The organism is Isoptericola sp. S6320L (assembly GCF_023015685.1).
GTDB classification, from domain to species: domain Bacteria; phylum Actinomycetota; class Actinomycetes; order Actinomycetales; family Cellulomonadaceae; genus Isoptericola; species Isoptericola halotolerans_A.
Window position 1 is genome coordinate 55871 of the sequence record NZ_JALKAT010000007.1, and the last position, 81607, is coordinate 137477.

Here is an 81607-nt window from a genome sequence, read left to right on the forward strand (position 1 = left end):
CCCCGGCCGAGGTGCCGTACGTCACCGCGCGCCCCCCGGCCTGCCGGTGCGCGGCCGCGAGCCGGGCCGAGCCCGCGTCGTCGGCGCAGGCGACCAGCCAGCCGTCCGGGGTGATGCGGGCGGCGAAGTCGACGAACGCCTGCTCGAACGCCTCCTGCGAGCCGTAGTGGTCGAGGTGGTCGGCCTCGACGTTCGTGACGACCGCCACGGCCGGCGCGTAGTTGAGGAACGAGCCGTCCGACTCGTCGGCCTCCGCGACGACCAGGTCCGAGGTCCCGGCGTGCCCCCCGGGCACGGCGTGATCCCCGGTGACGTCGCGGACCCGCACCGTCCCGCCGATCGCGAACGACGGGTCCAGACCACCGGCGCGCAGCACGGTGGCCACCATCGCGGAGGTCGTCGTCTTGCCGTGCGCCCCGGCCACGGCCACCCCGCGCCGCCCGGCCATGAGGGCGGCGAGCGCCTCCGAGCGGTGCAGCACCCGGACACCGGCCGCCCGTGCGGCAGCCAGCTCCGGGTTGTCCGGTCGCACCGCGGAGGACACCACGACGGTGTCGACCCGCGGAGCCCCCGTCGCGTCCACCACGTGGTCCGCGTCGTGCCCCACCCAGACCCGCACGCCGTCAGACTGCAGGGCGTCGAGCGCCGCGGACCGCACCGCGTCGGAGCCCTGCACCTCCAGGCCCCGGGCGGCGAGCAGCCGGGCGACCACGGAGACCCCGGCACCGCCCACGCCGATCAGGTGGACGGTACCCAGCCCCGCCACGGGCACCGGCGCGCTCGCCGCCGCCGGCGTGCCGCTCATCGCGCGCCCCCGGCGGCGTCAGCCACCAGGTCGGCCATCCGGGCGGCGGCGTCCCGCACGCCGACGGAGCGGGCGGCCGCCGACATCGCCGCGAGCCGCTCCCCGTCACCGGCGAGCGCCGGGACGTGGGTGGCGACCCAGGCGGCGTCGAGGTCCGCGTCGTCGACCAGCAGCCCTCCCCCGGCACCGACGACCCCGGAGGCGTTGAGCCGCTGCTCGCCGTTGCCGATCGGCAGCGGGACGTAGACGGCCGGCAGGCCCAGGGCCGCCAGCTCGCAGACGGTGCCGGCGCCGGACCGTGCCACGACCAGGTCGCAGGCCGCGAGCGCCTGGTGCATCTCGGACAGGTACTCGCGCACCTGGTAGCGAGCAGGGTCGTGCCCGCCGGCGGTGACCGCCTCGCCCACCGTGTCCCGCACGGGTCCGGACTTGTCGCGACCGGTGAGGTGCAGGACCTGCAGGCCGGCGCCGAGCAGGGCGTCGGCCGCCCCCGCGACGGCCTCGTTGACGCGCAGCGCCCCGGACGAGCCGCCCGTGACCAGGAGCGTGGGCAGCGTCGGGTCGAGGCCGAGCGCCTCGGCCGCCCGTCGTCGCGCGGCGACGGCGTCGCGCTCGCGCTCGTCGACGAGCCCGGCGATCTCGGTCCGCAGCGGCAGACCGACGCAGGTGGCACCCGGCAGGTCGGTCTCGGCGAAGGTCGTCCCCACGGCAGCGGCCCAGCGGGCACCGAGCCGGTTCGCCAGGCCGGGGCGCGCGTTCTGCTCGTGGATGACCACGGGGACGCCCCGGCGGCGGGCCGCGAGGTACGCGGGTGTCGAGACGTACCCGCCGAAGCCGACGACGGCGCGGGCACCGATCTCGTCGATCGCCGCCTCGGCGGCCTTCACCGCGGACCCGAGCCGGCCGGGCAGCCGCAGCAGGTCGACGCTGGGACGACGCGGCAGCGGTACCCGCGGGATCTCGCGCAGCTCGTAGCCGCGCGCCGGGACCAGGTCGGCCTCGAGCCCCGTCGCGGTGCCCAGCACGAGGAACGACGCCTCGGGCTCGCGCGCGCGCAGCTCGTCCGCGACGGCCAGGAGGGGGTTGACGTGGCCGGCGGTCCCGCCGCCGGCCAGCACGACGGATCGTACGGAGGAGGAGTTCACACGCCGGACCCTACCGGCCCGCGCGACGTCCACGGCCGAGCACGGTGAGCGATCGCCGCACGGCCCCGCCCCGCGCGGCGAACGCCTCGGGCGCCCCGGGTTCGGACCGCGCGAAGCTGATCACCATGCCGAGCGCGACCACCGTCGCCACCAGCGCCGACCCGCCCGCCGAGACGAGAGGCAACGGGACACCGATGACGGGGAAGACGCCCACGACGACCCCGATGTTCAGGAACGCCTGGCCCACGACCCAGCACGCGACCGCCGCGGTGGTGATCTTCACGAACGGGTCGGGGTGCCGGCGGACCACCCGGGCCATCGCCACGCCGAGCACGGCGAACAGCGCGAGCACCAGCAGGGTGCCGAGCAGCCCGAGCTCCTCGCCGATGACGGCGTAGATGAAGTCGTTGTGCGCCTCCGGCAGGTATCGCCACTTCTCCCGGCTGGCCCCCAGGCCCACGCCGAAGAGCCCACCGGTGCCCAGGCCCCACAGGCCGTGCAGCGACTGGTAGCACTCGTCCTGGGTGTCCGTGCAGCCGCTGTACACGGTGAGGATGCGCCCCATGCGGTTGGAGTTGCCGTACACGAAGAAGAACCCGACGACGAAGGTCGCCGCCAACGCACCGAGGCCGAGCAGGCGGGTGGGCGCACCCGCGACCCAGAGGGCACCGGCGACGAGCCCCGCCATGACCAGCACGGTGCCGAGGTCGTTGCCCGCCATCACCAGGCCGAGCACGACCAGGGCGCCCGGCACGGCCGGGACGAGGGCGTGGCCCCACGACCCCAGGAGGTGCTGCTTGCGCCCGAGCACGAAACCCAGCCACAGCGCCAGGGCCAGCTTGCTGACCTCGGCGGGCTGCAGCGACAGGCCGCCACCGAGGTAGATCCAGCCGACGTTCCCGCCCGCGCCACGGGCCAGCGCCGGCACCAGGGTCAAGGACTGCAGCGCCACGGCCGTGATGAGCGCCGGCCAGGCCATCCGCCGGTACCAGCGCACCGGGATGCGGGTCGCCACGACGGCCAGCGGCACCCCGATGAGCGCGAACCGCGCCTGCTCCAGGCCCTCCGCCCACGGTGGGTCGCCCGCGGCGATCGAGGTCACGGTCGAGCTCGAGAACACCATGACCAGGCCGATGACGAGCAGCAGCCCTGTCGCGCCCACGAGGAGGTAGTAGCTCGTGGCGGCCGAGTTCCACTGCCCCAGCCACGGCCGGTCCGTGCTGCGTCGCACCCCCTGGGTGACCGCCATCGTGCTCCCTACGCCAGGTCCTGCACCGCGGTGGTGAAGGCGTCACCCCGCTCGGCGTAGGACGAGAACTGGTCCATGGACGCTCCCGCCGGTGCGAGCAGCACGGTGTCGCCGGGGCCGGCGAGCTCCCGCGCGGCTCCCACCGCTCGGCGCATCACCGTGCCAGTGTCCCCGGGATCGACGACGACGACGGGGATCTCGGGTGCGTGTCGGGCGAGCGCGTCCGTCCACGGCGTCGGGTCGGTCCCGACGACCACGGCCGCCCGCAGCCGGTCCGCCCGGCTCGCGACCAGGTCGTCGAAGGACGCGCCCTTGGCGAGCCCGCCGGCGACCCACACGGCGGTGCCCGGCGCGCAGGCGGCCAGCGCGGCCGCGGCCGCGTGCGCGTTCGTGGCCTTCGAGTCGTCCACGTAGGCCACGCCGTCGACGTGCCGCACGACGGCGGCCCGGTGGGCGTCCGGCCGGAAGGCGCGCAGACCGTCGCGCACGGCGTGGGCCGCGACGCCGTGCGCCCGGGCGAGCGCCGCCGCGGCGAGGGCGTCGGCGACGACGTGCGGTGGCGCCCCGGCGGGGCCCAGGTGCGCCAGGTCGTCGAGGGTGCCGAGCTCGGCGGCGGTGCGCAGCCGGTCCCGGGCGTCGGCCGGCGCGTGGAACGCCCGGTCCACGAGGACGCCCTCGACGACGCCGAGCTGGCCCGGGCCGGGCGCCCCGAGGGTGAACCCCACCGCGAGGGCGCCCTCCGCGACGTCGGCGTCCCGCACGAGCTGCTCGGTCCGCGGGTCCGCCACGTTGTAGACGCACGCGACCTGCGCCCCGCGGTAGATGCGACCCTTGGCGGCGGCGTACGCGTCCAGCGAACCGTGCCAGTCGAGGTGGTCGGTCGCCACGTTGAGCACGGCGCCCGCCTGCACCGCCATCGAGACCGTGTGGTGCAGCTGGAAGCTGGAGAGCTCGACGGCCAGCACGTCCAGGGACGGGTCCTGGGCCGCGGCCAGGACGGGTGTGCCCACGTTGCCCACCGCGGCGGTCCGCAGCCCGGCGGCGGTGAGGATGGAGGCCAGCATCCGTACCGTGGTGGTCTTGCCGTTGGTGCCCGTCACCGCGAGCCACGGCGCACCGGCCCGCAGCCGCCAGGCGAGCTCGACCTCGCTCCACACCGGGACGTCGGCCGCGCGGGCCGCCGCGAGCAGCGCCGCCGACGGCGGCCAGCCGGGCGAGACCACCACGACGTCGGCGTCCGCGACCAGCCGTGCGGCGACCACGGGGTCCGCCGCGTCCGTCCCGGAGACGTCGGCGTCCTCCGCCCGGGCGTCCACCGTCACCACCGACGCCGCACGTCCCGCCAGGGCGTCGACGACGGCACGACCGGTCACCCCGAGGCCCGCCACCACCGCACGGGCGCCGTCCACCGTCAACTGACGACCCACTCGGCGTAGAAGACGCCCATCCCCAGCGCCGCGAAGAAGCCGGCGATGAGCCAGAAGCGGATGACGATCGTCACCTCTCCCCACCCGGACAGCTCGAAGTGGTGGTGCAGCGGCGCCATCTTGAAGACCCGCTTGCCGGTGAGCTTGAACGACCCGATCTGGATGATGTCGCTCATCACGATGATGACGAACAGTCCACCGATGATCGCCGCGAGGATCTCCGTGCGGCTGAGGATCGACAGCCCGGCGAGGGCGCCACCCAGCGCCAGCGAGCCCGTGTCGCCCATGAAGATCTTCGCCGGGCTCGCGTTCCACCACAGGAAGCCGACGCAGGCGCCCATGATCGCCGCCGCGACGATCGCCAGGTCCTGCGGGTCGCGCACCTCGTAGCAGCCCGGCCCGGCGGCGGCGGCCCGCTGGCAGGACTGGTTGAGCTGCCAGATGCCGACCAGCACGTACGCACCGAACACGATGAGGGAGGACCCGGTGGCCAGCCCGTCGAGACCGTCGGTGAGGTTGACCGCGTTCGACCAGGCCGTGATGAGGAAGTTCGCCCAGATGACGAACAGGAGCAGGCCCACGGTGGCACCGGCGAACGCGAGGTCGAGGTTGGTGTCGCGCAGGAACGAGATCCGCGTGGAGGCCGGCGTGCGGGAGTTCGCGTTGGGGAACTGCAGGGCCAGCACCGCGAACGAGATGCCGACGAACCCCTGGCCGACGATCTTGGCCCGCGCCGTCAGCCCGAGGGACCGCTGGTTGCGGATCTTGGTGAAGTCGTCGAGGAACCCCACCAGCCCCAGCCCGGTCATGAGGTACAGCGCCAGGAGCGCGGACGCGCTCGGCGGCCGACCGGCGAAGATCATGGACGCCGCCACGCCCAGGAGCGTGGCACCGATGATGACCACCCCACCCATGGTGGGCGTGCCACGCTTCGTGAAGTGCGCCGTCGGGCCGTCCTGGCGGACGAACTGGCCGTAGTTGCGACGCACCAGGAACTTGATGAACAGGGGCGTGCCGAGCAGCGCGACGAGGAGCGAGACGCCCGCGGCCGCGAGGACCGCGATCACGCGTCGGCCTCCACGAGCTGGTCGGCGAGACGCCACAGGCCGGAGCCCTGCGACGCCTTGACGAGGACGACGTCACCCGCGGTCAGCTCGGCGGCGAGCACTTCCCGCGCGGCCTCCAGATCGGGCACGAACACCGACTCCTCTCCCCAGGAGCCCTCCTGCTGGGCCCCCTCGTGGACGTGGTACGCCCCTTCGCCGACCACGACGAGACGCTTGACGTTGAGCCGGACCGCGAGCCGACCGATCGCGTCGTGCTCGACGCGCGCGGCGTCGCCGAGCTCGCGCATCTCCCCCACGACGGCGACCGACCGGCGGGTGCGTCCCGCCATGACCGCCAGCGTACGCAACGCCGCGCGCATCGAGTCGGGGTTCGCGTTGTAGGAGTCGTCGACGATCGTCACCCCGTCGGACCGCTCGGTCACGGCCATGCGGTGCGGGCTCAACGGCGTGGCCGACGAGAGCCGCTCCGCGACGACGTCCAGCGGCACGCCGAGCTGCAGGGCCGTCGCGGCGGCGGCCAGCGCGTTGGTCACGTGGTGGGCTCCGACCAGCCGCAGCTCGACCGGGGCGGTGCCGTCGGCGGTGGTGAGGGCGAACCGGGCCCGGCCGCCGTCGACGACCACCTCGCGGGCGCGGACGTCTGCCGCCGGGATGGTGCCGAACGTGACGACGTCGGTGCCGGGCGCGGCCCGGTTCGACATCGCGGCGACCCGCGAGTCGTCGACGTTGAGCACCACCGTCCCGCCGTGGCGCACACCCTCGACCATCTCCCCCTTGGTGCGGGCGATCGTCTCGACGTCACCGAACCGGCCGAGGTGCGCGGTGCCCACCGCGAGGACGATGCCGACGTCCGGCGGGGCCACCCGCGTCAGGTCGGCGATGTTGCCCGGGGCGTCGGCGCCCATCTCCAGGACGAGCACCCGCGTGGCCGTCGTGGCCCGCAGCACGGTGAGGGGAAGGCCGATCTCGTTGTTGAAGGACCCGGCCGGCACCACGATCGCCTCCGGCCCGACGTCCGGCCCGAGGAGCTGGCCGAGCAGGTCCTTGGTGGTGGTCTTGCCGACCGAGCCGGTCACGGCCACCACCCGGACCTCGCCGGCCGCCCGGAGCCGCTCCAGGACCACGCGGGCGAGCGCGCCGAGCGCGACCTGGACGTCCGCCACGACGACGCACGGGACGCCGTCGACCGGGCGGGTGGCCAGGACCAGCGCGGCGCCTGCAGCGACGGCAGCGGCGGCGAAGTCGTGCCCGTCGACGTGCTCCCCCGGGACCGCCACGAAGAGCGCCCCCGCCTCGACCAGACGCGAGTCGACGACCACGGGGCCGGTCACGGCCGCGCCGGCCTCGGCCCGCAGCGTGCCGGACGTCGCCTCGGCCACCTCGGCGGCAGTGAGCTCGATCATGCGGAAGGGGTCCTCTCTGCACGGGCACGCAGGGCGCTGCGGGCCTCGACACGGTCGTCCAGGGCGACGTCGACGCCCCGGACCTCCTGGATGGTCTCGTGGCCGCGTCCGGCGACCAGCACGGTGTCGGTCGGGCCGGCCTCGAGCACGGCACGCCGGACGGCCTCGGCCCGGTCCCCGACCTCCTGCACGACGACGTCACGCCCGGCCGCGCGAGCGCTCGCGCGGGCGGCCTCGGCCCCGGCGAGCACCTCGGCGCGGATCTTCGCGGCGTCCTCGTCGTGCGGGTCGTCGTCCGTCAGCACGACGACGTCGGCGCCCGCCACGGCCGCGGCACCCATCGCGGGCCGCTTGCCCGGGTCACGGTCCCCCGTGGCCCCGAAGACCACGACGAGGCGACCCGCCGTCGTCGGCCGCAGCGCCGCCAGGGCGAGCTCGAGCGCATCGGTGTTGTGCGCGAAGTCGACGACCACCCGCGGGTGCCCGTCACCGCCGGCGCCGACCACCTCCATGCGGCCGGGCACGCGGGCGGACAGCCCGTCCGCCGCGTCCAGGGCGGCGCTGACGTGCTCCGGAGCAGCCCCGGACGCCAGGACCATGACGACGGCGAGCGCCGCGTTCGCCACGTTGAACCCGCCCGGCAGCGCGGTGGAGGTCCGCAGCTCGCGGCCGTCGGTGTGCCGCAGCGTGAACGCCGACCCCGTCCCGTGCGGGGCGACGTCGGAGACGGTCCAGTCCGCCGTCAGGGCGTCGTGCGGCGCCGGAAGGGTGCGGACCGTCTCCACGGGGACACCCGCCGAGGCCGCCATCCGCTCGCCCCAGGCGTCGTCCACCACGACGACACCCCGCCGCGACCGCGCCGGGGTGAACAGCTCCGCCTTGGCCGCGAAGTAGGTGGGCAGGTCGCCGTGGAAGTCCAGGTGGTCCTGGCTGAGGTTGGTGAAGCCGGCCACGTCGAAGACGATGCCGTCGACCCGGCGCATCGTCACGGCGTGCGACGAGACCTCCATCGTCAGGGCGTCGACGCCGATCTCCCGCATCCGGGCCAGGAGCGCCTGCAGGTCCGCGGCCTCCGGGGTCGTGAGCCGGCTCGGCAGGACCTGGTCACCGGCGCGGGTCTCCACGGTGCCGACGAGCCCGCCACGGTGTCCCAGGGCGCGCAGCAGGTGGTCCACCTGGTACGTCGTGGTGGTCTTGCCGTTGGTCCCCGTCACGCCGAACGTCGTCAGGTGCTGGGCCGGCTCGCCGTGCACCCAGGCCGCGACGGGCCCCAGCACGCCGCGCACGTCGTCCGCGACCAGCACGGGGACGCCGAGGCCGGCCAGCATGCGGGCCCCGGCGGTGTCGGTGAGCACCGCGGGGGCGCCCCGTCGCACGGCGTCCGCCGCGTACGTCGCGCCGTGGCTGCGAGCGCCCGGCAGGGCGACGAACAGGTCCCCGGGGACCACCGCCCGGTTGTCGCTGGCGACGGCCGAGACGAGGGCCTCGGACGACGGCCCGCCGGACGCGACGGTCAGGCCGAAGGCCGTGGCGACGTCGGCCAGCCGACGCGGGACGGGATCCGCGGGACGGATGCGATCGGTCGGGGATGTCACGGGGTAGAACCTACCTGCTGTGCGCAGGTCACCAGGTCAGCGGGAACTGGTCGACGGGCTCGTCCGAGGGCGGGACACCCTCCTTGCGCAGCGTGTAGCCCATGAGGTCGGAGAAGACCGGCGCGGCGACCACACCGCCGAAGATCGACGACCGCGGGCTCTTGAGGAAGACCGACACCGTGTAGCGCGGGTCATCCGCGGGCGCGACGCCGATGTACGACGCCACGTAGGTGGTGCCGCCACCCTCGAACATCTGGGCGGTGCCCGTCTTGCCGGCCACCCGGTACCCGGGCACCTGGGCGGCGGATCCCGTCCCGTCCTCGCTCGTGGCGGCCTCCATCATCGTCAGCACGTCGTCCGCCGTCTCCTCGGAGACCACCTGCTCACCCTCGCCGGGTTCCGCGTCGGTCCGCACGCCGTCGGTCGTCTGCGTACCGGCCAGGAGCCTGGCCGGCAGATGGACCCCGCCGTTGGCGATGGTCGAGAAGACCTGGGTGGCCTGCATCGCGCTGACCGCCACGCCCTGGCCGAAGAGGACGGTGTACGGGGTCCGGTTCTCGATCTCGTCGATGTTCTCGTCCGGCAGCAGCCCGGCGCTCTCTCCGGGTAGACCGAGCGCGGTGCGCTCACCCAGGCCGAACTTGCGCAGGTAGTCGTACCGCACGGCCCAGGGGATCTCCTGACCCATCATCACCGTGCCGGTGTTGGAGGACTGCGCCAGGATGCCGGCGAGCGTCCACCGCTCGACCGGGTGCGGGTGGGAGTCACGGAAGGTCTCGCCGTCCACGGTGAACGTGTCCGGCACCTCGAACTGGTCCGTGGGTTTCCAGTAACCGCCCTCGAGCGCGGCGGCCATCGCGATCACCTTGCCGGTCGAACCCGGCTCGAAGACCACGTTCACGGCACGCGACCCGTCCGCGACGGCCGAGGTCGAGCGGTCGTTCGGGTCCACGTCCCCCGAGTCCGCCATGGCGACGACCTCACCCGTGCGCACGTCGTGGACGATGGCCATGGCGTACGACGCACCGGTGTCACGGACGGCGTCGTCGAGCAGCTCCTCCGCCTTCCACTGCACGTCCGCGTCGATCGTCAGGCAGACGTCCTGACCGGGCACCGCCGCCACCGACTCGATCTCCGAGCCGGGGATCGGCACCCCGTCGCGGCCCCGCTCGTACGTGCGCGTGCCGTCCGTGCCCGCGAGCACGTCGTCGTACGCCGCTTCGACACCACCCTGGCCGTCCATCGCGGAGTTCACGTAGCCCAGGATCGGCCCAGCGACGGCTCCCGAGGGGTAGGTCCGCTTGGAGCTCAGCTCGGTGGGGATGTACGCCCGCAGGTCCAGCTCGGTGACGGCACGCTGCACCTCGGGCACCACGCCCTCCTTGAGCTTGACGTACCGGTCCTCGCCGTTGAGCTTGGCCGCGAGCGTCTCCTTCGACTCGCCCAGCACCGGCCCCAGGAGCTGGGCGATGCCCAGGGCGCCGTCCTGGACCGGCTCCCCCTCGGCGTCGTGCCGGGAGTTGCCCCGGAAGTTCTGGATCGCGTCCTGGTCCGCGATGATCGTGTAGCGGTCGACCGACGTGGCCAGGACCGTGCCGTTGCGGTCGAGGATGTCCCCGCGGTGCGCCGGGGTCACCTGGGTGGCGAGCCGGTCCTGCTGGGCGTCCGAGGCCAGCGCGGCACCCTGCACCACCTGGACCTGCACGAGCCGGCCGACGAAGACGGTGAGGACGATCGCCGCCAGGACGATGAGCCACCGCTGCCGACGGGCGGGGTCACCGGCCTCGCGCCGCCGGGTCGGGGTCCGTGTGGTGGGCCGCCCGGTGGAGGCCGGACGCCGGGCGGTCCTGCCCCCACCGGTGGGTCGTCTCGTCACACCTCGATCTTGCGTCCGGACGGGCCCGGAGCCGCGGGACCGCGCCGGGCGTGTCGCGCTCACGGCTCCTCCGCGGACCCCGCGACGATCGTTCCCTCGACCACGGAGAGCATCGTCATGTCCTCCGCCGGGACCATCCCCAGCCGCGTCGCCTGCTGCGGCAACGACGACTCGGCCGCTCGCAGCTCCGCCTGGACCTCCTGGACGTCCTGGGCGACCAGACCGACCTCCCGCTGCAGGCGCGACATCTCGTAGGAGCCCCGAGCCATCGAGGTGTTGAGCAGCAGGGCGGAGAACAGCGCACCGACGAGCACGAGGGCGCACAGCACCATGAACGGCAGGCCCGACGTCGCCTGCAGCGGCGCCCGGACGGCGTCGAGACGGCGACCAGCACCGCCCTCCACGGCGGTGAGCGGCGCGCGCCGGGGCGTCGGCTCGCCGCGACGCTCGGGGAACGTGGCGGGTGCTCGCAGAGCGCTCATCGCGGCTCCTTCCGGGGGGGACTGCTGATCAGGTGGTCAGGCGTGGGGCGCAGCCTGCGCGCGGCCCGCAAGCGGACCGACGCCGACCGCGGGTTGCGCTCGAGCTCGGCCGGGTCAGCTGCCTCGGCGCCTCGCGTGAGGGCCTCGAGGTAGGGCCGGTGCGTCTCGGGCTCCACCGGGAGCCCAGGAGGCGCGCTGGACGTGATGCCGGCGGCGATCGCGCGCTTGACGATCCGGTCCTCGAGCGAGTGGTACGACTCCACGACGATCCGGCCGTCGACGGCCAGCGACTCGATCGCGGCCGGCACCGCCCGCTCGAGCACCTCGAGCTCGCCGTTCACCTCGATGCGCAGCGCCTGGAACGTGCGCTTGGACGGGTTGCCCCCCGTCTTGCGCGCGGCGGCCGGGATGGCGGCACGCACGGTGTCCGCGAGCTCCGCCGTCCGCTCCCACGGATGCTCCTCGCGCCGGCGGACCAGCGCACGGGCGACGCGGGGGGCGAACCGCTCCTCGCCGTACACCCGCAGGATCCGCGCGAGGTCTCGTTCGTCGTAGCTGTTGAGCACGTCCGCCGCCGTCATCCCGCGCGACTGGTCCATCCGCATGTCCAGGGGCGCGTCCTGGGCATAGGCGAAGCCACGGTCCGCCTCGTCGAGCTGGAGCGACGACACCCCGAGATCCATGAGCACGCCCTGCACGAGCCCGTCGGGGGTGCCGGCGTGCTCGGCCGCGACGTCGGCGACCTCGTCGTAGACCGCGTGCACGGGGGTGAACCGGTCGCCGAACCGCGCCAGGCGGGCGGACGCGAGCTCCAGGGCCTGGGGGTCGCGGTCGATGCCCAGCACCCGCACCCCCGGGAGCTGCTCGAGGACGGCCTCGGTGTGCCCGCCCATCCCAAGGGTGCAGTCCACGAGCACGCTGCCCGGCGCGGAGAGCGCCGGCGCGAGCAGGTCCACGCAGCGCTGCAGCAGCACGGGCACGTGGCGGTCCTGCGCGGGCCGCGCGCCGTCGTCGTCGTGCGTGCTCATGCTGCCTCCTCTCCGGGTCCTTGCGTGGTCCTTCGTCCGTCGTGCTGGGTCCGGCCCGCCCGACCAGGTCTCCCTCCGCGTCGTTCTGGCGCCGGGGAAGTGCGCCAGACCCTCGCGGGAGGAGGCCTCGTCGTGCGGGCCGGTCGGTGACTGTGCTGTTGTGCGTGCCGTTCAGAACTGCAGGTCGGGGAAGATCTCCTCGGCCACGTCGGAGTACGAGGACTCCTGTTCCGCCAGGTAGGTCTCCCAGGCCCGGGCGTCCCACACCTCGACGCGGGTGCCGGCGCCGATCACGGCGACGTCCCGGTCGAGACCTGCGTACTCGCGCAGCGCCGCGGGGATCACCACGCGGCCCTGCTTGTCCGGCACCTCGTCGCTCGCCCCCGACAGGAACACGCGCAGGTAGTCGCGTGCCTGCCGGCTGGTGACCGGCGCCTGCCGGACCTGCTCGTACATGCGGGAGAACTCGTCCATCGGCAGCAGGAACAGGCATCGCTCCTGGCCACGCGTCATGACGAGCCCTGCGGCGAGCCGGGCGCGGAACTTCGCGGGGAGGATGAGCCGGCCCTTCTCGTCGAGCCGAGGGGTGTACGTGCCGAGGAGCAGCCCCGTACCCGGGAACTGGTCCCCCAGTGCTGCTGCCACGGTCCGCACCTCCCCTCGGGCTCCCGCTTCCTCCACGCTACTCCACTTTCCTCCACCCGGCGCGGGACGACACGGGTAGAACTCCCCGTGCCGGCCGTTCTGCTGGCATCACCGCAGGTCATGAGCACGGGGTGGCGGTGGAGCGAGGTGGAGGGCCGAGCAGCGTCCTGCGTGATCGACGTCACGTGCAGGTCACGGACGGACTAGGCTGCTCGCAGCACCATGACGGACGACCGGAGGCCACCCTGTGCAGACCGACCGCGCCACCAGCTCCGTCAGCGACGGCCACGTCACGGCGCCGCACACCGATGCCGGCCCCGAGGCGCTGCGCGCGGGGCTCGGGGAGCTGGTCGCCGCCACCGGGCGGGTGCGTGCGGCCGTCGAGTCCGTGGTGCCGAACCGTCCGGACCTCGCCCGGCTGACCGTCGCCGTCCTGCTCGCCGAGGGCCATCTGCTCGTCGAGGACGTCCCCGGGGTCGGCAAGACCACCCTGGCCAAGGCCCTCGCCCGGACCATCGACTGCCGGGTCGGCCGGGTGCAGTTCACCCCCGACCTCCTGCCGAGCGACCTCACCGGCGTCAACATCTACCGGTCGTCCAGCGGCGAGTTCGAGTTCCGCCCCGGCCCGGTGTTCAACAACGTCGTCATCGGCGACGAGATCAACCGCGCCTCGCCCAAGACGCAGTCGGCCCTCCTCGAGTGCATGGAGGAGGGTCAGACCACCGTCGACGGCACCACCTACACCCTGCCGCGGCCGTTCCTCGTCCTGGCCACGCAGAACCCCGTCGAGATGGAGGGCACCTACCCTCTGCCGGAGGCTCAGCGCGACCGGTTCATGGCCCGGCTCGCCATCGGGTACCCCGACAACGACGCCGAGCTGCGGATGCTCGACTCGCAGCAGTCCACCGACCCGTTCGCGCACCTCGAGCCGGTCACGACCGCCGAGGCCATGACCCGCTACGCGGCCTGGGCGCGCGCCGTCCACGCCTCGCCCGCGGTCAAGCAGTACGTCATCGACCTCGCCGTCGGCACCCGCGGCCACGCGGGGCTGCGGCTCGGCGCCTCGCCACGGGCGTCCCTCCAGCTCCTCCGCGTCGCCAAGGCCCACGCGGCGATGGCGGGCCGGCAGCACGTGCTGCCCGACGACGTCCAGTCGCTCGCCGTACCGGTGCTGGCGCACCGGCTCATCCTGTCCACGGAGTCACGGCTGGCCGGAGTCACCGCCGCCGAGATCGTGCGCGACGTGGTCGACCGCACGGTCGTGCCCGCCGGTACCACCTCACCCGCGGCGGCGCAGCGCCGCTCGACGCTCGGCAGGACCACGAACCAGAGCCGCTGACATGACACGACTGCGAGGTGGGTCGGCGCTCCGCCGCCTGGCCCGGGTACGACCGACCGGACGTGGCGGCGCGCTGCTGGTGGCCGGTGCGGCGCTGGTGGCCGGTGGGGTGGTCCTGGACCTGCCCGACGTCGTCGGCCTCGGCGCCGCCGCCGTCCTGGCCGTCTCGGCCGCGTGCCTCGCCCTCGGGTGGCAGCGGCTCGACGCCGGGCGTGGCGCGCTCGACGTCGAGCGCGACATCGAGCCGGACCCCGTGGTCGCGGGCCGTTCGGCGACGACGCGCCTGACGGTCCGCGCCCGCGCCCGGACCGGGGCGGCCTACGAACGGCTCGCTCGCCTGCGGCTGTCCGAGCAGGCCGCCCACGAGCTCGCCGGACCGTCCGGGATCCGGGCGCACGTGCGCGCTCACCCGGACCGTATCGCCGTGCAGTACTCCCTGTCGCCCGTGCGTCGCGGCCGCTGGCCGCTGGGGCCCGTGCTCACCACCCGGACCGACGTCTTCGGGCTCGCACGGACCACGCAGCCGCTCGGCGGGGCGACGCGCGTCTCGGTCTGGCCACGGACGACCCCGCTGCCGGCCCGGGCCGCGGCGCTCGGGGACGTCGACCGCGCGGCCGTCGGCGCCCGGCTCGCCTCCAGCGACGACTCGGTGCTGCGGGAGTACGTCCCGGGCGACGACCCCCGGCGCGTGCACTGGGCGGGGTCGGCCCGCCAGGGCCGGCTGATGGTCCGCGCCGACGAGAGCGCCGGGCTGCGTCCGGTCACGGTGCTGCTCGACCGGGGCCTGCTGGCACCACCGCCCGACGAGCGTCCGGGAGCGCGGCCCCCCGTCCGCGAGGTCGTGGACGACGGCGAGTGGGCGGTCGAGCTCGCGGCCTCCGTCGCGACGTCGTTCCTCGACGCCGGGCACCCGACGCGCCTGGTCGCCACGACGACCACGCCCGCGCGTACCGACCACGCCGCCGGCCGCGGCAGCGGCCGTGCACAGCTGCTCGACGCGACCGTGGACCTCACCGGGCTGCGTGGCAGCGAGGCGGCCGAGGCACTCACGACGACCGCACGATCGCTGCGCGCCGACCGGGCCAGGTCGGAGGTCACCGTCGCCGTGATCGCACCGACCGGCAGCGGACCTCAGCGGCACGCCGTCGCTTCCCTCGGGGCGGACGGCGTGGGGTGGGCCCTGCTCGTCGTCCCCCGCGCGACCGGGATGCGCCACGACGTCGACCCCACGGCCGACGACCTGCGCGCCGCCGGCTGGCACGTGGCGTCGTGCACCCCGGGAACCCCGGTGGCGCGGGCGTGGTCCCTCCTGACGGAGAGTGCCGCATGATCCCCGCGTACGCCGGACCGACGGCTCGGCTCGTCGCCACGACCGCCCTGGTGGCGGTGGCCGTCGCCGCCTCGATGCTGGCGCTCACCGCCCTCGTCCTGCCGGGCGACTGGGTGCGGACGGGCCTCGTCGGCATCGCGCTCGTCGCCGGGACCACCGGGCTCACGCGCGTCCTGCTCGAACGGCGGGCGCGCCGTCGCCGTCGCGACGACACGGCCGGCGGGTCGGTCGTCCCGACGCTCGTCGGTGCCGCCGTCGCCGCGTGGTACGTGCTGTCACGCTACGGGGCACCGACCTCCGAGGCGCAGCTGTTCGTCGGGCCGGACGGCGTGGGCCGGGTCCTGGAGCGGTTGGGGGACGCGGGCGAGATCATCCGCTCCGAGGTGGCCCCCGTGCCGGGGACCCTGCCGATCGCCCTGCTGACCGTGGGCGGCACGCTCGCCGTGCTGCTCCTCGCCGACGCCCTCGCCGGAGGTCTGCGCTGGCCGGCGGCGGTCGGCCTGCCGCTCCTCGCCCTGTGGTCCCCGCCCCTCGTGCTCGTCGGGTCGGTGCCTCCGGCAGTCTTCGTCGTCGTGGTCGCGGCGCTGCTCCTGCTGCTCTCGGTCGGCGCCGGGGAGCGGCGGCGTCCCGGGAACGAGCGCCCCCCGGCGGCCGTGCGTCGCGCCGAGGGCGCACGGAGCGTCGTCACCACCGCGGTCGCTCTCGTGGTCGCGCTCGCCGCCGGGCTGGTGGCCGCGGCGTCGAGCACGCTGCCCGGCTATGCGGGCGCCTGGTACCAGAGCTTCACGACCACGGGCGACACCATCCAGCTCTCCGAGGACCTCGACGTCCTGAGCAGCCTGACCGAACGCTCCGACGAGGTGGTGCTCACCTACACAGGGGTCGAGGACGATGTCGGGCCGCTGCGCACCTACACGGCCACCGCGTTCGACGGTCGGCGATGGCAACGCGGCGAGGAGCGCGACGGCCGACCGCTCGCACCGGACGAGCTGCTCTGGCCCGACGACCTCGGCAGCGTGGCCCTGCAGGACCGCCAGGACCTGTCGATCACCGTGGGCTCGCTGCGCGACGACCAGCTGCCCGTCACCCTCGAGCCCCGACGGGTGGACGCCGGCGGCACCTGGGGCTACGACCCGCTGCGCGACGAGGTGGTCGGTGACCGGACCGACGTGGGCGACGTCTACACGTTGGGCGTCCGTTCCCGCGACCTGGACCCGGACCTCCTGCGCGGTGCTGGCCCGGGCGTCACCGAGGACGCCTATCTCACCGTGCCCGAGAACGAGCACTCCCAGGAGGTCGCGGCGCTCGCGGCGGAGGTCACCGCCGACTCGGACACCGCCTACGACCAGGCCGTGGCCCTGCAGCGGTGGCTCCGTGACCCCGCCACCTTCACCTACTCCACGCAGCTGCCCCGCGGGAGCACCGGCGACCCGGTCTGGGACTTCCTGCAGCACCGCACCGGCTACTGCGTGCAGTTCGCGACGACCATGTCCGTCATGGCTCGCACCCTGGGCATCCCCACCCGTCTGGGCGTCGGTTTCCTGCCGGGCGAGGCCGTCGAGGACGCGGAGGGCGACGTCACCCGCTGGCAGGTCACGGGCCAGGACTCCCACGCCTGGCCGGAGCTCTACTTCGAGGGGGTGGGTTGGGTCCGCTTCGAACCGACGCCGGCGACGCAGACGGGCACCGCACCCGACTACACCGCGGCAGAGGTCGACGCACCCGCCGACGCCGTCGCTCCGCAGGAGGTGCCGCCGCCCGCGGCGGAGCAGCCGGAGCCCCAGGAGCAGACGGCGGCCCCGACGGAGCCTCCCGTGGCCGTCGGGCCGGAACCCGCGGACACCCTGCCCGTCTGGGCCTGGGCCGCGCTGGCCGCGGGCCTGCTGGTCGGCGCCGGCGCGACGGCGTTCCTCCTGCTGCGGCGCCGCCGGGGCACGGACCCGGTCGACGCCGAGCGGGCCTGGCAGCAGGTCGTCGCGGCACTGGCTCGCGAGGGCGTGGCGCTACCTGCGCCCACGACGCCGCGGCAGGCTCCCCGGGCCGTGATGGACGCCGTCACCAGGGCCCGCGGAAAGGCTCCGGCACCCGAGGTGCACGACGACCTCACCATCCTGGCGCAGGCCGTGGAACAGGCGCGCTACGCGAGACCGGAGGAGGCCGACGAGAGCCTCACCGACCAGGAGGAGGGACCCGAGCAGCCCGACCTCGCGGAGGTGGCGGCGAGGGTGAGACAGCGCTTGGCCGACAGGTCGTGAGCTATCGGCCCTGTTCGCGGCGGCGGTCCCACCGCTCCTCGAGGCGGGCCAGGAAGCCCGGACCCTTGCTCGGCGCCGCCGTGCGGCCCCGATGCCCTCCGGAGCCAGCGTGCGCCGCGGACGACGGGCCGACGGTGCCGTCAGCGTTGACGACTCCCTGCGGTCCCTTCTTGCGCGGCGCGGAGAACGCGTAGACGACGCCGGCGAACATCAGGACGAAGCCGGCGACCCCCAGCAGGGTCAGCGACGACGCGACCCCGATCACCAGGAGCACCAGGCCCAGCACGACGCACAGACCTGCCAGCACGTACCGCAGCGGCGATCGATGGCGGGACCGCTGGAGCGTCGTGGCCAGCCGGGGGTCATCGCTCTCGAGCGCGCGCTCCATCTGCTCCAGCACGCGCTGCTCGTACTCGGACAGAGGCATCGGGCCCCCCGATCTCGCTGTAGTTTCGTGGCCTGCCTCTAGGATATGCCCGCCGGGCGCTGGACGGTAGTCGGCGACGCCCCCAGTGCGATCGCCGCGGAGCCGAACCTCTCCCGGACGGCGTCCACCGCCAGCTCCGCGTCCCGCCGCGCACCGACGTGCGCGTCGTCGTCGAACAGCGACGGCTGCGAGGTGAGGTCCGCCCGGGCCCGCAGGTTCTCCGCCCGCACACCGACGAGCCGGACCGGCAGCCCCTCGAGATCGACTCCCGAGAGCAGCTCGCGTGCCACTCCGTAGACGTCCTGCGCCACGTCGGTCGGCACCTCGAGCGTGCGGGACCGTGACATCGTCCGGAAGTCGCTGGTCCGCACCTTCAGCGCGACCGTCCGCGCCACGACCCCCTGGTGACGCATCCGACCGGCCACCCGGTCGCTGAGCTCGCGCAGCCGGCGTGCGACCTCGCCGAGGTCGTGGAGGTCCTGGCCGAACGTGGACTCCGCCCCGATGCTCTGCTCGGCGCGACCCGCCACCACAGGACGGGGGTCACGCCCCCAGGCGAGATCGTGCAGATGCGCTCCGGAGACCCGACCGACCGCCGCCTGCAGCACCGCGACGTCGGTGTCCGCGAGCTGCGCGACCGTCGTGATCCCCCACCTCGCCAGGACCTGCTCCGTCTTCTCGCCGACGCCCCAGAGCGCGCCGACCGGCAGCGCCCGCAGGAACGACTCGGTCGCCGCTGCCGGGACGAGCAGCATGCCGTCGGGCTTGGCGTGCGTCGAGGCCAGCTTCGCGACCAGCTTGTTGCGGCCGATGCCGACCGAGCAGGTGATGCCGTGCGCGGCGCGCACCTGCTCGCGCAGCGCCGCGCCGATCTCCGTCGGCCGGCCGAGACGGCGGCGGGCCCCGGCGACGTCCAGGAAGGCCTCGTCGACCGAGACCTGCTCGACGACCGCCGTGATGTCGCCCAGCATCGACATCACCGATCGCGACACCTCGCGGTAGCGGCGGTGGTCGGGCGCCACCACGACGGCCTGAGGGCACCGGCGCGTCGCGTGGGCCATCGACATCGCGGACCGGACGCCGTAGGCCCGCGCCTCGTAGGTGGCCGCGAGGACCACCCCTCGCTCCCGCCCGCCGACGATGACGGGACGCCCACGGAGCTCTGGCCGTCGCGCGAGCTCGACGGACGCGAAGAACGCGTCCATGTCGACGTGCAGGATCGACGAGCCGTCCTCGTCGTGCCCCCAGTCGCGCCGCACGTCCGAGGACCGCGGGCCGCGGCTCACGACGCCGCCGTCACGGCGCCACGCGCGGACCGCAGGGAGAAGCCGGCGTCCGGGTCCAGCCGGAGCCCGACCTCGTCGCGGAAGTCCTCGGCGCACGCGAGCAGCTCGTCCGCGCGGGCCGGCGTCACGTCCTCGCCGTGCCCGGCGTCGACGGCGGCGCGCAGACGGGCACCGGACGCGAAGTACACGCTCCACGCCGCCAGCTCGGGCTCCACCCTCGTGAGCAGCTCCCAGACGGCCCGGGCCCGCCCGCGGGGCGGGTCCCCGTGGAGCGCCACGACGGCGGCGGCAGAGCGCAGCGCCGCCAGATGGGCGTGGACGAAACGCTCCGAAGGTTCGGTGGCGGCGACCGCGGCTGCCAGCTCCGCATCGGCGCGCACCAGGAGCCTGTCCACGCGGTCGGGCACGGGTGCACCGCCTCGTGCTGTCATCGCACACCTCCTGACCGCCGGGCGGGACGTTCCCACCCTCGCATCTTCGAACGCCTGTTCGATCCTGTCAAGGTCGTGCCGCGCGAGAGACTGTGCCCATGGCCAGACGCTCCCGTACGACCCGTCCGGACCGATCCTCGCGCGAGGTACCGACACTCCCGGCAGGTCCGGTACCGATCGACACCGGCACGGCGCACCTCGAGCAGGACCCCGACCACGCCGCGCGGGTGACCCTGCACGTCAACGGCGTGCCCAGCTCATGCCTCGACCTGGCCGACCCGGGCTTCCTCGCCTTCGAGTACCTCCAGCAGATGGCCGCCGTCGTCGACCTGCTGCCCCCCGGACCGGTCCGTGCCCTCCACCTCGGCGCCGCGGGGTGCGCTCTGCCCCGTCAGATCGAGCACGTCCGGCCCGACTCGCGCCAGCTCGGGGTCGACATCGACGCGCGCCTGCTGACCTTGGTGCGTGAGTGGTTCTCCCTGCCCCGTGCACCCCGCCTCCGACTGCGGGCCGACGACGCCGGCCATGCGTTGGCCTCCCTGCCGGCCGCGTCGTTCGACGTCGTGGTGCGCGACGCGTTCGACGGTGACACGACCCCCGGGCACCTCGTGGGCCGCGCCTTCGCGAGCGCCGCTCTGCGGGTGCTGCGCCCCGGCGGACTCCTGCTCGTCAACTGCGCCGATCGCCCACCCCTGGAACGCACACGGCAGGAGCTGGCCTCGATCGTCCCGTCCCTCGACGAGGACGCCGTCGCGGCCGGACACCTCGCCGTGGTCGCCGAGCCGGCCGTGCTCAAGGGCCGCCGCTACGGCAACGTCGTGATCGCTGCCGTCGCCCCGGGCAGCGCGGACCCGGCGGCCGGGCCGGACCTGGGTGACGCGGGGCTCGCCCGTGCGCTGCGATCCCTGGCCGTTCCCGCGCGGGTCCTCGTCGGCGACGAGCTCGCTCGGCTCGTCGGGTCGGCCGCGCCGCTCCCCTGAGACGCGGCAGGCCGCCCCCGGGAGCCCGGGAGCGGCCTGTCGCGGAGCGCCCCGCCTCAGAGCGGGACGACCTGCTCCGCCTGCGGACCCTTCGGCCCCTGGGTGATCTCGAACTCGACCCGCTGGGCCTCGTCGAGCGTGCGGTAACCCTGCGTCTGGATCGCCGAGTAGTGGACGAAGACGTCGGCGCCGCCGCCGTCCTGGGCGATGAACCCGTAGCCCTTCTCGGAGTTGAACCACTTCACAGAACCCTGCGCCATGCTGATCCTTCGACCTTCCGTCCGGTGCACGGGTGCACCGGACGGGCACCCGCCGTCGCACCGCCCCGGAACCGGTCGGTGCGCCGGTGAGCAGGTGCGACGCCCGACAGTGTGGCACGGACCACAACGGCGTGCACCCGATGGGCACCGCGCGCCGACCCCCGGCGGGACTCCCCGCCGGACGCTCCCCGATCAGTCCTCGTCGCGCTGGGCGAGGAACCTCTCGAACTCCGCGCCGAGCTCGTCGGCCGTGGGCAGCGCGGCTTCCTCGGCCAGCAGGTTCGTCCGGCCGACGGAGCGCGTGAAGGCGTCGTACTGCTCCTCGAGCTGGCGCACCACGGCGGCGACCTCCTCGTTCTCGGCGACGAGCTCGGCCACCTCGACCTGCGTCTCCGCCGCGGCCTCGGCGAGACCGTCCGTGCCGAGCGCCAGCCCGGTCGCCTTCTCCAGGTGCTGCAGGGCGACCACCGCAGCGGGGACGTAACGCGACTGCGCCAGGTAGTGCGGCACGTGGACCGTCACACCGAGCGCGTCGTGCTCGGTCTGCCCCAGCCGCAGCTCCAGGAGCGCGCCGAGCGAGCCGGGCACCCGCACCTGACCGAAGAACGAGGTGTAGTCCTCCACCAGTCCCTCGCGGGTGCCGTGCGCCGTCAGGGTCAGGGGGCGCGTGTGAGGGACGCCCATCGGGATCCCGTGGACCCCGACGGTCAGCGAGACGCCGAGCTCCTCGACGATCTCGCGCACGGCCGCGACCACGCGCTCCCACTGGACGTCCGGCTCGACACCGTGCAGCAGGAGGAAGCCTGCGCCGTCGTCGTCCGTCAGGTGGTCGACCACGAGGGACGGCTCGTCGTAGTCCGCCCACCGGTTGGCGTCGAACGTCATCGCCGGGCGCCTCGAGCGGTAGTCCACCAGGCGGTCGACGTCGAAGGTGATCAGCCGCGTGGCCGTGAACCGTTCGAGCAGGTGCGCGACGGTGATCTCGCCGGCCGACCCGGCGTCGACGAAGCCGCGCAGCGCGTGCACCAGGACCGGCGCGGCGTTCGCCGCGGGCTCGTCGCCCAACGTGCGCTCGACCGCCTCGTCGTCGACCTCATAGATCCCCTGCGGGTCCAGCACTCGTTCCTCCTCGTCTCGACCGCCACCATGCAGCAGCGTCCATCAGGGACAACCAGGCCGACCCCTCGGATCATCCCGGTCTCAGTGGCGCGGGAGCCGCACCACGGAGACGAAGAACTCGTCGATCTGCTGCACGACGTCGATGAACCGCTCGAAGTCGACCGGCTTGGTGACGTAGGCGTTGGCGTGCAGGGCGTACGAGCGCAGGACGTCCTCCTCCGCCTCCGACGTCGTCAGGACCACCACGGGGATGTGCTTGAGCACCGGGTCCTCCTTCACCAGCGCGAGGACCTCCCTGCCGTCCATGCGCGGCAGGTTGAGGTCGAGCAGGACGAGGTCGGGCCGCGGCGCCTCGGCGTACGCGCCCTCTCGGCGGAGGAACTCCATCGCGCTCACGCCGTCGGACACCACCGACAGATGGTTCGCGACCTTGTGCTCGGCGAACGCCTCACGGGTCATGAGGACGTCGCCGGGATCGTCCTCCACCAGGAGGACCTCGATACCGACCTGCTGCTCCGTCATCCCGCCACCCTAAGCGGACGCGGCGAGGGTCCACCGGATGGTCGTGCCCTGCGTGGCGTCCGGGTCGATCCAGACCCGACCGCCGTGGTGCTCGACCACACGCTTGACGAGCGCCAGCCCGATGCCGGTGCCGCTGTACACCTCCTTCGGGTGCAACCGCTGGAAGATCACGAAGACCCGCTCCGCGTACTGCGGGTCGATGCCGATCCCGTTGTCGCTGCAGGCGAGCTCCCAGCTCGCCCCGTCCTCGCCGCGACGTGCCGTGACGTGCACGCGAGGCGGGCGGTCCGGGTGGCGGAACTTCAACGCGTTGCCGACGACGTTGCGCAGGAGCATCGTCAGCAGGCCCTTCTCGCCCCGCACCACCGGCAGCGGGTCGTGGGTGACCTCGGCGCCCTCGTCCTCGATCCGCTGGGAGAGGTCGGCCAGCACCTGCCGCAGGACCGACTCCAGGTCGACGTCCTCGTGGGCCACCCCGCTGCGCCCCACCCGGGAAAAGCTCAGGAGGTCCTGGATGAGGCGCTGCATGCGGTGGGCACCGTCCACGGCGAACGCGATGTACTGGTCGGCCCTGTCGTCCAGCTGGCCGCCGTAGCGCTTCTGCAGCAGCTGGGTGAAGCTGGCCACCTTGCGCAGCGGCTCCTGCAGGTCGTGCGAGGCGACGTAGGCGAACTGCTCGAGATCGCGGTTCGAGCGCTCCAGCTCGCGGGCCTGCTCCTGGAGCCTGTCCTGGGCGTCCTCGGCCTCGGCGTGCGCCTCACGGGCCTCGGCGACCTGCTGGACCAGCTCGCGGCGCATGTTCTCGACGTCCCGGCTGAGAGCTGCTACCTCCCCGGCACCGACCCGGGGGATCTCGTGGTCGTGCTCTCCCGCGCTGGCCTTGCGCACCTCGGCCGCGAGGGTCCCGAGCGGCGCGGTCACGCCGCGCTGCACCGCCTGCCAGACCATCCAGCCGAGCACCACGGCCACGACGCCCAGCACTCCGACGACGACCAGCACGACCTCGTTCCAGCGCCGGGCGAGCTCGATCGCCTCGGCGTCGGCGCCGTCCGCGAGCAGCCGCAGCGACACGAGGACCGCGACGAACGCCACCACCAGCACCAGGAGCAGCACCACGCCGGCCCCGCGCAGCAGCCGGCGCAGGCCCGTCAGGACGGAGGGACGCTCGCTCACCAGCGGGCCCACTCGGCCGAGTCCGCCAGCGTCGACGATCGCTCCCCGACGACCTCGCTCGTACCGGTCCACCCGATCACGAGCATGGCGGCGTCGTCGACGAGCGGACCGCCGTGGACGGCGCGCACGCGGCGCAGGACCCGCTCGACGACCCCGACGAACCCCGACTCGTCGAGCTCCAGCTGCACGAGCCGGTGCAACCCGTCCACACCGATGCGTTCCGGCCCGCGACCGGCGGGCCTCCCCGGACCGCCGGGACCGGCGGGACCGGTGGGACCGCCGACCGGGTCCGCGACGGAGGCCTCGACGAGTCCGTCGGTGTACATGAGCACGGCGAAGGGACCGTCCACCTCCAGGCGCTGCGGGACCCAGCCGCCGTCGATCGGGATGCCGAGCGCGCGGCCGCGGGACGTCGGATCGACCTGGTCGCAGCGGACGGCGCCGACGGGTCCGGTGAGGAGCATCGGCGCGGGGTGCCCCGCGAGGTAGAGGTCGATCGCTCCGCGGTCGGCCGCGACCGCCACCTGGCACAGGGTCACGAACGTCTCCGGCCGGGACCGCTCGGTGACCAGGACGCGCTCCAGGTGGCCGAGCACGTCGACCGGCGGTGTGCCCGTCAGCACGAGGGTGCGCCAGGCCGTGCGGAGCGTCGCGCCGAGCGCGGCCTCGTCCGGCCCGTGCCCGGCCACGTCCCCGACCATCGACAGCACCGTGCCGTCGGCCATCTCGACGGAGTCGAAGAAGTCCCCGCCGAGCAGGCCGTTGCCCCCGGGCAGGTAGCCGACCATCACGGACACGGCGACGTCCTCGACGAGCGGCTTGGGCAGCAGGGCGCGTTCGAGCCGTGCCGTCTCCGCGGCCCGCACCTCGCTGCGGTACAGGGCCCGCTGCTGCGCCGCCGACCGCCGGCGCTGGAGCGCGTAGCGCAGCGAGCGCCCCAGCAGGTCAGGACCCGTCTCGCCCTTGACCAGGTAGTCGTCCGCACCCGCCGCGACGGCGCGCACGCCCTGGTCGATCCCGGCGTGGCCCGTCAGCACGACGAGGGCGGGCGGCACCGGGTGCCGCTCGGTCGAGCGGCGCAGGCGTTCCACCGCTCCGAGACCGACGGCGTCCGGCAGACCCAGGTCCACGATGAGGCAGTCCACCGCCGACTGGGCGAGCTCGTCGGCGGCCTGGGCCACCGACGTCGCCCGGCGCACCTCGATCTCGATCTCGGCGTCGGCGAGCAGCTCGGTCACGAGCAGGGCGTCACCGTCGTCGTCCTCCACGAGCAGCACCACGGTCGGCTCCGCCGACGCGCCGCCCTCGGACCCGGCGCGTCCCCCGTCGCCGCTGATCATGACCGTGATCCTATGCCGTCGCACCGGTCGGCGTCATCGCCCACGACCCGGCGCGTCGCCGGTCCGCCGCCCCGCGCGGCGCACTCGACCCGCCGCGCGTGGAATGATGGTCGGCCGCGGATCGAGGAGCATCGGGAGGACGTGTGGCGGGCAGGCACGAAGAGCTGGCGCGCGAGCAGGCGGTCGTGACCCGGCTGTACGACCGCCTCGACACGCTGCGCGCCGTCGCGCGCGAGCGCCTGGCGGACGTCCGTCGGGTGGGCCCCTCCGGCTCGCCCCAGAACCGGAGCGAGCGCGACGCGTTCGCCACGCTGTACGCGGACCGTGCGGCGCAGCTCGATGCCGTCGAGGACCGGCTCGCCTTCGGCCGCCTGGACCTCGACGACGGCGAGGTGCGGTACGTGGGACGGATCGGCCTCGCCGACGAGGAGCACCGGACCCTGCTCACGGACTGGCGGGCCCCGGCGGCACAGGCGTTCTACCGCGCGACGGCGGTGCACCCTGACGGGATCCGCCGTCGTCGGCACGTGGTCACCGCAGGGCGGACGGTCACCGGCTACGAGGACGAGGTGCTCGACCTCGACGCCGTCTCGGACGGCCTGGACGTGTCCTCGCTGTCCGGGGAGGGCGCGCTGCTCGCGTCGCTCGCCACCCGACGGACGGGCCGGATGGCCGACATCGTCGCGACGATCCAGGGCGAGCAGGACCGCATCGTCCGCGACGACCTCGGCGGCGCCCTCGTCGTCCAGGGCGGCCCGGGGACGGGCAAGACGGCGGTCGCGCTGCACCGTGCCGCCTACCTGCTCTATGCGCACCGACGGGTGCTGGAGCGTTCGGGCGTGCTGCTCGTGGGGCCCAGCCGCGCGTTCCTGCGCTACATCGACCAGGTGCTGCCCTCGCTCGGCGAGACCGGCGTGGTCTCGACGACCGTGTCCGAGCTGCTGCCGGGGCTGCGGGCCGAGGGTGTGGACGAGGGCCCGGTCGCCGAGATCAAGGGGCGGCTCCTGTGGCGGACGGCGATCCGCCGCGCCGTCCGGGCCCGCGAGCGGATCCCCGAGCGCGACGTGCCGGTGCGCGTCGACGGCGTCGACCTCGAGGTCCGACGGCGGGACGTGCGGGACGCGATCGCCCGCGCCCGGCGGACCCACAAGCCGCACAACGAGGCGCGGGCCACGTTCGTGCGCGAGATGCTGGCGCGGCTCATCGACCAGTACCGCGCACGGACCGACTCCGAGCTGTCCGACCACGACGTCGCCGTGCTGAACGAGGACCTGCGGGCCGACCGGGACGTCCGGGTGGCCATCAACCTCGCCTGGTTCCCGCTGACTCCCGAGAAGCTCGTCGCCGACCTGTGGGCCAAGCCGCACCGGCTCGCGGAGGCCGCACCCGAGCTGACCGCGCGGGAGCGGCAGCTGCTGCGCCGCTCGCCCGACGCGCCCTGGACGGAGTCCGACGTCCCGCTCCTCGACGAGGCGGCCGAGCTGCTCGGCGTCGACGACTCCCTGGCCAGGGCCGAGTCGCGCGCCGCGGAGGCGCAGCGCGCCGCCGAGCTGGAGTACGCCCGCTCCGTGCTCGAGTCCACCGGGGCCGGCGGCGGGCTGGTCGACGCCGAGACCCTCGCGGCGCGGTTCGCCGAGTCCGGTCCCGTGCTGACCACGGCCGAGCGCGCCGCAGCCGACCGTTCGTGGACCTACGGCCACGTCGTGGTCGACGAGGCGCAGGAGCTGAGCCCCATGGCGTGGCACGCGATCGTCCGCCGTGTCCCGTCCCGGTCCCTGACGATCGTCGGCGACGTCGCCCAGACCTCGTCCGCAGCGGGTGCGACGTCGTGGCCCGCGGCGCTCGACGCCGTCCTGCGGGACGGCTGGCGGCTGAGCGAGCTCACCGTCAGCTACCGGACGCCGGCCGCCGTCGCCGACTCCGCCCAGCGCGTGGCGACGGCGGCCGGGCTGCCGGTCTCCCCCCTGACCGCCGCCCGCGACCTCCCCGACGCCCTGCACGTCGAGCGGGTCGACGACCCGGTCGTGGCCGCGGCCGCGCGCGCGGCCGACCTCGCGCGCGAGCACGTCTCCCGCGACGGGTCGGGGCGGGTGGCCGTCATCGCCGCGCAGCAGTCGGTCCCGGCGCTGGGCGAGCGGGTGGCCGCTGCGCTCACCGACGCGCTGGGGCCGGCCGAGGCCTCACGGCTCGCCGCCCAGCGCCCCGAGGACGCCCAGGTCGTGGTCACCTCGCCCCGCGAGGCCAAGGGGCTCGAGTACGACGCCGTCGTGCTGGTCGAGCCGGCCGACGTCGCCGCCGGACCGGGGCGATGGGGGGACCTGTACGTGGCCATGACCCGCCCGACCCAGCAGCTCGTCGTGGTGCACGCCCGCCGCCTGCCCGACGGCCTGGTGGACGAAGGATGAGACGGGTTTGTGGGGCGGGGCGCGGTGGCGCACCATAGGTCCGTGCTGCGCGCCCTCCTCCTCGAGAACGTCCATCCTGCTGCCGTCGAGATCCTCCGCGATGCGGGGATCGAGGTCGAGACGCGCTCCGGCGCCCTCGACGAGGCCGAGCTGATCGAGACGCTCGCCGACTTCCAGATCCTCGGGATCCGCTCCAAGACCCAGGTCACCCGTCACGTCCTGGAGTCCGTCCCCGGCCTGCTGGCGGTCGGGACCTTCTCCATCGGGACGAACCAGATCGACCTCGACGCGGCGTCGTCGCACGGCGTCGCCGTGTTCAACGCCCCGTTCTCCAACACCCGCTCCGTCGTGGAGCTGGCGGTCGCGGAGATCATCGCCCTCACCCGTCGCCTCGCGGTGCGGGACAAGGCGCTGCACGACGGCGTCTGGGACAAGACGGCCGAAGGATCCCACGAGGTCCGCGGGCGCACCCTGGGCATCATCGGGTACGGCAACATCGGCTCCCAGCTGTCGGTGCTCGCCGAGAACCTGGGCATGAACGTGGTGTTCTACGACACGGCCGAGAAGCTCGCGCTCGGCAACGCGCGTCGCGTCGAGACGCTGGGCGAGCTGCTCGAGGTCGCCGACGCCGTGACGATCCACGTGGACGGGCGCGCCGGCAACGCCGGGATGTTCACCGGCGACATGTTCGCGCGGATGAAGCCGGGGTCGATCTTCCTCAACCTCTCCCGTGGCTTCGTCGTCGACGTCGAGTCCCTGCGCGAGCACATCCTGTCCGGACACCTCTCCGGCGCGGCCGTCGACGTCTTCCCGACCGAGCCGAAGAAGCGCGGCGACCACTTCGAGTCCCCGTTGCGCGGGCTGGACAACGTCATCCTCACGCCGCACGTCGGCGGATCGACGCTCGAGGCGCAAGAGTCGATCGGCCACTTCGTCGCGAAGAAGCTGCGCGACTACTTCCTGACGGCGTCGACGACCCTCTCGGTCAACCTGCCGAACCTGCAGCTCGAGCACACCGGCGTGGGGCGCATCGCCCTGCTGCACCGCAACGTGCCGGGGGTGCTCGCGGCCGTCAACCAGGTCTTCGCCGACCACGGTGCCAACATCGAGGCCCAGATGCTCGCCACCCGAGGCGACCTCGGGTACGTCGTCACGGACATCTCCGACGTCACCCAGCGCGGCGCCTCGAAGAAGCTCATGGCGATGGACACCACGGTGCGGCTGCGCATCCGCGACGCCTTCGAACGTCCGGAGTTCCCGCCCGGCCCGGCCGCCGGCTGACCGGCCGCCGCACCCGAGCACGACGGAGGGCCTGCACCAGCGCATGGTGCAGGCCCTCCGTCGTGCGGAGCGGCAGCTCAGCCGGACTTGCGCCGGAACATCGGCTGCACGGGACCCGAGGTCTCCGACCCGTGCACGGACCCGGTGTTGCGCTCGGAGTCCGACGTGCGGTGGCGGGCCGCGTTCTTCTTGTCGAGCGCCTCCTTGAACCGGGCCTTGGCCTCGTCACCGGGAGCGGTGGTCCTCTTGTCGTCTGTCATAGGGCTCAGCATGCGCCACCGGGCCTGCGAGCGCGAGGGGATTTCGGATCAGGTGTGCCCTGGGCTCGTCGACTCCGACGATTCACCCGGTGTCGCCCCGGAGCCGGCCTCGCGCTCGGCGCGTTCCGCACGCAGCGAGGTGATCGCGGCGTCGAAGTCGTCCAGCGAGTCGAACGACTGGTAGACCGACGCGAAACGCAGGTAGGCCACCTCGTCGAGCTCCCGCAGCGGCCCGAGGATCGCCAGCCCGATCTCGTAGGCGTCGATCTCCGCGCTGCCCGACCCACGCAACGTCTCCTCCACCCGCTGCGCCAGCAGGGCCAGGTCGTCGGCACTGACCGGCCGGCCCTGGCACGCCTTGCGCACCCCGGAGACGACCTTGTCCCGGCTGAACGGTTCCGTGGCGCCGGAGCGCTTGACGACGGACAGGCTGGCGGTCTCGATCGTGGTGAAGCGCCGCTGGCAGTTCGGGCACTGACGACGACGGCGGATCGACGATCCGTCGTCGGCGGTACGCGAGTCCACCACGCGCGAGTCGGCGTGTCGGCAGAACGGGCAGTGCATCCGGGGTCTCCTGCGGTCGAGGCCGGGCCCGTGCCCGGCTGCCCGACGAAAGTATGCGCCAGCCAGCCCTCGGTGCAACACCGGGTGCGGCTACTCGAGCGGCAGCACCAGCACCTGGCCCGCCCTGAGCTCGGCGCTGCCCAGGCCGTTCAGCTCCCGCAGGGCGGCGACGACGTCGCGCAGGTCCTCCCCCGGCTCCGCCACCGTCCGTGCGTACTGCCACAAGGTCTCCCCCGGAGCCACGGTCTCCAGCCGGACCTCCTGGGCCCGGTCGGGCGGGTTCGCGACGGCGAGGGCACCCCAGGCGACCGCCGGCACCGCCAGGAGCAGGGCCACGAGTCCGACGAGCACGCGGCGACCCCTCGCCGTGAGCCGTAGGCCGCCGAGCCCCAGCACGCCGGCCTCACCACGGCCGAACGGACCGGTGGGACCCGGGTCGGCCTGCGGAACCACTGCGATCGATGCCATTGCGTCGTCCTCTCCCTCGGACCTGTCCCGGACCGGTGTCAGCCGTCTGCGAGACGCTGCGCTCGAACGCCCGTCCGTAGAACGCCTGTTCGTCGAACACCTGTACCCATTGGTACCACGGCACACCGACACGCGTCGAGAGATCTCGAACAAACGTTTGATGTCCGGGGCGATCTGACCTACGCTGACGGGAGCGATGACAGGTTTGTCTGGTTCTTGACGGGAGAGACGCATGACGACGACACGCGAGACCGAAGGCGCCGGGTCCGGTTCGCACGACGGCACGCTCGCGTCCGTCTCCGAGATCTCCGCGGGCCCCGACCGGCTGACGCCGCGCCAGCGTCGGGTCCTGGACACGATCCGCGACTCGGTGGAGAGCCGGGGCTACCCGCCCACGATGCGGGAGATCGGTGAGGCGGTGGGCCTGGCCAGCCCCTCGTCGGTCAAGCACCAGCTCACCACGCTCGAGCGGAAGGGGTACCTGCGCCGCGACCCGAACCGGCCGCGGGCCATGGAGGTCGTCGACCCGGCCGCGGGTGGCGCCGCCGCGACCGTGGCCTCACCCGCCGAGGCGCCGGTCGCGCCGTTGCGTCCGCCGATGCCGGACGGCGCGGAGGACGCGACCCCGACCCCCTCCTACGTCCCGCTGGTCGGCCGCATCGCCGCCGGTGGCCCGATCCTGGCCGAGCAGGTCGTCGAGGACGTCTTCCCGCTCCCCCGCCAGCTGGTGGGCGACGGCGAGCTCTTCCTGCTCAAGGTGGCCGGGGACTCGATGATCGATGCCGCCATCTGTGACGGCGACTGGGTCGTGGTGCGCCGGCAGAACGTCGCGGAGCAGGGCGAGGTCGTCGCCGCGATGCTGGACGGAGAGGCCACGGTCAAGACGTTCAAGCAGTCCGGCGGGCACACCTGGTTGATGCCGCAGAACCCGGCCTACGACCCGATCTCCGGTGACGAGGCACAGGTCCTCGGCCGTGTCGTGGCGGTCCTGCGCAGCCTGTAGTCGGGGCGGCCTCGAGAGGACGCCGGGCTGCTGCGGCCGCGTCGCCGCGGCGGCTACAGGCCGAAGCGCTGCTGCACGGAACGCACGCTCGCCGCCGACGACCGCAGACCGGCCACCTCCTGCTCGGACAGCGGCGTGTCGACGACCGTCGTCGCACCGCGGGAATCCACCAGCGTCGGCAGGGAGAGGCACACGTCGCGGATGCCGTGGAAGTCCTCGATCCGGGTGGAGACGGGCATCACGCGGTGCTCGTCGTTCAGCACCGCCTCCACGATCCTGGTCGCGGCGAGGCCGACGGCGTAGTTCGTGGCACCCTTGCCCGCGATCACGCGATACGCCGACTCGACCACGTCGCGCGCGATCGACCTGCGGGCGTCGTCGTCGAGCGGCGGGCGGCCGGGCAGCGCCTCCCAGTCGAGGAGCGGGACGCCGGCGATGCGCGCCGAGCTCCACAGCGCGATCTCCGAGTCGCCGTGCTCGCCGGCGATGTAGGCGTGCACGTTCGCCGTCGCCACCCCGCAGTGCTGCGCGAGAGCAGCGCGCAGTCGTGACGAGTCGAGCACCGTGCCCGAGCCGAAGACACGCTCGGGCGGCAGGCCGGAGATCTGCTGCGCCGCGTACGTCACCACGTCGACCGGGTTGGTCACCATGAGGAACACGGCGTCCGGCGCGGCCTCGACCAGCCCCGGAAGGATCTCGCGGGTCAGCGAGATGGTGGCCTCGGCAAGGTCCAGGCGCGACTGCCCCGGACGCTGCTTGGCCCCGGCGGTGACCACCACGACGTCCGCGCCGCGGCAGACCTCGACGTCGTCCGAGCCGAGCACCTCGGCCTGGGGGACGAACATCCCACCGTGCTGCAGGTCGAGCACCTCGGCCTCGACCTTGGCCCGGTTGACGTCCAGGAGGGCGACCGTCCGGGCGGAGCCACGGGCGAGCGCGGTGAAGGCGAGGGTGGCACCGACCGCTCCGGCACCGACGACGGCGAGCTTGGTCGTGCTGCGGGGTGCTGTCACCCGGCCAGCGTAGGCGGCACTCCGGCGGTGCGCTATGCGAGCCGCCGGAGCGCCGAACGGACCAGGTCCGCGTCGGTCGTGCGCCAGAAGTCCGGCATCGACCGGGTCAGGAAGGTGCCGTACCGCGCGGTGACGAGACGAGGGTCGAGCACCGCCACGACACCCCTGTCGGAGGTCGACCGGATGAGCCGCCCCGCGCCCTGGGCGAGCAGGAGCGCGGCGTGCGTCGCGGCGACCTGCATGAATCCGTTGCCGCCCGCCTGCTCCACCGCACGGGCGCGAGCAGCCTTCACCGGGTCGTCCGGCCGGGGAAAGGGCACCCGGTCGATGATGACGAGCCGGCAGGCGTCACCCGGGACGTCCACGCCCTGCCACAGCGACAGGGTGCCGAAGAGGCACGTCGCCGGGTCCTGCGCGAACTGCTGCACCAGCGTCGGCAGCTGGTCGTCCCCCTGGCAGAGCACCGGGACGTCCAGCCGCTCACGCATCGCCTCGGCGGCCGCGGTGGCCGCCCGCCGGGACGAGAACAACCCGAGCGTCCGCCCGCCGGCCGCCTCGATCAGCCCCGCGATCTCGTCGAGCTGGGCCTCGGTCGTCGGCTCACGGCCGGGGGCCGGCAGATGCTTGGCGACGTAGCAGATGCCCTGCTTGCGGTAGTCGAACGGGCTGCCCACGTCCAGACCCCGCCACACCGTGTCGTCCTCGCCCGTCGACGCGGCGAGCCCGAGGGACCGGGCCACCGGGTCGAACGTCCCGCCGAGCGCGAGCGTCGCCGAGGTGAGGACGCCGGTCCGGTCGCCGAGGAGCTGGCTGCTGATCAGGCCGGCGACGGCGAGCGGTGCGGCGTGCAACCGGCCCACGCCGTCCCCCCACGGGACGTCGGCCGGCGGTCGCGAGCACCACAGGACGTCGTCGCTCGTGTCCTGCGCCGCCATGCGCTCGGCGACCTCGAAGAGCTGCTGGAGGGCCGACTGCGCCATCTTGAGGCCGGCGTCCGGCTCGGCGCCCTTGTCCGGCTTGAGGTCGCTCAGCAGCGACCGTGCGGCGTCGCGCACCGCCCCGACCGTCGACTGCAGCTCGGCGGGCAGACCCTGCGGATAGCGCTCGGCCGGGACCCGTGCGAGCACCTCCGCCAGCGACCGGGCGGCGGCGTCGAGGTCGTCCGTCAGCGTCCCGCCGTGCTGACGCACGAGGCGGGCGGCGTGCTCCACGGTCCCGCCGGACAGGTCCACCGTCGCGGCCGCCGTGATCCGGTCGACCAGCTCGTGGGCCTCGTCGACCACGAGCACGTCGTGCTCCGGCAGCACGTTGGTGTTGCCCGACGCGGCGATGCCGAGCATCGCGTGGTTGGTCACCACGACGTCGGCCTCGCGGGCGGTGTTGCGCGCCCGCTCGCCGAAGCACTCGTCGATCAGCGGGCACCGCTGCCCCAGGCACTCCAGGGACGTCACCGACACCTGGCGCCATGCCCGGTCGGGCACGCCGGGCACCAGGTCGTCCCGGTCCCCGGTGTCGGTCTCCTGGGCCCACGCGTGCAGACGGCGGACGTGGTCGGCGAGGCGTGCGCCGTCGTCGGAGCGGCCGTGCGACGCCGCGGCGGGGTGCTGCTCGGCGGACGACCCCTCGCCGGGGCCAGGGTCGGCCGGGAGGTCGAACAGCGTCGCACCGTCGACCGGGTACCCGCCGGTGACCTTGTGTCGGCAGAGGTAGTTGTGCCAGCCCTTGAGCAGCGCCACGCGGGGCGGCCGCGGCAGGCGCGGCGCGACGGCATCGGCCACCAGGGGCAGGTCACGCGTGATCACCTGCCGCTGCAGCGCGAGCGTGGCCGTGGACACGACCACCCGCTCGCCGGCCGTGACCGCGTGCCGCACCGCGGGCACCAGGTAGCCGAGGGACTTGCCGGTGCCGGTACCGGCCTGGACGAGGAGGTGCCGACCCGACTCCACGGCACCCGTCACCGCTGCGGCCATCCGGTCCTGACCCTCGCGTCGCGACCCGCCCAGGGCCGCCACGGCGAGGTCGAGCAGCTCGGTGACCTCGGGCGGGTTCTCGGGAGCGTCGGCAGACGCGGCGGACGAGTTCACCGGACGATCCTACGGGCGCACGGCACGCCGCTCCCGCCGGGTCCACAGCCCCGCGGGGCGGGGACGTGGGCCCGGGGCGGTGCGGCGTGGTTCAGAGCGCCACGTCCTCCAGCTCCGCGGCGAGCGCCGCGTCGACGCGGCCCCTCAGTCGCGTGCCGTCCGGGAGGTGTTCCTCACCGACGAGCTCGCCGTTCTCGTGGACCCGGTGGACCAGGTCGCCGCGCGAGTACGGCACGACGATGTCGATCTCGACGGCAGGCCGTGGCAGCGCGTCGGCGATGAGCGCGCGCAGCTCGGCGATGCCCTCGCCCGAGTGCGCCGAGACGACCGCCGTGCGACGTTCCCGGCGCTGCACGCGTCCGACGACCGTGGGATCGGCCACGTCGGCCTTGTTCAGCACCACGACCTCCGGCACGTCGTCCATGCCGGGGATCTCGGCGAGCACCTCGCGGACGGCGTCGATCTGCCCCTCGGGGTCCGGGTGGGAGGCGTCGACGACGTGCAGCAGCAGCGCCGCGTCCCCCACCTCCTCGAGGGTGGACCGGAAGGCCTCGACGAGCTGGTGCGGCAGGTGCCGCACGAACCCGACGGTGTCGGCGTAGGTGAAGACGCTGCCGTCCTCCGTCCGCGATCGGCGCACCGTCGGGTCGAGGGTGGCGAACAGCGCGTTCTCGACGAGCACGCCCGCACCGGTGAGCGCGTTGAGCAGCGACGACTTGCCGGCGTTCGTGTAGCCGGCGATCGCCACGTTGGGGATGGCGTGCCGCTTGCGGTCGTGCCGCTTGGTCTCCCGTGCCGGTGCCATCGCCGCGATCTCGCGACGCAGCTTGGCCATGCGGTTGCGGATGCGGCGGCGGTCGAGCTCGATCTTGGTCTCACCGGGGCCGCGCGAGCCCATGCCGGCGCCGGCTCCACCCACCTGGCCACCGGCCTGGCGGGACATCGACTCGCCCCAGCCGCGCAGGCGCGGCAGGAGGTACTCCAGCTGGGCGAGCTCCACCTGCGCCTTGCCCTCCCGTGACTTGGCGTGCTGGGCGAAGATGTCGAGGATCAGGGCGGTCCGGTCGACCACCTTGACCTTGACGATGTCCTCCAGGCCACGTCGCTGGGAGGGGGCCAGCTCGGTGTCGACCACCACGGTGTCCGCACCGGACGCCGCGACGATCTCGGCCAGCTCGGCCGCCTTGCCGGAGCCGAGGAAGGTGCCGGGGTCGGGCTTGGCGCGCTTCTGCAGCAAGCCGTCGAGCACCTGCGACCCGGCCGTCTCCGCCAGCGCCGCGAGCTCGCGCAGCGAGACGTCGGCCTCGCGCGCCGCGGCCTCCCCGCCGGGGAAGATCCCGACCAGCACCACCTTCTCGAGCCTCAGCTGGCGGTACTCGACCTCGGTGACGTCGTCGAGCTCGGTCGAGAGCCCGGCCACGCGACGCAGCGCGGCCCGCTCGACCAGGTCGAGTTGCTCGCCGTCGTGGGCGGAGTGGACCGTCGTGCCCTCGGCCCGTGCGGTCCCGGCCCGCGCCAGCACCCGCGCGACGACGTCGTTCGCGATCGACTGCGCGTCACGGGACGCGCTCGGCTCGGTGGCTGCGGGTGTCTGCTCGGGATCGGTCGGGATGTGGGTCAAGGTGGTCCTCTCCATGGGGTACGTCGGGTACAACAAGGATCCCACGCGGATTCGTCCCGTCCGAAGGGAATTACGCACGGCTCTACCATGGCCACCGTGAGCGACCACTACTTCACGGCCGAGCCGGCCTCCGACGCCGAACGACGGCTCGTCGCCGTCGATCTCGCGGGCGTCTCCACCCAGGTCGAGGTCGCGGCGGGCATCTTCTCCCCCGGCGGCCTCGACAAGGGCACCCGGGTGCTGCTCGACGAGGTGCCCGCACCGCCCGCCGGCGATCTCCTGGACCTCGGCTGCGGCTGGGGCCCGATCGCCCTGACCATGGCGCGGCGGGCGCCGGGCGCGACGGTCTGGGCCGTCGACGTCAACCTCCGCGCGCTCGACCTGGTGCGCCGCAACGCGGACCGGCTCGGTATCGCCCGGCAGGTGCACGCCGTCACCCCGGACGAGGTGCCCGACGACGTCACGTTCGCCGCGCTCTGGTCGAACCCGCCGATCCGGGTCGGCAAGCAGGCGCTGCACGACATGCTGCGGCGGTGGCTGCCGCGGTTGGCGCCCGGCGGTGCCCCGGGGGGCGGGTGGATGGTCGTCCAGAAGAACCTCGGCTCGGACTCCATGGCCCGCTGGATCCAGGCCGACCTCGGCCTGCCGACGCAGCGCGCGACGTCGTCCAAGGGGTTCCGCGTCCTGCACGTGACGCGCTGAGGCCGACTCAGCCCGCGAAGGCCGGGTATCCCGCCGGCTCCGCCTCGCTGCCCCACGTGCGGGACGCCCAGCGAGCGGCGGATGCGCACGCGACGGCCAGCTCCGGCATGGCGGTGCGCAAGTTCACGGCGGCCCACCGCCAGCGTGAGGTCATCAGCTGCCGGTACGAGGGCGAGCGTCCAGCAGGGCCGACGTGCTCGCGCCCGGCCAGCGTGCTGTCCATGAGCCACCCGGTCATCGCCAGGACGTACGCCCCGCTCGCCCGGTCGACGTCCCGCTGCCAGGCCGGGCCGAGGTCGAGATCGGGCGCGATCTCGCCGAGCCCGCCGGTGAACTCATCCAGGAGCATCTCGGTCAGGCCCGCCGGCGGGTCGAACACGCACCAGCAGGTGGCGAAGGGCAGCACGGTGTAGGCGGCCACGAACGCGGGGGGCTGGACCACCGTGCCCTCCAGGTCGAGGAACCACCAGCCGTCCGCACGCAGCACCGCGTTGTCGGGACAGGTGTCGGACGGAGCGAGGACGACCGGGCCACCGCCCGTGAACGCCGACGCGGCCATCCGCGCCTCGGCGTGCAGGCGGTCGGCGCGGGCCGTCCCACCGAGCAGCTCGCTGAGTCGCGCCGCTCCCCGGGTCACGTCGTCCACGACGTCCCAGGGCTCCTCTCCCAGCATCTCGCGGGCCGCGTCGAGCCGACCCCGGCCACTGCCCGCCAGCCGCCCCAGCTCGCGGGCCCAGCCGGCTGCACCGGACCAGGCGGCCTCCCGATCGGTACCGAGCAGAAGGTCGGCCAACGTCGGCGGGTCGCCCAGGTCAGACATCACGAGCAGCCGCCGGTCGTCGTCGGCGGCGATCAGCTCGGGCGTGCGCCCGAGCAGGCTCAGCCCCGCCCTCTCGCGCCCGTAGCCACCGTCGTCCGCACCGTGAAATTGTTTGACGACGACCGTGCCGCCGGCCGGACCGGGACCGTCGACACGGCACCGCAGCACGATGGAACGCCTTGAGCCACCGAGGTCTTTCGGGTCGAGCAGCTCGGCGCCGAGCACGGCCGAGGCCGCGCGCGCTACCTCGGTGAGGCCCGGCGCCGCCGCCGGCACTACAGCTCGACGTCGCCGCTGAAGACGAGCTCGGCCGGCCCGGCCAGCTCGACGTGCCCCCCGTCGAGCAGCCGTACGCGCAGCTCGCCGCCCGGTACCTCGACGAACCAGGTCGTCGGCACCAGGTCCGGTTCCGCGGCACCGGCCGCCGCCCAGGCCCGGACCGCGAGCGCCGCGGCGCAGGCTCCGGTCCCGCACGACTGCGTCTCCCCCACGCCGCGCTCGTGCACGCGCATGCGTACCCGGCCGACGGTCGCGCCGTCGGGCGTCGTCTCCTCGCCCAGCGGCACGACGAGCTCGACGTTGGTCCCGTGCGGCGGCGGCGGGTCGACGGCAGGGGTGCGGGTGAGGTCCAGGGCGTCGAGCTCGGCAGGCCGGGACAGCGCGACGACGGTGTGCGGGTTGCCGAGGTCGACGCTGAGCGCGGGGCGCGGGGCGTCCCAGCCGGCCGTCATGACCGCCGCGTCGGCTCCGGCCGCCACGGCCTCCGGACCGCCGGGGAAGGACCACGGGCCCATGTCGACCGCGTACCAGCCGTTGGGCTCCTTGCGGACGCGCTTGACGCCGCCCCGCGTGCCGAGGGCGAGCTCACCGCCGTCCGAGAGGTCGACGAGCCCGAGGTTCTCGGCGAACGCGGCGAAGACCCGCACGCCGTTGCCGCACATCTCGGCCACCGTGCCGTCGGAGTTGCGGTAGTCCATGAACCAGATCGCCTCCGGCTCCTCGGCCAGGACGGCGTCGGCCGCGGGTTCGCCCGCGCGGGCGACGGCGGCCGTCGGGGCGAGGCGGACGACCCCGTCGCCGCCGATGCCCCCGCGGCGGTCGGCCAGGTGCTGCACCTGCTGGGGCGTCAGATCCAGGTCTCCCCGGGTGTCGGCGACCAGGACGAAGTCGTTGTGCGTCCCGTGGCCCTTGGTGAAGCGCAAGGTCATGAGCCCAGACTACGGCGTACGGGCCCCTCGCCCGGTGCGGGCAGCTCGCCGGCGTCGGCGGCGCGCACGACGGCGAGCGCGTCGTCGCGCAGGCTCGGTGAGCCGGCGTCGAGCCACTGCACGCGCGGGTCGCGACCGAACCAGCCCATCTGCTTGCGGGCGAGGCGGCGGGTGTTGGCCACGACGGCGGCACGCGCCTCGTCCTCGGTCCACTCCCCGGCGAACCAGCGCAGCACCTCGGCGTAACCGACAGCGCGGGCGGCCGTGGCCCCGAGGCCCGGGCCCGTGCCGCCCTGGGCTGGTGCGGCGAGGCGCCGCACCTCCTCGACGAGCCCGGCGTCCCACATGCGGTCCACGCGGCCGGCCACCCGGGCGTCCAGCGTCTCGCGGTCGCAGTCGAGGCCGATCTGCACGGCCGGCCGGACGTACTCCTGGCGGGGCAGGTTGGCGGTGTACGGCCGGCCGGTGATCTCGATGACCTCCAGCGCGCGGACGACGCGCCGGGTGTTCGCGGGACCGATGGACCCGGCGGCCGCCGGGTCGAGGCGCGCGAGCTCGGCGTGCAGCGCACGCCCGCCCTCCGTCTCGGCACGCTGCTCCAGCCGTGCCCGCACCTCGGCGTCCGTGCCGGGGAAGTCCAGGTGGTCCAGCAGCGCTCGCACGTAGAGTCCCGACCCGCCCACGACGACAGCGCGTGCGCGACGCGCGTCGATCGCGTCGAGGTCGGCCCGGGCCGCCTCCTGGTAACACGCCACCGAGGCGTCCTCGTCGGGCCCGAGGACGTCGATCTGGTGGTGGACGATCCCCCGCCGCTCGGCGACGGGCACCTTCGCCGTGCCGATGTCCATCCCGCGGTAGAGCTGGAAGGCGTCGGCGTTCACGATCTCGGCGGGCGCGCCGGCACCGGTCGCCTCCGACAGCACCTGCGCGAGGTCCAGGGCGAGGTCCGACTTGCCGGTGGCGGTGGGTCCTACGACGGCGACGATCACGGCCCCACGGTATCGGCCCCCGGTGTCCGGCCTCCGGTGTCCGGCCCCCGCCGGGCCAGGACCGCGCCGGGTAGGCTCCGCGGGTGCTGCTGCTGACCACCTTCGCCGTGAGCCTGCTGTCGGGCCTGGTCCCCGTGGTCAGCGTCGAGGTGTACCTCGGCGGGGTGGCCGCTGCCACCGACGCCGCGGGCTCCCCCCTGCTCCTGGCCGGCCTCGCGCTGGCGGCGGGCGTCGGCCAGACGGTGGCGAAGGTGGCCTGGTACCTCGCGGCCGCGCGGTCGATGGAGTCCCCGCGGCTGCAGCGCAAGCTGGCTCAGGACAAGTGGCGCCGCGGTTTCGAGCGATGGCGCGACCGCGTCACCGGCCGTCCGGTCCTCACTGCGGCGGTCTTGCTCGCCTCCGCGTGCCTGGGCTTCCCGCCGCTGATGATCATCGCCGTCGTCGCCGGGTCGCTGCGCGTGCCCCTGGCCGTCTACGTCCCGACCGTCCTCGTGGGGCGCACGGTGCGCTTCTGGCTGCTGCTGGCGGGAGTCGGCTGGTTCGCCGCGGCCGCGGTCTGATCCGTCGGGGCCGGTCGCCCGCTCCAGGTCACCACGTCGTAGCGGTCGGGCAGGTGGGGTGCGGTCACGACGACGGACCGCGTCGCCGACGTCCAGCCGCCGCGTGCGGCGAGCAGCTCCAGGACCGCGGTCACGCCCGGGGTGCAGGTCGACGCCCTGGCGGTGCCTGGGTCGCCCCCCGCCACCAGCAGCGCGTCGCAGTCACCGAGCTCGTCCGCCGTGGCGGCCAGCAGCGCGTCGTCACCGTCCTCGGCCAGCTCGACGACGAGCGCGTCGGCCGCGGCATCGGGTCCCACGGCGTCGGCGAGCACGAACTGTGCCACCGATGCCGGCACCGCGGCCGGCGTCGTCCGCGGTCCCACCGCGTCGTGCGCCGGCCATCCGTCGAGGCCGCCGAGCCAGCGGTCGCTGATCCCGGCGCCCGCGAGCGACGGCCGGCGTCGCCCGACGGCGGTGCGGGCGGCCGGCGCGAGCACGCCCCATCGCACCGGGGGCGCGCCGGTCGGCCCGGTCACCTGCGAGAGCTCGTCGAGCACCGCACGGCGCAACGGCTCGAGCGGGCGGGCGACACCGCCCGCCCCTGGCACGAGGAGGACGGTGGCAGGCAGGACCACGGCGTGGACGGGCACCGTCTCACGGTACCGGGCCGTGTAGCGTGGGTCGTGTGAGGTTCTTCGGAGCACGTCGGGCCACCAGGTCGTCCGCACCATCGGTCTCCGAGGGCGGTGAACCGGACCGGCTCCGCGCCGACGTCCAGAACGTCCTGCTCGCCGGCCCTGTCGGCGACGCCGTCGGAGCGGTCCCCGCCCCGGTGTCGAACGAACGGATCAGCGCCTGGCTGGACCAGTCGGGTTTCACCTACTTCGTCGACACCGACGGCGACCTCGGCGGTCTGTGGCACGGCAGGCTCTTCTACTTCCTGCCGCTGGGCCCCGACGGTGAGGTGCTCCAGGTCCGCGGTCAGTGGCACCGCGAGGCCACCATCGAACGTCTCAGCGACGTGCTCGAGGTCTGCAACGAGTGGAACGCGGAGCGCATCTGGCCCAAGACGTACGCACGGGTGCGCGACGACGGCGCGATCGTCGTCTGCGCGGAGGTCACCGTGAGCGTCGAGCACGGCGCGAACGACGACCAGCTGGCCCAGCACCTGCAGTGCGGGCTGTCCACGTCGGCCATGTTCTTCGAGCACCTCGATGCCGTCTTCGCCGACCCGCTGGGGAGCGCCCCGTGAGCGGCGGCCCGCTGCGGCGTGCCACGGACGCCGTGCTGCAGGCCGCCCGACTCCGCGGCCGGGGCGGTCAGGGCGGGGTCCGGCCCCCGCTCCCGACGCCGGTCTCGCTGGCCCGGGTCGGCAACGACCTGGCTCGACGCGGCTACCGGTTCCGCACCGACGACGACGGCGACATCACCGGCACGTGGGACGGCAACCGGTTCTGGTTCCTCCTGCTCGGCGAGGAGTCGGAGATCCTCCAGGTGCGCGGCCGCTGGGCCGGCACGGTGCCGGAGTCCGCGCGCCCTGCCGTCCTGCAGGCGTGCAACGACTGGAACCGCGAGCGCATCTGGCCCAAGGTCTACACCCGCCCGGAGGGCGGCGGCCTCGCGCTCTACACCGAGGTGTCGGTCGACCTGGAGCACGGCGCGACGGACAGCCAGCTCGCCGAGACGGTGTCCTGCGGCCTCGTCACGGCCGCACAGTTCTTCGCGAGCGTCGGCCCGCTGACGGACCCGTCCGCGCCGTCCTGACCGCGCCGTCCTGACCGCGCCGGTCAGGCGCGCAGCGTCGGCATGCCGAGCACCACGGGTCCGTCCGGCACGGGTGCGCCGTGCGAGTGCTGGTCCTCGCCCCCGCCGAGGCGGGCCCGCTCCCGCTGCACCCACGCGTCACCCGACCGCGTGCGGCGCACAGCGTAGGTCCCGCCGTCGACGGCGGAGTCCGCGATGAGGTGGTGCGGCGCCGCGCGGGTGACCTCGACCGTGACCACGTCGCCCGGACGGGGCAGCCGCGCGTCGAGCTCCGCCGGGTCGGCGAGGCGAGGGTCGGCGAGGCCGGCCGGCTGGTCGGCCAGGACGTCGCCGTCGGGCAGAGCACCCGACGGCAGGGCGAGGTGCACCAGCCGGTTGTCGCGCGCCCGGCCGCTCACCCGGTGCGTGGTGCCGTCCTTCTTGCCGGACCCCTCGGCGACCAGCACCTCGAGCGTGCGGCCCACCTGCCGTGCCGACTCCTCGCCGCTGATGCGCTCCTGCAGGGCCAGGAGCCGCTCGAAGCGCTCCTGGACCACCTCCTTGGGGAGCTGGTCGTCCATCGTCGCCGCCGGAGTACCCGGACGGGGCGAGTACTGGAACATGTAGGCCGAGCTGAAGCGCGACGCCTCCACGACGCGGAGCGTCTCGGCGAAGTCCTCCTCCGTCTCGCCCGGGAATCCGACGATGATGTCCGTGGTGATGGCGGCGTCGGGCATCGCTGCCCGTACCCGCTCGAGGATGCCGAGGAACTTCTCGGACCGGTAGCTGCGACGCATCGCCCGCAGCACCGTGTCCGAGCCGGACTGCAGCGGCATGTGCAGCTGCGGCATGACGTTCGGCGTCTCGGCCATCGCGTGGATCACGTCGTCCGTGAACGCCGCCGGGTGCGGCGAGGTGAACCGCACGCGCTCGAGCCCGTCGATCTCGCCGCAGGCGCGCAGCAGCTTGGCGAACGCACCGCGGTCGCCGAACTCGACGCCGTAGCTGTTGACGTTCTGACCGAGCAGGGTCACCTCGACGGCACCCGCACCGACCAGGGCCTCGACCTCGGCGAGGACGTCGCCCGGGCGGCGGTCCCGCTCCTTGCCCCGCAGGTGCGGCACGATGCAGAAGGTGCACGTGTTGTTGCAGCCCACGGAGATCGAGACCCAGCCCGCGTACACGGACTCGCGCCGGGTCGGCAGCGTCGAGGGGAAGACCTGCAGTGACTCGGCGATCTCGACCTGGGCGGACTCGTTGTGCCGGGCGCGCTCCAGCAGCACCGGCAGCGCGTCGAGGTTGTGCGTGCCGAACACGACGTCCACCCAGGGCGCCTTGGTCACGATCTCGCCACGGTCCTTCTGCGCGAGGCAGCCCCCGACGGCGATCTGCATGCCGGGCCGCGCGGCCTTGAGGCTCGCGAGCTGACCGAGGTTGCCGTAGAGCCGGGTGGCGGCGTTCTCGCGCACCGCGCACGTGTTGATGACGACGACGTCGGCGTTGCTCGCCGCGTCGTCGGCGGCCGTCGCCCGGGAGTACCCGGCCTGCTCGAGCATGCCAGCCATGTGCTCCGAGTCGTGCACGTTCATCTGGCACCCGAGCGTGCGGACCACGTAGGTCCGGGCGTCGGGTGCCGGGACCACGGGCGAGCGGGTGTCGTGCGGTGTAGGCATGGTGGTGGACATCGCCACCCAGGATACGGCGCCGGGACGTCGTTACCGATTCGTTGCCGACGCAGGACCCTCGATGCTGGTGATCGAAACATCGACTGGTTAGGTTCAAGGGATGGATAGCAGCGGATCGGCTCGTGCCGCGGGTGAGCACCTCGGTGCTCCGCTCGTCGAGCTCGAGCGAGTCAACAAGCACTTCGGTGACCTGCACGTGCTGCAGGACATCGACCTGACCGTGCGCAAGGGCGAGGTGCTCGTCGTCATCGGTCCGTCCGGCTCCGGCAAGTCCACCCTCTGCCGAGCGATCAACCGGCTGGAGACGATCGACGACGGCGACATCCGCATCGACGGCGAGCCGCTGCCCGCCGAGGGGCGCGACCTCGCCCGGCTCCGCGCCGACGTCGGCATGGTCTTCCAGGCGTTCAACCTGTTCGCGCACAAGACGGTGCTCGAGAACGTCACCCTCGGGCCGCGCAAGGTGCGCCGGGTCCCCAAGGCCAAGGCCGACGAGGAAGGCCTGGCCCTCCTCGACCGCGTCGGGGTGAAGAACCAGGCGGACAAGCTGCCGGCCCAGCTGTCCGGGGGCCAGCAGCAGCGCGTGGCCATCGCCAGGTCGCTCGCGATGCACCCCAAGGTCATGCTCTTCGACGAGCCGACGTCGGCCCTCGACCCCGAGATGATCAACGAGGTGCTCGACGCGATGGTGCAGCTCGCGCACGAGGGGATGACGATGATCGTCGTCACCCACGAGATGGGGTTCGCCCGCAAGGCCGCCGACCGCGTCGTCTTCATGGCCGACGGGCAGATCGTCGAGTCGGCCACGCCGGAGGAGTTCTTCACCAACCCCCGCAGCGACCGCGCCAAGGACTTCCTGTCCAAGATCCTCACCCACTGACTCCCCCACCCCTGCACAACCGACGAAGGGAACACCATGCGCACACGCACCACCGGGGCGATCGCGCTCGCGGCCACCGCCGCGCTGACGCTCGCCGCCTGCTCCGACGACTCCGGCTCGGGCGGTGGCGAGACCGAGGGCGGCGACGACTCGGTCACCATCGGCATCAAGTTCGACCAGCCGGGCCTCGGCTTCATGGAGGGCGACACGCCCTCCGGCTTCGACGTCGAGGTCGCCAAGTACGTGGCCAACGAGCTGGGCTACTCCGAGGACCAGATCGAGTGGACGGAGGCACCCTCCGCCCAGCGCGAGACGCTGCTGTCCACCGGCCAGGTCGACATGATCTTCGCGACCTACTCGATCACCGACGAGCGGCGCGAGCAGGTCTCCTTCGCCGGCCCGTACTTCGTCGCCGGCCAGGACCTCCTGGTCGCCGCCGACAACACGGACATCACCGGGCCGGACACCCTCGACGGCAAGAACCTGTGCTCCGTCACCGGTTCCACGTCCGCCCAGCGCATCAAGGACGAGTACTCCGAGGGCGTCAACCTGCTCGAGCAGCCGGGGTACGCCGAGTGCGTGACCGCGCTCATCGCGGGCCAGGTGGACGCGGTCACCACGGACGACATCATCCTCGCGGGCCTGGGCGCACAGCCGTCCAACGCCGGCCAGGTGAAGGTCGTCGGCAACACCTTCTCCGAGGAGCTGTACGGCGTCGGCATCCCGCAGGAGTCCGACCAGTGCGAGGCCATCAACGAGGCCATCACCAAGATGGTCGACGACGGTTCCTGGCAGGAGGCGCTCGACGCGGCGACGGAGGGCACCGGCTACGTGCCGAACGACGAGCTCAACCCGCCGGAGTACGAGCCCTGCGACATGTGACGCAGGTCTGACCCTGTCCGGGCCCGTCGCGCACCGCGCGGCGGGCCCGGTCCACCCGGCGCGCGACGTCCGCACCCGCCGCCGACCGAACCACTCACCGAAGGAGCGACTGCCGCGTGCAGGAGTACCTCGACATCGTCCGCCAGTACGACGTGCTCGGCGCGTTCTGGGTGAACATCCAGCTCGCGTTCTGGGCCGCGATGCTGTCCCTCGCCCTCGGCTCGGTGCTGGCGCTGTTCCGCATCTCGCCGATCGGCAGCCTGCAGTGGGCCGGCAGCGCCTACGTGACGGTGTTCCGCAACATGCCACTGACGATCATCATGGTCTTCATGGTGCTCGGCGCCTGGGGCCAGCTCGAGCTGTCGCTCTCGACGGACTTCAACACGAACTTCTTCTGGCTCGCCGTGATCGGGTTGTCCGTCTACCACGCGGCCTTCGTGTGCGAGGCGATCCGCTCCGGGGTGAACACCGTGCCGATCGGTCAGGCCGAGGCCGCGCGGTCCATCGGGCTGTCGTTCCTGCCCGCGGCGCGACTCGTCATCCTGCCGCAGGCCTTCCGGGGTGCCATCGCGCCGCTCGGCAACGTCCTCATCGCGCTGATCAAGAACACGACGGTGGCTGCGGCAGCCTCGGTCGCGACCGAGACCTCGTCCGTGATGAAGACGATGATCGAGTTCCGGTCCGACTACATCTATGCGATCTTCTTCACCTTCGCGATCGGGTACGTGATCCTCGTGACGCCGATCGGGCTGTTGACCACGTCCCTGTCGAGGAGTCTGGCGGTGTCCCGATGAGCGCCCAGTCCGTCCTGTTCGACGCGCCGGGCCCGCGCGCTCGGCGCCGCATCCTGCTCGGCAACGTCGTCGGCGCCGTCGTCGTGGCCGGCGTGGCCGCCCTCGTCCTGCTGCGGTTGGCCGACAGGGGCCAGCTCGACCCGACGCTGTGGCTGCACGCCGTCGATGCCGACGCCTGGCGCTACTACTACTGGCCCGGGTTCCTCAACACCGTGCGAGCCGCCGCGCTGGCGATCGTCGGCGCGATGATCTTCGGCCTGCTGTTCGGCGTCGGCCGCTTGTCGTCGCTGCTGCTGGTCCGCACGGTGTGCGGCACCGTCGTCGAGTTCTTCCGCGCCGTGCCCGTGCTGCTCATGATGGTGTTCTTCTGGCTGCTGCTGGCCAACGGCGGCGTCGAGAACTCCTCGTTCTGGGGTGTCGTCATCGCGCTCGTGCTCTACAACGGCGCCGTGGTGGCCGAGCTGGTGCGCTCCGGCGTCCACGGCCTGCCGGGCGGCCAGCGAGAGGCCGCGCTGTCCGTCGGTCTCACGCGGGGGCAGTCCCTGCGCTCGGTGGAGGTGCCGCAGGCGCTGGTCGCCATGCTGCCGGCGCTCGTGTCCCAGCTGGTCGTGGTCCTCAAGGACTCCGCGCTCGGCGCGATCATCTCCTACCGGGAGCTGCTCCAGAACGCCCGCCAGCTCGGCGCGGGCGAGGGCAACATCCTCCAGGCTCTGGCCGTCGCGGCGGTGCTGTTCATCCTCATCAACTACGGCCTGTCGAAGCTGGCCGAGCGACTCAGCCGCACCATGCGACGGACCTCCGGCAAGACGGGGACGATGGCTGCCGGGCTGGACGCCGGAGTCGGCACGGGTGCCACGGCCGTCGCCGCAGGGCCGGCCACCGGCGTGGAGGAGGGGCCGGGAGCCGGCACCGGCGACCGGGACCACCCGACGCGCTGGTCCTAGGCGACGACTCAGTCGTCCAGGACCACGTCGTCGAGCTCGTCGACGGCGCCCTCGTCGCCCTCGGCGGCGAGGGCGTCCTTCACCGCTGCGAAAGCCACCGAGGGGTTGTGCCCCTTTCGGCTGAGCGAACCGACGGCCCGCCGCACCCGCTTGTCGCGGTCGAGGCCGCGCGTCCGCGCCACGTGCTTGCGAGCGAGCTCGGCCGCCGCGATCCGTTCGTCGTCCGCGTCGATCTGCTCGAGCGCCTCCGCGGCCGTCTCCGTGTCGACTCCACGGCGTCGCAGCTCTGCCGAGATCGCCCGTCGCGCCTGGCCCTTCTCGGAGTGACGGGTCCGGACGATCATCTCGGCGTACTCGGCGTCGTCGACGAGCCGGACCTCCTCGAACCGGTCGAGCACCGGTTCGACGACGTGCTCGGGGAAGCCCTTGCGTGCGAGGGAGCGCGCGAGCTCCGCACGGCTCTTGGGAGCCGCCGTGAGCGCCCGCAGCACGGACTCGCGGGCCAGCTCTCCGGCCGCCTCGACGGAGAGCTCCCCCGCCTCGAGGCGCTCCGCCACGTTCGGGCGGCCGCGACGCTTCCCCTCGCCGCGACCGCCCTGCTGCTGCCCCCAGGCCATCAGCTCGCGCCTGTCAGAACGGCGCCTTCTTGGCCTTGGCGGCCGGCGACCGGGTCGCTGCCTTCGCCTTGGCCGATGTCTTGGCATCGTCCGGGCTCGCCGCCGAGGCCGTCGACGCCGCGGCGTCCGTCACCGGCTCGGTGCCGTCACCCTCGGCGGGGGCATCGATCGTGGCTCCCACACCGAGCTTCTCCTTGATGCGCTTCTCGAGCTCGTTGGCCAGGTCGGGGTTGTCCCGCAGGAAGGCACGCGCGTTCTCCTTGCCCTGCCCGAGCTGGTCCCCGTCGTAGGTGAACCACGACCCGGACTTGCGCACGAACCCGTGCTCCACGCCCATGTCGATCAAGCCACCCTCACGGGAGATGCCGACGCCGTAGAGGATGTCGAACTCTGCCTGCTTGAACGGCGGGGCCATCTTGTTCTTGACGACCTTGACCCGCGTCCGGTTACCCACCGCGTCGGTCCCCTCCTTGAGGGTCTCGATCCGGCGGATGTCCATACGCACCGAGGCGTAGAACTTCAGCGCCTTGCCACCCGTGGTCGTCTCGGGCGAGCCGAAGAACACGCCGATCTTCTCGCGGAGCTGGTTGATGAAGATCGCCGTGGTGCCCGACGAGCTCAGGGCACCGGAGATCTTGCGCAGCGCCTGCGACATCAGCCGTGCCTGCAGGCCCACGTGGCTGTCGCCCATCTCGCCCTCGATCTCCGCCTTGGGCACGAGGGCCGCGACGGAGTCGATGACGATGATGTCGATCGCGCCCGACCGGATGAGCATGTCCGTGATCTCCAGGGCCTGCTCACCGGTGTCCGGCTGCGAGACGAGCAGCGCGTCGGTGTCCACACCGAGCTTCTTGGCGTAGTCCGGGTCCAGGGCGTGCTCGGCGTCCACGAACGCCGCGATGCCGCCGTTCCGCTGGGCGTTGGCCACCGCGTGCAGCGCGATGGTCGTCTTGCCGGAGGACTCCGGGCCGTAGATCTCGACGACGCGACCGCGGGGCAGCCCCCCGATCCCGAGCGCGACGTCGAGCGCGATCGACCCCGTCGGGATGACCTCGACCGGGGCGCGCCCCTCTTGGCCCAGGCGCATGACGGAGCCCTTGCCGAAGCTGCGGTCGATCTGGGCGAGCGCGGCCTCGAGGGCCTTCTCGCGGTCTTCCGATGCTGGCATGTTGGTCACCTTCGGGTTCTGGGCGCGGCCGCGCGCCTTCGGCTTGCTGTTCATGTTGCGACGACCGTACTCGGGGCCACCGACAACGACCCGCGCCGACCACCAGGCTGTGGACGGCCGGCGCGGAGGTCCGGCTGTGGTCACACTCTACCCGAACGCCTGTTCGACCCGCCGACCGTCGACCCGGCGTGTCGCCCGTCGCGGTCGCCCCGGTGCCCGGTGCCCCGGCCCCGCGCTCCTCAGCGGGGCGGGGGCGCCTGGCGGTTCCGGTCGGAGCCCCACCGCCGGTCCTCGGGCACGTCGAGCGCGTCGCACAGCGCGTGCCACACGTCCCGGGGCTCCACGCCGGCCGCGAGCGCCTCGTCCGGCGTCCGGTCGCCGAGGCGGGGCAGCACCTGCTCGCGCACGAGCGTGCGGCCGAAGGCCCGGCCGAAGACCTCGTCGACGAGCTGGGAGAAGTCGGAGTAGCGCACACCTCCAGGGTGCCACGCCGGCGGCGCGCGGCTGTCGGTGGTGCGGTGCACGATGGGGCGGTGGCCCCGACCCCCGACGACCCCCTCGCCCGGTTCGCCCCCGCCACCCGGGCGTGGTTCACCGACGCGTTCGCCGGGCCGACGGCGGCGCAGGCCGGCGCCTGGGAGGCCGTCGGCGGCGGCAGGCACGCCCTGGTGGTCGCCCCGACCGGCTCCGGGAAGACGCTGGCGGCGTTCCTGTGGGCGATCGACCGGCTGACCTCCGCACCGCCCCCACCCGACCCGGCCCGTCGGTGCCGCGTGCTCTACGTCTCCCCGCTGAAGGCGCTCGCCGCGGACGTGCAGCGCAACCTGCGCGCCCCGCTCGCCGGCATCCGGCACGCCGCCGCGCGTGACGGTGGCGTCGCCCACGAGGTGACGGTCGGCATGCGCACGGGCGACACCCCGGCGTCCGAGCGCCGGGCGTTCGCCACCCGGCCCCCGGACGTCCTCGTGACCACGCCGGAGTCGCTCTTCCTCGTGCTGACGTCCGCGGCGCGCACCGGTCTGAGCGGCGTCGGCACCGTGATCGTCGACGAGATCCACGCCGTCGCCGGCACCAAGCGCGGCGCGCACCTGGCCGTCACGCTGGAGCGTCTCGACGAGCTGCTGGACCGGCCGGCCCAACGCATCGGGCTCTCCGCCACCGTCCGTCCGGTGGACGAGGTCGCCGGGTTCCTGGGCGGCAGCCGGACCCTGGCCGAGGGCGGGCGCGAGGTGGTCGTCGTGCAACCGCCGGCCGACAAGCGCTGGGACCTGCAGGTCGCCGTCCCCGTCCCCGACCTCACGGACCTCGGGGGGACGGACGAGCCGGACCTGTCCGGCGCGGCGGCGGCGCCGCAGCGGCAGGCCTCGGTGTGGCCGCACGTGACCGACCGGGTGGTCGACCTGGTCGCCGCGCACCGATCGACGCTCGTGTTCACCAACTCGCGGCGTGGCGCGGAGCGGCTGACCGCCCGGATCAACGAGACGTGGACGGAACGGCAGGGGCTCGGTGTCCTCGACCCCGGTGCCCAGCAGGCCGCGCAGGCGCCCGGCCAGTCCGGTACGGCGGCGCCCCGGCCCGACGACGCGCCCGTGCTGGCCCGCGCCCACCACGGGTCGATGAGCCGGGCCGAGCGCACCCGCACCGAGTCCGACCTCAAGGCGGGCCTGCTGCCCGCCGTCGTCGCGACGTCGTCCCTCGAGCTCGGCATCGACATGGGCGCGGTCGACCTCGTGGTCCAGGTCGGCGCACCACCGTCGGTGGCCAGCGGGCTGCAGCGCATCGGCCGGGCCGGCCACCAGGTGGGCGCCGTCTCCCGCGGCGTCGTGCTGCCCACCTTCCGCGGCGACCTCGCGCCCGCGACCGTCGTCGTGCAGCGCATGCAGGACGGCGACATCGAGCCGCTGCACGTCGTGAGCAACCCGCTGGACGTCCTCGCCCAGCAGGTGGTGGCGGCGCTCGCCGTCGACGACTGGCCCGCCGACGAGCTGCTCGCGCTCGTGCGCCGATCCGCCCCGTTCACCGGGCTCGGCGACGCCACCTGGCACGCCGTCCTCGACATGCTCGCAGGACGCTACCCGAGCGAGGAGTTCGGCGAGCTGCGCGCCAGGATCGTCTGGGACCGGATCACCGGCCGGCTCTCGGCACGGCCCGGGGCGCAGCGCCTCGCGGTCACCAGCGGCGGGACCATCCCCGACCGCGGCCTCTACGGGGTCTTCCTGGCCGGGGACGACGGCGGCCGCGGCGGCAAGCGGGTCGGCGAGCTGGACGAGGAGATGGTCTACGAGTCCCGTGCGGGCGACACGTTCACGCTCGGCTCCTCGACGTGGCGCATCGAGGACATCACGCCCGACCGCGTCGTCGTCACCCCGGCACCAGGACTGCCCGGCCGGCTGCCGTTCTGGAAGGGCGACGCCCCGGGCCGCCCGGCGCCGCTCGGGCGCGCCGTCGGGGCGTTCGTCCGGGAGGCCGACGACGCGCTCGCCGCCGACCCGGCCGCCGGCCGCGCCCACCTCCGGGCCGCCGGCCTGGACGCCTGGGCCGCGGACAACCTGGCGGGCTACCTCACCGAGCAGCGGGCTGCCACGGGGCGGCTGCCGGACGACCGGACGGTCGTGGTGGAACGTTTCCGGGACGAGCTCGGCGACTGGCGGGTGGTGGTGCACTCACCGCTCGGCGCCCGGGTGCACGCACCGTGGGCCCTGGCCGTGGCGGCCCGGCTGCGGGAGCGCCTGGGCGCCGACGTCGCGGCGATGCCCGCCGACGACGGCATCGTGCTGCGCCTGCCCGGTGACTCCCCGTGGGACGTCGAGGCCGGCGAGGCCGGTACCGAGCCCGTCATCACCACCGAGGACCTCCTGCTGGACCCCGACGAGGTGACCGACACGGTGCGCACCGAGCTCGGCTCGTCGGTGCTGTTCGCCGCGCGTTTCCGGGAGGCGGCGGCTCGCGCCCTGCTGCTCCCGCGCCGTCGGCCGGACCGACGGTCCCCGCTGTGGCAGCAGCGCCAGCGCGCGGCGCAGCTGCTGCAGGTGGCCTCCGTGCACCCCGAGTTCCCGATCATGCTCGAGGCGGCCCGGGAGTGCCTCCAGGACGACTTCGACGTCGCGGCCCTGCGCACCCTCATGGCGGACCTGGCCGCCGGCCGCGTCCGGCTGGTCGAGGTGACCACGCCGGAACCGTCGCCGTTCGCACGCTCCCTGCTGTTCGGCTACACCGCGCAGTTCCTGTACGACGGCGACGCCCCGCTCGCCGAACGGCGCGCGGCGGCGCTGTCCCTCGACCCCGCGCTGCTGGCCGAGCTGCTCGGTGAGCAGGGGGCGACCGACCTCGCCGACCTCCTCGACCCCGCCGCGGTCGAGCGCACCGAGGCAGAGCTGCAGGGACTCGACCCGGCACGCCAGGTCAAGGACGCCGAGGGCCTGTGGGACCTGCTGCGCAGGACGGGCCCGCACCCGCTCGCCGCGCTGCGCGACCGGACCCGCGACGACGCCCGCGACGACGTGGACGCGTGGCTCGACGACCTCGCGCGGGCCCGCCGGGTCTTCCCGGTCCGGGTCGCCGGGGGCGAGCAGTGGGCGGTCGTCGAGGACGCCGCGCGCTTGCGCGACGCCCTCGGCGCCGCCCTGCCCACCGGCCTGGCCGACGCGCACACGGCTCCCGTGCCCGACCCCCTGGGTGACCTGGTGCGCCGGCACGCCAGGACCCACGGGCCCTTCACGACCGGTGACGTCGCGCGCCGCTTCGGGCTGGGTGTGGCGGTCGTGGCCGCGGTGGTCGCGCGCCTCGAGCCCGACGGGATCCTCGTCCGGGGCGCTCTGCGCCCCGAGGTGCTGGGCGGCACGGGCGACGACCTGTGCGACCCGCGCGTCCTCCGGACCCTGCGACGTCGTTCGCTGGCCGCCCTGCGGGCCGAGGTGGAACCCGTCGAGCCGGAGGCGCTCGGCGTGTTCCTGCCCCGCTGGCAGGGGGTGACGTCGACACCGCTGCGAGGCACCGACGGCGTCCTGCGCGTCGTGGAGCAGCTCGCCGGGTCCGCCGTCCCGGCGTCCGCCCTGGAGACCCTCGTGCTGCCCGCCCGCGTGGCCGGCTACTCCCCCGCGCTGCTCGACGAGCTGACGACCACCGGGGAGGTCCTGTGGGCCGGCCACGGCTCGCTCGCCGGTGGCGGCGGCGGGGACGGGATGGTCAGCCTGCACCTGAGCGACGACGCACCCCTGACGCTCGCCGCTCCGTCGGACCTGGCACCGGACGGCCCGCTGGACTCCGACCTCCACCGGGTGGTGCTCGACCTGCTCTCAGGCTCCGGCGGGCACTTCCTGCCACGCCTGGCCGAGCTCGCCGACGCCTCGCCCCACGACACCCTCGAGGTCCTCTGGGACCTGGTGTGGGCCGGCCACGTCACGAACGACGGTCTCGCGGTGCTGCGCGAACGGGTCGGCGCCGGCGGCGGGGCGCACCGGGCGCCGCGGACTCCGGCCCGCGCCCGTCCCGTGCGCCGTTCCCGGTTCGCCCTCGCCCGGCCGGTGGCGCCTCGCGGGGGCGGCGGCCGTTGGTCGGCGCTGCCGGTGCGCGAGACCGACCCGACCCTGCGCACGCACGCGCTGACGCAGGTGCTGCTGGACCGGCACGGCGTGCTCACCCGGGCCGTGGCGCCCTCCGAGGGCGTGACCGGGCAGTTCCGGGACGTCTACCGCGTGCTGTCCGGCCTCGAGGAACGCGGGGCGGTGCGGCGCGGCTACTTCGTCGAACGGCTCGGCGGGTCCCAGTTCGCGCTCCCCGGGGCCGTCGACCAGCTCCGGGTCGACGCCGCGGAGCGCGACCGCCTGCGCGCCGACCCGGACGCGGTACGTCGTGCCGTCGTGCTCGCAGCCACCGACCCGGCCAACCCCTACGGGGCCGCCCTGGCCTGGCCGCACCCACCGGCCGCAGCGGGCGACCCGCCGGCGCACCGTCCCGGTCGCAAGGCCGGAGCCGTCGTCGTGCTGACCGCCGGGTCGCTCACGCTCTACGTGGAACGCGGCGGCCGCACGCTGCTGTCCTTCACCGACGACCCTGCCGAGCTCGGTCCTGCCGCCGCCCGCCTCGCCGAGGCCGCCGGCGACGGGCGGCTGGGCAGGCTGCTGGTGCAGCGCATCGACGGGGAACCGGCCCTGACCGCTGCGCGGGACCGTGGGCCCGCCGCCGCGGCGCTGCTCGACCACGGCTTCGGGATCACGCCGCAAGGTCTACGGGTCGTGCCTCGCTGACCGCCGTGGTGGCGGGTACGGGCGACGGGTCGCGGGCGGGTCCCGGCGACTCACGGTCGACGATGTCGGCGAGGAGGAACAGGTAGCCGATCATGAGGACGAAGCCGACGCGCTCCAGCAGCCCGAAGGCGACGATGCCCGAGCCCACCGCCGCGAGCGGCAGGTGGACGGCCAGGAAGGCCGCGACCAGCACCGCCAGCGCCACCGTCGCCCGCCGCAGACGCCGGGGCGCCGCGGAACGGGGCGTGCCGACCTGCCGTGCCACGCAGTGGCCCACGACCGGGAGCACCACGAACGCGGCAGCAGCGCTGGTCCGGTGCACCACGGCCGAGAGGGTGGTAGCCACCCCGGGCGGATCCGTCGGGAAGACGCCGACCAGCACCATCGCGACGGCAAAGACCATCATCGCGGCACCAGGCAGAGGGCCGGTCGCCAGTCCCGTCCGGTACGCCCGTGCCACCACGACGAGCCCGACGAGCGCGAGGACCGCCCCGCCGAGCAGGATCGCCTCGCCACCGCCGGGGACGAAGGCGTAGAAGCTGACAGGGTCGATCACCGGGTCCACGACGCCGGCTCCGAGGACGTGGGCGACGACCATCGCGCCGAGGGCCACCGCGCCCCACTGACCGACCGTGCGCACGCTGCCACGAACTGCCTGGTCGTGGCGGGGTTCTGGGGCAAGGGGAGACATGGCCCCAAGGATGTCCGAAAAGTCCGCGTCGATCCATCGGGTACTTCCCTGGTGCGTCCCTGATCCGTGCCCGTGGCACCCTGAAGCCACCATCGAGAGGAGCGGAGGGACAGATGCCCGAGGGAGACGTGCTGCGGCTCACGGCCGAGCGTCTCGAGCAGGCGCTCCGCGGCTCGCCGCTCGTGCGGGCGGAGCTGCGCTGGCCGAGCGCCGCCGGCGCCGACCTCGTCGGCCGCACCGTGACGTCGTGCACCGCGTACGGCAAGCATCTGCTGACCCGGTTCGACGACGGCCGCACGCTGCACACGCACCTGCGGATGGACGGGTCGTGGCGGGTCGAGGCCACCGGCGGGCGCGCCGCGGCCGCGCGCCGGCCGGAGGTCCGGGCCGTCCTGGCCACGTCCCGCTGGACGTGCGTGGGATGGCGTCTCGGCATGCTGGACCTGCTGCGCACCCACGACGAGCCGCACCTGCTCGCTCATCTGGGGCCCGATGTCCTCGGAGCCGAGTTCCCGGGTGCCGGCATCACCGAGGGCATCCGCCGGATGCAGGACCAGGGTTCCCGTCCGCTGTGCGACGTGCTGCTCGACCAGGGGGTCGTCGCCGGCCTCGGGACGATCTGGATGGCCGAGACGCTGCACGCCCTGTCGCTGTGGCCCTGGACCCCGGCGGACGCGCTGGACGACCCCGCCCGACGTCGGCTGCTGACCACGGCCCGACGGCTCATGGGCCGCAGCGTCGATGTCGGCCGCTCCCGCGGGCTGCAGGCGGTGCCGCGCGCCGTGCACGGACGGCTCGGCAGACCGTGCCACCGGTGCCGCACACCCGTCGCCGTCGGGCAGGCGAACGAACCGCCGTACGAACGCCCGGTCTTCTGGTGTCCGACCTGCCAACCGCGCGGTGCGACCGACCCGGACCGCTGAGCGGGCCGCGCGGGCGTGCCTCAGCCGACCGGCGTCAGGTCCTCGCGCGTAGAGGTGCCGCGGGAATACATCCCGGCGAGCACGTCGGCCGGGATCGTGTCCGGCACGTGCAGGCCCTCGGCGACGGCGATCTTGTCGCTGACCTCACGGAGCACGAGCGACAGCGGCACGTCGAGGGCCTCGCAGATCGAGGCGAGCAGCTCCGAGGAGGCTTCCTTCTGGCCGCGCTCGACCTCGCTGAGATAACCCAGCGAGACCCGTGCGGCCGAGGACACCTCACGCAGGGTGCGCCCCTGACGCTGCCGCGCGTCGCGCAGCACGTCACCAATCTCTCGTCGAAGGACGATCATGTCGCGCCCCCTTCCTTCCTCCACCACCCCGTGTCGAGGGGTGGCACTACCGTACCCCGAGCTGTGGGGGACACGCCGACCGGGTCGGGCATCGATACGGGTTCGTGGCCTGTCTGCGATCACACCTGCCCAACGCCCGCCGCCCCACCGGTGTTCCCGGCACCCGAGAGGATGCCGGATCACCGCCCGGCGGACACACTTCCTTCACCCCCGAGCAGATCCTCCGCGAGCCCGAGGACCGCACCGACCGCACCCTGGCGCACCGCCGCGCGGCCGCCGTCGAGCTCGAGCCTGCGCACGGCCGACCTCGCCGGGGTCACCACGGCCACGAACACCAGTCCGGGCGGCTTGCCGTCCTGCGCATCGGGACCCGCCACGCCCGTCGTGGCCAGCCCGACGTCCGCACCCGTCGCACGACGGACCCCGCGCGCCATCGCCTCCGCCACGTCCGCGTCGACGGCACCGCGCTCCGCCAGCAGCCCGGGCTCCACTCCCAGCAACGTCCGCTTGAGCTCGGTCGCGTAGGCGACCACCCCGCCTCGGACCACCGACGACGCACCCGGCACCTCGACCATCGCGGCCGTCACGAGACCACCCGTCAACGACTCCGCGACACCGATCGTCCAGTGCCGGGCAGCAGCGTTCTCCAGCAACGTCCGAGCACTCATCCGGCGCGCTCCGGGCGTCGGGCGTCGCGGCGGATGCGCCATCCCTGGACGACGTAGTCGACGCCGGTGACCACGGTGACGGCGATGGCGGCGCCCATGACCACCCACGCGAGGACCAGAACCGACGAGTGGAGGTGGTCCAGAGGCAGCAGGAAGAGCAGGATCGCCGCGATCTGCAGCACCGTCTTGATCTTGCCGCCGCGCGAGGCGGGCATCACCGCGTACCGCAGCATCCCCATCCGCATCGCCGTGATGCCCAGCTCACGGACCAGGATGACGGCGGGCACCCACCAGGGCAGCTCGCCCAACGGCCACCAGAGCAGCACGAGCGCCGCGCCCACGAGCGCCTTGTCGGCGATCGGGTCCAGGATCTTGCCCAGATCGGTCACCAGGCCCCGCGAGCGGGCGAGGTGACCGTCGACCTTGTCGCTCACGGCGGCCACGGCGAAGATGCCGGTCGCCACCAGTCGCCACGTCACGGACTGTCCGTCGTCCACGAGCAGCGCCCACGCGAAGACCGGGACGAGGGCGATGCGCACCATGGTCACGAGGTTCGCGATGTTCCACGGCGAGGGTGTGGCGTCCATCCGTCCAGCCTACTGGGGTGGTCGCCGACCCCGTCCCGCCGGCCACTTCACCCACGGCTCCAGGACCGCCGCGCCCCACTGCGGTCCGCACCCCGGTAGTGTCGCGGCGTGCAGCACTCGCGGCCACACGGACCGGCGCACGCGCGCGACCGGGGCGCGCCCGCCGCGACACCGGTCCGTCTGCTGGTGGTCGCGGCGGCCGCCCTGGCGATCGTCACCGCCTGCGAGGTGGTCACCGATCCGGCCCCTCCGGCGGCGACCGTCACGGCGTCGCCGGACCTGACCGTCGCCAAGGATGCCCCGCCGGAACCGGTGCCTCCGGCGACGTTCACGGTCCTGGCGGCAGGGGACCTGCTCCCCCACGGCCCCGTGGTGCGGTCCGCCGACGGTGGCAGCGACTTCGCCGCGCTGCTGTCCGGCCTCGACCCGTGGGTCGCCGGTGCGGACCTGGCGCTGTGCCACATGGAGGTCCCGGTGGCCCCACCCGGCACGGCGCCCAGCGGGTACCCGTCGTTCGGTGCGCCCGCCGGCCTGGTGGACGCCGTCGCCGCCCAGGGCTGGGACGGCTGCTCGACCGCCTCCAACCACTCGGTCGACCGGGCCTATGCCGGTGTGGTGGCCACGCTCGACGCCTTCGACAGCGCCGGCCTCGGGCACGTCGGCACGGCCCGCTCGACGGCCGAGCAGTCCGCTCCGCAGCGGTACGAGCTCGAGCGAGCAGGCCGGACCCTGACGGTGGCGCACCTCTCGGCGACCTACGGGCTCAACGGTCTGCCGATGCCGCCGGAGGCCCCGTGGGCCGTGGACCTCATCGACGCCGACCGGCTGGTCGACGCCGCCGGCCGCGCGCGTGAGGACGGCGCCGACGTCGTGCTGGTCAGTCTGCACGCCGGTGTCGAGTACACCGAGGAGCTCACCGACGAGCAGGTGGGCGTCGTCGCCGCGCTGGGGGCCTCCGGTGTCGTCGACCTGGTGATCGGCCACCACGCCCACGTACCGCAGCGTGTCGCCCGGGTCGACGGCGGCCCGGGCGGCGACGGGATGTGGGTGGCCTACGGGCTCGGCAACCTGCTGTCGAACCAGAGCGCGGCGTGCTGCGACGCCCGCACGAGCAACGGCGTGCTGCTCTCCGCGACCTTCTCCCAGGACCGGCCGTCCGGTCCCACCCTGATCGACGAGGTCCGCTGGACCGGGACCACCGTCGACCTCGCCGCCGGGCACCGGGTGCACGCGCTGCCGGACGCCCTCCGCGACCCGGGGAGCACCACCCTGACGGAGGCCGAGCTGTCGGCCCGCCAGGAGCGCGTCCGGGACGCCGTCCGGGACGCCGCCGCCGAACGCAGGCGCCCGCCCACGCCCACGGGAGACGAGCCCGTGGTGCTCCCCCGTGACGCCGGCGACGACGCAGCCCGCGACTGACCTCGCCCGGGCGACGCCGGCGCACCGTCAGCGCACCGGGTCCTCCGCGTCGGTGTCCGCGCCGTCGTGGTACTCGGTGGCGACCGGCGGCCGGTGCGAGTCGGTGCCGTCGGCGTACGGATCCGTCGTGCCGTCGTCGGACTCCTGGTCGTAGGCCGGTGCCGGTGCCGTCTCCCCGCGGATCAGGGCGAGCGCGGCGGGCAGGTCGTCCGGCTGCACCAGGACGTCGCGAGCCTTCGAGCCCTCCGACGGTCCGACGATCTCCCGGGACTCCAGGAGATCCATGAGACGTCCGGCCTTGGCGAAGCCGACGCGGAGCTTGCGCTGCAGCATCGAGGTGGAGCCGAACTGGGTGGAGACCACCAGCTCGGCCGCCTGGAGCAGCAGGTCGAGGTCGTCGCCGATGTCCTCGTCGATCTGCTTCTTCGCGGCCGCCGGGGCCGTGACGTCCTGCCGGTAGACCGGCTTGAGCTGCGACTTCACGTGCTCGACCACGGCGTGCACCTCGGACTCGGTCACCCAGGCGCCCTGCACGCGCATCGGCTTGGCCGCGCCCATCGGGAGGAACAGGGCGTCGCCCTGGCCGATGAGCTTCTCGGCGCCCGGCTGGTCGAGGACCACGCGCGAGTCCGTGACCGACGACGTCGCGAAGGCGAGACGTGACGGCACGTTGGCCTTGATCAGTCCCGTGACGACGTCGACGGAGGGACGCTGCGTCGCGAGCACGAGGTGGATGCCCGCCGCGCGCGCCAGCTGCGTGATGCGCTGGATCGAGGCCTCGACGTCCCGCGGGGCGACCATCATGAGGTCCGCGAGCTCGTCGACGACGACCAGCAGGTACGGGTACGGCGCGATCTTCCGCTCTGAGCCTGGCAACGGCTTGACCTTGCCGGAGCGGACCCCGGCGTTGAAGTCGTCGATGTGCTTGAAGCCGAACGTCGCGAGGTCGTCGTACCGGGCGTCCATCTCGCGCACGACCCACTCGAGCGCCTCGGCCGCCTTCTTGGGGCTGGTGATGATGGGCGTGATGAGGTGCGGGATGCCCTCGTAGATCGTGAGCTCGACGCGCTTGGGGTCCACCAGGACCAGGCGCACCTGCTCCGGCGTCGCGCGCATGAGGATCGAGGTGATCATCGAGTTGATGAAGCTCGACTTGCCCGCGCCCGTCGCGCCCGCGACGAGGATGTGCGGCATCTTCGCCAGGTTGGCGACGACGAAACCGCCCTCGACGTCCTTGCCGACGCCCATGACCATCGGGTGCTCCGTGCGGCGCGCCGCCGAGGACCGGAGCACGTCACCGAGCACGACCGTCTCGCGGTCGGAGTTCGGGATCTCGATGCCGATCGCCGACTTGCCGGGGATGGGCGACAGGATCCGTACGTCCGCACTGGCCACCGCGTAGGCGATGTTGTTGGACAACGACGTGATCCGCTCGACCTTGGTCTTCGCGCCGACCTCGACCTCGTAGCGGGTGACCGTGGGCCCACGGGTGAAGTTCGTGACCTCCGCGTCCACCCCGAAGTCCGCGAACACCTTGGTCAGCGACTCGACGACGCGGTCGTTCACCGCGGAACGCGTCTTGTGGGGGGCACCCTCGACGAGGGCCTCCTCGCTCGGGAGCAGGTACACCGTGTCGCCCGAGAGCATCGGCTGCTCCGCGCGCCCGGCCGGGGCCGGGGACGGCTCGGGAGGGGTGCGCGGGGCCGCGGCAGCGGCGGGCACGATGGTGCCGGTGGCCGCGGGCTGCGTGCCCGCGGGGACGCGCTGGGTGCCGCCGGAGCGCTCGCTCTTGCGTCCCCCACCCTGCGCGGCGTCCCCGGCCGGGTCGAGGGTGGCTGCCTTCTCGAAGGCCTCGTCCCCGGCGTACTGGTCCAGCTCTGCCGCGGCCGCGTCCGCGGCACGCTCCGCCTTGGTGCGACGTTTGCGCCGCTTGCGCGGCTTGGCCGTCTCGTCGGAGCCGTCGTGGGCCGAAACCCCGTCCGCGAGCCGCAGACCGTCGTCGGCGACGTCACCCTCGTGGTGGTTTCCCGTCAACCGGTCGTACAGGCCGCGCACCCGCTCGGGGATGCGATGGACCGGCGTGGCGGTGACCACGAGCAGCCCGAAGAACCCGAGCAGGAGGAAGAGCGGGACCGCCACCCAGGGAGTGACGCCGATGACGACCGGCGTCGCGGCGAGGTAGCCGATGATGCCGCCGGCCTCCTGGACCTGATCGAACCCGTCGCGCGGCGAGGGCGTGCCCTCGGCGATCGCCACGAGCGAGCAGACCGAGACGACCAGGAGGCTCAGCCCGATGGCGACGCGCGAGTTGGCCTGACCGCGCTCGGGATGGCGCATCACGCGCACACCCAGCCACAGCAGCAGCACGGGGACGGCCACGCCCGCCAACCCGACGGTGCCCGCCACGACGGCGTGGACGACCAGGCCGAACGTTCCGGGGATCCCCCACCACTCCCGCGCGGCCACGACGAGCGCGACAGCGATGAGGAAGAAGGCCACGCCGTCCCGACGGTGCTCCGGTTCCAGGTCTCTCGCTCCCTTGGTGATCGTGCGTGTCACGGTGCCCAGGCCGTGCGCGACGCCCAGGTAGGCGCCACGCACCATCCGGACGGGCCACGGTGGGCCGCTACGCGCCGGCCGACGGCCGGCCGTCCGCGCCCCGCGCGAGGCTCCGGAGCGGGCCGACGACGATCGTGCGGACGCGCCACGTCCCGAGGCGGACGACGAGGCGCGCCGCCCCGTCCGTGCCCCGCCCCGTGCAGCCCCGGGATTCTTCCGGGCGGTCGTCCGGGTCGCCATGATGCCCTCACCGTACCCGGGCGGCGAGGTCCGACGTCGCAGGCCGCGGGCGCGTGTCACACCCGGCGGGCGTGAGCAGGGTCACCGCACTCGCAAGCTCGCTCCGCCTCAGGCCTCGACGACGACGGGGACGATCATGGGCCGACGGCGCAGCCGTCGGTTGACCCACTGACCGATCACGCGCCGCATCACCTGCTGCAGCTGATGGGTGTCCGTCGCGCCGCCGGCAATCGCGTCCTCGAGCGCCTTGACCACGTCCGGCTGGATCTCGTCGAACACCGCCGCGCCCTCGGCCATGCCGCGCGCGAGGATCTGCGGACCCGCGAGCACCTTGCCGGTGGCGGAGTCCACGACGGCGAAGACGGACACGAAGCCTTCCTCGCTCAGCACCCGGCGGTCCTTGAGCTCGTTCTCGGTGACCTCGCCGACCGACGAGCCGTCCACGAACACGTAGCCGCACGGCACGGCGCCCACCACGGAGGCGCGCCCGTCCACGAGGTCCACGACGACCCCGTCCTCCGCGAGGACGACGCGGTCGGCGGGGATGCCCGTCTTCACCGCGAGCGCCGCGTTGGCCACGAGGTGGCGCACCTCGCCGTGCACGGGCATGACGTTCTTGGGCCGGATGATGTTGTAGCAGTACAGCAGCTCGCCGGCGCTGGCGTGCCCCGAGACGTGGACCTTCGCGTTGCCCGAGTGCACGACGCGCGCGCCGAGCCGCGTCAGACCGTTGATGACCCGGAACACGGAGTTCTCGTTGCCCGGGATGAGCGAGCTCGCGAGGATCACCGTGTCGCCGTGGCCGATCTTGACGCGGTGGTCACCGTTCGCCATGCGGCTCAACGCGGCCATCGGCTCACCCTGCGAGCCGGTGCACATGTACACGAGCTCGTCGTCGGGGATGTCGCCGGTCCGCTTGAGGTCGACCAGCACGCCGGGCGGCACGTCCAGGTAGCCGAGCTCCGCTGCGATGCCCATGTTGCGGATCATCGAGCGCCCGGCGAGCGCCACCTTGCGGCCGTGCGCGTGGGCGGCGTTGAGGACCTGCTGCACCCGGTGCACGTGCGAGGAGAACGACGCGACGACGATGCGCTTCTCCGCCTGGGCGAACACGCTGTCCAGGACGGGCCCGATCTCGACCTCGTTGGTGACGAACCCCGGCACCTCCGCGTTGGTCGAGTCCACCATGAACAGGTCGACGCCCTGCTCGCCGAGACGCGCAAAGGCCCGCAGATCGGTGACCCGGCCGTCGAGCGGGAGCTGGTCCATCTTGAAGTCGCCGGTGTGCAGCACCGTGCCCGCACCGGTCGTGACGGCCACGGCCAGGGCGTCGGGGATGGAGTGGTTGACCGCGACGAACTCGAGGCCGAAGACCCCGAGCCGGACCGTGTCGTTCTCCGCGACGACCCGCGTCACCGGCTTGATGCGGTGCTCCTTCAGCTTCGCCTCGAGGAAGGCGAGCGTGAGCTGGGAGCCGTAGATCGGGATGTCGCGGCGACGGCGCAGCAGGTACGGCACCGCGCCGATGTGGTCCTCGTGCCCGTGCGTGAGGACGATCGCCTCGATGTCGTCCAGACGGCCGGCCAGGTACTCGAAGTCCGGCAGGATCAGGTCGACGCCGGGCTGGTGGTCCTCGGGGAAGAGGACCCCGCAGTCGATGACGAGCAGCCGGCCGTCGTACTCGAGGACGGCCATGTTCCGTCCGACCTCGCCGAGCCCCCCGAGCGCCACGATGCGCAGTCCGCCCGCAGGCAGCTCAGGAGGAAGGGGGAGTTCGGGGTGCGGGTGGCTCACGTGGCCTCCTGGCCTGTGTGGGTTACGGGAGGGTGGAGACGGTGTCCAGGACACCGCCGGCGATGAGGGCGGCGCGCATCACGGCGACGTCGGCGTCGGTGGCGGCGACGTTCGGCAGGCGCAGCTCGCGGTTCGTGTGGGCGCCCAGGATCTCGAGGGCCGCCTTGGCCATCACGGCCTGGGCCCCGGCGCCGTTGATGGCGGCGATCACCGGCAGCGTCGTCACGAAGGTCTCGAGGGCGCCGGTGTGGTCGCCCGCGTCGAAGCGCCGCACGACCTCCGCGAAGGCTCCGGCCACGACGTGGGCGGAGACGGAGACGATCCCGGCGCCACCGTGGGAGAGGAACGGCAGCAGCAGGGTGTCGTCGCCCGAGTACCAGGCGAGCCCCGTGGCGGCGCGCAGGGCGGGGACGCCGGTCAGGTCGCCGGTGGCGTCCTTGGTCGCGACGACGCGGGGGTGGGCCGCGATGCGCTCGTACGTCGCCGGCGCGATGCGCACGCCCGCGCGGCCGGGGATGTCGTACAGCATGACGGGCAGCTCGGTCGCGTCCGCGACCGCGGCGAAGTGACGGTAGAGCCCTTCCTGCGTCGGGCGCGAGTAGTACGGCGAGACGACGAGCAAGCCGTCGGCACCGGCTTCCGCAGCCTGCTCGGCCATGCGCACGGCATGGGCGGTGTCGTTGGACCCGGCCCCGGAGAGCACGGCGGCACGGTCGCCGACGGCGTCGACCACCGCACGCACGAGCGCCGCCTTCTCGGGGGCGTGGGTCGCCGGTGCCTCGCCCGTCGTCCCCGACAGCACGAGGCCGTCGTTCCCCTCGTCGACGAGGCGCCGCGCGAGCGCCGCAGCGGCCTCCAGATCGATCTCCCCGGTGGCCGTCATGGGAGTGACCATCGCGGTGAGAACGGCGCCGAACGGGCGCGCAGGGGTACCGGGCAGCGTCATGGGGACACCGTACCGTTTGCCGCCCCTTCCTCGTGCTGCGGTCCACGTGCTCGGGGCCGCCGCGTGAGACGCCGTGCCAGGGTGCTTCGCGGAGCGCACCCGGGCTGTTGCGGCGGCCCGGCGCCGCCACATACTGGATGGTATGACTGCGACGACGGCACCTTCTTCCGTGCGTGACACCCCCACCCAGGTCCTCGTCGGTGGCGAGTGGCGCCCGGCCTCGGGCGGCTCGACCTTCGACGTCGTCGACCCGGCCACCGAGGAGGTGCTGACGAGCGTCGCGGACGGGTCCGGCGACGACGGACTGGCCGCGCTGGCCGCCGCGCACGAGGCGGCACCGGCGTGGGCCGGCGTCCCGCCGCGGGACCGCTCGGAACTGCTGCGGGCGTGCTTCGAGACGATCGTCGACCGCACGGACGAGCTCGCGGCCCTCATCACGGCCGAGGGCGGCAAGCCGCTCGCCGAGTCGCGTGCCGAGGTCGCGTACGGCGCGGAGTTCTTCCGCTGGTTCGCCGAGGAGGCCGTCCGGGCACCCGGCCTGATGCGCACGGCACCGGCCGGTGCCAACCGCCAGCTCGTGCATCGCAGGCCCGTCGGCCCGGCGCTGCTGATCACGCCGTGGAACTTCCCGATCGCGATGGCGACGCGCAAGATCGGGCCGGCCCTCGCCGCGGGCTGCCCGGTGGTGATCAAGCCCGCGCAGCTCACTCCGCTCACCACCATGGCCGTCGCCGAGATCCTGCGCGCGGAGCTCGCCGCGCGCGACCTGCCGAGCGGAGTCGTCAACGTGGTGCCGACGTCGTCGGCGAGGTCGGTGACCGAGCCCGTGATCGCCGACGGCCGGTTGCGCAAGCTCTCCTTCACCGGGTCCACGGGCGTCGGCCGGGTCCTGCTCGGGCAGGCGGCGGAGCAGGTGCTCAACTGCTCGATGGAGCTGGGCGGCAACGCGCCGTTCGTCGTCTTCGCGGACGCCGATCTCGACGCCGCCGTCGAGGGCGCGATGGTCGCGAAGCTGCGCAACGGCGGGCAGTCCTGCGTCGCCGCCAACCGCTTCCTGGTGGACGGCAGCGTCGCGCACGAGTTCGCCGAGCGGCTCGCCGCCCGGTTCTCCCGGCTCTCCGTGGGACCGGGCGCCGAGGGGCACGACGTCGGACCGCTGATCGGTGCGAGCGCCGTCGACAAGGTCGACGAGCTCGTCAGCGACGCCACGGACCGCGGCGCGCACGCGCTCGTCGGCGGCGCGCGGCCGGACGGGAAGGGCTACTTCTACTCCCCCACCGTGCTCGCCGGTGTCCCCGCCGACGCCCGCTGCGTGACCGAGGAGATCTTCGGCCCCGTGGCACCCGTCGTCGCCTTCGACGGCGCCGACGAGGCGATCGCCCTGGCCAACGGTACCGAGTACGGCCTGGCGGCCTACGCCTACACCCGGGACGTGGACCTGGCGATGCGGGCCGCCCACGAGATCGAGGCCGGCATGATCGGCATCAACCGCGGCATGGTGTCGGACGCGAGCGCGCCGTTCGGGGGCGTCAAGCAGTCCGGGCTGGGGCGCGAGGGCGGGGCGGCCGGCCTGGAGGAGTACCTGGAGACGGTGTACGTCGCGTTGTGACCCACCCCGCGACGCATGGTTTCCTGTGCCCGTGAGTCGACCCCTTGCTCCCGAGGTCTCCGCTGCCGTCCGGCAGGGCGCCGGCGTCGCCGTCGCCACCGGGCTGTACGGGATCTCGTTCGGCGCGCTGGCCGTGGTCGCGGGTCTGTCCGTGGCACAGACCGCCGCGCTCAGCCTGCTGCTGTTCTCCGGCGGGTCGCAGTTCGCCCTCATCGGCGTCGTGGCCGCGGGTGGTTCACCCCTCGCCGCGGTCGCCACCTCCACCCTGCTCGGAGCGCGCAACGCGCTCTACGGCGCGGTCGTCTCCCCCCTGCTGTCCCTGCACGGCTGGCGTCGGGCGGTGGCCGCCCAGGTGACGATCGACGAGTCCACGGCGGTCGCGGTGGGGCAGCGCACCCCCGCGGCCGTCCGCGCCGGGTTCTGGACGGCCGGCGTCGGCGTGTTCGTGCTGTGGAACGCCTTCACGCTCGTGGGCGCGCTGGCCGGTGACGCGCTCGGGGACCCACGGGCCTGGGGCCTCGACGCGGCGGCGGGAGCGGCGTTCCTCGCGCTCGTGTGGCCACGCCTGGCCGAACGACGGGCGCAGGCCGTGGCCGGGCTGGCGGTGGTGGTGACGCTGGCGCTGGTCCCCGTCGCGCCGGCGGGGATCCCGGTGCTCGCGGCGGCCGGTGTCGCCATCGTGGTCGGCGCCACCGCCCCTGCCGCGCCGCCCCCGGCAACGGGCACGGAGGCCGACCGATGACCACCACCGTGCTGTGGTCGACGGTGCTCCTCGCGTCGGTCGCCAGCTTCGGCCTCAAGCTCGCCGGCCACCTCGTGCCCGAGCACTGGCTGGCCACCGCGCGGGTGCAACGGACCTCCACGCTCGTCACCGTGGCGCTGCTCGTCTCCCTGGTGGTCGTGCAGACGTTCGCCGCCGGCTCGTCGGTCGTCGTCGACGCCCGCGTCCCCGCCCTCGCGGTGGCCGCCGTCGCGCTGGCGCTGCGGGCGCCGTTCATCGTGGTGGTCGTCCTCGCGGCGGCGGCCGCCGCCGGCCTGCGGGCGCTGGGCTGGGGCTGAGTGCGGGGCCTGCCTGCTCCGGCACGCTCTAGGCTGGCCCGATGCCCTCCCCCGGCCGCGCGCCGCGCCCCACCGCTCCGCGCCCCGAGGTCGACCTGGCCCGCTGGTCGCTCATGGCGCAGTTCGCCCTGTTCGGGGTGCTCGGCACCTCCTGGATGAGCCGGCTGCCCTCGATCCGGTCCGAGCTCGGCCTCAGCGCCGGTCAGCTCGGCTCGCTCCTGGTGGTCGGTGGAGCAGGCACGCTGCTCGCGGTGCTCGTCACCGGTGCCGTCGTCGCACGCTTCGGGAGCCGGCGGACGCTCGCCGCCGCCACGGCGGGCAACGTGGCCGGCTTCGGCGTCCTCGCGCTCGCCACGGCCACCGGCAGCATCCCGCTGTTCGCCGTCGGCGCGTGCGTGAACGGGATGTGCGGCGCCCTGACCAACATCCCGATCAACATCAGTGCGGCCGGGGTCGAGCGGGCCGTCGGACGGGCTATCCTTCCCCACTTCCACGCGGCGTTCTCCGTCGGCGCCGCACTCGGCGCCCTGGTGGGTGCCGGCTTCGCCTGGTCGGGAGCGCACGTCGCCGTGCAGCTCGTCGTGGTGACCGCCGCCGTGACCCTCGTGCGGGCCCTGCTCGTCGTGCCGGCGACGATGCTGGCCCCCGCCCACGGGCGGCCCGCCACCCTCGGCGCCGATGCCCGGCGTGGCAGCGGGGCGCGCGCGGCGCTGGCCGCGTGGCGGGAGCCCCGGACGCTGCTGATCGGTCTGGTGCTGCTCGCCGCCTCCCTCTCCGAGGGGTCGGCCGGGACATGGCTGGCGCTCGCCGTCGTCGACGGGTTCGCCGCGCGCGAGGCGGTCGGGGCTGTCGCGTACGGGACCTTCGTCGCGTCGATGACCGTCGTCCGGTTCGCCGGCACCGGGCTGATCGACCGCTACGGGCGGGTCGCCGTCCTGCGCGTCTCGGGGTTGTCCGCCCTGGCAGGGCTGCTCCTGTTCGGGCTCGCGCCCGCCCTCGTCCTGGCGTGGGTCGGCGTGGTGCTGTGGGGCTGCGGAGCCGCGCTGGCGAACCCGATCGCCATCTCGGCGGCGTCCGACGAGCCCCTCCACGCCGCGCCACGCGTGTCCGTCGCGACCTCCTTCTCGACGATGTCGATGCTCGCCGCGCCGCCGCTGCTCGGGCTGCTGGCCGACGAGGTGGGCGTGCGTTCGGCCCTGCTCGTGATCTGCGGTGCGGTCGTCCTCAGCCTCGCCGTGGCCGGTCAGGTCCGGCGCCCGCAAGACGCACCCGTGGCGTCCACCGCCCGCTGGTGAGCACCTAGGGTGTGGCCATGGCACTGTTCCGCGAGACCGCCGACGTCTCCGTCCGTCCCGCAGTCCCCGGCGACGAGGAGGCCGTGACGCAGGTCCAGGTCGACGCGTGGCGGACCACCCATGCCGAGACGCTCGGGGGCGCCGTCGACGCCCTCGACGAGCAGACGATGCGGCAGCGATGGACCGAGGCGATCGCGCGACCGCCCGGCCCGGGGTTCGCCGTCCTCGTCGCGCTCGACGGACCGAAGGTCGTCGGCTTCGCCGCCGTCGGACCGGGTCAGGTCATGGCACTGGAAGTGGCTCCCGACCACCGGCTCGCGGGCCACGGATCCCGGCTCCTCGCCGCCGCCGTCGACCGGCTGCGCACCGACGGCTCCGAGGAGGTCGTCACCTGGGTCCTCGACGGCGACGACGGCCGCGAGCGGTTCCTCGCCTCCTCGGGCCTCGGGCCCGACGGGGTCGAGCGGGCTCTCGCCGCGGGCGTGCGCGACGTCGTCGAGCGCCGCTGGTCGGCCGTCATCTGACCTCGCGGGGCGTGTCGCGCCCCTCCGGCGGCTCATCGCCGCCGGCCGCGCCGTCGCCGGCCGCGCCGTCGCCGGCCGCGCCGTCGGCGGCCGTGTCGTCCACCGGGGTGGAGACCGACCTGGGCCCCGCCGCCGCGGCGGGAGCGAACTGCGGGTTCGCGGACCCGAGCACCGAACCGCCCGTCACCACGACGCCGACCTTCTCCGCCTGCTCGCGCAGCCCCCACAGCTCGCGGGAGACGGACCGCACCGCGAATCCGGACACGAGGTGGATCGAGCCCGCGACGAAGGCGAACAGCGCGAAGACGATCGTCACCAGCCGGAGCACGTCGAAGGAGTCGAGCGGACGCGTGACGAGCAGCAGACCGAACAACCCCGCCGTGATGCCGAAGGTGATCATCCACGGCCAGCCGAGGTCGCGGTTGCGCGCCAGGGCGGCGCCACCGACGACGGCGACGATCCCGAGCACGATCGCCCAGCTCGCCAGGACGTAGTAGAGCGGCGTCGGGTCCAGCTCCGGCCAGAACGCCACGGCCACGCCGAAGAGCACGTTGACGCCTGCCTGCGCGAGCCACCACGCCGAGCCCACCTGGTGGCGGTGCACGAACCACTGGACCACGACCAGGACCGCGTCCAGCACGAGGAACGCGCCCACGAGCAGCCGCAGCACCCCCAGCTCGCCGAGGGGCTCGATCATCAGCAGCAGCCCGAGCACCACGAAGGCGATGCCGCGTACGACGGGCAGCCACCAGACCCGCCGGAACGGGTTGCGGAACTCCCCGACGGCTGCGTCCTGCGTCCCCGTGCCCGAGTCCTCGCGTGTCATGCGCAGTCCTCCCGTCGTCCGCTGCTGACCTGCGGTCATGCTACGAGCACGGTCGCCGGGCCGCACGGCAGGACGACGCCGGCGGGCGCGACGGGCGCGACGGGCGCAGGGTGACAGGATGAGCCGGTGCCACCGTCAGCCTCCACCACCCGCACCGTCCGTGACGCCGCCGGCGGGATCGCGGTCCTCGCGGTCGCGAACTTCGTCGCCATCACCACCGAGGTGCTGCCCGTCGGACTGCTGCCGCAGCTCGCGCGCGGCGTCGGCGTGTCGGAGTCGACCGCAGGGCTTCTCGTCACCGTCTACGCCCTGGTCGTCGCGGCCTGCGCCGTCCCGCTGACCCTGGCCACGCAGCGGTTCCCCCGCAAACCGCTGCTCCTCGTGACGCTCGCGACCTACGTGGCCGGCAACCTGCTCGTCGCCGTCGCCCCGTCCTACGCCGTCATGGCGGCTGGACGCACGCTCGGCGGGATCGGCCACGCCGTGTTCTTCTCGGTGTCGATCGCGTACGCCGCCCGACTCGTCGGCCCGCTCTACACCGGCCGGGCCCTGACCCTCGTCACCGCCGGCGGGACGATGGGGTTCGTCCTGGGCGTGCCCCTGTCGACCTCGCTGGGGACCGCCGTCGGCTGGCGCTGGTCGTTCGCGCTGCTCGCGGGCGTCTGTGCCCTGACGGCGCTCCTGGTGGCACGGCTGCTGCCCGCCGTGGCCGTCGCGACACCGCCGGCGCGGGACCGCGCGGTCGCGCGCCGGGGGCGCCGGCGGCTGGGCGTCGTGGTCGGCACCAACACGGTGCTGTTCGGCGGGCACTACGCCGTGTACACCTACATCTCCCTGCTGCTCCTGAGCACGGGGCTGTCCGAGGCGGCCGTCGGCCCGGTGCTCCTCCTCTTCGGAGCCCTGGGACTCGTGGGGCTGTGGGCGGCTGCCCGCTACCTGGACCGCACGCCACGCGCCCTGACCATCACCGCGATGGCCACCATCGTCGGCTCGCTGACCGCCCTCGCGCTCGTGCTCCCCCACGCCGCGGGCGTGCTCGTGGCCGGCGGCGTGTGGCTCGCCGCGTTCGGTGCCATCCCGGCGACGTTCCAGGCGGCGGCCCTGCGCACGCAGGGCGCCACGGCCGACGTCGCCGGGGCGTTCGTCAACGCGACATCCAACCTCGGCATCGGCCTCGGAGCCGCCCTCGGAGCCGTCGTCGTCGCCGGACCGGGAACCCGCGTCCTGGCGCTGACCGGCGCCGGCGTCGTCGCGCTGGCCTGCCTCGCCGTCGTCGTGGCGCGCGGCGCCTTCCCGCGGGACCCGGCCGCGGCGAGCGCCGACCCCACGCGGTAACCGGCGCGTGACCCCGGCGTAGCACGTGCGTGCCAGCCTGGACCCATGGGTCAGGTGGGCAGGGGCGCCGGGGCGATCGTCACCGACTACTTCGCCGCGCCGACCGACGCGCTGGCGGCGACCGTCGCCCGGCAGCCGGACGGACCGTCCAGCGCGGCGCGCGGCTCCGGCGAGGCCCTGTTCGACACCGTCCGCATGCCGTCGGTGGACCCGTTCGTCATGCTCGGCACCCTGGCCGGGCACCTCTGCCGGCGCCCCTACGGCGAGGTCACCGGGAACCCACGGCACGGCATCGTCCTGACCGGCGGTGCGGAGGGGCCGTGGGTGGCCACCGTCTCGGACGTCGTCGCCGTCGAGCTCGCCGCGGCGTCCCCGGAGCACCTTGCCGACGTCGCGGTCCTCGCGGCTGGGCCGACCGGGCCGGTCGGCGCCGGGGCCGACGATCTGGCCACCGCGCTGCGCGAGCTCGGTGAGCTGGCCGCACGGGCGCTCGCCGTGCGGCACGCGCTCTACTGCTGGACGGTGCTGACGGACGAGGTCAGCCGCGCGGGCTGAAGAGCGACGAGGCCTGACGCAGCGCCGCCCGCGCACGACGGCGGTCCCCCGCGGCGTCGTAGGCGAACGCCAGGCGGTACCAGGCCCGCCAGTCCGTCGGCGCCGCGTCGACCGCGTCCCGGAACTCGCCGAACGCCTCGTCCGCCGCCGCACGGTCGATCCTGCCGCCGGGCGAGCGCGGGAGGTCGTCCACCGGGAGCTGCCCCGCGGCCGCCAGCTCGTCGGCCATGCGCTGCACGCGCGCGGCCAGCCAGAACTCTCGTGCGACGAGCCCGATCACCAGCAGCGGGATGATCAGCACGGCGAGGCCGATGCCGATGAGCAGCGGCTCGCCGCTGCCCACCATGGCCGCGCCACGCTCCACGATCGCCACGACGTACAGCGCGAGGAGCGCGGAGACGGCGAGCGCCCCGACGAGGCCACGGGGCAGCCGCCGCCGGACGCCCTCCGGCGCGCCGTCGTCGGTCACGACAGGTCCAGCACGTTCTCGAGGCCGACCGTCAGGCCCGGTCGTGACCCGACCTCCCGCACGGCGAGCAGGACGCCCGGCATGAAGCTGGCCCGGTCGAACGAGTCCTGGCGGATCGTCAGCTGCTCACCGGCGTTGCCGAAGAGGATCTCCTCGTGCGCCACCAGACCGCGCAGGCGCACGGCGTGCACCCGGACCCCGTCGACGTCCGCGCCCCGGGCCTCCCAGCCGTCCTGGGTCGCGTCGGGCGACGGTCCGAGCCCCGCGTCGGCCCGGGCGGCGGCGATCGCCGCCGCCGTGTGCCGCGCCGTGCCGGAGGGTGCGTCGACCTTGTTCGGGTGGTGCAGCTCGACGACCTCGGCAGACTCGAAGTAGCGCGCCGCCTTGGCGGCGAACGTCATGGCGAGCACCGCCGACAGCCCGAAGTTGGGGGCGATGAGCACGCCGAGGCCCTCGTCGCCGCGCTCGGCGTTGACCCGCTCGAGGTGCTCCACGACCCTGCCCCGGGACCCGTCGTCCCACCCGGTGGTGCCCACCACGGCGTGCGCCCCGGCGTCCAGGACGGCGTGCACGTTGTGCTCCGTCACCGCCGGGACGGTGAAGTCCACGGCGACGTGCGCGCCGGAGTCCCGGACCCCCGCCCCGACGTCGTCCCCCGCGTCCAGCCGGGCGACGAGCTCGAGGCCCTCCGCCTCCTCGACGGCGGCGCACGTCTGGGCCCCCATGCGCCCGGCGGCGCCGATGACGGCCACCCGGACGACGCTGCTGGTGCTCACGATGATCTCCTCATTCTCCGAAGGGGCCGACCCGCACCATCGAGCGCGGACGCGACGCGAGGTCGGCGGCGAGCTCACGGACGTCGGTGGCGGTGACGGCACGAACACGTTCCAACGACTCGTCGACGGTCAGGAGCTCGCCGAGCACGAGCTCCGCGCGGCCCAGCCGGCTCATGCGCGAGCCGGAGTCCTCCAGACCGAGGACCATGCCGCCCGAGAGCTGACCGACGGAACGCTCCAGCTCGGCGTCCGTGATGCCGTCGGCGGCGATCCGCTCCAGCTCGGCCACCATCAGCGCGGTGACCTGGTCCACCTTGGCCGGGGTGCACCCGGCGTAGAGCCCGAAGAGGCCCAGGCCGCCGTGCCCCTGCCCGAAGGAGTACGTGGCGTACGCGAGGCCGCGCTTCTCCCGGATCTCCTGGAACAAGCGGGACGACATGCCGCCGCCGAGGACGGCGTGCAGCACGGTGGAGGCGAACCGCCGGTCGTCGGACGCGCTGAGCCCCGTCCCACCGATGATCACGTTCGCCTGCTCGACCTGTCGGCGGATCGTGAGCTCGACCCCCGCGGTGGGCACGCCGTCGGACTCGGGGGCCCCCGAGCGGCGCGCGCGGGGCAGCCCCGCGGGGTCCAGGTGCCAACCGCCCGCGACGAGCGCGTCGCCGACCTGCTGGACGACGGTGTCGTGGTCCACGCCGCCGGCCGCCGCGATCACGAGGGTCTCCGGGCGGTAGTGCCACCGGTAGTGCTCCAGCACGGCGTCGCGAGGAACGGCGCGGATGGAGTCCGGCGTCCCGCCGATGGGACGTCCGAGCGGGTGCGACCCGAGGGCCGCGGCGGCGAACTCCTCGTGGACGACCTCGCCGGGGTCGTCGTCCGTCATCGCGATCTCCTCGAGGATGACGCCGCGCTCGGTCTCGAGCTCGTCGGCGTCCAGGCGCGCCGAGGTGACCATGTCGGCGATCACCTCGATCGCCATCGGGACGTCCTCGTCGAGCACCCGCGCGTAGTAGCAGGTGTGCTCCTTGCCGGTGGCGGCGTTCGCCTCGCCGCCGACGGCGTCGAACGCCTCGGCGATGTCGAGCGCGGAGCGGCTGGGAGTCCCCTTGAAGAGCAGGTGCTCCAGGAAGTGCGTGGAGCCGTGGTGGCCGTCGGTCTCGTCCCGGGAGCCGACCCCCACCCAGGCGCCCACGGTGGCCGAGCGGAGACCGGGCATGTGCTCGGTGAGCACACGCACGCCGCCGGGCAGGACGCTGCGACGGATCGTCGCGCCGTCCTGCCCGGCGGTCAGCTCGGCACCCGGCTGGCCCGCTCCGACGAGCGGGAGGTGCTGGCTCATACGGTCGGTCAGGCCTCCGTGGTCTGCTCGGCGGACTCGGAGCCGGCCTCGGCCTTTTCCTCGTCCTCGGTGACCGCGACGAGCGAGAGCTTGCCCCGCGGGTCGATCTCACCGATCTCGACCTGGATCTTCTGGCCGATGGAGAGCACGTCGTCGACGTTCTCGACCCGCTTGCCACCCACGAGCTTGCGGAGCTGGCTGATGTGCAGCAGCCCGTCCTTGCCCGGGGAGAGGGAGATGAACGCGCCGAACGACGTCGTCTTGACGACGGTGCCGACGAAGCGCTCGCCGACCTCGGGCACGTGCGGGTTGGCGATCGCGTTGATCGCCGCCCGCGCGGCCTCGGCGGACGGGCCGTCGGTCGCGCCGATGTAGACCGTGCCGTCGTCCTCGATGGAGATGTCCGCGCCGGTCTCCTCCTGGATCTGGTTGATCATCTTGCCCTTGGGCCCGATGACCTCGCCGATCTTGTCCACGGGGACCTTGACCGCGATGACGCGCGGCGCGTTCGGGGACATCTCGTCGGGCACGTCGATCGCCTCGGCGAGCACGTCCAGGATCGTCAGGCGCGCGTCGCGGGCCTGACCGAGCGCGGCCGTCAGGACCGACGCCGGGATGCCGTCCAGCTTGGTGTCGAGCTGGATCGCCGTGATGAACTCACGGGTACCGGCGACCTTGAAGTCCATGTCGCCGAACGCGTCCTCGGCGCCCAGGATGTCCGTCATCGCGGCGTACCGGGTCTCCTCGTCCACTGTGTCGGAGACGAGGCCCATCGCGATGCCCGCGACCGGGGCCTTGAGCGGCACACCGGCGTTGAGCAGCGACAGCGTCGAGGCGCAGACCGAGCCCATGGACGTCGAGCCGTTGGAGCCGAGGGCCTCGGACACCTGGCGGATCGCGTAGGGGAACTCCTCGCGGCTCGGCAGGACCGGCACCAGGGCGCGCTCTGCGAGCGCACCGTGGCCGATCTCGCGGCGCTTCGGGCTGCCGACGCGGCCCGTCTCACCGGTCGAGTACGGCGGGAAGTTGTAGTTGTGCATGTAGCGCTTGCGCGTGACCGGCCCGAGCGAGTCGATCTGCTGCTCCATGCGGAGCATGTTGAGCGTGGTGACACCCAGGATCTGGGTCTCGCCGCGCTCGAACAGCGCCGAGCCGTGCACGCGGGGCAGCACCTCGACCTCGGCCGAGAGGGTGCGGATGTCCGCGAGCCCACGGCCGTCGATGCGCACGCCCTCGGTGAGGACACGCTGGCGCACGAGCTGCTTCTGCAGCGAGCGGTAGGCGGCCGACAGCTCCTTCTCGCGGCCGTCGAAGCCCGCCTGCAGCTCGCCGAGCATCTGCGACTTGATCTCGTCGAGACGGCCCTCGCGCTCCTGCTTGTCGGCGATCGCCAGCGCGTCGCGCAGCGGGCCGGCCACGGCCGACTCGACCGCGGCGTACGCGTCGTCGGCGTAGTCCGGGAACAGCGGGAACTCCTGGACGTCCTTGGCGGCCTGCTGCGCCAGGGAGAGCTGGGCGTCGCAGAGGGCGGCGATGAACGGCTTGGAGGCCTCGATGCCCTCGGCCACCACCTGCTCCGTGGGCGCAGTCGCGCCCTCGGTGCGGATGAGGTTCCAGGCGTCGTCGGTGGCCTCGGCCTCGATCATCGCGATGGCGACGTCCTCGGTACCGTCGGCGGTGGTGACCTTGCGGCCGGCCACGACCATCTCGAAGACGGCGCGCTCCTTGTCGGAGTGCTTCGGGAAGGCGACCCACTGGTCGTCGACGAGCGCGATGCGCACGGCGCCGGCGGGGCCGGAGAACGGCAGGCCGGAGATCTGGGTCGACGCGGACGCGGCGTTCATGGCCAGGACGTCGTAGGCGTCGTCCGGGTGCTGGGCCATGACCGTGATGACGATCTGGACCTCGTTGCGCAGGCCCTTGACGAACAGCGGGCGCAGCGGGCGGTCCGTGAGGCGGCACGTGAGGATCGCCTCGGTGGACGGGCGGCCCTCGCGGCGGAAGAACGAACCGGGGATGCGTCCGGCGGCGTACATCCGCTCCTCGACGTCCACCGTCAGCGGGAAGAAGTCGAAGTGGTCCTTGGGGTGCTTGCCGACGGCCGTGGTCGACAGCAGCATCGTGTCGCCGTCGAGGTAGGCCGCGACGGAACCGGCGGCCTGACGGGCCAGTCGGCCCGTCTCGAAACGGATGGTGCGGGTGCCGAAGCGGCCGTTGTCGATGACAGCCTCGGCGGAAGTGATCTCGGGACCCTCCACGGGTGCCCTCCTGATTCTCGAAGGCGCCGCCATCCGAGCGACGGTCTTCGATCGAGGCCCACGGAACCACGCACCGGACGTGCCGGGCGGTTCGGGGGGCCACTACCGAGGACCGGACCTCGGCCCGGCGGCGCGGTGTGGGTGTCTTACCAGGACATCACACCAGACCAGCCCGGCCCCTGCGAGAGGGGCCGGGCCGGCGGGGTGACGTCAGCGGCGCAGGCCGAGGCGCTCGATGAGTGCGCGGTAGCGCACGATGTCGACCTTCTGCAGGTAACCCTGCAGGCGACGGCGCTGGCCGACGAGCAGCAGGAGGCCACGACGCGAGTGGTGGTCGTGCTTGTGCTCCTTGAGGTGCTCGTTCAGGTCGTTGATGCGCTGCGTGAGCAGCGCGATCTGCACCTCGGGCGAGCCGGTGTCGCCCTCGTGAGTCGCGTACTCGGTGATGATGGACTGCTTGGTGGCAGCGTCGAGCGGCATGGCTCTCCCTCTGGTGTCGTTGCGCGGTGCTCCGGGACTTCTTCACCGGGCGCTCTGGATCCGCGGCCGAACTACGGCACAGCCATGGTATCAGCGGTTCATGCGCCTCCGTCGTGACCGGCGGGACGGCCGTCGACCCGGCGGAACGTCCCGTCGGGGAGCGGGTGCACGCCGGCGAACCGGAGCAGGTCCGTCAGCGTGGTGATCATGCGCCCGTCCTCCAGCCGGACGCCGTCGGCGGGCGTCCACGGGTCGGGCGTGCGCAGGAACGAGTCGTCGTCCTGTCGCAGCAGGTAGACGAACGTCTCCGCCAGGATCCGGCTGCCCACCTCGCCCAGGAAGTTGCCGTTGCCCTCGACCGCGGCCTCCTGGAGCACGTAGTACCACAGCGGGGTGCGACCGCGCCCGATCGCGTCGAGGGCTGCTCCCACCTCGGGCGCGGTGCCCGCCGTGAGCTGGTCCCGGGTCAGCGGGGCGACACCGAGCTCCGCGGCGACCTCCTCCCCCGTCGGCAGCGCCAGCATGTAGCCGCGCAGCAGGTTGCGCTGCGCGAGCTGCTTGAGCATGGCGCTGACCGCCTGCGTCATCGGCGACCCGTCGGCTCCCACCGGGACCTTCGCCGGGTCGAGGGGCGCGCCGTCGTCGTCGACCTCGCCGAAGCCCTCCTTGAGCATGGTCCGCAGACCGTCGGCCAGGAACGGGTCGATCTTGCGCGCCCGGCGAGCCGGGTCCGGCTCGCCCTTGTCGACGAACCGGGTCCAGTCGATCGGCCAGTTGGACGGCAGCGCGTCGAGCTGCTGCGCCGCGCTGGGCGACAGCCCGCCCCCGCCGGTGAACCGGAAGAGGTTCTCGAGGGAGGCGAACCCGACGGCGCCCCCGGGGCCGAAGTTGACGTTGAAGTCGTAGCCGTTGCGGACCATCGAGTGGCCGAACCGGAACGCGGCGACGGCGAACTCCAGCGGCATGGCGATGGTACGCAGCGGGCGGAAGAGCAGCGTGTGCTCGTGCAGCACCTGGTCGAGGACCCCGGGCCGGGTGAGCGTGCGCAGGTAGTCGTGCAGCACCAGCCACTGGTAGTGGTGGCGCACGAGGGCGCGGGCCTGCTCGAAGGTGGCCCGGTCGTCGGGGGCGAGCCACGGCTGGGTCAGCCGCACCCAGTCGACGACGGCGTTGTGGAACCGGATGAAGGCCACGTGGAGCTGCGCCACCACGAGGTTCTCGTCGTTGCGGCCGTCGGGGATCTTCGTGCTGCGCCGCAGACCGGGGTTGCCGGCGTCCTGCGCCTCCTGCTCGGAGAACCGCGGGAGGTCCCGCTGCGGGTCGTCGCCGGGCTCGACGAGCTCGAACCCCGGGACCGCCGTGGTCGAGACGCGGCCGAGCGCCAGCTTCACGGGGTCGGCGGCCGAGTAGGCGACCTCGCTCCGGGTGGGCCCCTCGGCCTCGCCCGGCAGCCGTGGTCCGCTGCCGTACATGCTGTCCAGGTCCAGCCCGGGGTGACGGCCGTTGTGCAGGCTGGCCACGACGTCGTCCGGCCGGACGACGGTGAAGGGGTCGTTGACGATGTCGCCGAGCGCGAGGTCGCCGTCCGCGCCCGCGGTGGTGTCCGGGCCGTTGGTGTTCAGCGTGATGTCGTGGTCGATGAACTGGCCCCAGTAGGTGTAGACCGCCGGGACGGTCGAGTCCTGGGCGGGGTCCCGGGCGTCCGACTCGATCATGTGCTCGCCCAGCGACTTCAGCGCCGTGACCGTGGCGGCCACCGTCGCCGCGTCCTGCGACGGCAGGTGAGCCGCGGGGAACCCGGTGCGCAGCCGGGCGAACAGGTAGTCGAACGACGTCGTCGCGTCGAAGCGGCCGTGCCGGTAGTCGAGCAGGACGGCCGCCGCGGTCCTCGGCAGGAACGGCGAGTCCGACGTGCGCGGGTCGGCGGCCTCGCTCGTCCCGGGCGTGTCGGGGACGACCCGGCCGCCGTGCCCGACGTTGCGCACCGTCCGTCCGTGCGGGGTCTGGTTGAGGTCGACGCGCGGGTCCGGCGACGACGGTTCGGTCTGCGGAGCGGTGATCTTCTGGTCGGCGGTCGCGCCGGCCTGCGGAGCCTCCATGGCCCTGCCTCTCGCACGAGGGTTGCGGCGATCGGCCGTGGGCCGTCGCACGGACGCGTGCCCCCTCAGAGGCGAGCACACGGATGCGGGGCCGGTCGCACCTCCGCCCGAGGCGGTGCGGCGTCGCGAGAGGGGCTGGGCGCCCCAGACCAGGATGCCCCCGGTCCTGCCGGGAGGGAAGGCCGCGGACGGCGTTCGTGACACCCCGGCGGTCTTTTCACCCGCTCGGGTCAGCCGAGGATCGCGCGGGCGCGCGCGACGTCGTCGTGCATCTGGCGCACGAGCGGCTCGATCCCGTCGAAGCGCAGGGTCGCCCGCAGGTGCTCGACGAGCTCGAGGACGACCTCCTCGTCGTACAGGTCCAGGTCCGTGCGGTCGAGCACGTACGCCTCGACCCGACGTTCGACGCCGTCGAACGTCGGGTTGGTCCCGATCGAGATGGCCGCCGGCAGCCGGACGTCGGGATGCCCGGGATCGCTCTCGGCGAGCGCGGGGCGCCGCAACCATCCCGCGTACACCCCGTCGGCGGGCACCATGCCGGCGATCTCGCCCAGGTTCGCGGTCGGGAAGCCGAGCTCGCGTCCCCGGGCGTCGCCGTGGACGACGGTGCCTCGCACCCGGTGCGCACGGCCGAGCACGTCGGCGGCCTGGGCCACGTCCCCCTCGGCGAGCAGCGCCCGGGCCGCCGAGCTGGACCACCGCTGCCGGGCGCCGGCAGACTCCGCGAGGCACTCCCCCACGTCGTCGATCGCCACGACCTCGAACCCGTGCTCACCGCCGAGCTCGACCATCGTCGCCAGGGTGCCGGAGTTGTCCCGGCCGAACCGGACGTCGTGACCGACCACCACGCTGCGGGCACCGAGCCCTGCGGTGAGGTACCGCGTGACGAACTCCTCGGGGTCCTGCGCGGCGAAGGCGAGCGAGTAGGGAATGACCAGCACGGCGTCGAGCCCCGTGGCCGCCAGGAGGTCCAGCCGGTCGGCGAGGCCCGTGAGCAGCTCCGGAGCGGACTCCGGCCGGTGCACGACGGCGGGGTGCGGGTCGAACGTCACGGCGACGGCCGCGAGGCCGTCGGCCCGCGCGAGGTGCACCAGCCGGCCGAGGACCGCCTGGTGCCCGCGGTGGACACCGTCGAAGTTGCCGATCGTGACGGCGGACGGACCGAAGCCGTCGGGGACCTGGTCCAGGTCCGTGAACACTTGCACGCCGATCGTGCTCCTCGCTCGGGGTCTCGTGGGGCGCCGCCGGTGACACCGACGGACCAGGATAGTCACGTGCCGCGCGGCACGGGACCGGTCAGCCGGCCGGTGCGAGCACCAGGACCGGTCGCGCCAGACGCTCGCCGTGACGCGTGGTGTCCTCGAGCAGCGCCACGAGCCGTCCGTCGGGGCCGATGCCCGCCAGGGTGCCCTCCGCCCCCGACGGGGCGACCCACTGGCCGTAACCCAGTGCCGTCGACTCGTCAGCCGTCAGCTCACGGACCTCGAACGCGGCCCGGGCGGCGTCCGCCGGCGAGAGCGTAGACAGGACGCCGTCGGCGTCCGCCTGCGCCTCCATCTCGTCCAGGGTGCGCGCTCCGGCCAGCCCGTAGCAGCCCACCCGGGTGCGGCGCAGCGCCGTGAGATGACCCATCGTGCCGAGGGCGACGCCCAGGTCCCGCGCCAGCGCACGGACGTACGTGCCGGAGGAGACCACGACGCTCGCGTCGAGGTCCGTCACCGGCACGCCGTCCGCCGTGCCGGACCGGACCGTGCGGACGTCGAAGGCGCTCACCGTCACCGGCCGGGCCGCCAGCTCGACGTCCTCGCCGGCCCGGACCCTGGCGTAGGCCCGGCGACCGTCGACCTTGATCGCGCTGACCGTGGTGGGCACCTGCTCGATGTCGCCGGTCAGCGACGCGACCGCCCGCTCCAGGGCGCCCGGATCGACGCCGTCGGCGACGCCGGGCGTCCCGACGACCTCACCCTCGGCGTCGTCCGTGGTGGTGCCCACGCCCAGCCGGATCGTGGCCTCGTAGGCCTTGTCCGCACCGACCACGTAGGTCAGGAGGCGGGTGGCGCGGCCGACGCCGACGACGAGCACCCCGGTGGCCATCGGGTCCAGGGTCCCGGCGTGGCCCACCTTACGCGTGCCGGCCAGCCGACGGCACCGGGCGACGACGTCGTGGCTGGTCAGTCCGGCGGGCTTGTCGACGACGAGGAAGCCGTCGGCCGCCGTGGGACGGCGTGGCGGCCGCTGAGGGCGGTGCTCGGCCACGTCAGTCGTCGTCGGACGTGCGGTAGGGGTCGGCCTCTCCGGCCGGCTCCTTGCCCTCGCGCAGCGCCGCCAGCTCGGCGTCGCGCCGCCGCGCCTCGAGCAGTGCCGCGTCGAGGTGCGCAGCCGTCTCCGGCACGGAGTCCAGGTGGAACTCGATGCTCGGCGTCAGGCGCATCTGCGTCTGCTTGCCCACCTCCGAGCGGATCATGCCCTTGGCGCTCTCGAGCGCTGCCGCGGTGCCGGCCCGCTCCTCGTCGTCGCCGTAGACCGTGTAGAACACCGCGGCCTGCTGCAGGTCACCGGTGACACGGACGTCCGTGACCGTGACGAACCCGAGGCGCGGGTCCTTGATGCGGGTGTCGAGCAGCTGCGCGACGATCTCCTTGATGCGGTCCGCCAGCTTGCGGGCCCGTGGGTTCTGGCTCATCCGTACTCCCTCTCGTGACGCCG

Annotated in this window: 75 protein-coding genes (1 of these 75 only partly in view); 25 read left to right on the plus strand and 50 right to left on the minus strand. The window is 73.8% G+C overall.

Annotated features, from left to right (window positions below):
• From murC to mraZ, 11 genes are all read right to left on the minus strand, one after another.
• A protein-coding gene (murC, locus tag MWU57_RS06140) for a UDP-N-acetylmuramate--L-alanine ligase (RefSeq protein ID WP_246908045.1) crosses the window boundary here: on the minus strand, nucleotides 1-805 show its 5' portion. It extends 713 nt beyond the left edge of the window; only the first 805 of its 1518 coding nucleotides appear in the window; the start codon lies at nucleotides 803-805; its stop codon lies off the left edge, out of view.
• Nucleotides 802-1950, minus strand: a complete 1149-nt coding sequence (murG, locus tag MWU57_RS06145) for an undecaprenyldiphospho-muramoylpentapeptide beta-N-acetylglucosaminyltransferase (protein WP_246908047.1) — start codon at nucleotides 1948-1950, stop codon at nucleotides 802-804. The genes murC and murG overlap by 4 nt, the downstream gene beginning before the upstream one ends.
• Nucleotides 1951-1960: 10 nt before the next feature.
• Nucleotides 1961-3199 carry an FtsW/RodA/SpoVE family cell cycle protein gene (locus tag MWU57_RS06150; RefSeq protein WP_106267970.1) on the minus strand — a complete coding sequence of 413 codons (1239 nt, stop codon included), beginning with the start codon at nucleotides 3197-3199 and terminating at the stop codon, nucleotides 1961-1963.
• Between the two features lie 8 nt (nucleotides 3200-3207).
• Entirely contained in the window at nucleotides 3208-4626 is a 1419-nt protein-coding gene (murD, locus tag MWU57_RS06155; RefSeq protein WP_246908050.1) for a UDP-N-acetylmuramoyl-L-alanine--D-glutamate ligase, read from the minus strand.
• A complete protein-coding gene (gene mraY, locus MWU57_RS06160; RefSeq protein WP_106267974.1) occupies nucleotides 4611-5693 on the minus strand; it encodes a phospho-N-acetylmuramoyl-pentapeptide-transferase in 1083 nt (360 codons plus the stop codon). Before mraY ends, murD begins: the two co-directional genes overlap by 16 nt.
• A complete protein-coding gene (gene murF / locus MWU57_RS06165) occupies nucleotides 5690-7096 on the minus strand; it encodes a UDP-N-acetylmuramoyl-tripeptide--D-alanyl-D-alanine ligase (protein WP_246908054.1) in 1407 nt (468 codons plus the stop codon). Before murF ends, mraY begins: the two co-directional genes overlap by 4 nt.
• Entirely contained in the window at nucleotides 7093-8691 is a 1599-nt protein-coding gene (locus MWU57_RS06170; RefSeq protein WP_246908056.1) for a UDP-N-acetylmuramoyl-L-alanyl-D-glutamate--2,6-diaminopimelate ligase, read from the minus strand. Before MWU57_RS06170 ends, murF begins: the two co-directional genes overlap by 4 nt.
• A gap of 28 nt (nucleotides 8692-8719) precedes the next feature.
• Nucleotides 8720-10567, minus strand: a complete 1848-nt coding sequence (locus MWU57_RS06175) for a penicillin-binding protein 2 (protein ID WP_246908058.1) — start codon at nucleotides 10565-10567, stop codon at nucleotides 8720-8722.
• A 59-nt stretch (nucleotides 10568-10626) separates the two neighbouring features.
• The gene (locus MWU57_RS06180) at nucleotides 10627-11049 is read right to left on the minus strand and encodes a hypothetical protein (RefSeq protein WP_106267981.1); all 423 of its coding nucleotides are present in this window, start codon (nucleotides 11047-11049) and stop codon (nucleotides 10627-10629) included.
• Nucleotides 11046-12077: a 16S rRNA (cytosine(1402)-N(4))-methyltransferase RsmH gene (gene rsmH, locus MWU57_RS06185; RefSeq protein WP_246908061.1), complete on the minus strand. Its 1032-nt coding sequence runs from the start codon at nucleotides 12075-12077 to the stop codon at nucleotides 11046-11048. Before rsmH ends, MWU57_RS06180 begins: the two co-directional genes overlap by 4 nt.
• A gap of 171 nt (nucleotides 12078-12248) precedes the next feature.
• Nucleotides 12249-12683: a division/cell wall cluster transcriptional repressor MraZ gene (gene mraZ, locus MWU57_RS06190; RefSeq protein WP_106268287.1), complete on the minus strand. Its 435-nt coding sequence runs from the start codon at nucleotides 12681-12683 to the stop codon at nucleotides 12249-12251.
• A 286-nt stretch (nucleotides 12684-12969) separates the two neighbouring features.
• Between mraZ and MWU57_RS06195 the strand changes: the two genes are divergently transcribed.
• From MWU57_RS06195 to MWU57_RS06205, 3 genes are read left to right on the plus strand one after another with little or no spacing between them, the layout of a single operon-like run.
• Nucleotides 12970-14061 (plus strand): AAA family ATPase, encoded by a 1092-nt coding sequence (locus MWU57_RS06195; protein ID WP_374108528.1) that lies wholly within the window; start codon nucleotides 12970-12972, stop codon nucleotides 14059-14061.
• A gap of 1 nt (nucleotide 14062) precedes the next feature.
• A complete protein-coding gene (locus MWU57_RS06200) occupies nucleotides 14063-15391 on the plus strand; it encodes a DUF58 domain-containing protein (RefSeq protein ID WP_246908062.1) in 1329 nt (442 codons plus the stop codon).
• Nucleotides 15388-17646: a transglutaminase domain-containing protein gene (locus MWU57_RS06205; protein WP_246908064.1), complete on the plus strand. Its 2259-nt coding sequence runs from the start codon at nucleotides 15388-15390 to the stop codon at nucleotides 17644-17646. The genes MWU57_RS06200 and MWU57_RS06205 overlap by 4 nt, the downstream gene beginning before the upstream one ends.
• Before the next feature lies 1 nt (nucleotide 17647).
• On the opposite strand, the gene MWU57_RS06210 is transcribed toward MWU57_RS06205, so the two are convergent.
• From MWU57_RS06210 to MWU57_RS06220, 3 genes are read right to left on the minus strand one after another with little or no spacing between them, the layout of a single operon-like run.
• Entirely contained in the window at nucleotides 17648-18073 is a 426-nt protein-coding gene (locus MWU57_RS06210) for a DUF3040 domain-containing protein (RefSeq protein WP_106267991.1), read from the minus strand.
• Between the two features lie 38 nt (nucleotides 18074-18111).
• Entirely contained in the window at nucleotides 18112-19359 is a 1248-nt protein-coding gene (gene dinB / locus MWU57_RS06215; RefSeq protein ID WP_246908065.1) for a DNA polymerase IV, read from the minus strand.
• Nucleotides 19356-19790 carry an SAV_6107 family HEPN domain-containing protein gene (locus MWU57_RS06220; RefSeq protein WP_246908067.1) on the minus strand — a complete coding sequence of 145 codons (435 nt, stop codon included), beginning with the start codon at nucleotides 19788-19790 and terminating at the stop codon, nucleotides 19356-19358. The genes dinB and MWU57_RS06220 overlap by 4 nt, the downstream gene beginning before the upstream one ends.
• Before the next feature lie 98 nt (nucleotides 19791-19888).
• Here MWU57_RS06220 and MWU57_RS06225 point away from each other — a divergent pair, with 98 nt between their 5' ends.
• Entirely contained in the window at nucleotides 19889-20770 is an 882-nt protein-coding gene (locus tag MWU57_RS06225; protein ID WP_246908069.1) for a spermidine synthase, read from the plus strand.
• Nucleotides 20771-20826: 56 nt separating this feature from the next.
• Here the strand turns inward: MWU57_RS06225 and MWU57_RS06230 are convergent, their stop codons facing one another.
• From MWU57_RS06230 to MWU57_RS06250, 5 genes are all read right to left on the minus strand, one after another.
• A complete protein-coding gene (locus MWU57_RS06230; RefSeq protein WP_106267998.1) occupies nucleotides 20827-21030 on the minus strand; it encodes a cold-shock protein in 204 nt (67 codons plus the stop codon).
• Nucleotides 21031-21222: 192 nt separating this feature from the next.
• Complete coding sequence (locus MWU57_RS06235; protein ID WP_106268000.1) at nucleotides 21223-22149, minus strand: PAC2 family protein; 927 nt, start codon at nucleotides 22147-22149, stop codon at nucleotides 21223-21225.
• Nucleotides 22150-22230: 81 nt separating this feature from the next.
• Nucleotides 22231-22671 carry a response regulator gene (locus tag MWU57_RS06240; protein WP_106268002.1) on the minus strand — a complete coding sequence of 147 codons (441 nt, stop codon included), beginning with the start codon at nucleotides 22669-22671 and terminating at the stop codon, nucleotides 22231-22233.
• A 9-nt stretch (nucleotides 22672-22680) separates the two neighbouring features.
• The gene (locus MWU57_RS06245; RefSeq protein ID WP_106268289.1) at nucleotides 22681-23844 is read right to left on the minus strand and encodes an ATP-binding protein; all 1164 of its coding nucleotides are present in this window, start codon (nucleotides 23842-23844) and stop codon (nucleotides 22681-22683) included.
• Nucleotides 23841-25184: a PP2C family protein-serine/threonine phosphatase gene (locus tag MWU57_RS06250; protein WP_246908071.1), complete on the minus strand. Its 1344-nt coding sequence runs from the start codon at nucleotides 25182-25184 to the stop codon at nucleotides 23841-23843. The genes MWU57_RS06245 and MWU57_RS06250 overlap by 4 nt, the downstream gene beginning before the upstream one ends.
• 143 nt (nucleotides 25185-25327) lie before the next feature.
• On the opposite strand from MWU57_RS06250, the gene MWU57_RS06255 reads away from it, so the two are divergent.
• Both MWU57_RS06255 and serA read left to right on the plus strand, forming a co-directional pair.
• The gene (locus tag MWU57_RS06255) at nucleotides 25328-27589 is read left to right on the plus strand and encodes an AAA family ATPase (protein ID WP_246908073.1); all 2262 of its coding nucleotides are present in this window, start codon (nucleotides 25328-25330) and stop codon (nucleotides 27587-27589) included.
• A 42-nt stretch (nucleotides 27590-27631) separates the two neighbouring features.
• Nucleotides 27632-28870, plus strand: coding sequence for a phosphoglycerate dehydrogenase (gene serA / locus MWU57_RS06260; RefSeq protein WP_246908076.1), 1239 nt, complete (start codon nucleotides 27632-27634; stop codon nucleotides 28868-28870).
• Nucleotides 28871-28947: 77 nt separating this feature from the next.
• Here the strand turns inward: serA and MWU57_RS06265 are convergent, their stop codons facing one another.
• The 3 genes from MWU57_RS06265 to MWU57_RS06275 all read right to left on the minus strand — a co-directional run bounded on the left by MWU57_RS06265 (nucleotide 28948) and on the right by MWU57_RS06275 (nucleotide 30162).
• Nucleotides 28948-29130 (minus strand): DUF5302 domain-containing protein, encoded by a 183-nt coding sequence (locus MWU57_RS06265; protein ID WP_106268009.1) that lies wholly within the window; start codon nucleotides 29128-29130, stop codon nucleotides 28948-28950.
• A 48-nt stretch (nucleotides 29131-29178) separates the two neighbouring features.
• On the minus strand, nucleotides 29179-29694 hold the full coding sequence (nrdR, locus tag MWU57_RS06270) for a transcriptional regulator NrdR (protein WP_246908078.1): 516 nt from the start codon (nucleotides 29692-29694) through the stop codon (nucleotides 29179-29181).
• Nucleotides 29695-29784: 90 nt separating this feature from the next.
• On the minus strand, nucleotides 29785-30162 hold the full coding sequence (locus tag MWU57_RS06275) for a LysM peptidoglycan-binding domain-containing protein (RefSeq protein WP_106268013.1): 378 nt from the start codon (nucleotides 30160-30162) through the stop codon (nucleotides 29785-29787).
• 232 nt (nucleotides 30163-30394) lie between these two features.
• Here MWU57_RS06275 and lexA point away from each other — a divergent pair, with 232 nt between their 5' ends.
• Nucleotides 30395-31165, plus strand: a complete 771-nt coding sequence (gene lexA, locus MWU57_RS06280; RefSeq protein ID WP_246908080.1) for a transcriptional repressor LexA — start codon at nucleotides 30395-30397, stop codon at nucleotides 31163-31165.
• Nucleotides 31166-31218: 53 nt separating this feature from the next.
• Here the strand turns inward: lexA and MWU57_RS06285 are convergent, their stop codons facing one another.
• The 3 genes from MWU57_RS06285 to hflX form a co-directional block, all read right to left on the minus strand.
• The gene (locus MWU57_RS06285) at nucleotides 31219-32178 is read right to left on the minus strand and encodes an L-lactate dehydrogenase (RefSeq protein ID WP_246908082.1); all 960 of its coding nucleotides are present in this window, start codon (nucleotides 32176-32178) and stop codon (nucleotides 31219-31221) included.
• A gap of 32 nt (nucleotides 32179-32210) precedes the next feature.
• On the minus strand, nucleotides 32211-34262 hold the full coding sequence (locus MWU57_RS06290; RefSeq protein ID WP_106268019.1) for an ATP-dependent DNA helicase: 2052 nt from the start codon (nucleotides 34260-34262) through the stop codon (nucleotides 32211-32213).
• Between the two features lie 91 nt (nucleotides 34263-34353).
• Nucleotides 34354-35898, minus strand: coding sequence for a GTPase HflX (gene hflX / locus MWU57_RS06295; RefSeq protein WP_374108529.1), 1545 nt, complete (start codon nucleotides 35896-35898; stop codon nucleotides 34354-34356).
• Between the two features lie 72 nt (nucleotides 35899-35970).
• Here hflX and MWU57_RS06300 point away from each other — a divergent pair, with 72 nt between their 5' ends.
• Nucleotides 35971-36585 (plus strand): class I SAM-dependent methyltransferase, encoded by a 615-nt coding sequence (locus MWU57_RS06300; RefSeq protein WP_246908086.1) that lies wholly within the window; start codon nucleotides 35971-35973, stop codon nucleotides 36583-36585.
• Between the two features lie 7 nt (nucleotides 36586-36592).
• Here MWU57_RS06300 and MWU57_RS06305 read toward each other — a convergent pair whose 3' ends face one another.
• The 3 genes from MWU57_RS06305 to miaA form a co-directional block, all read right to left on the minus strand.
• Entirely contained in the window at nucleotides 36593-37573 is a 981-nt protein-coding gene (locus tag MWU57_RS06305) for a hypothetical protein (RefSeq protein WP_246908088.1), read from the minus strand.
• 107 nt (nucleotides 37574-37680) lie between these two features.
• Nucleotides 37681-38613 carry a diaminopimelate epimerase gene (gene dapF, locus MWU57_RS06310; protein ID WP_106268025.1) on the minus strand — a complete coding sequence of 311 codons (933 nt, stop codon included), beginning with the start codon at nucleotides 38611-38613 and terminating at the stop codon, nucleotides 37681-37683.
• The gene (miaA, locus tag MWU57_RS06315; protein ID WP_246908091.1) at nucleotides 38610-39602 is read right to left on the minus strand and encodes a tRNA (adenosine(37)-N6)-dimethylallyltransferase MiaA; all 993 of its coding nucleotides are present in this window, start codon (nucleotides 39600-39602) and stop codon (nucleotides 38610-38612) included. Before miaA ends, dapF begins: the two co-directional genes overlap by 4 nt.
• An 83-nt stretch (nucleotides 39603-39685) precedes the next feature.
• On the opposite strand from miaA, the gene MWU57_RS06320 reads away from it, so the two are divergent.
• Nucleotides 39686-40162: a hypothetical protein gene (locus MWU57_RS06320; protein WP_106268029.1), complete on the plus strand. Its 477-nt coding sequence runs from the start codon at nucleotides 39686-39688 to the stop codon at nucleotides 40160-40162.
• Here MWU57_RS06320 and MWU57_RS06325 read toward each other — a convergent pair.
• Nucleotides 40075-40791, minus strand: coding sequence for a hypothetical protein (locus MWU57_RS06325; protein WP_246908094.1), 717 nt, complete (start codon nucleotides 40789-40791; stop codon nucleotides 40075-40077). The genes MWU57_RS06320 and MWU57_RS06325 overlap by 88 nt on opposite strands.
• Nucleotides 40792-40826: 35 nt before the next feature.
• On the opposite strand from MWU57_RS06325, the gene MWU57_RS06330 reads away from it, so the two are divergent.
• The gene (locus MWU57_RS06330; protein ID WP_246908096.1) at nucleotides 40827-41393 is read left to right on the plus strand and encodes a YbjN domain-containing protein; all 567 of its coding nucleotides are present in this window, start codon (nucleotides 40827-40829) and stop codon (nucleotides 41391-41393) included.
• Nucleotides 41390-41905 carry a YbjN domain-containing protein gene (locus tag MWU57_RS06335; protein ID WP_374108530.1) on the plus strand — a complete coding sequence of 172 codons (516 nt, stop codon included), beginning with the start codon at nucleotides 41390-41392 and terminating at the stop codon, nucleotides 41903-41905. The genes MWU57_RS06330 and MWU57_RS06335 overlap by 4 nt, the downstream gene beginning before the upstream one ends.
• 23 nt (nucleotides 41906-41928) lie before the next feature.
• Here MWU57_RS06335 and miaB read toward each other — a convergent pair whose 3' ends face one another.
• Nucleotides 41929-43569 carry a tRNA (N6-isopentenyl adenosine(37)-C2)-methylthiotransferase MiaB gene (miaB, locus tag MWU57_RS06340; protein ID WP_374108531.1) on the minus strand — a complete coding sequence of 547 codons (1641 nt, stop codon included), beginning with the start codon at nucleotides 43567-43569 and terminating at the stop codon, nucleotides 41929-41931.
• Between the two features lie 100 nt (nucleotides 43570-43669).
• On the opposite strand from miaB, the gene MWU57_RS06345 reads away from it, so the two are divergent.
• The 4 genes from MWU57_RS06345 to MWU57_RS06360 all read left to right on the plus strand — a co-directional run bounded on the left by MWU57_RS06345 (nucleotide 43670) and on the right by MWU57_RS06360 (nucleotide 47069).
• Nucleotides 43670-44449 (plus strand): amino acid ABC transporter ATP-binding protein, encoded by a 780-nt coding sequence (locus MWU57_RS06345; protein ID WP_106268037.1) that lies wholly within the window; start codon nucleotides 43670-43672, stop codon nucleotides 44447-44449.
• A 36-nt stretch (nucleotides 44450-44485) separates the two neighbouring features.
• Nucleotides 44486-45331, plus strand: a complete 846-nt coding sequence (locus tag MWU57_RS06350) for a glutamate ABC transporter substrate-binding protein (RefSeq protein ID WP_106268039.1) — start codon at nucleotides 44486-44488, stop codon at nucleotides 45329-45331.
• Between the two features lie 116 nt (nucleotides 45332-45447).
• On the plus strand, nucleotides 45448-46125 hold the full coding sequence (locus tag MWU57_RS06355) for an amino acid ABC transporter permease (protein ID WP_106268041.1): 678 nt from the start codon (nucleotides 45448-45450) through the stop codon (nucleotides 46123-46125).
• Nucleotides 46122-47069, plus strand: a complete 948-nt coding sequence (locus tag MWU57_RS06360) for an amino acid ABC transporter permease (protein ID WP_246908099.1) — start codon at nucleotides 46122-46124, stop codon at nucleotides 47067-47069. Before MWU57_RS06355 ends, MWU57_RS06360 begins: the two co-directional genes overlap by 4 nt.
• Nucleotides 47070-47077: 8 nt before the next feature.
• Here the strand turns inward: MWU57_RS06360 and MWU57_RS06365 are convergent, their stop codons facing one another.
• The 3 genes from MWU57_RS06365 to MWU57_RS06375 all read right to left on the minus strand — a co-directional run bounded on the left by MWU57_RS06365 (nucleotide 47078) and on the right by MWU57_RS06375 (nucleotide 49327).
• On the minus strand, nucleotides 47078-47686 hold the full coding sequence (locus MWU57_RS06365; RefSeq protein WP_106268045.1) for a regulatory protein RecX: 609 nt from the start codon (nucleotides 47684-47686) through the stop codon (nucleotides 47078-47080).
• Nucleotides 47687-47699: 13 nt separating this feature from the next.
• Nucleotides 47700-48854, minus strand: a complete 1155-nt coding sequence (gene recA / locus MWU57_RS06370) for a recombinase RecA (protein WP_246908146.1) — start codon at nucleotides 48852-48854, stop codon at nucleotides 47700-47702.
• Between the two features lie 239 nt (nucleotides 48855-49093).
• Nucleotides 49094-49327 carry a DUF3046 domain-containing protein gene (locus tag MWU57_RS06375; RefSeq protein ID WP_106268297.1) on the minus strand — a complete coding sequence of 78 codons (234 nt, stop codon included), beginning with the start codon at nucleotides 49325-49327 and terminating at the stop codon, nucleotides 49094-49096.
• A gap of 60 nt (nucleotides 49328-49387) precedes the next feature.
• On the opposite strand from MWU57_RS06375, the gene MWU57_RS06380 reads away from it, so the two are divergent.
• Nucleotides 49388-54100, plus strand: a complete 4713-nt coding sequence (locus MWU57_RS06380) for an ATP-dependent helicase (RefSeq protein WP_246908102.1) — start codon at nucleotides 49388-49390, stop codon at nucleotides 54098-54100.
• Here MWU57_RS06380 and MWU57_RS06385 read toward each other — a convergent pair.
• Nucleotides 54066-54791 carry a DUF998 domain-containing protein gene (locus tag MWU57_RS06385; protein ID WP_246908105.1) on the minus strand — a complete coding sequence of 242 codons (726 nt, stop codon included), beginning with the start codon at nucleotides 54789-54791 and terminating at the stop codon, nucleotides 54066-54068. The genes MWU57_RS06380 and MWU57_RS06385 overlap by 35 nt on opposite strands.
• Before the next feature lie 113 nt (nucleotides 54792-54904).
• Between MWU57_RS06385 and MWU57_RS06390 the strand changes: the two genes are divergently transcribed.
• Complete coding sequence (locus MWU57_RS06390) at nucleotides 54905-55714, plus strand: DNA-formamidopyrimidine glycosylase family protein (protein ID WP_106268049.1); 810 nt, start codon at nucleotides 54905-54907, stop codon at nucleotides 55712-55714.
• Between the two features lie 20 nt (nucleotides 55715-55734).
• On the opposite strand, the gene MWU57_RS06395 is transcribed toward MWU57_RS06390, so the two are convergent.
• From MWU57_RS06395 to pgsA, 3 genes are all read right to left on the minus strand, one after another.
• Nucleotides 55735-56064: a helix-turn-helix domain-containing protein gene (locus MWU57_RS06395; protein ID WP_106268051.1), complete on the minus strand. Its 330-nt coding sequence runs from the start codon at nucleotides 56062-56064 to the stop codon at nucleotides 55735-55737.
• 179 nt (nucleotides 56065-56243) lie between these two features.
• The gene (locus MWU57_RS06400) at nucleotides 56244-56732 is read right to left on the minus strand and encodes a CinA family protein (RefSeq protein ID WP_246908108.1); all 489 of its coding nucleotides are present in this window, start codon (nucleotides 56730-56732) and stop codon (nucleotides 56244-56246) included.
• Entirely contained in the window at nucleotides 56729-57319 is a 591-nt protein-coding gene (gene pgsA, locus MWU57_RS06405) for a CDP-diacylglycerol--glycerol-3-phosphate 3-phosphatidyltransferase (RefSeq protein ID WP_106268055.1), read from the minus strand. The genes MWU57_RS06400 and pgsA overlap by 4 nt, the downstream gene beginning before the upstream one ends.
• A gap of 108 nt (nucleotides 57320-57427) precedes the next feature.
• On the opposite strand from pgsA, the gene MWU57_RS06410 reads away from it, so the two are divergent.
• Nucleotides 57428-58738 (plus strand): CapA family protein, encoded by a 1311-nt coding sequence (locus MWU57_RS06410; RefSeq protein ID WP_246908111.1) that lies wholly within the window; start codon nucleotides 57428-57430, stop codon nucleotides 58736-58738.
• A gap of 27 nt (nucleotides 58739-58765) precedes the next feature.
• Here MWU57_RS06410 and MWU57_RS06415 read toward each other — a convergent pair whose 3' ends face one another.
• The 3 genes from MWU57_RS06415 to dapA all read right to left on the minus strand — a co-directional run bounded on the left by MWU57_RS06415 (nucleotide 58766) and on the right by dapA (nucleotide 64277).
• A complete protein-coding gene (locus MWU57_RS06415) occupies nucleotides 58766-61342 on the minus strand; it encodes a DNA translocase FtsK (RefSeq protein ID WP_246908114.1) in 2577 nt (858 codons plus the stop codon).
• A gap of 303 nt (nucleotides 61343-61645) precedes the next feature.
• The gene (locus MWU57_RS06420; protein ID WP_106268059.1) at nucleotides 61646-63331 is read right to left on the minus strand and encodes a ribonuclease J; all 1686 of its coding nucleotides are present in this window, start codon (nucleotides 63329-63331) and stop codon (nucleotides 61646-61648) included.
• 22 nt (nucleotides 63332-63353) lie between these two features.
• Nucleotides 63354-64277 (minus strand): 4-hydroxy-tetrahydrodipicolinate synthase, encoded by a 924-nt coding sequence (gene dapA, locus MWU57_RS06425; protein WP_246908116.1) that lies wholly within the window; start codon nucleotides 64275-64277, stop codon nucleotides 63354-63356.
• Nucleotides 64278-64419: 142 nt separating this feature from the next.
• Here dapA and MWU57_RS06430 point away from each other — a divergent pair, with 142 nt between their 5' ends.
• Genes MWU57_RS06430 through MWU57_RS06450 form a run of 5 tightly spaced genes read left to right on the plus strand, consistent with a single transcriptional unit; the run spans nucleotide 64420 to nucleotide 68764 of the window.
• The gene (locus MWU57_RS06430; RefSeq protein ID WP_246908117.1) at nucleotides 64420-65886 is read left to right on the plus strand and encodes an NAD-dependent succinate-semialdehyde dehydrogenase; all 1467 of its coding nucleotides are present in this window, start codon (nucleotides 64420-64422) and stop codon (nucleotides 65884-65886) included.
• 31 nt (nucleotides 65887-65917) lie between these two features.
• Nucleotides 65918-66628, plus strand: coding sequence for an AzlC family ABC transporter permease (locus tag MWU57_RS06435; protein WP_246908118.1), 711 nt, complete (start codon nucleotides 65918-65920; stop codon nucleotides 66626-66628).
• Entirely contained in the window at nucleotides 66625-66945 is a 321-nt protein-coding gene (locus tag MWU57_RS06440; RefSeq protein ID WP_106268064.1) for an AzlD domain-containing protein, read from the plus strand. Before MWU57_RS06435 ends, MWU57_RS06440 begins: the two co-directional genes overlap by 4 nt.
• 41 nt (nucleotides 66946-66986) lie before the next feature.
• Complete coding sequence (locus MWU57_RS06445; RefSeq protein ID WP_246908119.1) at nucleotides 66987-68240, plus strand: sugar MFS transporter; 1254 nt, start codon at nucleotides 66987-66989, stop codon at nucleotides 68238-68240.
• A 17-nt stretch (nucleotides 68241-68257) separates the two neighbouring features.
• On the plus strand, nucleotides 68258-68764 hold the full coding sequence (locus MWU57_RS06450) for a GNAT family N-acetyltransferase (protein ID WP_246908120.1): 507 nt from the start codon (nucleotides 68258-68260) through the stop codon (nucleotides 68762-68764).
• Here MWU57_RS06450 and MWU57_RS06455 read toward each other — a convergent pair.
• On the minus strand, nucleotides 68757-69590 hold the full coding sequence (locus MWU57_RS06455) for an HdeD family acid-resistance protein (protein WP_246908122.1): 834 nt from the start codon (nucleotides 69588-69590) through the stop codon (nucleotides 68757-68759). The two genes, MWU57_RS06450 and MWU57_RS06455, sit on opposite strands and share 8 nt — an antisense overlap.
• 126 nt (nucleotides 69591-69716) lie before the next feature.
• Here MWU57_RS06455 and MWU57_RS06460 point away from each other — a divergent pair, with 126 nt between their 5' ends.
• Nucleotides 69717-70925, plus strand: coding sequence for an MFS transporter (locus tag MWU57_RS06460; RefSeq protein ID WP_106268072.1), 1209 nt, complete (start codon nucleotides 69717-69719; stop codon nucleotides 70923-70925).
• Between the two features lie 45 nt (nucleotides 70926-70970).
• Complete coding sequence (locus MWU57_RS06465) at nucleotides 70971-71480, plus strand: hypothetical protein (RefSeq protein ID WP_165800000.1); 510 nt, start codon at nucleotides 70971-70973, stop codon at nucleotides 71478-71480.
• Here MWU57_RS06465 and MWU57_RS06470 read toward each other — a convergent pair.
• From MWU57_RS06470 to rbfA, 9 genes are all read right to left on the minus strand, one after another.
• Nucleotides 71464-71949, minus strand: a complete 486-nt coding sequence (locus MWU57_RS06470; RefSeq protein WP_106268074.1) for a tetratricopeptide repeat protein — start codon at nucleotides 71947-71949, stop codon at nucleotides 71464-71466. The two genes, MWU57_RS06465 and MWU57_RS06470, sit on opposite strands and share 17 nt — an antisense overlap.
• Nucleotides 71946-72725, minus strand: coding sequence for a 4-hydroxy-tetrahydrodipicolinate reductase (dapB, locus tag MWU57_RS06475; RefSeq protein WP_308221146.1), 780 nt, complete (start codon nucleotides 72723-72725; stop codon nucleotides 71946-71948). Before dapB ends, MWU57_RS06470 begins: the two co-directional genes overlap by 4 nt.
• 10 nt (nucleotides 72726-72735) lie before the next feature.
• Entirely contained in the window at nucleotides 72736-74064 is a 1329-nt protein-coding gene (locus MWU57_RS06480) for a pitrilysin family protein (RefSeq protein WP_106268076.1), read from the minus strand.
• An 8-nt stretch (nucleotides 74065-74072) separates the two neighbouring features.
• Nucleotides 74073-76322: a polyribonucleotide nucleotidyltransferase gene (locus MWU57_RS06485; RefSeq protein WP_246908125.1), complete on the minus strand. Its 2250-nt coding sequence runs from the start codon at nucleotides 76320-76322 to the stop codon at nucleotides 74073-74075.
• A 210-nt stretch (nucleotides 76323-76532) separates the two neighbouring features.
• Nucleotides 76533-76802: a 30S ribosomal protein S15 gene (gene rpsO / locus MWU57_RS06490; RefSeq protein WP_106268080.1), complete on the minus strand. Its 270-nt coding sequence runs from the start codon at nucleotides 76800-76802 to the stop codon at nucleotides 76533-76535.
• A gap of 98 nt (nucleotides 76803-76900) precedes the next feature.
• Entirely contained in the window at nucleotides 76901-78901 is a 2001-nt protein-coding gene (locus MWU57_RS06495; RefSeq protein WP_246908128.1) for a heme peroxidase family protein, read from the minus strand.
• Between the two features lie 230 nt (nucleotides 78902-79131).
• Nucleotides 79132-80106: a bifunctional riboflavin kinase/FAD synthetase gene (locus MWU57_RS06500; protein ID WP_246908130.1), complete on the minus strand. Its 975-nt coding sequence runs from the start codon at nucleotides 80104-80106 to the stop codon at nucleotides 79132-79134.
• 91 nt (nucleotides 80107-80197) lie between these two features.
• Entirely contained in the window at nucleotides 80198-81157 is a 960-nt protein-coding gene (gene truB, locus MWU57_RS06505) for a tRNA pseudouridine(55) synthase TruB (RefSeq protein WP_246908133.1), read from the minus strand.
• A 1-nt stretch (nucleotide 81158) separates the two neighbouring features.
• Entirely contained in the window at nucleotides 81159-81584 is a 426-nt protein-coding gene (rbfA, locus tag MWU57_RS06510; RefSeq protein ID WP_106268087.1) for a 30S ribosome-binding factor RbfA, read from the minus strand.
• Nucleotides 81585-81607: the final 23 nt, after the last annotated feature.

Bases quoted from the DNA above. Each gene is read 5' to 3' on its own strand.
- MWU57_RS06415 (WP_246908114.1), bottom strand. From the start codon at position 61,342: ATGGTGCGTGGCGCCTACCTGGGCGTCGCGCACGGCCTGGGCACCGTG.
- miaB (WP_374108531.1), bottom strand. From the start codon at position 43,569: ATGTCCACCACCATGCCTACACCGCACGACACCCGCTCGCCCGTGGTC.
- MWU57_RS06395 (WP_106268051.1), bottom strand. From the start codon at position 56,064: ATGATCGTCCTTCGACGAGAGATTGGTGACGTGCTGCGCGACGCGCGG.
- rpsO (WP_106268080.1), bottom strand. From the start codon at position 76,802: ATGCCGCTCGACGCTGCCACCAAGCAGTCCATCATCACCGAGTACGCG.
- nrdR (WP_246908078.1), bottom strand. From the start codon at position 29,694: ATGCACTGCCCGTTCTGCCGACACGCCGACTCGCGCGTGGTGGACTCG.
- MWU57_RS06275 (WP_106268013.1), bottom strand. From the start codon at position 30,162: ATGGCATCGATCGCAGTGGTTCCGCAGGCCGACCCGGGTCCCACCGGT.
- hflX (WP_374108529.1), bottom strand. From the start codon at position 35,898: ATGGAGAGGACCACCTTGACCCACATCCCGACCGATCCCGAGCAGACA.
- MWU57_RS06455 (WP_246908122.1), bottom strand. From the start codon at position 69,590: ATGACACGCGAGGACTCGGGCACGGGGACGCAGGACGCAGCCGTCGGG.
- MWU57_RS06265 (WP_106268009.1), bottom strand. From the start codon at position 29,130: ATGACAGACGACAAGAGGACCACCGCTCCCGGTGACGAGGCCAAGGCC.
- MWU57_RS06400 (WP_246908108.1), bottom strand. From the start codon at position 56,732: ATGAGTGCTCGGACGTTGCTGGAGAACGCTGCTGCCCGGCACTGGACG.
- MWU57_RS06365 (WP_106268045.1), bottom strand. From the start codon at position 47,686: ATGGCCTGGGGGCAGCAGCAGGGCGGTCGCGGCGAGGGGAAGCGTCGC.
- MWU57_RS06345 (WP_106268037.1), top strand. From the start codon at position 43,670: ATGGATAGCAGCGGATCGGCTCGTGCCGCGGGTGAGCACCTCGGTGCT.
- MWU57_RS06250 (WP_246908071.1), bottom strand. From the start codon at position 25,184: ATGATCAGCGGCGACGGGGGACGCGCCGGGTCCGAGGGCGGCGCGTCG.
- dapF (WP_106268025.1), bottom strand. From the start codon at position 38,613: ATGACCTTGCGCTTCACCAAGGGCCACGGGACGCACAACGACTTCGTC.
- MWU57_RS06205 (WP_246908064.1), top strand. From the start codon at position 15,388: ATGATCCCCGCGTACGCCGGACCGACGGCTCGGCTCGTCGCCACGACC.
- MWU57_RS06430 (WP_246908117.1), top strand. From the start codon at position 64,420: ATGACTGCGACGACGGCACCTTCTTCCGTGCGTGACACCCCCACCCAG.
- MWU57_RS06480 (WP_106268076.1), bottom strand. From the start codon at position 74,064: ATGAGCCAGCACCTCCCGCTCGTCGGAGCGGGCCAGCCGGGTGCCGAG.
- dapA (WP_246908116.1), bottom strand. From the start codon at position 64,277: ATGACGCTGCCCGGTACCCCTGCGCGCCCGTTCGGCGCCGTTCTCACC.
- MWU57_RS06445 (WP_246908119.1), top strand. From the start codon at position 66,987: ATGCCCTCCCCCGGCCGCGCGCCGCGCCCCACCGCTCCGCGCCCCGAG.
- MWU57_RS06495 (WP_246908128.1), bottom strand. From the start codon at position 78,901: ATGGAGGCTCCGCAGGCCGGCGCGACCGCCGACCAGAAGATCACCGCT.
- pgsA (WP_106268055.1), bottom strand. From the start codon at position 57,319: ATGGACGCCACACCCTCGCCGTGGAACATCGCGAACCTCGTGACCATG.
- MWU57_RS06300 (WP_246908086.1), top strand. From the start codon at position 35,971: ATGGCCACCGTGAGCGACCACTACTTCACGGCCGAGCCGGCCTCCGAC.
- lexA (WP_246908080.1), top strand. From the start codon at position 30,395: ATGACGACGACACGCGAGACCGAAGGCGCCGGGTCCGGTTCGCACGAC.
- MWU57_RS06180 (WP_106267981.1), bottom strand. From the start codon at position 11,049: ATGAGCGCTCTGCGAGCACCCGCCACGTTCCCCGAGCGTCGCGGCGAG.
- MWU57_RS06465 (WP_165800000.1), top strand. From the start codon at position 70,971: ATGGGTCAGGTGGGCAGGGGCGCCGGGGCGATCGTCACCGACTACTTC.
- MWU57_RS06240 (WP_106268002.1), bottom strand. From the start codon at position 22,671: ATGACGGAGCAGCAGGTCGGTATCGAGGTCCTCCTGGTGGAGGACGAT.
- MWU57_RS06350 (WP_106268039.1), top strand. From the start codon at position 44,486: ATGCGCACACGCACCACCGGGGCGATCGCGCTCGCGGCCACCGCCGCG.
- MWU57_RS06220 (WP_246908067.1), bottom strand. From the start codon at position 19,790: ATGACAGCACGAGGCGGTGCACCCGTGCCCGACCGCGTGGACAGGCTC.
- murF (WP_246908054.1), bottom strand. From the start codon at position 7,096: ATGATCGAGCTCACTGCCGCCGAGGTGGCCGAGGCGACGTCCGGCACG.
- MWU57_RS06390 (WP_106268049.1), top strand. From the start codon at position 54,905: ATGCCCGAGGGAGACGTGCTGCGGCTCACGGCCGAGCGTCTCGAGCAG.
- MWU57_RS06230 (WP_106267998.1), bottom strand. From the start codon at position 21,030: ATGGCGCAGGGTTCTGTGAAGTGGTTCAACTCCGAGAAGGGCTACGGG.
- MWU57_RS06150 (WP_106267970.1), bottom strand. From the start codon at position 3,199: ATGGCGGTCACCCAGGGGGTGCGACGCAGCACGGACCGGCCGTGGCTG.
- MWU57_RS06440 (WP_106268064.1), top strand. From the start codon at position 66,625: ATGACCACCACCGTGCTGTGGTCGACGGTGCTCCTCGCGTCGGTCGCC.
- MWU57_RS06200 (WP_246908062.1), top strand. From the start codon at position 14,063: ATGACACGACTGCGAGGTGGGTCGGCGCTCCGCCGCCTGGCCCGGGTA.
- MWU57_RS06450 (WP_246908120.1), top strand. From the start codon at position 68,258: ATGGCACTGTTCCGCGAGACCGCCGACGTCTCCGTCCGTCCCGCAGTC.
- MWU57_RS06385 (WP_246908105.1), bottom strand. From the start codon at position 54,791: ATGTCTCCCCTTGCCCCAGAACCCCGCCACGACCAGGCAGTTCGTGGC.
- rbfA (WP_106268087.1), bottom strand. From the start codon at position 81,584: ATGAGCCAGAACCCACGGGCCCGCAAGCTGGCGGACCGCATCAAGGAG.
- recA (WP_246908146.1), bottom strand. From the start codon at position 48,854: ATGCCAGCATCGGAAGACCGCGAGAAGGCCCTCGAGGCCGCGCTCGCC.
- MWU57_RS06225 (WP_246908069.1), top strand. From the start codon at position 19,889: ATGGCCAGACGCTCCCGTACGACCCGTCCGGACCGATCCTCGCGCGAG.
- rsmH (WP_246908061.1), bottom strand. From the start codon at position 12,077: ATGAGCACGCACGACGACGACGGCGCGCGGCCCGCGCAGGACCGCCAC.
- MWU57_RS06210 (WP_106267991.1), bottom strand. From the start codon at position 18,073: ATGCCTCTGTCCGAGTACGAGCAGCGCGTGCTGGAGCAGATGGAGCGC.
- MWU57_RS06360 (WP_246908099.1), top strand. From the start codon at position 46,122: ATGAGCGCCCAGTCCGTCCTGTTCGACGCGCCGGGCCCGCGCGCTCGG.